This is a genomic window from Clostridium pacaense (assembly GCF_020709765.2).
GTDB lineage: Bacteria > Bacillota > Clostridia > Lachnospirales > Lachnospiraceae > Enterocloster > Enterocloster hominis.
The window spans coordinates 57,672-173,014 of sequence record NZ_JAJFEB020000011.1; the positions used below are offsets into that span (position 1 = coordinate 57,672).

Genomic DNA, 115,343 nt, shown 5'->3' on the forward strand with positions numbered 1-115,343 from the left:
CCTTTCCCGCTTCATGCAGAAGCAGCAAATCAAGCGGCAGTATGCAAAGTCGGCAAGGAAAGGCGGCGCAAAAACGGCGCAGAAAGCCGCAGAGAACACCCGCAAGGCGGCAAAAAAGACCGCCGAGGAAACAAAAAAGGCAATCGCTTTTGTAGGGCGGCACCCGGCGGGCGTATGTATCGCCGTTGCCGCGCTGCTCTTATTCATCATGGTATCGGCGGGGCTTTCCTCTTGCGGCTCCATGTTCTCCGGCTTGATGAACGGCATACTTGGGACTTCCTACACGTCGGAGGACAGCGACCTTGTGGCGACGGAAAATAATTACGCCGCAAAGGAAAACGAGCTTCAGCAGCAGATTGACAATATCGAAAGCACCCACCCCGGCTATGACGAATACCGCTATGACCTTGACAGTATCGGGCATAACCCCCATGAGTTAGCGTCCTACCTCACCGCCCTTTTACAGACCTACACCCCGCAGAGCGCACAGGCAGAACTAAACCGCGTCTTTGCCATGCAGTACACTTTGACGCTGACGGAAGAAACGGAAATCCGCTACCGCACAGAAACAAGCACAGACCCGGAAACAGGGGAAACGACCAGCGAGGAAGTACCCTACGAGTACCATATCCTCAACGTGAAGCTGACGAACAAGCCCATTTCCGAGATTGCGGAGGAACTTCTAACGCCACAGCAGCTTGAAATGTACCGCGTCTATCTGGAAACAAGCGGAAACAAGCCGCTGATTTTCGGCGGCGGCTCCCCCGATATGGGCGCGTCCGAGGATTTAAGCGGCGTACAGCTTGTAAACGGCACACGCCCCGGCAACACCGCCGTTGTAGACCTTGCGAAGCGGCAAGTCGGCAACGTAGGCGGGCGACCCTTTTGGAGCTGGTACGGATTTAACAGCCGCGTGGAATGGTGCGCCTGTTTTGTTTCATGGTGCTACAATCAAGCCGGGAAAAGCGAGCCGCGCTTTGCCGGGTGCCAGTCACAGGGCGTACCCTGGTTCCAGTCACGCGGGCAATGGGGCGCGAGGGGCTATGAGAATATCGCCCCCGGCGACGCTATCTTTTTCGACTGGGACGGGGACGGGAGCGCAGACCATGTAGGGCTTGTTATCGGGACGGACGGGGAGCGCGTCTATACCGTCGAGGGCAATTCCGGCGACGCCTGCAAGATAAAGAGCTACCCCGTCAATTACTCCTGTATCAAGGGCTACGGCTTAATGAATTGGAACTGACAACAAAAAAATGAAAATCTGAAAGGAGAAATTTATTGATGGCTATGAACAAAATTGAACGTATCGACAAGGAGATTGCAAAGACCCGCGAGAAAATCACCGAGTACCAGAATAAATTAAGGGGGCTTGAAGCGCAGAAAACCGAAGCGGAAAACCTGCAAATCGTACAGCTTGTGCGCTCCATGCGCCTTTCCCCGCATGAGCTTTCCGCTATGCTTTCCGGGGGCGGTATTCCGGGCATGGAAGCCGCGCCGGGCTACCCCGCAGAACCCGCAGACCACGACACCGAAGAAATGGAGGACACCGAGAATGAATAAGAAAATCCTTAGAACACTGACCGCACTTTGCGCCGCCCTTATGCTTTCGGGCGGCTTTTCCGTCACCGCTTTTGCACAGACCCCGGAGGGAGAGGACGACACCAACGACAGCGGCGTTGTCTACGAGGAACCCCAAAAGGAAGAACCCCTTACCCCGGACGGGAACGCGACCCTTGTAGACGATTTCGGCGGCAACAAGCAGCTTATCACCGTAACGACCAAAAACGGCAATTACTTTTATATCCTCATTGACCGGGACGACGAGGGCGAGAACACCGTACATTTCCTTAATCAAGTGGACGAAGCCGACCTCTTAGCACTTATGGAGGACGGAAGCACCGAAGCAGCCCCGCCCGCCGTTTGCAGTTGCACCGAAAAATGCGAAGCCGGAAAGGTAAATGTGAGCTGCCCCGTCTGCAAGGACAACATGACCGCTTGCAGCGGCAAGGAAGCAGAGCCGGAAACCGAGGAACCGCCGGAGCTGCCCAAAGAGAAAGGCAATGCGGGCGGGCTTGTGCTTTTCCTTGTCGTGGCACTTCTTGGCGGCGGGGGCGCGTTCTATTATTTTAAGTTTATGAAGCCGAAGCAAAACGTCAAGGGCGGCACCGACCTTGAAGATTTCGATTTTGACGACTACGACGAGGACGAGCCGGACGAGGGGGACGGGCTTTCTGATGAAGAACAGGAGGACGAGGAAGCATGACCCTGTTTACCGACAATCCCTTTGAAAAGATGATGATACAAAGACCGGGCGGGCGGCGTGACAATGCGCCGCCCGTTCCCCATTCCCCGGCTTGCGCTTCCTGTCCGTACAAAGGGCAGCTCCCTTGTGTGGGCTACTGTCTGAAACAGGTACAGGAGAAAAAGGCAAGTGAGCCGGAACGCTGAAAATGGACTTTTAATTTTCGTTTGCAACATCTATGAGATTTTCGTAATGCAAAAGTGTTATGTTATTTTCATTTTGCAGTTGGAGCTTTCTATCACGAATATTCTCAAAATCTTTACGGAGTCCGGCTATCACAGCATAGTAGATTTGATAAGGGCAATATTTGTATAATTGTCTGGGTAACTTTGTATTGGAGAATGAGTGCTTTTCCAATTCTGCTACAATTACATTCCAATTTGCAGCAATATACATTTGCCAATCCCTAACCTGTTCAATCCCTTTATTGATTACTTCCCCGAAACGAGTACCTTTTTCTTTTGTTATCCGCCCGTTGGGAGCTTCTAATTCCACAAAGACAAATTGATAACCGTCTGAACTATTACCTATGAGCAGATAATCAGCCACATAAGCCGACCCGATTTTGAACTCTGGAAAGATATAATTATCGTCATGGTGTCCTGTTCTGTAATAATGCCGTAATAAGCCAAACAAATAATTCCATGCACGATTAGAAGCTATCCAATTTAGTATAGCTCTTTCTGTTGTATCGGAAGAAGTAATCAGTTGATAAAACTCTTTTGTCGTATCATATATAGGTGTGAACCTTGAATAATGGTTGTTGGGAAATAGCGAAGTAGCACACTCAATAAAGTAATCCATTTCTTTGTTTTTACCGCGCCTGTAATGCCCGCCACGTTTTTTATTCATTGCTTCTTCCTGTTCATCAGTAGGAGCAAAAACATCGAAAGTATGTATTGATTTCATATTGTCACCTGTTTCTTATAGTAATGCTTAAAGTATAAACCAATTTCAAACCTAAAACAACCGAAAGGAGAACAGAAAATGAAACTGATTATTGCAGAAAAGCCGAGCGTGGCGCAGACTATCGCCGCCGCGCTTGGCGTTAAGGAAAAGAAAGACGGATATATCGAGGGCGGCGGCTGCCTCATTTCATGGTGCGTCGGGCATTTGGTACAGCTTGCGGAAGCTGCCGCCTACGGGGAGCAATATAAAAAATGGAGTTTTGAGAGCTTACCCATTCTGCCGGAGGAATGGCAGTACGCCGTTGACCCGGACAAGGGGAAGCAATTCAAAACCCTAAAAGAGCTTATGCACCGCGCCGACGTTTCCGAAGTGGTAAATGCGTGTGACGCGGGGCGCGAGGGAGAATTGATTTTCCGCTTTGTCTACGAAGCGGCGGGCTGCAAGAAGCCCATGCGCCGCTTGTGGATTTCCTCAATGGAGGACGGGGCAATCAAGGCGGGCTTTGCTTCCCTCAAAGACGGGCAGGAATACGACGCGCTCTTTGCGTCTGCCCTCTGCCGCGCAAAGGCTGACTGGCTTATCGGCATTAACGCCACCCGGCTTTTCTCCTGCCTGTATGGAAAGACCTTGAACGTGGGGCGCGTCCAGACCCCGACCTTAAAAATGCTCACCGACCGGGACGCGGCTATCTCCCATTTCCAGAAAGAAAAATATTATCATGTGCGCCTTGATTTATCCGGCGCGGAAGCGGCAAGCGGGAGGATTTCCGACAAGGCAGAAGCCGACGCGCTGAAAGGGGCTTGCGAAGCGGAAACGGCGGTATGCGTTTCCCTCACCAGAGAGAAGAAAACCGCAGCCCCGCCGAAGCTCTTTGACCTTACCTCTTTGCAGCGGGAAGCGAACCGCATTTTCGGCTACACCGCGAAGCAGACCCTTGACCTTGCACAATCCCTTTATGAAAAGCGGCTCCTTACTTATCCGAGGACGGACAGCAGCTTTCTTACTGACGACATGGGCGGCACCGCAGCGGGCATTATCGCGCTGCTTTGCGAAAAACTCCCCTTTATGGCGGGCGCGGACTTCACGCCGGAGGTTGTAAAGGTATTAGACAGTAAAAAAGTATCAGACCACCACGCAATCATTCCCACTATGGAGCTTGCAAAGGCTGACCCGGACGCGCTGCCGGAAAGCGAGAAGAATATCCTTACCCTTGCGGGGGCGCGTCTGCTTTTTGCCACCGCCGAGCCGCATATTTATGAAGCGGTTACGGCGGTTTTCTCATGCGCCGGGACAGACTTCACCGCAAGGGGAAAGACCGTACTTGCGGAGGGTTGGAAAGAGCTTCAACGCAGATACCGGGCGACGCTGAAAGATAAGCCCGAAGCGGAGGACGGGGAAAATGCAGACGTGACGCTGCCGAAGCTTTCCGAGGGACAGGGCTTTCCTAACCCCGCCGCAAAAGTAACGGAGCATACCACAACGCCGCCGAAGCCCCACAGCGAAGCAAGCCTTTTGTCGGCTATGGAACGCGCCGGGAACGGGGACACCGACCCGGACGCGGAACGCCGGGGGCTTGGCACTCCCGCCACCCGCGCCGCCGTCATTGAAAAACTGGTAAAGGGCGGCTTTGCGGAGCGCAAGGGGAAGCAGCTTATCCCTACCAAAAACGGGAACAGCCTTATCTGTATTCTGCCGGATATACTCACTTCCCCACAGCTTACCGCAGAATGGGAAAACAATCTGACGCAGATAGCAAAGGGAGCCGCAGACCCCGGCGAATTTCTGTCCGGCATTGAAGCTATGGCGCGGGAGCTTGTGCAGACACACGCCGCAGCACTGGACGGGAAAAAGGATTTGTTCCGGGAGGAAAAGCCCTCTGTCGGCAAATGCCCCCGTTGCGGTTCCCCCGTCCATGAGGGGAAGAAAAACTATTATTGCAGCAACAAAGAATGTGCCTTTGTCATGTGGAAGAATGACCGCTTTTTCGAGGAACGCAAGACCGCTTTTTCCGCGAAGATTGCCGCCGCGCTCCTTAAATCCGGCAAGGCGAATGTGAAGAAGCTCTACTCCCCGAAAACAGGCAAGACCTACGACGGAACTATCGTTCTGGCTGACACTGGCGGGAAATACGTCAACTACCGTATCGAAGTGCAGAAGAACTAAAAACTTGAATAGCAAGCATAGGAAGCGGGTACCCACTTCCGTAAATCCCCGTTGCGACGCTGACGCGCCGGACGGGGATTTTGCTTGTTGGGAAGTTTCCCAAACCCTCTTTTGCGGAGGGCTTCACCCTCTAAAAATTTTCAAAAATATTTGGCAGAAATGCGGGCGTACCCGTAGTAGACCATGCAGCCAAAAAATGCAGCTTATGACGCTGCCGCAGAGAAAGGAGGTTTTTCACTATGGCAAGTTTACGGGACACCGTAAAGGACTATCAAGACGAGCTTAGGGACGGTATCGCATGGGTGGCGTTCTGGAAACAGGGGCGTTCATGGAACGCGGAATATTTTCATCTTGATATGGACGATACGCTCTACCCGGAGGACAGGAGCCGGTTAGAGGAAATAAAAAGCATTGACCCCGCCGCCGTTATCTTAAACGGCTACTATTGCGGGCATTTAGGCGAGGACATGAGCCTTGACGAGCTGACCGCCGGAGTGCGTTACCACTACGAAAACAGCATGAACGACATTGACGGTTTTATCGGAGCGCATGACGACAGGCTTCCCCCGGAGGTTATCGAGGAAGCGAGGGCAGCCGCCCATGAAGCGGGGCTTCCCTTTTCCGAAAAGCCCTACCGGGACGGGGAGGATTTTAACCCCTATGTATTTGACGGGAGCATGAGCATTGAGGATTTTGAGCTTATGCACCGCATGATTGAAAAAGAAAGGAGCGAACAAATGGCAGAACCGATTTTAAGCGGCTATCTTTCCAATCTTGGGAAGTACACCGAGGGCAGACCCGCGGGCGAATGGGTGACATTCCCCACGACTGCCGAACATCTGAAAGAAGTCTTTGACCGTATCGGGATTGACTTCAAGCACTATGAGGAATGGCATTTCACAGAATTTCAATCCACTATCCCCGGCTTGACGGAGCATTTAAGCGAGTATTCCCACCCCGACGAGCTGAACTATTTAGGGAAGCTCTTGGAAATGCAGTTTGACGACGACCGGGAGAAATTCATTGCAGCCATTGAATACGGCGACCATGCCGACAGCTTACAGGACATTATCAACCTTGCACAGAACCTTGACTGCTACTGGATTTATCCGTCCGTCCACAATGAAGAAGAATACGGGCGTTATCTGGTTGATGAACTGGAAGAACCGGAACTTCCCGAAGAAGCGAAAAAGTATTTCATGTATGAGGAATACGGGCGGGACGCTTCCATTAACGACGACGGTATGTTTACCGAAAAGGGCTATATCTACAACAACCGCAACACCTTTACAGAATGGTACGACGGGCGCGACGTGCCGGAGGAATACCGGGTAACGCCGCAGCCCCCGCAGCCGGAAAGACCCGACCCGTCAAAGGTAGAAATGGACGCAGCCGCGCCGGGGCAGAGAACGGCGCAGACCGCAGAGCAGCCACAGGAGCCGCGCCCGGTTATCCCTATCGTGCTGACGAGCGAGAAGCCCGCCGAAAAGCTCAAAGAGATTACCGACCGTCTGGAACAGGGTATTGCGGAACTCTTTGACAGCGAGCGTTACCGGGAATATCTGAAAGTCATGTCAAAATTCCATAATTACAGCTTCCGAAACACCGTCCTTATCGCCATGCAGAAGCCGGACGCTTCCCTTGTGGCGGGCTTTTCCGCTTGGAAGAACAACTTTGAACGAAACGTGATGAAAGGGCAAAAGGGAATTAAAATCATTGCTCCGTCACCCTATAAAATCAAACAGGAAATGCAGAAAATCGACCCGCACACGCAGAAGCCCGTTATCGGCAAGGACGGGAAGCCCGTCACCGAGGAAAAGGAAGTCACCATACCCGCCTACAAGGTGGTATCCGTCTTTGACGTTTCCCAGACCGAGGGAAAGGAGCTGCCGGACATTGCGGTTGACGAGCTGACAGGCGACGTTGACCGCTACAAGGATTTTTTCGCAGCCCTTGAAAAGACTTCCCCCGTTCCTATCGCCTTTGAGAATATCGAGGGCGGCTCTCATGGCTACTACCACTTGGAGGACAAGCGCATTGCTATCAACGAGGGCATGAGCGAATTACAGACCTTAAAGACCGCTATTCACGAAATCGCCCATGCGAAGCTGCACGACATTGACCTCAACGCGCCAAAGGACGAGCAGCAGCCCCACGTTGACCGCCGCACCCGCGAAGTCGAAGCGGAAAGCGTCGCCTATACTGTCTGCCAACATTACGGGCTTGACACGTCGGACTACTCTTTCGGCTATGTCGCCGGGTGGAGCAGCGGGCGGGAGCTGTCCGAGCTGAAAAGCTCCCTTGAAACGATACGCAGCGCAGCCGCCGAGATTATCAATTCCATAGACGAGAACTTAGCGGAGCTGCAAAAGGCACAGGACAAGGAGCAGACCGCCGGACAGGAGCAGCCCACCAGAGAGGGACAGGAAGCCGCGCCGGAGAAGCCGGATCCGGAAGCAGCCGCACCGGGAAAATCCGGCGCACAGGAAAAAGCGGGCGCAGCCCCGAAAGAAGCCTTTACCCCGGAAACGATTTACAGAGTGCGCCGGAACCCTTACAGCGACAGCCGGGAAAACAGCTACCTCTTGCAAGCCTATGTGACACAGGAGAACGGGCGGGCGAAAATGGGCGACGTGCTTTATACGGGAACGCCGGAGAAATGCCGCGAGCTTATGGGGCAGCTCAAAAGCGGCGAGCTGACCGAGGGCGACGTGAAGCAGCTTTACGCAAAGGCACAGGAAACGGCGCAGACCGCCGGACAGGACAAAGACACCTTTTCCATTTACCAGATAAAGGGCGGGGACGAAACAAGGGATTTCCGCTTTGAGCCATACGACCGCCTGCAGGCGGCGGGAAATGTGGTTGACAGGGCGAACTATGAGCTTGTCTATTCCGCGCCCCTTGCGCCGGAAACTTCCCTTGAAGATATTTACACCTGTTTCAATATCGACCACCCCAAAGATTTTAAGGGACACAGCCTTTCCGTTTCCGACGTGGTAGTGCTTCATCAGGACGGACAGGACGCGGCGCATTTCGTTGACAGTGTAGGTTTTCGGGAAGTGCCGGAGTTTTTACAGGAGCAAAAGCAGCTTACCCCGGACGACTTGGAAACGGGCGAAACTGTCAAGACACCGAGGGGGACTTTCCATGTGACCGCCATGAGCCGGGAGCAGATAGAAGCCGCCGGATATGGCTTTCACCACCAGTCGGACGACGGAAAGTATCTGATTATGGGGAATGGGACGCGGGCGTTTGCCGTTGCCGCAGAACAGGCGCAGCGGGACAATCCCTTGAAAACCGCCGAGCAGACCACAGAGCAGAACGGGAACATGATTGACGGTATCATCAACAACACCCCCACCGTTGACGAACTGGAAGCAAAGGTAAAGGCGGGCGAGCAGATTTCCCTTGTTGACCTGGCTAACGCTGTCAAAGCCGACAAGGAGCGCGGCAAGGGAGCGAAGCCGGAAAAGAAACCCTCTATCCGGGCGCAGCTTAGAGCCGACAAGGAAAAGGCACAGAAGAAAAACGCAAAGCAGAAGTCACAGGACTTGGAAAGGAGCTGACCCATGCCGGAACAGAGCAAATTTGAAAACATGGATTTGTTTGCTTCCCTTGAAGCGATTATGAAGCAGAACACAGGCTTTTACCAGAGCGACTTAGACATTGACAAAGAGATTATCGCAAAGGCGGCGGCAAGCCCCCACAGGGAGGACAAAACACTTTTGTGGTTCTGCCGCCCGTCCGGGACGCACTGTTTCCGGGAGCGCGACGTTTTCCTCAAAGACACCGCGCCCCACAACACATGGCGTTTCTACATGGAGCAGACAAGCGACCGCGTTCTTGCCTATGCAATCGAGCTGACGGGAAAGGAGCGCGGGAAAATCAAGGGCAATCTGTACGAACTGGACTACTCTAAACATTATGAGCGCGTCAAGGAAAAGGAGCTGCCCGCCGATACGGTGAAGCTGATTTATGAGCATGGGGAAAGGGTACAGGAAGCCGGGAGATATTTTGACGGAACCCCAGACCCGCAGCTTGGGAAATTTGAACGCTTTGAAGCCGTACCCAACGACCCGGACGCGCTGCAATCGCTCTTACAGGAAGAACGGCGCAGCCGGGAGCAGCTTTCGCCGGGGGATTTCAAGGCGCATATTGCCGCTTTGCGGGACGGGCTGATTGAAACGGAAGCGCGGCGCATTGTGCGGGAAATGAAGCGGCATTACGAGCCGAACAGCCCGAACAAGACCCATTTCATGGCAGAGCTTTCCCCGGCGTTCATGCGGCTTGCAGCCACAAAGGACACTGACCGCCTTTTCTCCATGCTGCCCTACAAGACCCTTTCCTTTTCCAAAATCGAGGGCAGACATGGGACGTATGCGCTGATTGACAAGGGGGAGAACCGGGACAGGGAGATAAGGAAGCCCCGCCCCTCTATCCGGGCGCAGCTTAAAGCAGACAAGGCAAAGACCGCCCCGAAAAAGGCGGCGGCAAAAACAAAAAATCACGATATGGAGGTATGAGCATGATTAGACTGACTGTTGAAGAAACAAACCTTTTGAGCATTTACAACGAGGGCGGCAAGCGGGCTTTGATTGAGAATGTCAACGCCGCGCTGCCCTACATGGACGCGGATATGCGGGAGCTTGCAAAGCGCACCCTTTCCAAAGTGGACGCTTTGACCGAAGCGGAATTTGCAGAGCTTCCCATTTACGCCGCTGATGAAGTATGAACGGGGTTAAGCGGCTGACGCCGCCCCAGAGCCGGAAAGTCAACGCCCTTGTGCGCCGGACGTGCTGCAATTATGATAACGGGAACTGTATCTTACTGGACGACGGGGACGAGTGCGTATGTCCGCAGCTCATTTCCTATTCGCTTCTCTGCAAGTGGTTCCGGGTTGCGGTGCTTCCCGCCGACAGGCTGCTTTATGCGGAGCTTTACCAGACAGGGGATAAGAAGAAATGTACCGAGTGCGGCGCGTTCTTTGCGTCAACCTCTAACAGTGTCAAATACTGCCCCGTCTGCCGGAAACGTATCACCCGCAGACAAGCCGCCGAGCGCATGAGGAAAAGACGCGCCCCTGTTACGCAGTAGGCGCGGAAAATCCCTTGATTTACAGGGCTTTCCGGGCGTGAAAATCGGATAGGCGATACTTTATACCTTTACCCCCAAAAATGGCGTTCTACTGCGTAACATTCACGAAAACAGCACCCATAAAAAGACAGGGCGCGGAAGTCATATACTGGCTTCCGCGCCCTGTTCTTTTTTTGCCTATCTGACATTTCCCTTTTCCATTTCTTCAAGCGGGAACTGCGGGAGGGCTTCTATCAGCTTCTTTGTGATGGACTGGCGCATATCTTCGTTGATTTCCTGTTTCGTGCTTCCGTCCGGCTGTCTGACCGCTACCGTCGATAGCCTGTCGATTTCGTCCTTGTAGCACTCCACGACTTTCTCCACCGCCCATTTTTCCCCGGCAACGGCGGCGCGTATGGTTTCATATTCCGGCATTTTCTGGTTTTCCATGCTCAACGCTCCTCTGCTTTTTGATAGCCCTATCATAGCACAGCGGCGGGGATTTTGCTATCCTTATCCGCGCTCTGTTCCCTTTTCCCGTTCCGGCTGCCTGTCTGCCTGTAAAATGCTGTCAATGTTCTGCTTGATAATATCGTATTCCCGGACTTTCTTTTTCAGCTTCCCATAGTCGGCATAAAGGGCTTCTTTCTGCGCTTGGAGGGCTTCATATTCCGATTGCAGCGCGGCAAGGTTCGGGAGCTTTGCAATGCCCGCCGCTTTCAGCGACCTTGCGGCGGCTTCATGTAGGATAATCGCCTGTTCCTGTCCGGCGCGGTACTTCTCCCTGTTCCTTGCCTTGCGGTATGCGTCATAGACGGGCTTTGTCTTTTGGTAGGTGGAAACATTCTTGATAAGCACCGCCATGTCCGCAAGCCGCTTTTCCGCGTCCTTCAATGCGTCTGCCGCCTGTCCGCTTTCCGCTGCCATTTCTTCAATCCGGCTGACTAAATCCGCGTACTGTTCAATCTTATGTTCCGTCAAGAAATTCATGGTCTTTGCTGCCTGTTTCAGATTGTGGATTTTCGCCCACTGTTCATAGCCCTTACTCTGCGCCGCCTTGATACTGTTCTCAATGTCGATAAGCAGCGAAACGCCGCGCTGCTCTCTGGGGGCTTTCGCCGCCTTTGCCCGTCTGCCCGCTATCCGTTCCCTTATGGCTTCCTCTGTATAATCCGCGCCGAGGGTTTTAAGACGGGTGAAGCGTTCCTGTCCGGGGGCGCGGCATGACACATATTTCCCCGGCTTTATCTCATAGCCCGCCGCCTGTAACCGCTGCAACAATTCCTCAAAACTGGAAACTTGGGGGATAAGCGCGTCAACGGCAATCTTTAGCTTGCCTTTCCAACTTGTACCCGTCTTTTCTGCCTGGTACTCCGCATAGCTCTTTCCCTTGCTGCCCTTGCCGGGAACGACGACGGACAAGCCATTTTCCCGACACAGCTTGTCGCTCATGTTCCGTATGCCGTAATAGCTCCTTTTGTTGGAATTATATTTGCGGTGGTCTACGAAATTTACGGCGCAGAAAATAATGTGATTGTGGACGTGTCCTTTGTCAATGTGCGTCGTGAGTACATATTCATGCTGCCCCTTTGTTACCGCGTCGGCAAGCTGCTTTCCGATTTCATGGGCTTTCTGATAATCGACTTCCCCCGGCTCAAAGGACTGTATCAGATGAAAGGCTAAATTGTTCCCCTTTTGGAGTGCTTGGGACAAGGTATATTCAAATTCAATATCTGCCGTTTCATAGGAGCAGCCGAAAGAGGACACAAGCATTTTTCCGTCCGTCTTGTCCGGGTTTTCGATATAGTCAAGGGCTTTGCTTAGAGTGCTTTTAATAGGCTTAATCTTTGTAACCGCCATATCTCCGCAAGCACCCCCTTTATTTCCTCTATGTCCTCTTGGTATGCGTTCCCCGTCGCGTTTACGCGGCGTGCTATCTGGTTGACGTTGACACCGATTTTCTGTATCTCTGCGGTCATTGCCTTTATATCGGCATGGTCTATCTGAATGATATACCCGTCAATGGCAATCTTCCGCAGATATGCCGCCATGTTCCGGGTGGGTACGAGCTTCATTTTTTCCAGTATTAAATCCCGTTCCGCTTCCGTCACTCTGAATTTGATTTGCACCGTTCTTTTGCGTCCGTTCATGTATTCGCTCCTTTCCTTTCCGTTCCGAGGGTTTGGGACACTTCCCAACAAGCAATTTTCAACCGACGCGCCGCAGCGCGGGAGGGGAAAATACGGAAGTGGGTACCCGCTTCCTATGCTTGCTACGAATGTTTTTATCCCTTATGCCTTACTACGGAGCTATGCCCGGTTTTGCCAAACTTCCGCAAAAGAAAAACGCTGCAATCCTCAAAAAAAGATTACAACGCTCTCTAAACCTTATTCAATTCTGACGGACACTTCTTATCTGCCCTCTGTTTCGACTTCCGCTATCTCCTTTGCCGTTGCGCTCACAATCCGTATGCCTGTATCGCTCATACCGTCAAGAAGCGCGTCAAGCTGCCGCCGCTGCGTGTTCTTCTCTGGCGGCGTTTCCAAAAGAAACTGGTCTACGGATATATTGTAGCGGAGCATAAGCTCAAAGAAAATCTGTAAACTTGGGTGCTGCCCCTTGTTCTCAATGTTCGCAAGGTAGCGCGGCGAGATAAACATTTCGTCGCTCACTTTCTTGCGGCTCTCCTTGCGCCCTGTCCGCGCCGCCTTTATCGCTGCCCCAAAAGCCTTGAAATCGTATTTCGGTACTGGTCTTTTTGCCATAGTTATTCACCCTGTTACATTTTACTGTTCCCCTTTCTTCTTGGATATGTCTACACAATTCAATCAGTTAGCCAAAATAATTCATATGTATATGTTGACAATTAGCCGCTTTTTTTGTATAGTATTATTAAAAGGGGGAAATGTTTATGTTACATAGCATGCGTATTCGATAAGCATTGAAATCAAAAAAGATTTTTCCCATTTTCAATATGGGCTTTTTTGTCATGCTTATTTTGCGTATGCTATACAACAAAACTAACGATGTATAGACATAGTATAAAAACTATGCCTTAATTTTGTTGTAGTGTTATATGTATAAATGCAGGTCAATGCTCATGTTGAGAATTGACCTGTATTTTTTTGCACAAAAGGAGAAATATTATGCTTGAAAAATATTGGATAAAATGTCCAATTTGTAACGGAAAGACGAGGGTTCAAGTATTTTATAATACGGTATTAAGAAATTTTCCTCTTTTCTGCCCTAAATGTAAATTAACACATATCATTGATGTTGAAAAATTAGAAATCATAATCAAAAACTCTGAAAAACAAAAGGAAGGATATTAAATGAAACACTTACCTAAAAGTACACTTACGGAAATATTGAATGACCCATACGGATTTACTTACAAAGAAATGTCGGAAGTAATTGGAGAGGATAAAGCAAGAGCCTTATATGCGGAATTGTATAAACAGCCATTTCACAAAAAAAATCTATCAATATCAACAAAAAAAGTCTATAAAAGTAGCGATACTGAAAAGTATGTTTATGAATTGAAAGACAACAGGTATATCGAAACGGTTTTTATTAAACGGCGAGATGGTGGGACTGTTTGCGTAAGTACGCAAGTTGGTTGTTCTGTTGGCTGTATTTTTTGTGAGTCCGGACGCAATGGTTTCGTTCGTAATCTAACACCATCTGAAATTGTGCAACAGGTCATATTGATACGTCAAAAAGTAAATCGTATCGTTTTTATGGGAATGGGAGAACCTTTATTCAATTACGACAACTTGATTGCAGCAATCCATATTCTTCGAGATAGAAATGGACTTAACTTTCCAACCGACGGCATTACCGTATCAACAGTTGGTCCAGTTAATCAATTAAAAAAATTGCGCGAAGAACATCTAAAAATTCAGTTGACAATATCTTTACATGCAGCAACACAGGCTGCGAGAAACTGCATCATTCCTCATATGCACATGTACGCTATTGAAGATGTTGTTAAGCAAGCATTGTCCTATTCACAAAGGCATAATCGAAAAGTGGTATTTGCGTATTTGCTTTTACCAGGTATAAATGACCGTTCCTCAGATATAAGGCAACTTGCAAAATGGTTTAAGGGCAAAAATGTTATGATTAACGTGCTGCAATACAACCCGACGAGTAATTCAAAAATTAGAGCACCACAAAAACAAGAAATGGTTGCGTTCAAACATCAATTAGAGCAAACAGGACTTGAAGTTACCATGAGAGTTTCTCATGGTAGAGAGATTAAAGCAGCTTGTGGACAGTTAGCTAATACATATAATAAAGCCAAAAAACAACAAAAATAATTTAATTAAAAGAGCCAGACGCACAGACGCAGAGCCGATAATATGCAGTTTGAAATACTGCTGTTATCGGCTCTTTTTTGATTTAATTTGTGCCCCCAATAACCATATTGGAGCAAAATCAGAACTGTTGCTTGTCGTTCTTTGATTTCCGCAGCAGCTTTGAAAAACCAAAGCCGCCGTTTCTTTTTATCTTCTAATGAAATGACGCGGTATCACTGTTAAAAGCGGCGGCTAAAAGGAGGTAGCCGCCATGAAGCACATACCATATCGACAAAATCCGACGGTCATTGACACATCAAAAAAAGCCCGACCACCGCCGGGGAAAACTACGTCTATCAATATGAACTGTCTAATCATCTGAATACCGCTTACAATACCTATACGTCTGTCCGGGCTTTTCGGACAGGCGTATTTTGCTGCTCAAAAAATTTTTTGAAAAAAATCCGAAAATCTTCGGCGTTTTTTTCAAAAGGCAGTATTGCCCCGCGAAAAGGGGGAAGCACCACCAACTTTCCAACGAGAAAGGGGGTGAGAATGTGGAACCTAATCGCAGGGAGTTTATAAAACAGTGCGCTTTCCAGAAGTTTTGTAATACGGTACTGCACAATGAAGCGTGTGACGCTCACAAAGAGCTGCACAGGCATAAGGCAAGGGAGATTACCTTTTCCGACTTGACCTTAGAAGAAGCGCGGCAGCTTCATACCTTTGATGAATATTTCAAAGGGGAAATCGCCTTTGAAAGAGCCGGGAAGAAAATCACGCCGAAGCTGCTTCTTGAAGCAATCCGTACTTTGCCGGAAGAAAAGCGCAAAGCCGTACTCCTGTACTATTTCGAGGGAATGAACGACACCGAGATTGCGGAGCTGTTCGATACGTCGAGAAGCACGATACAGTACAGGCGGACAAGCTCTTTTGAGCTGCTAAAAAAATATCTGGAGGAAAATGCTGATGAATGGGACGAATGGTAACGAACCCGGCTACCCGGAAAAAGCCCTTGTTCCCTATCCTGTCATTTTGGCAGCGACAAAGGGCGACCCGGACGCTATGAAGATTGTCTTGCAGCATTTCAGCGGCTACATAGCCCGCCTCTCCATGCGGAAGCTGTACGACGAGCGCGGGAACGTCTATTTTGGCGTAGACCACGACATTCGGGAACGGCTGCAAGCAAAACTGATGATGGCTGTCCTCACCTTTAAGGCAGAGGAATAAACCGCAGCGGCGGGACGCTTTCTCTCTCCCCCTTTTCCGTTCCGCTGCTGACGCGGCAGCAAAGCCATTCTGAACCTTGACAAAGAAAGCGGCGCAAGATAACGGCGGCGCAGCATAGGGCAAATCGGATACGTTCCTTTTGCGCCGAGCCATACGGTGGGTGCGCCATGACGCTATCCGGGTGAGGTTATCCCCGCCCGGACAGCCGAGCGACCAACACCGCGCCGGAAAGCAAGTGTAGCGGCTTGCGGGCGACGACACGCAAAATATACAATGATACTTCCTTACAGCCACAGTCCGAGCGTTAAGAGCGTCGCAGGCAATGGGTAGGGCTGCATGAGAACCATGCCGGGGTGAAATTCCCATGAGGTTATGCTAATAACCGTCCGATTAAAGCCTTTGTTTTCTTGAATAGTGGACTTGCTGCTATTCATAGACTGTATTATATGTTTGCGAAAGAAAGGGGGATTTTCTTTGACGCAAAACCAGACGCCCGTTACCACAACGGAGCATAAAATCGGAAAAGTTACTTACCTTGTATGTTCGTCCGCAAGTGAACGCGCAACGGACACACTGGATAAAAAGATAAAGAAGCTCATTCGCAAGGACATGGAGCTGAACCCCGCAAACGCCCGGAAATAGGGCGTTTCTTCACATTTTATACATGACACAGGCAGCGGTATGTGGTATAATATAGACAGTACAAATACCATGCTTGTCTGTCGTCGGAAAGGAGGACAAAATGTTACAGACAGACAAGATTACCGCTTTATATTGCAGATTGAGCCAGGAAGATATGCAAGCCGGGGAAAGCGAAAGCATACAGAACCAAAAACTGATTTTACAAAAGTATGCTGACGAACACCACTTTTTCAACACACGCTTTTTTGTAGACGACGGATTTTCCGGCGTGAGCTTTGAGCGTGAGGGGCTTCAAGCCATGCTGCATGAGGTTGAAGCCGGGAACGTGGCGACCGTCATAACAAAAGACCTTTCCCGTCTGGGACGTAATTATCTGAAAACCGGCGAACTGATAGAGATTGTTTTCCCCGAATACGAAGTGCGCTACATTGCCATTAACGACGGTGTAGACACAGCGAGGGAAGATAACGAGTTTACCCCTCTGCGGAACTGGTTCAACGAGTTTTACGCCCGCGACACCTCAAAGAAAATCCGGGCTGTCAAACAGGCAAAGGCACAGAAAGGCGAGCGCGTCAACGGCGAAGCTCCTTACGGCTACCTTATCGACCCGGATAACCGCAATCATCTGATACCCGACCCGGAAACGGCACACGTCGTAAAACAGATTTTTGCAATGTATGTACGGGGCGACCGTATGTGTGAAATCCAGAACTGGCTGCGGGACAATGAGATATTGACCGTCGGGGAACTGCGCTACCGCAGGACAGGGAGCAAACGCCACCCCCGCCCACAGCTCAACGCATGGTACAACTGGCCGGATAAGACACTGTACGACATTCTGACAAGGAAAGAGTATTTAGGGCATACCATAACCGGGAAAACCTACAAGGTATCTTATAAGTCGAAAAAGACGAAAAAGAACCCGGAGGAAAAAAGGTATTTCTTCCCCAACACTCACGAACCTTTGATTGATGAAGAAACCTTTGAACTTGCACAGAAGCGGATTGCCACCCGGCAACGCCCGACAAAGGTTGATGAAATTGACCTGTTTTCCGGGCTGCTCTTTTGTGGGGACTGCGGCTACAAAATGTATGCAGTACGCGGAGCCGGGACGCTTGAACGGAAACACGCCTACACTTGCGGCAACTACCGCAACCGGGCAAGAAATGATATGCTCTGCACTACGCATTATATCCGCAAAAGCGTATTGAAAGAACTTGTCCTTGCAGACTTGCAGCGAGTAACGTCTTATGTGAAAGAGCATGAACAGGAGTTTATCGAAACCGCCAACGAGTGCAGCGCAAAGGCAGTACAAAAGACGCTGACACAGCAGCGGAAAGAACTTGACAAGGCGCAGAACCGTATTAACGAGCTGAACATCTTATTCCGCAAGCTCTACGAGGACAACGCTTTAGGGAAACTTTCAGATGAACAATTTGCTTTTCTGACTTCCGGCTATGATGAAGAAAAAAAGACGCTGACCCGGAGGATTGCGGAGCTGTCACAGGAAATCGACAACGCCACCGAGCGCAGCGCGGACGTAAAAAGGTTTGTCGCACTGGTACGCAGATACACAGCGATTGAAGAACTGACCTACGAAAACGTCCATGAATTTATTGACCGTATTCTTATTCACGAACTGGATAAGGAAACGAACACCCGCAAAATCGAAATCTTTTATAGCTTTGTCGGCAGAGTTGATACAGGCGACAAGCCTACTGAAAGTATCTCCTATTTCAGACAGATAGGAGCCGACGTAAAGAGTTATGCTATCTAACATACATCAAAAAGAGGTAAGATAACACCCTCTGCAAAAAAGGTATCGTTATCTTACCTCAACAAAATTTGTACCAGAATAACCATCGTCCACATACGTTTTTGCTATGTGCCATCCCTGCTTTTTCACATAATCCGTGAGGATGGATTTCTGTGTCGCAATGCTCGCACTCTCGTTATCCGTACCATCGTCTTTAGATAAGCGGCAATAAATGCCGACTAAATAGATTTTCTTTTCTTCTTTGATTCCTGCCATACTGTAAAACCTCCGTATCTGTCCTATCTGTTTTCATGTCCCATTGCGTACATTCTAAGCGGACAGCCCCTCATTGTCGAAGGTGTCGCCCTCGGCAATCTTCTTCCGAATATCCTCGGAGATAATCGGGACAAACGCTTCTGTAACGGTCTGTGTGCCGACATATTCACGGCTGATTATCATCTGCACTGGTGCTTTTGGCACGATACGCTTTCTCTTTTTATCTGCTTTCTTATCCTCGCCCATACTTAAATCTTCCTTTCCAGACAGGGCAGGGAAGAGTTTGGAAATGTCCCCGCCCTGCCAATCAGATACCATTAATCCTCGCTGTTTAATTCTTTCTGTAATGCTTTAAGGAGTGCCGCCGCTTCATCAGCGTTCAGCGTGATTCCCTTGCCGCACTTTTCACGGTTCGGGGAAAAGCTGCGGATGTCATACTTCGGCTCTTTCCCATTCCATGAAATGAGATTGATTTCCTTTGTGTAGCCACTGTCGCCCGTAGACAATACTGCGATTTCCTTTACGATTTCATACTGGATTTCTCTCATTCTCCATACCTCAACTCTCTGTATTTACTTCCCGAAAAAAGAAGATTAGCGGCTGTCACGGTTGCGTTTCCTCTGCAACTCACGCTCCAAAAGTTTGATGATGGTTTCCTCCATCTGCTTCGGCGTTGTGTTCTTCGGAAAGTATTTTTTCAGCTTGCTTGTGTTGATTTTCAAGGTTTCTTTCTGGTTGCCCTTTTCCTCCGTCATAATCGCAAATATCGTATCCATGTCAAGCCGCCCGCTCTGGCTTAACTGTTTCATCCGCTGTGCCTGTGAGAGTGAGGGCGTTGCTTCTTCGCTCTCCATCGTGGCAAAGAGGTTTTCCTGCTCGTCTTTCTTCAAGAAGGACAGTTCCACCGCAGGCGTGAGGGCGATTTTCCCCTCGTCCACCATCTGCAAAATCGGCGGTATCAGTTCCGTCAGGCGGATAAAACGCTGCACGGTCATCCTGCCCACGCCGAAGCCCTGTGCCACCTTGTCGTCCGTCCGCAACTTCGTCACAACTTGTGACGAGGTTAAGTCTGTGCGGAAACCCTGCCGCTTCATGGCTTCGGATTTCATCTTGTAAGCAAACGCCCGCTCCGATGGCAGGATATTCTCACGCTGCAAATTGCTGTCTACAAGGGTGATGATGGCTCGGTCACGGTCTAAGGGCAGGACAAACGCAGGCACGGTATTTATCCCTGCAAGTTCAGAAGCACGGACACGCCGCTGTCCTGCAATCACTTCATAACCGTCCCCGTCCTCTTTCGGGCGTGTGATTATCGGCGTGACAATGCCAAATTCCTTGATGCTTTCCGCTAACTCTGACAGTGTTTCATCTTCTGCCACATGAAACGGATTGTCGGGGAACGGGTACAAGTCTTTGGTCTTTAACACCTTAAAATCCTGTTTCTTCATTCACATATCTACCTTTCTTTCGCTCTGCTTCTATGATTTTTCTGCAATTCTTCCAACACTTCGGGCGGTATTTTTGACAGCAGCCGCCCCATCTGCTCGTTGGTTCTCTGCAATTCAAATATCTTCTGATTCGCTTTCTGCACCTTTAGTTCCTGCTCGTACTTTTCATCACGCATACGCCCCGCATAGTCTGATTCCTGCCCAATTCTCTCTTTCAAACTGTCGATATACGCCTGCTGTTTCCCGATTTCCTTAGAGAATTTCTCCACGTCTGGCAGCCATGCAGAGAGTAAATCTAACGCTTTATCCCTTTTCTTCCCTGCGTTAAAGGCGTTGATGTCGGATAGGGCAGACACGATTTCTTCATACTGTTTATCAAGCCTGCCGCCTAATTTATAGAGCCATGTGGGGACGTGTTTCCGCTTGGTTTCCATTGAGGACTGCCCCCGTTCAAGCTGATTCCACCGTGAGGACATCCGCTCATGGTAGGCGGTCTGCCACTCGGATAATGATTTCTGGTTGCCTAAGATAGCTTTCGCTGACAGCTTATTGTCTGGCGTAATCGGCACAAAGCAGAGGTGCATATGGGGCGTTCTCTCGTCCATATGGACGACAGCGGAGAGGATATTCTGCTTTCCAACACGCTCCGAAATGAAGTCAAGAGCCGTCTGGAAATACGCTTTTTGTTCTTCGGGCGGTAACTGGTTCATAAATTCTGGTGAAGCTGTGATGAGCGTTTCCACCATCATCACGCTGTCTTTCCTTGTCCTGCACCCCGCTTCGGCTACCATGCGGTTAATCTCTTTCTTGTAGGTGTACTTTGGTGGTGCTATGAGATGGTAATTGTTTTTAGAGCGTTCCATATCTATATCTTGGTTGCTTTTGTAGGCTTCTTTCTTCCGCTCGTTGTGGCGTTCACAAGCCGCAACGCCGCCCGCTTTTCGTTTCTGGAAACGCAGGATTGCATAAGGCATAGGCGGATTCCTCCTTTCTTTCGGCGGGTGACCGTCCTTTGGGGTGACAGCGGTGACGGTGGTGACAGCAGTTTTGGGATACCCCCTGCCGACTGCCGCAACTGTCACCCTCACCCCCTGCATGACGGTCATGTCGATGATGACGGTGTTTTTGGGATACCCCCCTCGCAAGAGCCGTCACCGTCATGCCGCCATTCTTTTATCCGAAGCCGTAAGGCGTAGGATAGCAGGGCACAGCCCTGCCTTAAGGGAGTCCAGAGGGAACGTCTGGCACACGACTTTGCAGGGCAAGGTGTAGTGTGTTACACCCTGTAAACGCAGTCGGAAAAATCGGAATGATTTTTCTGACCGCAGGGGTGGTTTTACACGACCGAAAAGGGCGAGTAAATCTCACGCCTGCATTTTGCGTTTACGGGGTGTTCTCCCGTAGGGATGACAGCGGCAGGGTATCCTAAAATCACTGTCACCACCGTCACTGCTGTCACCCGCAGGGCAGAGCCGCCAGCTTTACATGGCTTTAAGCGTCAATGACAGTAACAGGGGGGTATCCTAATATCGCTGTCACCACCATCACCGCTGTCACCCGCCCTCCTTGCAAGGGCAATCCGCCTGCCGTCTTTCCTGCGGCTGTACTGGTAGCAGATACGGTTCTCGCTTAAAAATGTGGTGCGGTATTCATTCAGCCATTTCGTAATCACCGTGGGTATGGTTTCCGTTTCCCCCATAGCGGCTAACAGTTCCGTTGCCGTGCCTATCCATTCTTCCTTATCCCTCATAAAATCCACCAACCGAAAAAGGACATCTGGTATCGTTTCTTTCGCAAGCTGCTCCTGCGTTTTCCGCTCCACAAGCTCCCAACGGCAATCACGGAAACGCAGCGTGTATTCCTGATAAGGCGTGTCCCTGCCCGTCACATACAGCTTGGCGGTGTCAGACGCACGTTTCTCCTTTTCCAGAACAAAGGTAGCGTCCGCACTCCCCGTTAATCCTGTCGTCCCAGACACCTTGTTGAACACGTCGCTGTCATTCTGCTTTCGGATGTGGTGTACGACAATGACCGCCAGAGAGTGCCTGTCGGCAAAGTCTTTGATGAGGGAGATGTCCCCATAGTCGCTTGCATAGGCATTGTCTTTTGAAGCTGTACGGACTTTCTGCAAGGTATCAATGACAATGAGCCTGCTGTCTGGGTAATCTTTCAGATAATCTTCAAGCTGCACGATAAGACCGTCTGACAGCTTGCAGCTTGCCACGGCAAAGTGGAGCCGCCCGCTTGCTTCGTCCGTCAAACGAAATAACCTGTCCTGTATGCGGCAGAACGTGTCCTCAAGGCAGAGGTAAAGCACATCGCCCTCCATTGTCGGCATATCCCATAAAGGGATTCCCTGCGACACGCATAAGCATAGCTTCAGCATGAGCCAGCTTTTGCCTATCTTCTGTGAGCCGCAGAACAGCGATAAGCCTGTCGGGATAAGGCTGTCCACCACAAAGGATGGTTTCTCAAGCGGTTCATAAAGGAGCGTTTCGGCGTTGACTGTCTGTAACTTCTGCATGGCTTTCCTCCTTTCGGGCGGTGTCTTTGTTTTCGTTGCACATAGGCGTTGACCTCCTTAAAAATAGATTTACTCCCACGGAAAAAAGTGAGAGTATGTAATGCCGCCAATCCCACACAAATAAAAAACAGATTTCTTTTTCGGGCGGTGTCGGTCACGGTTGGAGATATTTCTTCAATTTCCGCCTTTACTTTCTCCTTTGCAATCGCAACAGATTTCTGTATTGCCGAAGCGGTGCAATGCTCCATAGCGGCGATTTGGTAAAAATTGAACTCATACTCGTAGTAGAGCAGGAAACGCCGCCTTTGTATCTCTGGAAGGCTCCCAACCGCCTTATAGAGCGTTTCATTCCGTTCTTCCTCAACCATGCGTTCATCAAGGCTCTTAGGCACACGCAACGCCCGTCTGTAAAGGGTTTCGTCCCATACCTCGTTAAACTCCCTGTGCCGCTCGTCCCATTAGAAAAGATTCCTGTTCCTGCGCTCCATCTGCCGAAACTCCATAAAGAACTGTTCCGACACTTCCAACTCGTGGGATTTGCCCTGCCCGTCCTTAAAGCTGATAAAATACCTTGTGCCGCTTTCCGTGGATTCCTCCCGAAGCGTGTATGCCTTAACCCTGTATGCCATCCTGTTGTCCTCCTGCAAAAAATGAGTGAGGGGATTTCCATCCCTCACCCAGTAGCCCGCAGGATGGCAGGCTGTTTTAGAAGCTATAAAATTTTCCGCAGCTTCTTCCGCAGATGGTCTAACCTCGCATAGATGGCACCAGTCGTCAAATGCACAAGCGGGGCAATCTCCTTTGTGGAATACCCCTGCATTTTCAGCAGGACGATTTTCAAGGTACGCCCGTCCACCGTGACTAATACTTGATAGAGATTTTCGCTCTCAATCTCTTCCAGTAACTCCGCAACCGTACCCACTTCCGCCTGCCGCTCCCTGCCTGCCATGTCCTCAAGATATTCCGCAACGTCATTCGTCCATCGGTAAAACCGCCTGTTGGAATTGAAGTCTGCCCTGTCCGCCATGCGTATCTGCTCAATGGTCGCTTCATCAACGCCGCACTCACGCAGCAGCTTTTCCTCCGCTTCTTTCCAGATACGCCATTTCCTGTCCTCCCGTCCGTGGTTGTATGCCATTCTTACTTCCTCCAATCAGAATTGATTGAGAGGGCAGAGAAAAGCCCCCTCATCTTCCCAAAGGAAAAAACAAGGGGGCTGAACGCCTTAAATTTTAATTTTCTATTATCTTTCTTAGTTTTATTAGGATTCTGGCTTTGCGTTTGTTTACAACGCTCTGGGTTATGCCCAACCTCGCCCCGACTTCACGCTCGGAAAGTCCGTCAAAAAAGATTGCCTGTATCAGCTCCTGTTCACTATCCGACAGCAAAGGCAGGGCGGCTTTCAGCCTGTCCACCATGACCGCATTGACAACGGTTTCTGCAATGTCCACCGCTTCATCAGTGATAAAGTCCAGAGGATTCCCCTCGCTGTCCGTAAATCCGTCGAGAGATAGCAGTCTATTCTTTGTATCTAATTTTTGCAGATAACGCCACCGTTCCTTGTCACGGTAGAAGTCTGTGTATTGCTCCCTCACGACTTCAAGCAGACAGCCTTGAATGGGGATAAACAGCTTGTCCATATAGGTCTGGTCGGATTCCCTGCAACGGCAGAACTCCGTGTAGGATAATTCCACATAGCCGCCACTTTCTCTGATATATACCTTTCTTGGTGCATATTTCACCATAAATACCTCCCATCTGAATTTTTGAAATGTAAAAAATCCAGATGGAGAGGCGGAGAACGACACCGCATATCAGAAACAGCCCTACGGCACTTTCCAACAAAAATCGACAAAAGAAAAACCGCAAAGGCTCTGTGACCTTTACGGTTATAGGAAATAGTAATTCTATTGTATGGAGATTGTACTTCTACTTTCAAGGTGAGAAGTACCGTTGCACTGGCAGAAATTTTTTTAACTGGTTTCCTGCCGTTCTCTGATATGCTATGTATTGATAAATTTTGCTTCGTATGAGCAGATAGATAACTGCCCGAAAAAAGGACATAAAAAAATCCCTCCAAATTTAAAAACAAATTCAGAGGGTAATTTAGGGTATAACAAAATAACCCACCCGAATATCGTTTTTTTTATTTGGTGAGTTTGTTCTTTCAAATACGAAACAAAAAGAGCCGATGATTCGTGAATTGTTCCACAATTTCATCGGCTCTGCGTCTTAAGCGTCTGGCTCTTTGATGACAGTTATCTTCAAGTTGTCAACTTTAATCAATCTTTCTTGTCTGCATTTTGGACAATAAAGGGGATAATTCTCCAAAACAGTGTCCTTCCTAATTTTATTACGGGTTTTGCTCCCACAAACAGGACACAATATCCATTCGCATTTCATCATAATTAGTCTCTAATCCTTTCAAATCTCATTTTATATGACTTTTGCAAGCTGTTAAGCTAACTTGTGGAACATATGCCGAACCTTATCTATACGGCTATTCGGGCGGCGGGGTTGGCAAATAAATTTACCAATAGCTGGCTGGTATCCTTTTAACTCTGTCAAGCAGACTCCCTGCCCATTTGTGAAATAAGTTAAATCGTTCCTGTATTCTTGAATACATCTAGCAGGGATTTCTCCTTTCAGAATGACCTCGTCATTCTTTATCTGAGTACTTACAATATCTGCACAATACCTTGGAGCATCATGATACGCCCGTGAGAGATATTCCTGCGGTGCATAAATTTCAAAGTGGAGATATGGCTCTAATAGTTCTGTCCCTGCTTTTTTTAAAGCCTGCTCCAATACGATAGGGGAAAGCAGCCGAAAGTCTGCGGGGGTACTTACAGGACTATAATACAATCCATATTCAAAACAGATTTTACAGTCTGTCACTTTCCATCCATACAGCCCCTGCTCGCAGCCATAAAGAACCCCCTCCATAACCGCATTTTGGAACGATTGATTTAAATATCCAAGTGAAACTCTGCTTTCATACTGCACTCCGCTTCCAATAGGGAGCGGCTCTATGGACAACCCGACAGAAGCCCAGAAAGGATTTGGCGGGACTTCTATGTGGATGGTATATTCTGCTTTTCTAAGCGGTCTTTCCATATATATAACAGTAGGCTCTTTTATTTCTGCCTCCACATGATATTTTTCCTCAAGGATGGCACAAATGACTTCCATCTGCACATTCCCCAAAAAAGAAAGTATAATCTCATGCGTTGTAGTATCCACATAATATTTTAAAAGAGGGTCGCCATCTGAAATTTCTGTAAGTGCCCCAAGCAATATTTCCCGCTGTTCAGATTTCTTTACTGCAATCGTTGTTTGGAGCATAGGGAGAGGATTTTCAATAAATTTTCTCTGCGGCAACAGTATTTCGTTCCCCAAAATACTGTTTAGCTGCAAAACATCATTTGGTAAAATTACAATATCACCAGAGCAGGCTGTATCGGATGAATATAATTCACCGTTTGTCGGAACACACATCTCTGTGATTTTTATTTTCTCTTTTTCAGATATTCTAATAACATCCCTCAAATGCAATGTTCCGCTATATATACGCACATAAACAAAACGCCGCCTTTTCTCTGAATATTCAATCTTAAAAACCTGCCCGCATAGTTCAGATTGACCTTCAGGCGTTGATGAATAAAATTTACTGGCAATTACTTCTATAAGCTGCCGAATCCCCAGATTGTTTTTAGCGCTTCCGTGATAAACGGGAAATAACGTTCCGTTTTGGAATCTCCTGTTTTCTTCCTGTTCCAGTTCTGACATTTTAAACGGTTTCCCTGACATATATTTCTCTAATAGTTCATCGTTTCCCATAATTACCGCATCCCACTGTTCCATATCGTCATTGTCCGTTACATTTATATGGGGATGCTGCCCAACCTTTTGCTTCACTATAATTTCCGAAGAAAGCTTTGCTTTCATTTCCCGATATACCATTGGCAAATCAATCCCCTCTTGGTCAATTTTATTGATGAAAAAAATTGTCGGAATCTTCATTATCTGTAGTGCATGAAACAGTATACGGGTCTGTGCCTGTATGCCATCCTTTGCAGAAACTAATAATACTGCTCCGTCTAATACGGATAAAGAACGGTATACTTCCGCCAAAAAATCCATATGGCCTGGCGTATCTATAATGTTGACTTTTACATCCTCCCACTGAAAAGATGTCACTGCTGTCTGGATAGTGATTCCCCTTTGACGCTCCAAATTCATTGTATCTGTCCTTGTTGTGCCTTCATCTACGCTCCCTAGTTCTGCAATTGCACCACTGGTATACAATAAACTTTCCGTTAATGTTGTCTTTCCTGCGTCAACGTGAGCCAGAATGCCTAAGTTAATTATTTTCATGTGATTTTCCTCCTATCAACACCCAAAAAAGGGCATAAAAATACCCAGTGATAAATACTCCTATCACTGGGTAAATAACTCCAATAGCCCCAAAACACTTATATGTTTTCGGGCATATAAAATTACATGATAAAAGTATTCTTAAACTGGGTACAAAAAACTAAGCCCCATATTAAAAGTGAAACGGGACTGCTACTTTTTGTTCCCACTATCAAATTGACAGTTTATTTAAGAATACCTTGCCGCATATTTATTAACTCCTTGTATAATACTGAATCTAATTATATTCCTTAACCCTTTATTTGTCAAGCTGACAAACTAAAGCAGAAAAAGCGGCAGGATTTCCCCCTGCCACTAATCATCTGTTTATGCAAAAATAATTTCCTTTTCCACAATCTCCCTCGCACAAGCCCTTATGTTATTGAGGCATCCTGTCCATTCTAAGGCGTTTTCTGCCTTTAGCTGTTCCGTTATGCCCTGTGCCTGTTTCATACCCTCTATGAGCCTTTCAAAGCGTTCCTGTGCCTGTCTGTTGATGTCGGCAAGGTAGGCGTTTAGCCTGCCGCTTGTAAGAAGATTGGTGTATGTAACTTTACGGTACTGTTTTAGATAATCTAAATGCCGTTGCCCCCAGATGCCTATTGCCTGTTCTTCTTCGGCGGGTACAGTTAAGCACGGTATCAAATAATCCCCTTGCCTTTCGTATTTGCCGCCCAGTTCCTCAAATAATGATTTTGCCATTGTCTGTTACCTCCACATTCTTTTTTATTTTGAATGTCCGCAAAATCCGTCCTACATCATAGGGACTCATATAGAAATCGCTGACCGTAACCGTATGCTGCTGTTCATCATCCCCTCTCCACGCTTCACTCTCCGGACTTCCCATCAAAAACGTTCCACCAGAAACCAAGACAAAACCATCGTTTATTTCTGTCTGACTTTCCTTTTCCTCCTGTTTCTGATTGACTGATTGTGAGAGATTTTCTTCTGCTTCCACAGGAGGCATGGCTTCCCATGAACCGGCTGGGGACATACGGTTTCCTCTCATTAGCCAGAAAATAACCCCTATACAAATCAGGATTGGAATTAAGAAAGTGAGATATTTTGCCGTCTTATGTTTCATGCCGTTCCCTTTTAATCCTTTCATTTGTTTCTGTCCATAGTAACCGGCTGTTATAAACAATCCCATAATGGAAAGTGTTTCTAAAAAAAACATAGCAGCCGGCTTCGTTTCATCCCAAAAGACAAAGGCCGTTTTTAAGAACAGATAGTCTGGCATGTCCTGCTGTATAAAAGCATAGATACCGAATATGGAAATTGCGGCTGCCAGGCCCCTGGCAAGCCAGGTCAGTCCGTCTTCTGATTCTGATTTCTTCCGAAACTTTGTTCCCAGTCTTACCACCATCCCCCAATGCATCCCGGTATGCAGGGACATCAGAATCAGCCCCCAATGGGAAGCAAACAGGTGAAGTCTGCGGGACAGAATCATGCCTCCTGAAACAGGCAGCCACTCGAATACAAATCCACTCATCATGATGCCGCTGATTATTAAAACAGACATATCTGCAAAAAGGAGCAAATTCATAACCGTGCCAAGGCTGCGAAGCGGTGTGTAGTTCCCTTTCCCGATATTTTTTAACCAATTTATGTTTAACAGATGATGGAGGAGCAGCACAACGGCCATCGCCGTCCCAATCCATTCATGAAATTCCTGACCGGTCAATATTTCTGCCATCAAAACAGGAAGCATGACAAGCAGGCATATATCCACCATCCTCTTTAACTCTGCCGTCTTCACCGGGCCATCACATCCAGTGAAAGACCATCAATCCAGCTCACCATTTCCTCATGTAAGATATCACTGCTAAGCCGTTCCCCATCCAGCCAGGTTACATCCGAGGCTGCAAGGTCATGCAGATTTCGTGCGCTGGCGCCAATCCCGCTGCCTCCGGAAGTGCAGAATGGAACAATCGTCTTTCCGCTGAAATCATAAGATTCCATGAAGGTATCGATGATACGCGGCGCTTCTCCCCACCAGATGGGATAGCCCAGAAAGATTATTTCGTACTGGTCCATATCCTCCACACTGCCGGAGATTGCAGGGCGGGCGCCTTCATCATTCTGTTCTCTGGTGCTTCGGCTGTTGTTGTCACTATAATTCAAGTCTTCTGATGAATACGGGATTTCCGGTACGATTTCATATAAATCTCCCCCGGTAACTTCAGAGATATATCCTGCCAGGGTCTTCGTAGTTCCCGTCGCGGAAAAATATGCGACCAGAATATCAGGACCAGCTTCCCTGCCGGTTTCCTCCATAACGGAGGCGTTCTCCCCGCTGCCGCTCTGCAGAGGTTCCGTTTGCTGTACCTCTTTTCCGGTTTCCTGTGAAGAAGCTGGTGCCGTTGTGCCAGGAGCAGGCACACTGCCCTGACTGCCGCAGGCAGTCACAGCAAACACCATGGAACAGGCACAGATGAACGATAGTATTCTTTTCATTGTAGAGTCCTCCTTCTCTTTGAACCTTACTTATGCGCTTTTTGAATTTTGTACCGCAAATAGTCCACGCGGTCTAACTGTTTCTGTTTAAAATGGAGTTCGTCAAGAGTCGCTCCCCGTTTTTTGTTTAACATATCCAGCCGTTCTTTTTCGGTTGAATCCCCTTCCAGAAGAAGGCGCATATAAGACTCAACCTCGCTGTTGTCAAATCCAACGTCATGGAGCGTCATAATCATACTAAGCCTTTGTATATCCTGGTCATCGTACTGCCATACCCCCATCACTTTCTTTACTTCATCACACAGCCCCCAGCTTTCATATTCCTTTAAAACTTCAACCGGAATATGATACCGTTCACTTGCTTCATTGATTGTCATAGTTCCACCTCGCTTTTTACTCATGAAAATAAGGGTGCTCCATTCAGGAACACCCTCATCTTAATCCTTTTATGTTGTAATGTCTAATGCCTATATTTTATCATCAGATATTACTTTTTCGTATTGCTTTAAAAACTTTATAAAACTGCCGGCGGCAGGGGAAAAGACCTGCTCTTTTTTCCAGGCAAGGGCTGTACTGCTTTCAAGGGAAGGATACAGAGGAATAAAGCGCAGATGTTCAAACGTACAGTTCAGCTTAATTCCAAGCACGATACCCAGGCGATTCTCCGCAAGCATCGCTTCATTGTATAGCAGATTACCGGTCGCAATAATTTTCACCTGGGTGTTTAAATCACCAAGCCATTTTCCAATACTGCTTTTCAAAAATTCACCTTTGGCAATGATTAACTGTCTGCCCATCAGATCCTCCGGCTGAATCCATTCCTTTTGTGCCAGGTCAGAATCCGCACCTACCCAGGCTCCCCAGCGTTCCTTTACCGGCATGGAAACAAAATCATATTTACGGATGTCAATGGGTTCTGCCATCAATCCTATGTCCAAAAGCCCTCTTTCAATATGGTCATGGACGTTTTCCGCATTTCCACTGTAAATTTCATACTGGACCAGGGGATGCTTCTCCGAAAAAGAAGAAATAATCTGAGCCAGTAATCTGGTGGACTGAAACTCTCCGCTGCCAATACAAATTTTTCCGGTAAGTTCCTCGTCTCCCTGCAGCAGCTCCTGACGTGTTTTCTCTGCCATGGACAGCATTTCCTGCGCCCGGTGCTTCAGTATCATGCCAGATTCAGTTAAAATGATATTATGATTACTTCTGGTAAAAAGCTCTACCCCCAGTTCTTCCTCCAGCTGTGCAATCTGACGGGATAAGGTGGGCTGAGTAACATGGAGCATCTGCGCCGCCCTTGTAAAATTCTCCTCTCTGGCTACCGCCAGAAAATAATTCAACACCCGAAGTTCCATATTCCCGCCCCCTTTTCGTGTCATTATATCAGAATACAAAGTCTTTATCAATATTAACTCAAGTCGCTCCCATTGGTGGCAATCACTTTCTGATACCAGTAAAAACTGTCTTTGCGTTCCCTGCTCAAGTCACCGGTTCCGTCATCAAATTTATTGACATAGATAAAACCATATCGTTTCGCCATCTCGCCAGTGGACAGGGAGACAAGGTCAATGCAGCCCCATGGGGTATACCCGATTAAGTCAACGCCATCGGCAATCGCTTCGCCCATCTGCCCGATGTGCTGACGCAGATAGTCAATGCGGTACTCGTCATGTATCCTTCCGTCCTCAGCCTTCACGTCATGTGCTCCCAAACCGTTTTCGACCACCATTAGCGGAATCTGGTAACGGTCATAAATCTCGTTCAGCGTCCAGCGCAAACCTTTGGGGTCAATCTGCCATCCCCAGTCAGAAGCTTTCAAATAGGGATTTTTCGCCCCTCCCAACAGATTTCCGGCGGCGCACTCTACAGAAGGGTCAGTGGAAACACAGAAAGTCATGTAATAGCTGAATGTGTAAAAATCAACCGTCCCCTTTTTCAGTTCTTCCAAATCCCCCGGCTCCATCTTAATCTCCACATTATTTTCTGCGAAGAAACGTCTGGAATAGCTGGGATAACTGCCTCGCACCTGAACATCAGAGCAGAACCAGTTCACCATCCTCATATGGCTTTGGACTGCCAACACGTCATCCGGATTACAGGTATAAGGATAGTCCGGTAAAAATGCAATCATGTTTCCCATTTTAAATTGTGGATAGTTTTCATGGGCATGGTTCACAGCACGGGCCGACGCCACAAACTGATGGTGCAGCGCCTGATAACGCGTCTGCATTGTGACGGGAGCTTCCAGGGAAGGACCTGTATATCCCTGAACGGTGCTGATTGCAATCGTTGTTCCAGTGAACAGCGTACCGCAGTTAATCTCATTGAACGTCAGCCAATACTTCACCTTATCCTTATAACGCTCGAAGATGACCTTACAATAATTCATATATAAATCAATCAGACGGCGGTCAGCCCAGCCGTTGTATTTCTCTACCAACGCATACGGGAGTTCATAATGGGAAATTGTCACCAAAGGCTCAATATGATGCTTCCTGCAGCAGTCAAACACCTTATCATAATAAGCCAGCCCTTTCTCATTCGCTTTTTCTTCTTCACCGGTAGGAAAAATCCGGGTCCAGTTGATGGACAGGCGAAATACCTTAAATCCCATTTCAGCAAATAGAGCGATGTCCTCTTCGTAATGGTGATAAAAATCTATGGCTTCATGGGTAGGATAAAACAGTTCCGGATCCAGGCTGGAATCAACTCTCCGCGGGACCGTATGACTCCCATTGGTGATAATATCAGGAACACCGATTCCCTTTCCATCTTCATTCCAGCCACCTTCACACTGATGGGCAGCAACTGCGCCGCCCCATAAAAAATTTTCAGGAAATTTCATATTCTTAGCCTCCAATCACAATTTTATCATTTTCTATCGCAACCTTGCCAACTTCGCTTTCATTGGCAACTAATACTGGTGTAATAACCGGGCAGCCGGCAGCCTTAATCCCATCTATATCAAACTCCAGCAGCAGCTGTCCCTTTTTAATTTTATCTCCATTACTGACATGGGCCTTAAATGGTTTCCCGTTCAGTCCAACCGTTTCAAGTCCCACATGGATCAGCAGGCTGACCCCATTGCCTGATTCCAGGCCCATGGCATGTAAGGTTTCAAATATGGTTACGCAGGTACCGTCAAACGGCGCATACACTTTTCCTTCTGAAGGTTCAACCGCAAATCCCTTGCCAAGTATACCGCTGGAGAATGTTTCATCAGGTACCTGGCTGATTGAAACAACCTTTCCCGGTACAGGAGACTCGATGATAAGTTTCTCATGGACTGCTGTTTCGCTGCCTGGCGTTATCTGTGCAGAGTCAGAAGCAGGGACTGCCTCATCTTTATGTAAAACGTAAGCAAGCATAAATGATACCACAAACGGAACTACAACGGCCAGAATCGGAGGGATAAAATTCGGAGCTTCCGGATTCACCATTCCAAGGACAGCAAATACCCCAAGACCGAAACTATACATTTTCGTACCTGTCAGCATAATGATGGCCCCGGTAATACCCGCTCCGGCACAGGACAATACAAACATTTTAATGCGTGGAAGAGTCACTCCATAAATGGCTGGTTCTGTAATCCCGAACAGACCGGAAATAAACGCCGGGAGCGCAATGGATTTCAGCTTCCTATCCCTGGTTTTGCAGTAAATCCCCAATACAACACCAGTCTGTGCAAAGCAGACCAGGCAGGACATTGCCATGACTGCGTCCGGATTTCCTTCCAGAAGACTCATGAAAGAAAATGATGTCAGCGCAGTATGGATACCAAATAAAACCATAACCTGGTACAATGCGGAAAATATAATACCGGCAAGCAGCGGAACTGTATCCAGCAAGGCGGTAATCCCCGTGTTCACAAGACTGCCCGCCAGATTGACGGCCGGTCCAATCAGGGTAAATCCAAACGGTATAACAACCGCCAGGGTAATTACCGGTGTCACGAAATTGGCAACCACTTTGGGTATGTATTTGTTTAACCATCTTGCCAGCGGAATCGCAACGGCCGTAACTGCGATAACCGGCAAAAAGGAACTGGTATATGTGGCGTTAATTGTATGTCCAAACAATTCCAGGTTCACACCGTTAATCGTGGGATAGCAGAGGATTGCGCCAATGAGGGCACCCAAAAATCCATCCCCCTTTAACGTCTTTGCCAGATTCATTCCCAGGAAAACCGGAAGGAAGAAAAATATTGCATCTCCCATTGCGCTAATGATTAAATCCAGTCCGCTTCCGGACTGAATCATGCCAGTCATTTGAAGTACTGTCTGCAATCCTTTTATGATACCGCCTGCACAGATCATATTCAGGCAGGGAAGAACAGCGCCGACAATCATATTCAGTACACGCATGGCTGGATTCACTTTCTTTTCTTCCTCTGCTTCCGTTTCGCTTCCTGATCCATCCTGCATTCCCAGCTGCACACAGACCGCATCATACACATCTTCCACCGCATCGCCGATGACCGTCATATATTCACCGCCTCCATGAACAACGGAAAGCACCCCTTCCAGATTCTTCACAATCCCATCGTCGGCCTTGCTTTCATCCTTAAGCCGGAAACGAACACGGGTAATGCAATGACGGACGCTGTTGATATTCTCTTTACCGCCTATATTAGCGATAATATTTTTTGCCACTTCATCATAATTCAGATTTTTCTTCTTTACCATATGACCATCTCCCATCAATATAAATATGAACCTCTCCTATGATTTCTCTTTGTCTGCTGCTTCAGACTGCTGCTTTAACTGATAAATCAGATAATCCAGGCAATCCAAGTTCCCTTGTCGCTCATGAATCTTATTTAGAAGAGATCTCCGGTGTGCAGACAAAACTGTAATTAATTCCTTCATTTGTCCGTTATCATATGCCTCCAGAAATTGCTGTATCTTTTCAGGCGGATAACAGGAATCGGTTAGTGTCTGCGCCAGGTCCCTTCTATTAAGCGGTAAATAAGACATATCCATCACCTCTGAAATCATTGTAATAGAAAATCATTGATATATCAAATACTTGTATTTTATATACAGATATACTTGATAAGTATATCTTTTTTTGATACTATAATCACTATAACACGATAGCTTCAGGATATTTCGCGGAAGGAGCATACAAAATTATGGAATTACGCACATTAAGCTACTTTTTGGCTGTAGCACGGGAAGGAAGTATTCTGGGAGCAGCCAATACTCTGCATTTGACACAGCCAAACTTATCCAGGCAGATGAAAGAGCTGGAGCTTGAAGTCGGCAAGCAGCTGTTTATCCGCAGCAATCGAAATATTACCCTTACGGAAGACGGTATTTTACTGCGAAAACGCGCAGATGAGATTTTAACATTAGTCAAGAAGACGGAATCTGAATTAGCAAAAAGAGAGGAAGCCGTCAGCGGAGAGGTATATATTGGTTCCGGAGAATTCGACTCATTCCATTATTTCTCTACAGCCGCCAGACATCTGACAGAAAAACATCCCGACATCTGTTTTCATATCTATAGCGGCAACAGCATGGAAATATTGGAACGGCTGGAAGCAGGGCTTCTTGATTTTGGCCTTCTGATTGAGCCGGTGGATGTGAATCAATACGATTTTCTCTATCAGCCTGCTGCGGAATCTTGTGGGGTCATTATGAGGAAAGACGATCCTCTTGCACAAAAAGATGCAATCTGCCCGGAGGATTTACGGGGTCTTCCACTCATTATGCCAAGACAGTTTATGGAATATGGATTCTTAACCAGATGGATTGGCGAAATGCCAGAGAAACTGAACATTATAGCCACAACAGATTTGCCCTATAATGCTACTATTATGGTTGCAGACGGAATGGGGTATTCTATCTGTATTGATTTTGATTTGTTTACTGGTACTTCTGACAGTAAATTGTGCTTTCGTCCTTTTAAGCCAGGACTAAACGCCGGGGTCTATATTGTCTGGAAAAAATACCAACCATTTTCAAAAGCTGCCCAGGCGTTTTTGGAACAGTTGAAAGAAGATATTGCCTTATTAACTGATTCAGCAGGCACTTAAAAATAGAACAGGAAATGCCGCATCTCCATATAACGTGAGAGAGCGGCATTTCCCATAACTTAACTTCTGAATTAGAATATTTACCATTTATCACTATTAGATTTCCATACCATTAAAGACTATCTTTTCTGCACTATTTTAATAGGGCAATTTGATTCCGGTGTGATTCCAGTATCATACTCTTCCGACTCTTTGAGAGCATAAGCTGCCTTGGCTTTACTTACACCTTTTCTATGCAGAACCTGATACATTTGGCCGTTTTCCTGTACCCATTCCACCTCATCTACATAGAATACAGCAAAAATTTCATACTCCCGATGCTCCCACAATGTATCCAGTGAAATCACCGGATGCTCTATTTAATCTTTCCTGTCACTTATGACATAGCCGATTCCGATACGGGTCTTTATATACTCCTCTCCGATTTTCCTGCGAAGCCTGCGGATATGGGTATCCACGGTCCGGCTGTCGCCCTCAAAGTCCATTCCCCATACATGGTTTAACAGCTGCTCCCTGGTCAGGATAATCCGCTGGTTGTTCAGGAAATAACGGAGCAGTTCATATTCCGTCCTGGTCAGGACTACCGGATTGCCGCCTTTCCTTACCTCAAAGGTCTCCTGGTTCAGGGAAATGTCCCCGCAGCACAGGATACCTTCCAGACGGCAAAGCTTCTTTATGCGCAGGAGAAGCACCTTGATGTCGAATGGCTTGCGCACATAGTCATCTGCCCCGCTGGTTAACCCCAGGATTTCATGCTCTGTTTCCCCCTTTGCGGTCAGCATCAGGATTTTGATTGGAAGGTTCAGGGCGCGGATTTCACGGCAGGTCTGGATGCCATCCTGGACCGGCATCATCCAGTCCAGGATTAGGAGGTCGGGGATGGTGGCGGGTGGAACAGAGTTAGGTAAAGTAGTGTCCGATGGAGTGGTGCTTGGAAATTGGGTTTCCTTGGTCCGATAGAACGGTCTTTCATGGGCTGATTTTTGATACTCCAGCTTTTTTAAGGATTTCTGCTTCCTGGGACTGCTGTGCTTCAGAAGGTAGTTTATGGCCTCCCGTCCGTTGGATACAACAGATACCTGATAACCCTCTTTCTGTAGGTAGAGGGTTAGGATTTTCTGGAGGTCAGGGTGGTCTTCGGCAATTAGTATGTGCATGGAGAGCTCCTTTGTTATTAAGTCTCCTTATTTCCCAGAAACTCAAGTCTAAGTCATCAATATAGATTCAACCATAATTATAGAGAAATACCAATAATGTATATTTACCAAAAAATATCCACCTATAATTAGGTTACCTTACATAAGTAGTTCATTCCATTGAGCAATACTACATAATAATAGTTACCCAAAAATCTAATTTTCTTTGATTCTTCATATTTTACATCTAAAAAAATATAACAGCCACATGGTAAATCAATCTTGAAATTCGAGGAAAAAACTACACGTCCATTCGGAAACTGAAAAAAGTATACACCATTCTCCAATGCATCTGCTTTAATTCCAAAAGTCTTGACAAAATCATCTGTTGATTTTACAATATCATTTACAACAATAAGCGCTAAATAAACCTCTTTTCTTTTATTATATATTTCAATAATCTGATTTCGTTCAAAAGCGCTAACTTGTTGTAGTGTTCCATACGGATGTGTCTCCCGCCCTACATATACTATATGTTTCTTATTATTAATCTTAGTCCATTCAATATACGGTAAATTTGCCAAGATTGTCTCTGGCTGGTTTCTACTACTACCTGAACCATTTAATACACCATCAACATGAACAGCAGGTTCTGTAAGTAATCTATTCCATATTTTTCTAATCTCACCTAATGACCTGTAATTAATTTTTCCTGCTGCATTTTTTATAGCAATTCTTTCTGATTTTAAATCAATATTCAAAATTGTAATTTCCGCACCTGGACGTATGCTACTCAACTTCATATTTTCAAGTTTACACAAATTTTGAACTACCTCTTCAAACTTCATAAAACACTCCCTAAATCAGGGGGAAACCGTAAAATACTAGCATCCTCACCTGCATTCTCTATTTCAACAACGTCATTCAGCCACTGTCTTAAAAAAGTCTCAGTTTTTTGATCCTCACCTCCAACTTTCATGAATTTAACAGAATGTGGCAAGTCGATGCGAACACTGCCATATTCATTCCTGTTTAATGAATCTTTTAAAGATATACCTGCCGCAAACCGCCTAATATCAGATACAAAGTCCAAAACGATAACTTTATTCTTTCCTTCAGATAGACGTAGCCCTCTCCCCAATTGCTGAATAAAAATACGTCTTGAATGAGTAACTCTCTGAAAAACTAAAATGTTAACATCTGGCACATCAATTCCTTCATTAAAGATATCCACAGCACATACAACATTTATTTTGCCGTCTGCAAAATCACTTAATATCTTATTACGCTTGTATTGGGAAATACGTTCAGATTCATCACTTGACGTGCCTGAAAATATTGCTTCTGCATTACAAAAACCTAATAAATTTATCTTATTACGCATTATCTTAGCATGTTCAATAGTTCCACAAAAAACTATTGCCCTTGGATTAAGCTGCTCCTTCCAAGCGTCCCTTAATGTATACACTACTGCGTCATCCCATTGATTAATAAATAAGGTTCGGTTTATTTGTTTAGGCGAAAAACTATATCCATTTATATTTTTCAACGCAGTCCAATTAATATTATCTGTATACATCCGATAATCAACATTAGTTAAAAAACCATTTTTCAGTCCCATAACCGTATCAATACTAATCCTTGGATAACCAAAATATTGTGTTAATTCTACATCATCCGGCCTCCATGGCGTAGCTGTCATTCCCAACGCAAAACTTCCAGTTAGCTCGCCTGCTTTGAAATATTCAAATAGCTTATCATAAATAGATGATCCCACATGATGACATTCATCGACACAAAAAACACCAATATCCGGTAAATCATTATGCATTTCAATCCAATTTGCTACTGAATTAACACATGCAAAAATATAGTCAGCATTTCTTAACTGTTCATATGTTGGACGCTCATACGAATTCCAAACAAGTGTTGATTCTGTAGGCTTTAAAAAAGGCCAAAACGCCCGTTCCAATTGATATACTAAATCATTTGTGTGTGCACATACCAAAACCCGTACTGAGTCTGAACACCTTATTCTACGAATACTCTCCGCCGCAATAAATGTTTTACCAAGGCCTGTAGCCATTACAATAAGAGCCCGGTTAATACCTTTTTCAAAATATGCACTAACTACTTCTTTTATGGCAGTCTCCTGATATGGTCTTGGACACTTTTGGTTGAGTATCGTATCTTCTAACTTTGCGGTCTTTTTAATCAACAAATCTGCATCCCAAAGTTGTAACGGAATCCCTCTTGATAACATAACCTGCTGATACTCTTTAACTGCTGACTCAAATCCGTTAACAGAGACAATCACAGGTATATCCGCCTCATATTCTCTAATTGCTTTCATAGTTTCGTCCACTACTGATATTCCTATTGGTTTTTTCCAATGCTTTGCCTGAAACAACCATCGTTTATTAACCTTAAAGGCAGTAACGTCTGCACCATGATCTCCTGTTTGGCCAACAAGCCGCACATTACTAAAACCCTCATATATTAGAAGCCTACTTAAATTACGTTCAAATGATTGCCATGATCCATTGATAATATCTGTCTTACATGCAAGCACTACTGCACCATCCTTTTATAAAGAAACTTAATAGAAAGTCTTACCCTCTCCAAAGCAGTTACATCTGAATATTTATTATTTTCAAAACTCACTACATCTTCTAAACAGTTCGCGTATTGTTTCTTTAATTTTTGTTTAGCATTATCTATAATTTCCTTTCCCAAAATCTCTTCTCCTTTTGAAGAGTAGTCAATATCCCAAACACCTTTGTTAAAAAAGATTTCCGGAATAGATGTAAATAGTGTTAAAAGGAAATCAAATGATACAAAATTCAAGTATTCACCACTGCTTTTTAAATCTGCAATATCTGATAAATCTATCCCATTTTCTATCATTGTATCGGTAATAAACTTTTTCTGTTCTTTTGACAAGTCATCAAAATAATATTCTGCATCCTTACCTAAAGCAATTCTTATCTTATCTCTCACTTCTGATAATAACACCTTTGCTTCAGTAGCTACTGCATCAGTAGATAATTCCAATACATCACCCCATCGCTTTTGCAAAACTTTCCATGCTAAATTAGTAAGATTGTATTCTAAATAATTGGTATGATTGCGTCTTTCGTCGTATAAATACATAGCAATCTCATTAGCAATGACTTGTTCTGCTCTAATGCCACAATTATGAAAAACGCGATGTGCTTTATCTATAAATATAGAGATTTTACCAACATCTTTAAAGATTAATAATGGAAGGCAATCTCCTCTATAAGTATTCATTGGCCTTTGAACAGCATATGTTTGTACTTTAAGAGGATTAGAATCTACACCATCAGCTAACTTTATAATTAAGGAATCACTGGAAAGATTATCGATTCGATCAGATACCTTTAATAATTCCTCTTTCTCCAATGGATTTACTGTACCTTTAGTATTATTACAATTTATACATGAAGAATTGGTAGCTATATTTTTGGTTCCACACACCAGGCAGACCCAAGGTTCATATATCATCGGTACCTGACTACTGCCGCAATATGGACAAGACTGTGCCGACATAGGAATATTTTTTCTACACTCAGGATTAAGACAGTCTTTTCCTTTAAAGATTTCCCCGCAAACATTACAGCAATCCACTTCTTTTAAATTCTGCGCACCACACTTAGGACATTCTATTAATTCTGCTACTGGTGGATGATCCGCAGATTCAACTAATTTCCACCATTCAGTATCATCGTAAAAGCCAGGTTCTTTATTTTTAAATTTTTTATAGTAGTCCGCTTCAGTCTCTCTACTTATACGTTTGGCCGATTTACTGTCAGCATCCCAATATCCCATATACATATCACTTTTGCCGAAGTTTCTTACTCTCCGATAACCTTGATATAATTTAAAGATTGGAGAATCATTCTTGTCCGCTCCTGGCTTATTAGGTTGTAAAGAGCTATTTCCCCGTAAATAAAGCATCGCCTCGTTCCACTCATCACTGCTTCTTTGAAAATCCTGTTTCATAAAATCGACTGGAACAAAATCCAAATGAATTTCTCCAACTATTCGTCCATATTGTGAATCAATTGGATAATCTTTTGTCAATTCTTGAAACTCATTAACATATTCAAAAAAAGCACGCTGCTCCGCTATTCTTATAGCTCTTCCATTTCTGATTAAGTCAATTCCATAATTAGTATCTGAATCAAATCTTTGTATACCAACCCATCCCCATATCCGCTCATCAATTGTTCTAATTTCAGATGCTCCACATGATGGGCATATTGACTCAGAACTCTGGATTATTGCAGTACACCTTCCACACCGTTTACTACTTCTTATAATTTTATCTACACTAATGACTGCTGGTATAATTCCGTTCCTCCTTGTTATATAACGGTTTGCATCCCAAATACAGTGTTCAAAAGGTTCACATTTATTATCATTAATAACAATCTTAATAGCTGATTCCCGTAAAATCGTAGCATACCGCCGTCCTATTGCTTCCCTTATTTTGGAGTCACCATACTTTACCAGTTCATTTATAAATCCTTTGTTTGCATTTCCATCAAGCCACCACCCTGATATCTCTATAATCGTTCCATTAGCACCTATATTAAATGGTTCGTTATCCCCTTTCGGGATTTCTTGTGCTGGAATTTGATAATTTTTTGTTGAATTTATATGTGTAAGATTAATAATGGTTTTTATATATGTATTACTTTCTTTACGCGCAGTTATGAAGGTTGTAGTATTACCGAATTTACCTGTTGAAATATTAAATCCCATTCCGAATAATCCCAATGTATCATATGGGTTATTTCCTGAAAAACCTGCTTTTATTGCTTTTTCAGCATTTTCCGGTGTTAATCCTGGCCCGTTATCCTGTATACGCACTATACCAGTACCAGTTGCCAGTTGCTTACGTGTTGGTAATGTAACCAAAACCATCGGGTTGCTAATCTTAATCCCCTGAACCTTTGCAACTGAAAAAGAGTCAATAGCATTATCAATCAATTCACAAAGCGCATCAATAGGTTTCATAGGTGTTCGCGTTAAAGCAAGTAAAACCTTAGGGTCTGGTGTAAAATCAAATACCATATTATGCCTCCTAGATTATAATTAATCATATAAAACGCTTGTTTTTTCCAAAAAACAATCAATAAAAGAGTCGTTAACCGAATTACCAATATTTCTATTATTACAAATCCAAAACAACTCCTCGACTGATGAGTATGCCAAATATTTAATATCCATTCTCCGATACATTGGAGTACATGCTATATCAAAGACTTTACTTCTATCCTCATCAGGAGCAACAATCACATATCTCGTATCTATTGATGGTATTGTGTCTTTTAAAACCATCATTCTGTCAATTCCTGTTTTTATACCGGTTGTATGTTCAACCTCCATTACAGATGGCAACCACTTCCTATCTTTAAACCATATGCAATCAATATAAGTTGCAGCATCAGTTGCTTCAGGAAATGCAGAGAGCATTGTTTCATCATCCAATGAAGATATCATCTCCGGAAACTCACATAACCGCTTTCCCTGATATGTTATTCCCTTATCATTTTTTGCAATCCAGGTCTTGTAACCTAGCTTCAATCCAATATAATATAATGCAATCTGTATTTGAACATGCCGTCTCTGTATTTCAATATCCATTCCACCTGGAAATACCGTGGCTGGTATATGCAAAGCATCATACACATTTTCTTTTTGAGGAATTTCCGAAATAACCAGATTAGTCTCGTAAAGAGCAATCTTTCCCGTCTCGTGAGGCATATCAGGTAGCCATATTAAATGCTTATGACCTTTCTCAACCTTTTTTTCTTTACCTCCATCAATATAAATTCTTCCTGGATAACAATAATAAAATTCAGGCGTATATGCCAATAAGGACTCTAGCACAGAACGTGTATTATAACTTGCCCCTAACACTCTATCTATATTAACAGGCTTTCCCTCTTCTATTGCATTAACATAACGTTGAATCATTTTTGCCGATATAGATACTTCCTGCGCTTCTTCTAATGTTCTTGCAGTTCTCTGCTTCGATGCCACTTCAAGTGTCAATGACGGGTTATATCTTTTTATATATATCGGTCCTCCTGTTTTAATTCTCGTAATATGGATTTTACCAGTAGTTGTAGAATTAATATAATCATAATCAACATTTTTATTTAAATGATTAATCGCTGCTATAATATTCCCTACAGTTAATCTTCTCATTATATCATCTCCATATAGTCTGATATCGTCTGTGCCACACCTTTTGCAAGTAAATATGGAACACCATTACCGATGGTTTTAAATTTATTAGTTAAGCTCATCTGTGGTGGTAATTCAAATTCCCGAGGCAACGATTGTAACGCCATAGCTTCAGATACACTTATTCTTCGAGGTTTATATGGATGAAGATGGACTTCATTATTTCCATAAGCACATGTCGGCGAATATCTCCATCTATGAAGTCGTTTATATGATTTCTTTTCAGTATCCCCTTCGTCAATAACAAGCATTCTAGCTAAACCTGCCCTTGGTCTAAAATAATCTTGTGAATTAGGATGATTATAAACATCATTTCTGCCAAACCAATTTTCTACAGTTAGCTCTCTGATTATATTTTCTGGACATAGTGTATTCAAATCCACTTGAAACGGTGTATGCGTAGGCCATTGCATTGCTTTTACTTCATCCGCATCGAACCGTATATTATTATTCCAGTCAAAATTATTTAATGTATTATTTTCATTTATCCAATTCTCACACAATAATTCTCGTTTGAAGCCAATCAGTATAATTCTCTCTCTATCTTGAGGCACTCCGTATTCTAACGAATTTACTAAACGTTCAGTTGTAATATATCCACTATTCTGGAGCATGGTTTTTAACTCTTCGTAATAAGCTCTATGCCTTTGAGTACTCCACAATCCCCGGACATTTTCAAAAAGGAAAAAATCCGGCAACATTTCTAGAATTAGATTTACGTAGGATAGCGAAAGCTTTCCATTTTGGCCATCCCTCCCCCTTTGCAAACCTGCAATGGAAAAATCCGGGCATGGAGGACCTCCGATAAATCCGATAACCTTTTGCCTATTATGTAACAACTCCAAAAACTCTCTTAATTCTCTTCTTCTATCATATTGATTTAAAAAATCATTTATATCACATAAAACATTTCCAAATTCAGGATTATCTATTTGCATCTGTTGCCTAGCATATATATATGCCTCCATAAATGGTTCGAAAAACTCATTGACCATTGAAATAGTAAATCCACAGTCTTCAAACCCTGCATCTAATAAACCACTACCTGAAAAAAAAGAAAAAATCCGTACATTTCTAATATCCATTTTATTGTATTCCTCCGTTTTCATATCTAAAAAGTATCATTTTCGATAATTGATGAAAAAATCGCCTCCTGAATCACCTTTACACAATCATCAGTATTCATTCTAATATCCTTACCCTGGTGTTAATACATCCATCCTTTGTGTCACCTCGCACATAATTATACCGAACATTTGTTTAGGTTTCAAGAATTACATGAATTTTTAACATATAAATTTAATATCAATATTAACTTATAACTTCAAAAGTTAAAAGACTCTTTTACATTGTTTTACAAGCTCTTTAGTCAATGCTATATTCCAAGCTCCCATTCTGCTATGCCAACGTTTATTTTTCAAAAAGGTATTCCAATCCATTTCTAAAATCGTTATTAAATTATAATTATCATCAAATTTACATATTATAACATATTCAAACTTTTGTGTATCTTGTATATCAGAACCCTTTGGTTCTAATCCATAAAAAACTCCTGTTACATTTTTACTTGTTGATTTAATACTATATCGTTCTCCCCTTCTACTTATAGCATCAATATTTTCGGTTCCAATTGGCGCAGACACCAGATTAGGAAGATTGGGCGTTTCATTATAATATTTTATTGCAAGATATTCTCCCAATTCCCCAATAACATTGTTTGTCCTTATTATTTCCCTATCCTTTAACTCTTTTATGACACTACTATATATTTTAATCAACTCGTCTGTTGAGAATAGCTTCAAATCCAATTTTTTGACATGTCCTTCCACAAACTCTCCTCCTTAAAAACACAAAATATATAATGACCCTTTTCAGCTTTAACTTTTCGCCCCTTCATACCACTTCCGATAATAATCCATCGACCGGTATTCAATCACATCCTTCATCTGCTCCGCAAACCCATCCAGCCGTACCGCCTCATGAAGCTGCGGATTCAACGCCAGCACCGCCCCTTTTTCCTGCACAAAAAATCCATTGCCGGACTGCATCAAAAACCTTACCGGATTCTTTAATGCCTCGCTGACGCATCGTTTCTTATCCCATGACTTAAAATCACTGGTCCCTTTGTCTTTTTCCAAATCCTTCCAATTATTCGTTGTATGATAAAACTCCATATAACTGCGGTAAATATCATCTTCATCAATCGCCGTCTTAATATCCCCATCATTATAAAAAGCCATCAATACCGGCATCTTATAAGACTTTGACATCTGGGTGGTTTCCAGTAACTCCAGGAACTCATTCCCAATCCCCTGGAAAATAATACGTTCCCTGTCCCCCAATTCATTCAGCCCGTCCAGGTATCTCAGATAATGTTTAAACGGGCTATTCTTCAAGCTCCCGCACAGTTGCAGGATTTCATCCTCCATATATGTGAACAGCTCCATCCGGGTGGGCACCCTGCCATCCAGCTGCTCTTTAATGCGGAAATACTCTCCCCGGACCCGCTCTTCCTTCTTAGCCCTTTTCTTAGCCATCTCTTGGAACAGATTAATCAGGCGCATATCAAAGTCCACCACACAGTCATCCGGATACTCAAAATCCTGTTGCTGCATCCGTTCCGCTTCGGCGCTGGAATAAGGCCTTTCACTTAATAAGAAGGGGGCAGAGCCTGCCTTTTCATAATTTCCTATGAAATCCAGTACATTCAGATACTCTTTATTCCTGCTTTTACGCAGCCCGCGGCCAAGTTGCTGCAAGAATACCACTGGCGATTCCGTTGGTCTTAGGAACATGACCATATCAATCTCACTGATATCAAGTCCTTCATTGAACATGTCCACTGAAAAAATGACCTTTATCTCACCAGCCCGGAGTTTTCTTATGGCTTCACCTCTCTCCTCCGCATATTCACCGTCTGAATCGCTGTACACTGCTGCAGCCGGAATATGCCTAAGACAGAACTCCTTTGCCATCTGCTCCGCATGCTTACGGGAACAACAGAACCCTAATGCCTTTTTTGAGCGGTATTTCATATAATGCTTGTAAATCAATTCGTACCTTCTGTTGACCAGCAGTTCCTTAGTCAGCTCTTCCTCAGCGTATTTTCCTTTAACCCTATGTATCCCGGAATAATCCACTGTCTCATCAAAAATACCATAATAATGAAATGGTACCAGCAGGCCTTTATTAACCGCATCCTTTAAACTGATTTGATATGGCACATTGTAATCGCACAATTCATATATATTCCTTCCATCCATCCTGTCTGGTGTGGCTGTCAGCCCCAGCATGAACTTAGGCCTGAAATATTCCATAATCCGTTTATACTGGTCCGTCACCGCATGATGGAATTCGTCAATCACAATATAGTCAAAATAATCCCTGGAAAAATACCCCTCATTCAGATAAGCCGGCTTTCCCAGGCTTGATACCGATGCAAAGATTACCGCCTTTCCAATGCATTTGTCCTGACCGGTAAAAAATCCATAATCATCCGAATGCCGCACATTCCGAAAACTCTCAGCCGCCTGTTTCAATATTTCCTCCCTGTGTGCCACAAAGAGAACTTTTTCGTAGTCAAGTGAATCAAAAGCTGCCAAATACGTCTTTCCTATGCCGGTTGCCGCATAGACCAATCCCTTCTCTGCACCTTCCCTGCGGCTGCATTTTAATGCATACAAAGCTTCAATCTGCGCTCCCCTTGGTTCAAATCCTCCTTCACCTTCCGTTTCATTGCCAAGACTGTCATACCGTTCCAAATCCCGCTGGACTGCCGGTTTTTTCCACTCCTTTGAATATTGCTTCAGGACCTGGTCATTTATTATGATGGAATGGTTATAAAACAGATCCTCAAATGTATGATAAAACTGCCTGAAATTATAGCCATCACGTCTATTGTCAAAATGATAATTCCACTCAATTCCTGATGTAAGCGCACTCTTGGATATATTGGACGAACCTATATAGATTTCTCCCCAATCCCCATTGCGGAAAATATAGGCTTTGGGGTGGAATGAACGGCCCTTATCATTATAAAAGCGAAGTTCAACCCGGTCCCCTAATTTATCCTTTATCAGATACAATGCCCCCGGCTGTGTGATGCCAAGGTAATTGCCCGTTAATATCCTGATTTTTGCGCCACGTTCCAGAGCCTGATCCAGATCATCCAGAATCATCTTCACACCTGACTCCATGAGAAATGACACAATGATATCTATATGCCCTGCCTTCATCATACTGAGCCTTAACTGGTACAAAAGGAATCGGTTTTTATCCATTCCCCCTGTCATCACCTCACATGGTCCGATATCAAACCGCATATCACCTCTGCCCCTTACTTCTTCCTCAAAATCATGTTCAGCCATTTCTCTTCATCTCTCCCCGGTCTTACATCAGATGTCACCCACATTTCCTCAACTGAAAATACATCGGCAGCATCTAATAGCCGTTTCATCTTATCCTCAGTCATATCCGTAAAATAGCGCCCGTTCCGTTCCCCTTCATCCGTTCCATATTTAAACGATGTATACAGAATCCCATGAGGAACCAGCGCACGGGCCATTTTCACAAACACTTCAGTCAAATCACTGTATGTCAGGTGTAAAATGGAGGAGCAGGCCCAGATACCATCGTATATTTCATATTCATCTAAATCCTGGAAGTACATCTGTCTGACCCTGGCGCCGATATACTCCGATGCTATCTTAACCAGCTCCTCCGAACCGTCCACTGCATCTGCCTTAAAGCCTTTGCCCAGGAAATACTTTGTATCCCTGCCAGATCCGCATCCAAAGTCCAGTATCCTGGCTCCGGAATCCAGATATTTTAAAAACCGGTTCTGCATCTCTGTAAACTCAACGTCCCTTGTGTTATCAAAAAACTCTTTTGCGTGCAGGTTATAATATTCTAATGAATCTTTCATCTGTTTATTATTACTCCTCTCATCCCAACTGAATAATCAATAAATCCATTGCTGCATAATCTACTAAATGCTCTTCAAGTTCCATCCTCTAAATCCAGCATTCTGAGCGGATTTATATACCGGGAGCATGATATTCTCCAGATTATTACGGAACTCGTCCTCATTCAATCCCGGTTTATATAGCTTCATATAAACCTCATCGCTGTTAATATGTACGTTCCTGCATTTTTCGAATGCTTCGTGAACCATCTCATATTCCCACATCATATTATAAGAAAAATATTCTTTCCTACATAACGCCGGGAAATATATGTCCCAGTCCGGCAGGTTATTTCCCTTTTGGCTGTTAATATTCTTTGTCGTGGGATGAAGGTTCCAGAATTCATTATGAGCCACATAAGACCATGGAACAAAATGGTCAATAGATATATTTTTGCTTGTCAGTGACTGGTTTAGATATATTTCGCTGACCGGTTTTATTTCAATAATCTTCTTCCAGTATTGAATGACCAGATTCAGCCGTCTTCTTTTCGGTATATCCAGTTTCTCTGCAATTCCCGGTACATTGGGATTCCGTCTTTGCAGATACATAATCAGATTGTACCTCACCCAGCCTCTTAATATCTCCTTATTCTTACTGATGTAGTCACACCACTCCGGCTGTATTTCGATAGCAGTCTTCATTCCGGCAAGCTCAGTAAAATAATATATTAACCGCTTTTCCTGATTTAACTTTTTTGCCAGATTCTTTCTGGAACCCTTCCACATATCATTGGTTATCTGTTTTGTAAAGGGGGCCTGAAGCCTGTATGGAACATTCTGTGTAATGGTCCGCTTCATTTCAGCCACCTTCTTATCATTAAGCAGGTTCAAAAAAGAGAGTATTACATCTGGTTCTTCATTTGACTTAAGTCCGCTTATCTGGTAAATATATTTTACAAGAGCTTCCAGGGTATCGGATGGCCCCAGATTCAGCCTGAATTCCGTAACCATATACCATGAATCTGCAATCATCCGGTTAATCAGCTCATCGTATGTCAAATAGGATTTTCCACTACTGACTTTATCTACAATAGCCAAAAACCAGAATAATTTGTATGATTCACTTTTCTTGTCAAACAATCTGCCCAAATATTCAATATCGATTGTTTCTGAAGATGGAAGCTGCATCATTTCCTCCTTATCATCCTTCGAAATATACCTGTCAGGGATGTCTTCGCCTGAATCTCCGTTACTAAATACATATATTTACAACATTATACCACAAGATTTAGTTTTTTACCTGTATATCCCCTTTCTTATCCTGACATTTTCACATTTTCCCTCACCCCCGCCCGTCCCCCTTAATAAACTATACTAAACCCCAACAAATACAAGGAGTATCTATGAAAAAATTTATAAGCATCCTACTGGCAGGAGCCTTGGCCGCCGCTGCCCTTACCGGCTGTTCAAAAACCCCGGGCGGGGCAGTCTCCGGCAACACGCCCCTGGTCCTCAACGAAGTAGCCCACTCCATCTTCTACGCCCCACAGTATGCAGCCATTGAGCTTGGGTACTTTGAGGACGAAGGCATCGACCTGACTCTGGTCAACGGCGCCGGGGCAGACAAGGTCATGACCGCCCTTATCTCCGGCGATGCGCAGATTGGCTTCATGGGTTCCGAGGCCAGCATCTATGTGTACCAGGAAGGTTCCCAGGACTACGCCGTGAACTTTGCCCAGCTGACCCAGCGCGCAGGCAACTTCCTGGTGGGCCGCCAGCCGGAAGATAATTTCAAATGGGAAAACCTGAAAGGCAAGAAAGTCCTTGGTGGACGTGCGGGAGGCATGCCCCAGATGGTATTTGAGTATATCCTCAAAAAACACGGCCTTGACCCCAAGACAGACCTGACAATTGACCAGAGCATCAATTTCGGGCTGACCGCTGCTGCATTTACCAGCGACGACGCTGACTACACCGTGGAATTTGAACCGTTTGCAACCACCCTGGAGAGCGAAGGCAGCGGAAGCGTAGTGGCATCCCTTGGAACGGAATCCGGCTACGTGCCCTATACCGCATATTGTGCAAGGAAGAGTTATATGGAGAAAAATCCGGAGTTAATCCAGAAGTTCACAAATGCCATCCAAAAAGGCATGGACTACGTGAACTCCCACTCAGCCGAAGAAATCGCCAAGACCATCGCCCCCCAGTTCAAGGAGACCCCGGTAGACAAAATCGCCACTATCGTAGGCCGCTACAAGGACCAGGATACCTGGAAAGATGACACTGTATTTGAAAAGGAAAGCTTTGAACTTCTGGAAAATATCTTAGAAGAGGCAGGCGAGCTGTCACAGCGCGTTCCCTATGAAGATCTTGTTACTACACAGTTCTCACAGGAAGCAGCAAAATAACGGATGGATCCCTGAGTAAATTTAAGGACATTATCAACCCATACGATTCATTCTTTACGAATGCTATTGGGATAAAATGATGTAAAAATGAGCATGATGTAAGATTAGCATGATATAAAATAATATAAAGTAAGCATAGTGCATGATAAGCATGTTGTTAATACAAAATAAGCGTGTTGTTAAGTAAGCATAATAAGATAAACGCAATATAATATAATCGCAGATTAAGATAAACAGAATCAGATAAACATAAAAGGAAGGGAATCTTCTTGGCTTTCACAAGAAAATCCCCTTCCTTTTTACACGCACACATATAAAGGCCGAAAACCGGCATTTAAAATAATACCCGCCCTGACAGAGTATACACCAATATAGGAAATGCCTATATCCGGCTTTCCACACACACCCCTATCCTTTCATTCCCCGGCATCCTGGCTTCCGCCTTCTGTATCCCCATCCCCCATCATCATAAGTCTTCCTTTGAAACCGGAAGACATCTTAAGGGCAGGATACCTGGCCTGATAGAGGGCTATGGCCTCATCTGCCTTTTTCTTATTCATGGTGAACCCATATTCATTTCCATCCGCCGTGGTGCACACCAATTCTTCACTGGTCCCGCGCCCAACCCTCTGCACCCGGAAACAAACCTTTTTAAGTTCCTGGTTCACCAGGATTACAGGCTTACCCGTTATTCCATATGAGAAGTCTTCGCCCAGCCAGAATGTGCCGCTTATCTTCCGGACCTTTTGGAAATCTTCATCCACCATTTGTCTGGTTATGTTTTTGTGGCTGTCCAGAAATACCTGTACTGCTTTTATATGGTCCTTACCCAGAATCGGAGCCAGGATAAAAAGCCCCAAACACAGGATGACAGCCCCAAGACCAGTGGTTCCCATGGCACTGGAGGGCGACTGGTTATCCAATATACCGGCCCAAAGGTAATAGCTCTCATTTTCAGATGGCAGATTGAAACTGCTGACAGTCCTGTCAAAATATGTTTTTCCATCATCCTTCAGTTTTTTCAAGGTTCCTTCCACATGCATCCCAATAGGCGGCACAGGACGGACACCGCTTAAGTAATCCCAGGTCTCGTCCATGATCCGGTCCATTTCCGCCTCCATTTTCGCGGAAACGCGGACAGGGACAGGTCCAGCCTCCTCGTCCAGCACCAGATAATATACGCTGCTCTTGGACCGTACTCCATAGCGGGTGCGGTAGCTTTCCATGAAAACGTCCAGCACATAATCTATATCAAAGCTTACATATTCCTCTCCCGCCTGTTCTGTCCGGTACACCTCCCGAAGCGGAATTGCCCCACGGAAATATTTCATCAGATAGCTGCCTATCAATACTACCATACCTATTCCAAGGGCAGTTATAATCAGCCCTATGGGCACCCTGGAACGCAGCATGCCTTTCCTGAATTCAGTTTCCACTGTTCTCCTGTCCGTTGTTTCATGTTCCATACCATTCCCCCCTCATCCTATCCCGGCAGCACCGCGCCTCCGGCAGTGTCAATCCCGGGACAACGGCTCTCCAATTCCTCCTGGAGCGCCCTGGCTGCTTCCAGTGATGTCTCTGCCCATGCGTTTTTTCCATCCATGTTCTTCAGATTGATGGTCAGATAATGCGCCTGTTTACTGGTGTTCCCAACTTTAACATAGTATGTATTATCCTGCAGGTAAGCTTCTTTAAGATGGCTGAGTTTCAGTATATTGGGCGCATTGCTGCCGTAAAGGCAGATATAATCCCTGGTTAATATCCCTTTCTTCTGCCCGGTTGTAAATGACTTCAGCTTCCCAAGATGATTCAGGATCAAGGTGTCCGGCTCCATGGCCTGTTTATCAAATTCCCGTATCTCCTGTTCGCTTAAGCCGCCTGCCTTGGCAAAAAAGCGGATCCAGTCATCCACGGTTTTCCTCATGTCTTTTGTTATGAAAAAGATAACCGCTCCAAATAGCAGGACCAGCAAAAGAAAAAAGACGCAAATCCCAATTCCAACCCCCAGCATATTTTCCTCTGCATCCCGGATTATCTCCAATGTCCTGTTTATGGACCAGGCCAGGCCAGCAATACTCCCTGCCAGAAATGCAATCATGAAAAACATGCCCAGCCCCGCATTGACTCCTTTTAGGGATTTCTTGTAAGCCTTGAACACAGAGCCTTCCGGATAATTTTTCTTCATGAAGTCTTCATTCATAAACTCCATGTATGGTTCTTTGTTTTGAGCCGTCATATAGTATTTCCTCCTTTTCCATACCTTTCCAGGGTATCCTTTGATGGCAGAATCACTTCGGAATCCACACAGATATAAAAGGATACTGCCTTAGTACTACCTTAATTAGCGGTGAATAAAGCGCCCGTTAATTACGCACAGCCGACGGAAAGCAATTTTCAAACACGCTCTGGTTTTATTATACGGATTTAGCATCAAAAAACAATTGGCACAGCATAAACCGTACTATTTCGACACAAAAAGCAGGGCGGTTCATTCAGAAACCTCCCGCAGATTGATTTCCTGAATAAACCGTCCTGTCTCTTCACGGTAACTATAGCATCCCTGATATTTATCAACAATACCACGGATAGTCTCCATGCCAAATCCATGATACCGATTCTCCGGTTTTCTGCTTTCCAGATTAGGATTGTCCCTCATCACGGACCCGGAAATGGTATTTTCCATGAAAATTTCTGTTGTTCCTTCCTCCTCCCTCACCACCAGTTCCAATTCCCGTCCTGTCCCCGCCTCCATACAGGCCTCGATTCCATTGGAAATCAGGTTATACAAAAGAGTTCCCATGTCCATGCTGTCAATCCTGTCCTGTCTGCCCATGACCACGTACCGGAACCGGATTCCCTTTTCCCGGCATTCCTGAACAGCCTTAATCAAGGCTGCATTTAGCCCCTCATTCCCTGTATCCTGTGGCAGTTCCGGATAATTGCCCAAATCTGCCCCCATGCGTTCAATGTAATCGGCCGCCTCGCCGTACCGCTCCTTTGTCACAAGGCGGTACAGCACATTCAGACGTCCCTTCATATCATGACGAAGATGGTTTACCTCCCGGCCCATTCTGTATAAATCCTTTATCTGTTCCTCCTGCTGGAATCTGGTTTCCCTTCTGAATTCCGTCTCACACTGCTCCCTCCGGTATTGCTCCAGACGGTGATAAAAGCTTCCAATGAGAACTATCACCCCTAAGATTCCCGCCAGCATACAAAGGGATAAAAAATATCTCCCCCTCTGGTCCAGTCTGCCTTCCTCCAGAAGAAACATTCCCAGAATCAGAATAAACATGCAGAAAAATGTACCTGCCAGCATTCCATCCTCTGCCTGTCCCATCCCCTTTTTCTGTCCGTACAAAGCCAGGGCTGCCCGTCCCATGGAGAATTTAAGGGCGCATCCCGCCAGCATCGGAAACACAACAGCCTTCCGGTCCATGACCAGCAGCGTATTAAGACTACTGCCCGTGATAATCCCCATTGCCCCATACATCATGTAGGAACTGCTGATGGCTACCAATACCCATAGAAAGCTGTGGACAAGGATCCTTTGCATTTTCCCATTCAGTGCAATGAAGCCATAGGCTGCCAGCACCACCCCATAACTGATTCCCAGGCACCCTTCAAAAGCCGCATGACGGTTGAGCAGGGCCATGATTCCATAATAGGCAGTACATCCGCCTGCAAACAGCATGATTCGGGCAGCGCCGGAATATTTCTTTTCAAAACCATGATCCATATATTCCACAGCCATGATGGTGGACAATACATCAATCACATAACTGGCTACCGCGCTTCCTTCCATATTCCATCATCATCTCCTTTACCCCTTTTCTTCTGTCCCTTCCCACAGGAACAACCATACCATTTTTAAGGACAGCGTCCATTTTCCCTATCTGGGAAACATGGGACTGATTCACCAGGTAATTCCGGTGGATACGGATAAAACCATACGCCTTCAGTTCCTCCTCCACAGGCTTCAGGCTCCCATAGACAGAGTACTCTGCGCCGCCGGACATCCTGTATGTCAATGTGTGGCCATTGCATTCTATGTACAAGATATCCCGCAAAAGCACCTCCCCCGCCCCAAAGCCGCCCTGGATTTTATAACTGATTTTCCTGCGGGCCGTCACCTGAAAATATTTCTGCAGCGCCCGGTTCATATCCCGTTTTAAAAGTCCCTTCCTTACAAACCACAGAGGCATATACTCATGGGAGTCAAAAACCCAGCTCTCATGGCTGGATACAAATATAAGCCTGGTTTCCGGGCAGCTGGCCCCCAACTGCCCTGCCAGCCAGAAACCATCCTTCCCCGGCATCTCAATATCAAGAAACGCCAAATCAAAAGGCTGTTTAATCCCCGCCTCATATAATCTGCAGCTATCGGTAAACAGGCTTATCTGCAAATCCATGGCTCCTGGCAGCCCCTCAATATATGCTTTTATTTCCTCTTCAATCTGCTCCAGATATTCCCTGTCATCATCGCAGACAGCCACACGAAGTATCTCCACGGGATTACCCCCTCTTTTATTCTTATATCCATGGGCCAAGGTGGTACTTATGGCTGGGTTGACCTGGCTGGATTGGACCTGGCTGGGTTGGATAATGCTGGACTGGATAATGCTCTGGATTGGATAATGCTGGATTGGCTATATTGAACTGGATTGGTTTAGTTTAGACCGGATTGTTTTACCAGCACGCCCTTATCTTTTCAATCAACAGCCAACATGACCCTCCAGTCCGCCCACGGCCTGTTTCACACTGATACCTGTTACCTTCCCCTTAATAGTTCCCTATCCTCATGCCCTTCCCTTTAAGCCAGCAGCTGGTATTTGATGTTCCGCTCCTTTAAACAGCATCCGGCTTTCTTAATTTCCAGCTTTTCATTATTCACCATACATCAACATCTCAGTGGTTCATGTCAATGCATATTTTCATAAATAATCCTACCCGTCCTGCCTATAGGCGGTTAAGACATACTACTTCATTATAAAATAGGGTGCGGAGACATGCAATACCTGGTTTTTAGAGAAAATACAGGTTAGCTTATACTACCCCTGAAACAGGAGCCCTTCTGTCACTCACATTTTTTTGCCAGGGAAATGGCGGCGTATCCTGCTGGTCAAATACATACATAAAAAGCAGGGCATCAGAACACCTGCCACCTGCTTTTAATTATACTTCGTTTTAAATTTTGGATGGACCGCAGGACAGAAGGGATAATAGAGCCAGAAGGAACTTAAATCCTTCCGGCTCCGTGGTTTTTATCTTTAATTGTTACGTATTTAGGACCGCTAAATAAATCCACTTCACACATAGCTGGCTGTCAATGACTGTACAGCGCGGGGTTTTTCCTTTCATTGCGCTCACTTAAAAATTAGAGAAAAACGGTCCCGGCCACTCATAGTATCCATATTCATAGCTGCTCATATCCGGCTGATTGTATCCGGCTGATTGCATTTCATCAATCAACAGAACTGCTTTCCTCCATAATATCAAAAAATCCCCGGAGCATTGTCATGTTCAACGTTTTGCCAAATCTCCGGGGATGGATAATCAGTTCCACCTTCACAGGCCGCCACAGGGACCAATCCGCTGCAGGGGCCTGTCCACTGCAGAAACCCGTCCGCTACAGAAACCCGTCCACTACAGAAACCCGTCCACTGCAGAAACCCGTCCGCTACAGAAACCCGTCCACTGCAGAAACCCGTCCACTGCAGGAACCCGTCCACTGCAGAAACCCGTCCGCTGCAGAAACCCGTCCGCTGCAGGAACCCGTCCGCTGCAGAAACCCGTCCACTGCAGGGGCCTGTCCACCCAACATACCTCTTCCCCCTGTTTTTCTTACTTTCCCTTGTTTTCTTACTCCCCCCGCTTCCCCCTTACCAGCCACAAAGCCACTCCCACCGCCAGCACACCTCCGGCCAGTTTTCCGCACACCATGGCCCCAATCCGTTCCGGCGCAACCGCGGAACAAAATCCCAGATGGTCGCCCAATGTAAATGCAGCGCAGGTGGCAAATGCGAAGTTAAGCACCTTACCCCGTTCATCCATGTCCTTTACCATTGCCATCATTGGAACATTATTAGCCAGGGTGGAGAGGAATCCGGCCATGGCAGTTTCATTGACACCCAGGTATCTTCCCGCCCTGCCAAGAGGACCCTTCAGATATCTGCGGATCACCGCCATCATGGGATATGCGCCGGACAGCATGACGGCAATGCTCCCAAGGATGACAAAGGAGTCTTTTAAAGGCGCCATCCCTTTTACAACCGTTATCCCTGTCATTTCCTGTGCGGCGGCTGTTATCAATGCCAGGGTAATGACCACTACCACACTTCTTCCAAACAGTACAAAGAAGCGGATTGTCTGATCTGGGAACCAGAACAATCCGGCGGCCAGAACCAGGGCAGCCAGGATTACGGGCAGCAGGTTAAGCAACAGTATGCCCACAGGCAGTCCCAGCAGCAGGCCTCCGGCCAGACAGCCGGCAGGCAGTGCAATAAGGCCCGCCATGGTGCCCATTGCCATGGATCCGTAGTCTTCTTTTCTAATAATGGTCAATGCCACCGGAACGCTGAAGGTCACGCTGGCTGCCAGCATGGACGCCACTATCAGGGCCGCGAAGTCGGCTGCCAGCCCATCCGTTGTCATGGCATGGGCCAGCGGATAACATCCAGTATCAACCGGTATCAGGAGGGCCGGGGCCATGGCCGGGTTAATCCCTGCTTTTGCAGCCAAAGGTCCCACCACGCCGGACAGCCATCCAGAAAGCAGCGGGGACAGACTGGTGATGCCCGCCATGGTTAAGGCAAGCGGCCCCAGGGCGTGGAAACCATTTTCAAATTCCTGTCCCAATCCAAGACGGTTGCCGGCGATTTTATCCAAACCGCCGGCAACCAGGAACAGGGCCATTATAAACACGATGCCCTTTGATAGTATCATACAGTTAAACTCCTACGCTGACGCTTTCCGGCAGTGTGCTTCCTCCGTCGATGACGGACTGGGTACCTGTCAGATAGCTGGATTCATCCGATGCCAGGAAGGCTGCCAGTTCCCCCACCTCTGTGGGTGCGGCCAGCCGTCTCATGGGGATTGCCTTTGCCATTTCAGTCAGAACGGATTCCGGATTCTCAGGATCTGACTGACGGGCAATGCTCTCAGCCATGGGAGTACGCACATAACCCGGACAGATGGCGTTGACACGGATGCCGGAACCGGCGAATTCCACAGCAAGGGACTTGGTAAATCCCACCAGTGCTGCTTTGGAAAGGGCGTAGGCTGTCTCCCCCGGGTCCGCTACCATGTCCCCGGTCACGGAAGACATGATGACAATCCTTCCGTCTCCCCGTTTCACCATTCCGGGAAGTACGGCTTTTGTCACATTCCATACCCCTTTTATATTGATGTCAATATGGAAATCCCTGTCCGCGTCACTCATTTCCAGGAAGTTACCAAGCCTGCACACGCCTGCATTGTTGACCAGTATATCGATTTCCCCCATCTGCTGCGTTCCCTCCGCAACAGCCGCCGCCACCTGGGCAGCATCACGCACATCAGCCTGGACCGCCGCGCAGGGATATCCCTGGGATTTTAGTTCTTCCGCCAGTGTTTTGGCTTCCGGGGACACATCTAAAAGAATCAGCCTGGCCCCATGTTTTGCAAAAATTTTTACAATCCCTTCCCCAATTCCCCGTGAAGCGCCTGTAATCAGCGCAGTCTTACCTGTAAGTTTTCCCATATTCCTATTCTCCTTACCTGAAAATGCCGCACAGGCGGCATTTTCATTCATCTTCATCCATCTCTATCTGTCCGCATCTGTCACCATCAGTTTTTACCGATCATCGGCCTGTCGTGGATATATCATTCCACCGCAGACCCATCATTCCACCGCAGGACCCATCATTCCACCGCAGACCCATCACTCCGCCACAGCCCCATCACTCCGCCACAGCCCCATCACTCTACCGTAGACATATCAATATCATGCCCCAGCGCAATGGCCTCCTCAATAATCTTCACAGCAGAGCTAAGTCCGATGCCGAATCTGCACGCGCCTCTTTTATACATCTTTAAGAGAGTGTTCAGATCCCGGACGCCCCCTGCAACCTTCACCTTTGCACGGTCCCCTACCGTTGCCTTAATCAGTTCCACGTGATGGAGGCTGGTAGGCTCTTTGGAAAATCCGGTTCCGGTCTTAACATAGTCCGCGCCGCCTTCAATACACAGCTCGCATGCCTTTACAATCTCCTCATCCGTCAGAACCATTGCTTCGATGATTACTTTCAGGGAGGTCCCCCTGGTTGCTTCCCTGACCGCCTTGATGTCCTCCAGGACCTTGTCATACAGTCCGGCCTTCAGCCAGCCCACATTCATGACCATATCATTTTCCACCGGGTTCAGCTTCATGAAATCATGGGCCAGATACACCTTGGTCTCTGTGGATTCCTGGCCGGATGGGAATGCAAGGGAGGTTCCAAACGCCGTGTTGGTGCCCTTTAACATCTCCACCAGCTGCGGATAATAGCATGGCCAGCAGAAACAGGAACCGAAGTCATATTTCCTGCATGCCTCGACCATGGCCTCAACATCCCGGATTGTGGTGTCCAGCTTTAAAACGCTGGGGTCCATCATGTAAGCGATATCCTTTACTGTCAATACGTCTTTTCTGTACTCTTTCATTTTCTTTGCCTTTCTTTCTATGTGAATTTTTATAACGTTCCTCAGGTATGCAGCTCCGTAAGCTTGCCCATCTTCTTGCGTATCTCCACAAACCTCTGTGTATATGGCTTGTTGAATGCCACGCATCCCACCGGCTGCTGGCGTATCATCAGTTCCTCGCAGTTCATGCACTGGGTACAGTATTTGATTTCATTTTCCCGGCCCTCCATCAGCTTTAACGGGGTCAGGGGATCAGCAAAGGACTGGCGTCCCAGGCCCACCATATCCATCATGCCGTCCTCAATGCATCTGGCGCCCATTGCAAAGAGGGAGGATTTCTCCGGTTCAATGGACAGCAGCTTATTCTTCCCTCCGCGGAAGGAGGAGAAATGGGAACCGATGACAACAGTCTCAGGCTTCAGGGCCTTCTTCATCAGGTCCGCAAAGTAAATGTGCAGATAGGAAAAGTATGGATCATTGGTAGCTGCCTCCATGAAACTCATGCTGCAGTGGACATTGCCCAATGATTCCACAAAATAGGATGCCCCCATCTTCTCCAGGCCCTGAATCAGGTCTATTGGCTCCGTCATGTCCATCAGGGGGGAATCCGGGCCGGCTGAACCGAATCCTCCGGGGAACCCCTCCCACATGGACATCTTGGAACCGATAAGGAAGTTCCTGTCATAGTTAACCGCTTTCTGGATCCGCTCCATCAGGTCATAGGCGAATGCGGAACGCCTCTCCCAGGAGCCCCCGTATTTCCAGTTCCTGTCATTATAGGGGCGGATGATCTGGGAACCCAGGTATCCGTGGCACAGCTTCATGTCCACACCGTCCGCGCCCACGTTCTGGCAGATTTTTGCTGCCAGGGCAAACTGGTCCATGATGTGGTCCACTTCCTCTTCTGTCAGGATGTCCCCTTCCAGCCCATGGACCGGCTTCACACAAACCCTTCTGGAAAATTCAGGCTCGCTGATTTCCCCGGAATGGGTCAGCTGGAACACAATCATGGTGTCCGGGTTTATTTCCTTCAGCCTGCGTATGAATTTCTCCAGGGCCTTTTCATTGCGGGGCATGATTTCCAGCTGCGTCTTCCTGGCCCTGCTTTCATTGGTTACTGTTATAGCCTCCAGGTCCACCAGGCCGAACCCTCCCTTGTACAGGTTCTCATACCGCTCATAGGTCAGGTCCGTGGGATTGCCCTCTGCATCCGAGTCCACACACTCCATGGGCTGGGCAAAAAAACGGTTCCTGCACTCCCTGCCTCCAATCTTAATGGGCTGCAATAATGTCTCTTTATATCCCATACATCAAATTCTCCTTTTTATGATTTCATCCAAACATCTTTACTCCCGCCCGGCCTGCTTCTCACCGCTGGCCAGCTTCATGATATTCTCCTCCGTATACTCCTCAAAGGAAAGCTCCCCGGTCACCGTCCCTTCATGCATGACCATGATGCGGTCCGAGACAGCCATGATTTCAGGCATTTCCGAGGAAATCATGATGATGCTAACCCCGGCGTTTGCCAGTTTATCCATTAACAGGTAAATCTCATACTTTGCCCCCACATCGATTCCCCTGGTCGGCTCGTCCAGGATCAGTATCCTGCATTGGGATGCCAGCCATTTGGATAAGACCACCTTCTGCTGGTTGCCTCCTGAGAGGAATTTGCAGACCTTGAATATATCCGGCGCCGCGATTTTTAGTTCCTGCATGTACTGGTTTGCCAGCCTTGTCTCCTCTTTCCCCTTCATGAACCCGTTGGAGGACACACGTTTTGGGGAGGCGATGGCAATGTTATCCTTGATTGTCTGGTTCAGGAACAGCCCCTGGGCCTTCCTGTCCTCTGTGGCGAATCCCATGCCGAGTTCCACGGCCTGGCATGGGTGGGTGATGTGCACGGTCTTCCCAAAGAGCTTAAGCTCCCCGGAATGTACCTTGTCCGCCCCGAATATGGCCCGCATGACCTCGGTCCTTCCAGCGCCCACCAGCCCCGAAAAGCCCAGGATTTCCCCTTTGTGAAGGGAAAAGGATACATTGTGGAAATGCTCCCCGCCCAAGTCCCTTGCCTCTAATACCACTTCCTGCGGCAGGACCCTGTGGCGCGGCGGGAACGTGTCTTTCAGATCCCGCCCAATCATCTTTCCGATGAGCCAGTCCTTATCCACATCCGCAATGTTGGCGCAGTCCACAAATGCCCCGTCCCTCAGTACCGTAATCCTGTCGCAGATTTCAAACAGTTCCTCCAGCCTGTGGGATATGTAAATCACCGTAATATTGTCCTGCTTCAGCTTCCGGACAATTTCAAACAGCACGTCAATCTCTTTCTGGGTCAGGCTGTCCGTGGGTTCGTCCATGACAATAATCTTTGCATGATAGGAAACCGCTTTTGCAATATCTATCATCTGCTGCTGGGCAACGCTTAGGTTCCTCACCGGAACATGGTAATCCGGGATGGTGCCCGCGCTTACATAGTCCAGCCATTTTTTTGCAAACGCTTCCTCCTCTTTCTTTTTAATAAACTGGTTTTTGTGAATCTCATGTCCAAGCATCAGATTCTCAACCGCATTTAAATCCGGGATCAGGCTCAGCTCCTGGTAGATGATGGCAATCCCCTTATCGATGGCATCCTGAGGCTTGTGGAAATGCATTTCCTTCCCAAAAATGCGTACAGTCCCACTATCTGCCTGGTAAACACCAGCCAGAACCTTCATAAGGGTTGATTTTCCTGCGCCATTCTCTCCGATGAGAGCGTGTATCTCTCCTTCCTTTACCTTCAGGTCCACATGATTTAAGGCGGTCACTTTGGAAAATGTCTTGGTAACGTCAAGCATTTCCAATGCGTATTCGCTCATATGCTCACCTCGGATTATTTGTTTTTCTTCTGAATCAATACTGCCACCAGAATAATGAGACCCTTAATGACAATCTGAAGATAAGGATTCACTCCCAGCAGGTTCAGGATATTATTCATCACCGCCATGATCAGCACGCCTGCCAGGGTACAGATCAGGGAACCGCGCCCTCCTGCCATGGAGGTGCCGCCGATGACAACCGCGGCAATGGCGTCCATGTCATACCCGGTGCTGCCGTTGGGCTCGCCTACCCGGACCCTGGCTGCCAGCATCACGCCTGCAATGGCCGCGGTCAGGCCGCAAAGCCCGTATGCCATGATTTTGTGGAACTTCACCTTTACGCCGGAGAGCCTGGCTGCCTCGGAATTGCTGCCGATGGCGTAGATATGCCGTCCAAATACGGTCTTGTGGAGCAGTATCATGAATATGACCATGATGACCGCATAAAGCACCACCGCGTAGGGGATGACTCCCCCCAAGGACTTGGAACCAAAGGTGGACCAGAACTTGGAAACCGAGCCTCCCGGCGCCCCGTTGGTATAGATATAGTTCAGGCCCTTTAACACCTGGCCCGTGCCAAGGGTGATGATGAAAGCCTCCACGCCCCTGCATACAATGATACTGCCGTTAACCAGTCCGATGACAAATCCAAAGAACATCACCAGCAGGACAGGTCCTATGTAAACGCCGGTTCCGCCTGCTGCCACATACGGTTCCATCATCCTTGCCATCACGCAGGCCGCAATTGCCATGGTACTTGTAACGGAAAGGTCAATCCCTCCCACCAGCAGCACCATGGTCATACCGATGCTGACCACACCGACAATGGATGCCTGCCGCAGTATATTGGTAATATTTTTAAATGTCGGAAAGATAGGTGATATGATGCTTGCAATTACCAACAGGATGATCAGCGCTATGTACGGACCGCTGACCGGATTATTCAGTATCCTCTTCACCATTCCGGATCCACTTTTTTCTTTCATGTTCGTAATGTCCCCCTTATAGGCTTATTTATAAAGTATGACCCGTTCTTTCGCCTCAGGGCTTACCAGAACTTTGACCAGTTTCGGGTTCTTGCGGATTTCATTGACCGCATCCTCCAGTTCCTCCAGGGGAACAATCATGGAAATCAGGGGCATGGGATTGATACGGCCATATTTAAGCAGTGTCAGCGCATCGCCCCAGTCATATCCGATTCCGGCGCAGCTTCCGCTGACCTTCTTTTCCTCCAGCACGAATTGCACCGGCGGCAGGCTGGCGTAGTCGTCATCCGCACAGATTCCGAATGCCTCCACCTTTCCGCCTCTTCTGACCATCTGGAAAGCCTGCTCATATGTTTTGGAGTTCCCCACTGCTTCCAGAACAAAGTCGGCCCCCACGCCGTTGGTCAGCTTCATGACCTCCCCCACCACGTCCGGGGTTTCCTTGAAGTTAATGACATGGTCCGCCACCATTTCCCTGGCCATCATAAGGCGGTCCTGATTGCCGTCAATGACAATCACAGGCGCCGCGCCCCGCAGCTTCGCAAGACAGGCATGGATGATGCCGAGGCCCGCGCCGATGACCACCACGCTCCTTCCCATGACGCAGTCCATTTTCCTGGATGCGTTAAGACAGGCCGTAAGCGGTTCTACAAATGCAGCCTTTTCATCCGACACCCCGTCCGGGACCACATACACATTCTTCCACGGCACCTTTACATATTCTGCGAACCCGCCGTCCACATGGATCCCAATCTGCTTAAAATCCGTACACAGAAGGGGTTCCCCAATCCGGCAGTGATAACAGGTGCCGCAGGGCTTACAGATATCGCAGGTCACCCTGTCCCCTGGCTTTAACCCCTGGGCGCCAGCCCCCACTTCCTCAATGGTGCCATAGAATTCGTGGCCCGTAATCAGGGGCAGGCACGCCACCTCGTCCGCATATTTCCCTGTATAGGAACCCCAGTCGGAACCGCAGATCCCGCAGTATTTAATCTTAATCAGTACTTCGTCATCCGATATCTCCGGTACCGGTACTTCTGAAAATTCATAGTGATATGGTCTTGTAAGAACCTGTGCCCTCATTTTCCTCATGATAATCTTCTCCTTTATTTTGTGAACAGTGCGTCGCTGCGGCCCTCGTAGGGCGCGTCAATCATCAGCGGACGCAGGAACTCAATGGTTTTCTTCACGCCGTCCCCGCGGCTCATGATCACATCCTCATGCTCATAGTTAAACACACCGTCATATCCTGTGATGAACAGTTCGCTGATCAGGCGCTTCCAGTCCACGTCGCCCCATCCCGGTATGCGGAAACGGAAGGAGCGGTCCAGACGGCCCCACCCGTCCTGCATGTACATGTTAAGCCCGCCCTTCGCCAGGTTGTGGTACACAATTTCACAGTCCTTTGCATGGACCAGGGCTATCCGTCCTCTCAGTTCATCCACAAATGTCTGGATGTTCACTCCTGAGAACAGGATATTGGCCGGGTCCAGGTTGATTGCAAATGCCGGATGGTAATCCACCACCTCCAGCAGGCGCAGGGCTGACTGGGTATCGTAAACCACGTTGTTGGGATGTGGTTCAAATGCAACCTTGATACCGTATTCCCGGTACTTATCCATGACCCTGCCCCATTTTACCGCAAACTGCTCCTCTTCGTACTTCCATCCATCAGGCTCCGGCCAGTCATTGATATGCCCGTAGTTCTCCATGCCGGAAAATGCAACCACCGCCGGAACCCCCAGCTCCGCAGCCAGCTGTGCGGAGCGTATCATGCTTTCTGTGCCGAAACGGATTTTCTCCTCCCTTGTCCCCTTGCAGGAAGAGACAGTCCCGTCACTGTAAGGCCCCATGATCAGCGGGGAGTCCGCATGATTACTCAGGGAAGCAATGCTCAGGCCGTAACCCTCCACCATTTTCTTCAGTTCCCCTGCCCTGTGGTTCTTTAAAATGTCCTCTGCATCCACCTGGCCGTTTCCCACATAGGCCGGCAGCTCCACGCAGTCATAGCCATTATCCGCCGCAATCTTAAGGACTTCCTCCAGCGGCTTTTCCGAATAATTCACAACACAAAATCCAATCTTCATCTATGTACCCCCTATGCGGTAATTCATATGTTCTGATTCATATGCTCTTAGCATCCAGTTCCATTTAATAAGTCCAGTCATAATCGTCCCCGTCGGGAATCAGATAATCGTCCACATTGTCCTTTGTGACCACGATGGAATCCATCATCACATCCTTTTCCTCAGGACCTTTTCCCTCGATACAGTCAATGGCCACGTGAAGGGCGTCCACGCTGGCCGCACATGGGAACTGGGTCAGGCCCACGCAGCTTCCGTCCTTGATCATCTTCACAACGCCGTTAATACCATCTGCATTTGTGAAAATGATGCCTTCCTGGTCGCGTCCCGCCTCCTTGATGGCATCCACGGCTCCCAATGTCACGCCGCCATCCTGTGAGATGAATCCGTCGATTTCCCCGGGGCCGAATTTGGCCAGGCAGTCTTCCATGAAGCTCTTGCCCTTGCTGACCTCAAAATCCGTATACTGCCTTGCAATGATCTTGATACCGGGATACTGTGAAAATACGGAGTCCTGTCCTTCCTTCTGGAAGTTGTCCGTACTGGAACCAGCCATGGTGTCCAGCGCAATGAGATTCCCCTTTGGCTCACCATAGCGCTCCGTCAGGGCTTCCACCAGCATCCTTGCGCACTCCGCGCCGTTCTGCTTATCCGAATATCCCACAAAATGTGTGTAATCCTCCGTGGTACATGTACGGTCAAAGATGATGACCGGGATTCCGGTTTCAAATGCAGCCTCAATACCTGGATTGGCCGCATCCTCAACACAGGGTGTGATTAGGATTGCATCCAGGTCCTGCTGGAGCATGGCTTCTATATTACTGTTCTGGGTGTTGGCATCATCATGGGCATCGGTTTCTATCAGCTCCACCCCCAGGCGGTCGCATTCATCCACCAGCATGTCACGCATCTTTACGCGCCAGCTGTTGGATATGGAGGCGTTGGCAAAACCGATCCTGTACTTTCTTCCGGCTTCTGTTCCGGTTTCTCTTCCGGCTCCTGCCCCGTCCTGTCCTTCTGTCCCTGAACCTCCTTTATCCTCTGTCCCGGATTTCTCCTGGACGGATGAAGCCGCCTCAGTCTTTGCCCCTGCATCCCCGGCCGCGGGCTGGCTTCCCGCGTTGCAGCCAGCCATGGAAGCTGCCATTGTCAATGCCATAAGAACTGCTAATGTTTTTTTCATGATAACCCTCTCTTTCTTTTTATCCCCGGACATCTGCGGAAATCCCCCTCGCGCCCAGTCAGTTAAATTTTTAACAAAAACGATGCTGATTTGGCCAAATCGTTAAAGAAAGTCTTTTTTCTTTCTTCGTTTTCGTCATTATAGCATATGTGTTTTCGTTTTTCAAGGCCTTTCCTTTCTTTTTCTTTTTTTATTTTTCGTTTTCTTTTGTTTTTATTTTTCTTTTTTTGTTGAAATTTTTCGTTTCTTATGTTATCTTTATAGTGAAAAATGTTTTGAAAGGGAGGGGCATGAATGTTTAAGGCAGAACGTCTACACCGTATTAAAGAAATCATCTTCGAGCGCAAACAGATAGATGTCGCCACTCTCAGCACTCTTTTAAATGTAACCGAAGTAACCATCCGGAATGATTTAGAACAATTAGAAAAAAGCGGCTTCCTCACCCGTTACCACGGAGGAGCCACCTTAAATACAGAGGTATTTCCAGAACAGCAGTTCCAGTCCGTGCACACGGACAGCCCTGCCATCCCTTACGATAAGGAAAAGGAAGAGGTGGGCCTGGCAGCCTCCCAGCTGGTTAAGGAAAAGGAATGGATTTTCCTCGGCCCCGGCACCACCAGCAGTTACATCGCAAAGGCGCTTTCCAGGCGCCAGAACCTGAATATCATGACCAATAACTTTCATGTTGCCAATATCTTCGGAGGCAATACCTCGGTCCAGCTGCTGTTCCTTGGCGGGCGGATGCAGAATTCCGGCATGTATACGGTGCCTGAGGACCTGAACAAGGAACTGGAACACATCTATCTGAGCAAATTCTTCTTTTCCGTGGATGCGGCCAGCATAGAAGGAGGATACACCCTGACGGACATGAATGTCTTAGACATCATCAAGGCCATATCGAGCCGCTGCAATGAAACCATCATGTGCATTGACAGCAAGAAGTTTGACCAGCGTTCCTTTATCCGTCTGGGGGATTTGACCTATACGTCCACCGTGGTGACCAACAACCACATTCCGCCGGAATATCACCAGTATTACATTGAACATGGAATACGGACATTTACCTCCTATGATTTAAAGCCGTTAAACTTATAAACTTCATGAGGACTGTTTATGGATAAATTCGTAGTTCGTATGACAAATGTTTGTGCAGGCCCGTTTCCGGAAAGCCATATGGACTTTGAGGCTGCGTCCGGGGAGATTACTGCCATTATCGGAAGCAACGGCGAGGGCAAGACCACCCTGGCCAAGGTCCTGGCGGGCATGATTCCCCGTATATCCGGGGACATATGGCTGGATGACAGGAAGCTGGACATCCACAGCATATCTTCCGCCCACAGGAACGGCATCTATCTCATGACCGAATCCCTCCAGCTCTTTCCCGGTAAAAGCATCATGGACAACCTCCTGCTGGGCATCGAGCAGCTTATTTTCCACAACCGGCTGTTTAACCCGCCCAAGGAAAAGAAGGAAGCCGTATGCCGCCAGGTCCTTAAGGAACTTGGGCTGGACCTGAATCTGGGACAGTCCGTGGACCATCTGTCCCAGGGTGAGAAATGCCTGCTTCAGATTGGACGGATCCTGTTATGCAGGCCCAGTATCCTCATTATGGATGAGTTCTCCGCCTCCCTCACTGTCTTAGAGACAAAGCGGATCATGAGCCTTTTGACCGGGCTGAAGCAGAAGAACATCTGCATCATCCTTATTTCCCATGAGTATTCCACGGTAATCCGTTATTGCGACCGCATTTCCCTGGTGGAACAGGGAAGGATTGCCGAGTCCTACTCCCGGGCTGAACTGGGGGATGAGGCCTTTGTCAGACGGGTCCTGACCTTTAAGAAGAACTTTTCATATCCGAAGCTGCCAAGGACGCCGGGACAGCCGCTCCTGACAGCCAGCCACATATCCAGCGGCATCATCAAGGATGTCTCATTCACCCTCCAGGAAGGGGAAATCCTTGGCATTGCCGGGGTAGTCGGCTCCGGCCGCACCACCCTCATCAATGCCATCATGAAGGAACGTCCCATTACCTCCGGCCGCCTGGTATATGCCCCTGCCCTGGACCGGGCCGGTGCGGTCAGCATCCTGCCCGGAGACTGCGGGGACCGCTCGCTGTTCTCCGGCAAGGACCTTACCTTTAACATCACCTCCTCCAACGTGCAGAAGGCCGCCCGGTTTTACATGGTTTCCGGCCATACCCTGGATCTGTATGCCCGGGATTACATGGACAGGCTGAGCATACGCAAGCCCTCCTGCCGTGTTCCCGTGGACCAGTTAAGCCAGGGTGAGATGCAGAAGGTGCTGATTGCCCGCTCCCTGTATCAGGACGCCAAGCTTTACATATTTGACGAGCCGTCCAGCAACCTGGACCTGACGTCCAAAAGCGAGCTTTACAATATATACAACGCGCTGCTGGCCCGGGGCGCCTCCATCATTCTGATTTCCTCGGATTTCTCAGAGCTGATCGGCATGTGCGACCGCATCCTGCTTTTAAAGGCAGGGGAACAGGTAGGGCTGTATCCGGCAGATGAAATCACTAATGATTTTTTATATTCTGTTCTGTAAGATAGGGGGATTTACATATGAAAAAGCTGATTGCTTATGACCTGGGGACCGGAGGCATCAAGGCCTCCCTGTTTTCAGAGGACGGGGACTCACTGGCCGACGTGTTCATCCAGTACAAAACGTATTTTCCGCAGGAACATTTTGTGGAGCAGCGTCCCATGGACTGGTGGGACCATGTCTGCGTCGCCACAAAAAAGCTGCTTGTGACGTCCGGCTCACCTGCGTCGGACATTGCCTGTGTCGCCCTTTCCGGCCACAGCCTGGTGGCCGTGCCCCTGGACAGCCGCGGCAGCCTTCTGGCTGACCAGGTGCCCATCTGGTGTGACATGCGGGCAAAGGAAGAGGCAGAGGAACTGTTTTCAAGGCTGGATTATGACAGCTGGTACATGACCACAGGCAACGGGGACCCGGCTGAATGTTACACCGTCGCCAAGCTGATGTGGATGAAGAAGCACCAGCCCGTCCTGTACCGTCAGATTCACAAAATCCTGGGGTCCAAGGACTTCATCAATTACATGCTCACCGGCACCATGTGTACGGACCCCTCCTACGCATCGGGATTCGGGGTGTTTAACCTTTTAAAATGGGATTATGAGCAGGAATACATGGAAGCAGCAGGAATCCGGCCGGAGCTGTTCCCTGAAATCCGCCCCAGCGATGCCATCATCGGAACCGTCACCCCGGAGGCGGCCCGGATGACCGGACTGGCAGAAGGCACCCCGGTTGCCTGCGGCGCGGTTGACAACACCTGCATGGCCCTGGGCGCACGCGGATTAAAGGAAGGGGTTGCCTATACTTCCCTGGGTTCCTCCAGCTGGATTGCCGTGACCTCCTCCAGGCCCATTGTGGACAGGGATACAAAGCCCTTTGTATTTGCCCATGCCAGGAAGGGGTACTATACATGTGCCGTCTCCATCTTCTCCGCAGGCAATTCCTTCCGTTGGATCCGGGATAACCTGTGCAGGGATTTAGGGGATGACACCGACACTTATGAGGCCATGAACCGCATGGCTGAAAGCGTTCCCCCGGGCAGCAACGGGGTCATGTTCAACCCCACCCTGGCCGGCGGCAGCGCCCAGGAGCCATCTCCCGACCTGAAAGGCGGGTTCATGGGATTATCCCTCAGCACCACCAGGGAGGACCTGGTGCGGGCGTCCATGGAAGGCATCGCCATGTCCCTGCGCTGCACCCTGGACATCCTTATGACCCAGACCGATATCACCGGGGAAATGCTCATCTGCGGCGGCGGCAGCAAAAGCGCCGTATGGCGCCAGATATTTGCGGACATCTATCATCTTCCTGTCCTGAAAACCAACATTGACCAGAACGCCGCATCCTTAGGCGCCGCGGCCCTGGCAGCCAACGGATGCGGCCTGTGGGATGGTTATGACCGCATCCCGCACATCCACCGGACCGAGGACCTCTCCCTGCCTGATCCGGACGCCAGCGCCTTATACGAAAAGATTCTGGCGGTCTATCGCAGATGGACAGGATACCTGGCCGAATTAAGCGGGATGATGCCAAAAGCATGACCCATCCCTGTCCTCAATCCTCCGTCCTCCCATCCCCCTGTCCCTCCTGATACAGGTACAGCCACGGAGTATTCACCGGCAGGGCTGCAAATTCATCCCTGCAGTACTCCTGCACGGTCCCGCCCCGTCCCACCCGCAGCAGCCGGTCGGCCAGGGCCAGGGAATCAGCCAGGTTCACAGCCATGATGACCACCGGGATTCCCCGGTTCAGGAAGCGTTCCAACAGTTCCATGATATGGATGCGCAGGGATACCTCCGCACTTTTAAAAGGCTGGACACAGAACACGATTTCCGGGTTCTGTAGAAAGATCCTGGTGTAAATCAGGTCGTATTTCTGCCGTTCGGTCAGCCGCTCGATAGGCGTGTCAAATACATCTTCCCCTAAAAAGCCCGCGTATTCCCTGCGCAGGCTTTTCTTAATTTTCCTCTTCCTCCACACGCCGTCCATCCGGTGGTCCAGCGTAAAGCACAGGTTATCCAGATAGCTCATATTGGGAAACAGCATGGTGTGGACAGGCAGCTCCTGGATGATGGCCACGCGGCGGTCATGCAGGCCCCCTGACAGGGTCCCGTTAATCCATATACTGCCGCTCTTTTGCCTGCTCCCGCCTGACAGCACCGGTATCAGCTCCCGGATCATGCAGTTGTCCAGATCCTGCACCACCAGGCATTCCCCCTCATACGCTGAAAAGCTCAGGTTCTCCACCTGCCCGCAGCACAGTTTTTCCATCCTGAAGACAATATGGTCCGTGCCCGGCTCCGGCCGGTTCCGGCGGGCCATCCGCTCCCGTACATGGCGGTCAAAGTCCTCCGTGCACCGCAGGAAGAATGGATCCGGGGGCTTTTCTGCCCCGCCAAAGCATTTTATGATCTGTCCGTTGAGCATGAGGGCCGCGCGGTCGCAGATCTGCTGCGCCTCCTCAAAATGGGCTGCCACGTACAGGAACGACATCCCCCGCTTTGCATAGTGGCGCAGGATGCTGCTGAGTTTTTCAAGCTCCGCCGCGCTGATGAAGGTGCTGATATCCTCCAGCACCACCAGATGGTTCCCGGCGACCACTGCCTTTAAAAGCTCCACCACAAAGCGTTCAAAGGTACTGAGGTCTTCTATGTAGGCATCCGCAGGTATCTCCATCCCGATATCTTCCATAAACGGCTTTATCTGCTCCCGCAGGATCCCGGGCTGCATCAGCCTTTTGCGGAACCCCGGCCTGAGCACGAAAATGTTGTCAGCCACCGTCAGGTCTTTTGCCAGACAGCTCTGATTCTGTATGATACTGACCCGGTTGGTGCTGACCCGGTTCATGCCGGTACAGGGAAAACGCCAGTCATTGACCAGCTTTTCCTTATAGTAAACAAATCCATAGTGCAGGGGCAGGTTCTGGCGCAGCAGCCGCATCAGGGCCGATAGCCCAAAATGGTTGGCCGGAACAAGCCCCAGTATCTCCCCGGTCCAGATGGTCATGCTGAAATTCTCCAGCAGGGCCACTCCCTGTTCGCAGTATGTCACACGCTCCATGCGGAATACTTCTTCCCTCATTTTAAAGCCTCTTTATTCTTAAGCTCCCTGTCATTGGCAATGGCCGGCAGGTTAATCTCCACATCCGTGCCCACCCCCGGCATGGAGAACACGTGAAGCCCGTATTCCTCCCCAAACAGCAGATGGATACGGTTATTTACATTCACAAGCGCGATTCCTCCCCTGGTTTCCGAGCCTTGGGAGGCAAATGCCTGTCCGCTCCTGCCCAGCCGTTCATTCATCCTGGACAGGACCTCCTCATCCATCCCCACACCGTCGTCGGATATGCGGATCAGGAGCCGTTTCCCGCTGCGCTCCAGATGGATGGTCAGATGGCCTGTACCTATCTTGCACTCCGTGCCATGGATGATGCTGTTTTCCAGGATGGGCTGCATGGTCAGCTTCGGAAGGCGGCAGCCATAGATTTCTTCCCGCTCCTCCGGGTCACATTCAATGGTCAGGCTCAGCCGGGAGCCGAACCTGTACTGCTGGATCCGGAAGTAGGTCTGGCAGTTCTCCAGTTCTTCCTCCACGGACACCAGGTTCTCCACCTTACTGATGGTGTAGCGGAAAAATGCCGCAAGGGCCTCCGTCATGTCCGCCACACCTGTAAGCCCTGCTATAAGCGCCTCGCTGCGGATGCTCTCCAGCGTATTATACAGGAAATGGGGGTTAATCTGGTTCTGCAGGGCCAGATACTGGGCCTGCCGTTTGTTCAGCTTAAGCAGCTCCGAGGAGTCCATGATTTTCATCATATGGGCCAGCATCTGGTAAACCATGGGCGTTGGGGCGGTCTGGCACAGATGGGTCAGGTCCGCCGTGGTATATCCGTCCAGGAACAGGCGCATGGTCCGTTCCATGTGAAGATAGGGCTTCAGGATCATGGCGTAAAACCACCATAGCAGCACAACCAGCAGAACCAGGGACAGGATGGCGGGCCAGAAGGGCGCATTGCCCAGGAATGCCAGGAACAGAAGCCCGGCAATCAGAAACAGATGGATACACAGCGCCGCCGCCAGCAGTACCATGACCCGGACTGACAGATATTCAAAACGTTTCATATCCCCTGCCTCCTTCCAACATAATTCCTTCGCCAGCGCCTATTCTGTCACCGCCCATTCCTTCGCCGCCCATCCCTACCCATACAGCTTCCTGTATTCCGCCGGGTTCAGCCCCGTGTCCTTGTGGAAGGTATGGGTAAAATGCTTCCTGTCGCTGTATCCCACCTTCTCACATATCTCAGCCACAGGAAGGCTGGTTTCCCGTAAAAGTGTCTTGGCTTCTTCCATCCTGACCCTGGTAAGGTATTTGGCAAATCCCTCCCCTGTTTCCCGTTTGAACAGGGTGCTGAAATAGTTGACGCTGAAACCGATGTCCTCGCACACGGTTTCCAGGGTGATAGGCTCCTGGTAATGCTGCATCACATACTGCTTGGCAATGCGGATGGGGCGGGCTGCCTCATTGCTGCGAAGGTCCCTGGCCTCTGACAGAAGCCTGGCCTGTATCTGTTTCAGCTGTCCGAACAGACCGCCAACCGTGCTGCACTGGCTGCAGCAGGCCGCAAAATCCTGCTGGATTTCCTCCACATGGCTGAGGGCGGTCCTGGCAATGAACAGACGTCCGGCAGACAGAACAAGTTCCAGTATTTCCCTGCCGCAGATCCGCTCCAGCCCCAGTACCTCGCGTTCCAGCATGCCGCAGGCCTCCCCTGCCTCCTCCAGGTTCAGGGTATCCACGGAATGCTCCATCAGCTTCATGTACCGGTCCAACAGGTTCTGCTTCTCCAAACCGGAACCAGCAGGCACGGTTTCCAAAAGCCTCCCGGTCCCCTCCATCAGCCGTTCCCACATGGCGCCCTTTGCCCCCTCCAGGGAAACACCAAGCTGGCCCGGCGCAGCGGTGGGCGCGCCCAGGGACAGGGTGAAATCAAGGGGGCCCATCAGGTCCTTTTTCACTTCCAGGTGGTTAAGGCATTCCCGCAGCCCCCTGCGCACCTCGTCCCTGCGGCCGGAATCGTAATTGAGAAGCCCATACCCGGTATAGGACTGGAAATACAGCACCATGTCACAGCAGATGGAGGTCATTGTATGATTAAAAATATCCCTGATTTTTTCCTGTATGACCCCGGCGGCCGTGCGGTTCACCTGCTCCATGCTGCAGTCCATCTTCACCATGAACACCTGGTACATGTCCCCGGACGTATCCACATGGTAACTGTTCCTCAAGGTTTCCGCCGTCAGGTCATTCAGGCTGCCGGACAGCAGGTCCTTCATCAGGCTTTCCCGGATACGGCTCAGGTCCTCCTGGCTGTTCTGGTGCTGGCGGTGGATGGCCGTCCTGGTCTCCTGTCTGGCCTCACATTTTTCCCGTATCTTTTCCAGGGTTTCCATTAGCTCTGTCTGCTTAATGGGTTTTAACAGATAATATCCCGCCCCGTATTTCATTGCTTTCTGGGCATATTCAAAATGCGCGTATCCGCTGATGATGACCACCTCCAGGTCCGGCATCAGCTCCTTTGCGCTGCGTATCAGCTCCAGTCCGTCGCATCCAGGCATACGGATATCCGTAATCAGTATGTCCGGCTCCCTGGACTTAATGAGTTCCAGCGCTTCCAGGCCGTTCTCAGCCAGGGCCGTCACCTCCATGCCCAGGGAATCCCAGTCAGCCAGGGCCTGGACCAGCCTGCATATCAGGCGCTCGTCATCCGCGATAATTACTTTTAACATAAGTTCCCCCCTCAGGCCTTTTACATTCCCTTCCCTGTATCATATCATGCCGGGTTTTGCATTTCAACAAAAACGCCGTTCCTCAGAGCGGCGTTCTTGCTGTATGTTCAGGATTTATTATTTTTTCAGGACAGACACGCCTGTATCGGATACAACCCCGCCAAGGGAATCTCCCTCAAGGGCCTTAACACAGGCTTCCACGCCCTTTGAACCCATTACGTCCGGGTTCTGTGCCATGGTGCAGAGCAGGTATCCGTCGTCAATCAGTCCAAGGATGGCGTCTGATTTATCAAAGCCCACGCCGATGATCCCGTCCTTGCCTGATGCCTTGATGGCATTGCCTGCCCCGGTGGTGGATCCTTCGTTACAGCCAAAGATTCCCACCACGCCCTGGGTGATGTAGTTCTCAGCAATGCTCTGGGACTTGGCTGCATCGCCTTCGCCGTACTGTGTCTCCAGCAATGTGAAGCCCTTGCCCTCAAATGCAGAGCGGAAGCCTTCTTCACGCATGACGCAGGAATCCGTTGCAGCGTTCACGTTGATGATGCCAATAGAACCGGACGTAACGCCTGCTGCCTCTAATGCCTTTAACATTTCCTCCCCGGCTGTCCTGCCGGCTGCCTTGTTGTCCGTAGAGAAGGTTGCCTCTGCGTCCACGTTGGCCGGTGAATCCACATATACGATCTTGACGCCTGAGGACTGGGCCTCCTTCAGTGCGGATGAGATGGCATCCGGGCCGTTTGCAGCTACCATGATTGCCTCGTAGCCGCCTGCAACCGCATTGTTCACACACTCAATCTGCTGTGCGTCATCCTTGGTATTGGGGGACATGAAGGTCACGGAAACGCCAAGGGCCTCTGCTTCCTTCTGTGCGCCCTCGTTCAGCGTTACCCAGTGCTGGTCAATGGAGTCCATGGTAATAAGGGCAATCCTATATTCCTTGCTGGCCTTTGCGGTAGTTTCCCCGGCTGCCGCGCTGGCTGTCCCGCCCTGTGCCGTGAGGACAGATACGCCTGTGTCGGTTACCTTGCCGCCCAGGGATTCCCCGCCTACAGCAGCAACAGCCGCCTTGACGCCTTCATAGCCCATGACGTCCGGGTTCTGCGCCATGGTGCAGAGCAGGTATCCGTCACCAATCAACCCCATGATGGCGTCCGACTTATCAAAGCCCACGCCGATGATCCCGTCCTTGCCTGATGCCTTGATGGCATTGCCTGCCCCGGTGGTGGAGCCTTCATTACAGCCAAAGATTCCCACCACGCCCTGGGTGATGTAGTTCTCAGCAATGCTCTGGGACTTGGCTGCATCGCCTTCGCCGTACTGTGTCTCCAGCATTGTGAAGCCCTTGCCCTCAAATGCGGAGCGGAAGCCTTCTTCACGCATGACGCAGGAATCCGTTGCCGCGTTCACGTTGATGATGCCGATGGAGCCGGACGTAACGCCTGCCGCGCTTAACGCCTTTAACATTTCCTCCCCGGCTGTCTTGCCGGCCGCCTTGTTGTCCGTGGAGAAGGTCGCCTCTGCATCCACGTTGGCCGGTGAATCCACATACACAATCTTGACGCCTGAGGACTGGGCCTCCTTCAGTGCGGATGAGATGGCATCCGGGCCGTTTGCAGCCACGATAATGGCCTTTGCGCCTGCTGACACCGCGTTGTTCACACACTCAATCTGCTGCGCATCGTCTTTTGTATTGGGAGCCATGAACTGTACGGTCACGCCCAGCTCCCCCGCCGCCTTCTGCGCGCCCTCGTTCAGCGTTACCCAATGCTGGTCAATGGAGTCCATGGTTATCAGGGCAATCATGGTCCCGGAGCCGGCTGCCGGTGTCTCCGTCTTTGCCGCCTCAGTGGCTGCGGATGCTGCCGTGGTAGCCGCCACATCCTCTGTCTTGCTGCCGCATCCCGTGATAAGGGAAGCTGCCAGGCCCAGGGAACAGGCCAATGCTAACATTTTTTTCATTGCATTTTCCTCCTTTTTGCTTTCACATACGTTTCTCATACATATATATTAGCGCTGCCGGGATTGCTGCGGTCACAGGGTGTAAACCTGTGCCGCAGGCATTCCCCCAGGCGTCTAATCCTTATTCATTTCCCTACGCCTTCTTCTCTGCCATGGGGCGTTTCCGAATCAGCATGCCCTTGCGCAGCACCACATCCAGAAGCACTGCAAATACCACGATGATACCGATTACAAGGCGCTGGATCCCTACCTGGACCCCAATCATATTCAGTCCGTTCTCCAGTGTCTGCCACACAGCCGCTCCGGCAAATGTCCCCAGCAGGATCCCGGTCCCGCCAAGAGGTGAGATACCGCCGATAACGCCGGCCGCAACCGCGTACATCTCATACATGTTGCCTGCCTCCATGTTGCCCATGTTGGCCTGGCCGCAAAGGATGAGTCCCACCACGAAAGAACAGAATGCGCTGACAAGATATGTCTTTGTCACGGTTGCCACCACGCTTACGCCTGACAGCTTGGCTGCCTCCACATTGGAACCGATGGCATAGATATGGCGCCCGGTCCTGGTCTTGGAGAGCAGGAAGAAAAAGGCGATGAACAGCACCAGCGCAATCCAGAAGGTATTAAACACACCCGCGGTCTTGCCATAGTAGAAAAATGCCTGGAACTTATCAGCTGCCTCCTTGCCGATGCCGGAGCTGATGGCGTCCGTATTCCGGTTGCCGTTTACCATATAGGCAACGCCCCTGGCCACGAACATGGTTCCCAGCGTTGCAATGAAGGGCGGCAGCTGGAACTTTCCAACCAGGATACCGTTGATGACCCCGATGGCCAGGCAGCAGATCAATGTGATGAGGATTGCCGCCATGGGATTAACCCCGTGTGTCATCAGGGTTGCGCTTATCATGGCGCTCATGCCCACCACGGAACCGATGGAAAGGTCGATATTGCCCGTTATGAGCACATAGCTCTGCCCGATACCGATAATCAGGTACTTGGACATGGAACGGAACAGATTGGTCACGTTCTGCCCGGAAAACACAGTGGGATTGATGGCGCCAAATGCGATGTAAATGATGATAAGCCCTGCAAATGCAGTCAAAGCGCCCCTCATGCCCCGGATATTCAAAAACTGTTTCACAGCCCCTTGATTCTTGTGATTCATTGCTTCTTCCTCCTCGTTATACGCACCCGGCGCCTGTGTTCCCGGCGCCTGTGTGCAGTGCATGGCCTGCTGTACTCAGGTCATACTACCTTTTTCTCAAACCTGGTTGCCAGTGTCAGGATACTGTTCTGGGTGGCTTCATCCGCCATCAGTTCCCCGGTGATGCGCCCGTCGCACATGACCACGATCCTGTCCGCAATGCCCATGACCTCCGGCATCTCGGAGGAGACGAACATGACCGCAATCCCCTGTTGTTTTAACTGGTTCATAAGGTTATATATCTCAACCTTTGCCGCCACGTCGATTCCCCTGGTGGGTTCATCAAATATCACCACCCGTGAGTTCCTGGCCAGCCATTTGCCCACCACCACCTTCTGCTGGTTGCCGCCTGAAAGGTTGCCTGCATTCACATCCACATTGGGCGTCTTGACCTTTAAGTCAGCCACCACCTTATCACACATCTCATCTTCCTTGGACCGGCTGACCACCCCTAACCGGTTGCACAGCAGATCCAGGTTGGGGAGGGCGATGTTATGGCGGATGCTCAGCTTGGTGCACAGGCCGTCCTTTTTCCTGTCCTCAGGAGCCAGGACGATTCCGGCCTGGATGGCGTCCTCCGGCCTTCGGATTGTGATTTCCTTTCCATCCAGGAAAAACTGCCCGCTTTCCTTGGGGTCGATACCGAATATGGCCCTGGTGGTCTCGGTCCTGCCCGCTCCCATAAGCCCTGCAAAGCCGACGATTTCCCCTTCGTAAAGGGAAAAATTAACATCCCTGACCATCCTGCCCGCATTCAGGTTCCTGACCTCCAGCACCAGCCTGCCCTTGTCGCATGTGACGCGGGGGAACTTTTCCTTAATCTCCCTGCCCACCATGTTGGAAATGATTTCATCCAGGGTGGTGTCCTCAAAATTCATGGTTGTTATGTACTGCCCGTCGCGCATGATGGTAACCCGGTCCACAATGGACTGCAGTTCTTCCAGGCGGTGGGATATGTATACAATCCCGCATCCCTTTTCCTTCAGGTTGTGTATGATGCGGAACAGGTCCTCAATCTCACGGGCCGTCAGCGCCGAGGTAGGCTCATCCATGATAAGGATTCTGGCATGGGTGGAAAGGGCTTTTGCAATCTCCACCATCTGCTGTTTGGACACCGGAAGGTCGCCCACCACCTGATGGGGATCCAGGTCGATTTTAAGCTCGTTCAGGATGGTCCTGGCTTCCTCCTCCATCTCCTTGTTGGACAGGACCATGCCCTTTACCTTCTCCCGCCCCAGGAACATGTTCTCTGATACGGAGAGATGCCTGCACATATTAAGTTCCTGGTGTATGATTGCAACTCCTGCCTCCTGGGCCTGCTTTGGGTTCATGTCCCCATACTCTTTCCCGAATATCCGTACCGTGCCCTCATCCCTTGTATAAACGCCGCTGAGCACCTTCATCAGGGTACTTTTTCCAGCGCCGTTCTCTCCCAGAAGCGCCATGACCTCACCGGAACGCAGTTCAAAATGCACATGGTCCAATGCCTTCACTCCCGGAAAACTCTTGCAGATATTCTCCATGGAAACAATCGTTTCGCTCATTTTCAGCCACCTGTCCTTCTCTGTAATCAGTATTCAGACCTCTATTCTCTGGTTTTATTATAGCAGGACTCATCTGCACGGATAAGGGGGGCATGATCCTAATTAGGGGGGTATTATTATGCACTTTTACAATATAGCGCGTGTACTCCCCTTATCCATCCATCATTTTTCATATATTATGGCATGGAAATGTCCCGTTACCAGCACTTTATGACAAACAAAAAAAGTCCCCTGCCAACCAGACATTGGCAGAGGGCCTATGGTACTGTAATGAACTGTAATGAATATCATTCTTTTGTATCTTCCGCTTCCTTCTCATCATGGATTACGTATGATTTAAGCCTTTCCTGCATCCTCCTCTTACTCCGGCGCAGTATCAGAAGTATGAGAATGACAATCACCGCCAGGGGAAGCCATATCGGGCTGGCCGCCAGGAACCAGATCAGGAAGCCGGTTGCCCCCCTGGACACGGCATTGAGGTTCTTTGTAAATCCTTTCTCAATCCGCTGTCCGATTCCTTCTGGTTCGGTGGGCGTAAAGGATGCGGCCTCCCTGATCTCGTGGATGTCCAGATAGACCGTGCTGTAATCCACCTGGTTGTCGTACAGCCTGAGCTGTGATTCCATGGATTCCAGCTGGTAGCGGATTTCGGAAAGCCGTTCTTCCAGGGCAATGACCGCCTCCAGCGTATCCGCCTTCTCAAGTAAGGCCCAGATGCGCTCCTGTTCCACGGACAGGGATTTCTTCCTGCTTTCCAGGTCGCTGTACTGCAAGGTAACGTCCTGGGTGTTTTCTGATTTGTTGGTGATATTGCCGTTCGCCTCCACCGTGGATACAAACCCGTCCAGCCTGTCAATGGGGACGCGGACCGTAAGGGACGCATACCGTGGAACCAGCTCATTCTGGTAGTTCAGGCTGTTACCCGATATGTCCGACTGCTCCACATATCCGCCCAGTTCCCCAACCTTGTCTGTCAGCGTCTTCATCAGCTGGTCAAATGCATCTGTCTCCACGGACAGGGTCACGTTGCGTATCAGCTTGCGGTTGGGGGGAATGGCCTGCCCAAGGGATGCGGTATCCGTCACCCCAGCCTTATCCGCAGCCCCCTCCCATTGCGCAGGGTCATCCCAATCCGTTCCGGCCGCCGATTCCGCCGCAGCCATGTTCTCATATGCGGCCTCTGTCATGGCAACGGCTGTCTGGCTGCTCCTGGAACTTCCTCCGCAGGCCGACACCCCCAGCAGGGCTGACAGGAACACGGCAAAGCCATAAAACAGTACTCTTTTCCTCATAATACTTACCTCCTCGAAAAATCAGATTTTTCACACTCTTATCAGATAATATTACGATAACATGTGAAAATCCCCTTTTCAATAGAAGTAACAAAGGATTAAGAAAATCTACCGCACAATGTAATCTTATGCCCAATCCTGATGACAGCGCCATAGGTTATCACAGTTCCCTAACCGTATGGATATCACAGTTCCCCGAACCGTATGGATGTCTCACTCCCCAAACAGTGCGGATGTCTCACTCCCCGAACCGTACGGATGTCTCACTCCCCGAACCGTATGGATGTCTCACTCCCCAAACCGTATCCCCGTCAGTTCCCTCACCTTATCCATGACCTCCATCTCCATGACCGAACCTTCCAGATGGGCTGCGGCCAGCTCCCTTCCGCCATCCATCTGCGCGAGTTCCACCATCCGCTGCACTTCGTAATACATATTGTTGTCTTCCTTCTGGATTTCCCATGTCTCCGGCCTGCCGTCCCGGTATGTAACCTGAATCTTCCTGGTATCCTGTATCTGCCAGATGAGCATGTTGGCATCCTCGCCCTGGATTTCACTGGGCTGGGCAGAATCCGTTATCTTGGAATATCTTGCCTCCCCCAGCATAGAACCATAATCCATGAGCACGGTCCCTGCCCCTTCCATATGATTGTGCAGGAAAATGCCTGAGGCCATGATTCTTTGCGGCCTTCCGAACAGCAGCACCATGGGGTGGATGCAGTAGACGCCGATATCCATAAGGGCCGCATTGGAAAGGGCGGGGTTAAAGGCATTTTCAATGACTCCGTTTTTAAATGCATCATATCTGGAGGAATACTGGCAGTACTGGAACACGGCGCGCCGGATCTGCCCCAGACGCGGAATCGCTTCCTTTATCTTCGCAAACCCGGGGTCGAATACAGGGCGCATGGCCTCCAGAAGGATTCTCCCATTCCCGTCCGCCGCCTTCCTCATGCGCTCCAGTTCCCGTGCATTGGATGCAATGGGCTTTTCACACAGCACATGCTTACCGTGTTCCAGCATGAATACGGTCTGGGCGCAGTGGCTGCTGTTGGGGCTTGCTATGTATACCGCGTCCACCTCCTTATCATCCGCCAGGGACTCCAGCGTGGTGTACACCTTGTCCACTCCATAAACAGACCCGAAGGCTCGTCCATTGTCCTGTGACCTGGAGCAGACCGCCTCCAGCTTAAAGCCAGGCACCTTTAAGGCGGCCTTCATGAATGTGTGACTGATTTTTCCTGTTCCTATGATTGCAAAACGAAGCATGGATCCTGTCCTCCTTCTTCCGGATTAAACTTAATCTACCCGGGATTCCTGCTTCTATTATAGCAAAAATCCCGGGCAGATCCCATACCATATTTCTGGCATCTATCCTTTAGCGGTTCAGCTTCCAGGCCCCCACTAACCGTTTCAAGTAATCCATGTACCCGGCCTCACGGACGCTTCCATTGGTGAGTACATTTACCTCGCCCAGCTTCTTGCCTCCCAGGGTGTATTCAAGGACACCTGCCTTCTGCCCCGGTTCCACGGGCGCGGGCATGGATTCGGCCAACACCAGGTTTTTCTCAATTGCCCCCAGGTCCTCCCCCTTCAGGCTGAGATAGGAGAATACCCCTTCGTATGCAAGGCCCACCTCATCTTCCACACCGCCGGTCACGGGCATCTGGGGAAGGGGCACATGTTCCTTGTCTTCGTAGAGCTTGCAGTTGGCATAGCCATAGTTTAACAGGGTCTGGGCATCCCCGAACCTGGCCTTGAAATCAGGGGCGGCCATGATGGTGGCTATGAGCCGCACGCCGTCCTTTTCCGCTGTGGCGGACAGGCAGTACTTCGCAATGGAGGTGGAGCCGGTCTTCAATCCGGTCACCTTAAAATTCGTTGCCATCTTAAGCAGTTTGTTGGTGTTGGATAGGCCGAATTCCTTGGTTCCCTGTTTTGTGACATGGGTTATGTTCTCCATCCAGATGGTGGAATAATTATGTATCTGGGGGTATTTGTTAATCAGTTCCCTGCTCATGATGGCGATATCCCTGGCAGTGGTCAGATGCTCCGGTGATTCCGTAAGGCCGCAGCAGTCCACAAAATGGGTATTGGTCATACCCAGCCCCGCCGCCCGCTCATTCATCATCCGCACGAATTCCTCTTCCGTCCCCCCTATGTACTCTGCCATGGCCACTGACGCATCATTGCCGGAGGCAATGACAATGCATTTAATCAGGGTTTCCACGGTCTGCTTCTCCCCTTCTTCCAGGAATACCTGGGAACCGCCCATGGATTTTGCATGGGCGCTGGTGACCACCTCGTCCGTCAGATTGATTTTCCCCGACTGCAGGGCATCGAATATAAGGATAAGGGTCATGACCTTGGTAACGCTGGCCGGGCTGCGCTTCTCGTCCGCCCCCTTTTCGTAGATTACCTGTCCCGTGGACGCCTCCATAAGCACGGCAGAAGGCGCCGCTATCTGAACCGCTGCCTGGGTATCCGCAGAGGGCGCTTCTGTTGGCTGGGAATCCGTGGATGGCGCTTCTGTGGACCGGGTGTCTGCCGAAGGCACTTCCACTGCCTGGGTATCCCCAATCCGCTCCCCGGCAGCCTGGCTGTCCACGGCCTGACCATCTGCGGCATGGCCGTCCACGGCCTGACTGTCCGCCGGCTGTCCGGCTGCCGGCTGCGCCGCCCCCGCGTTCCCGCCCACAGCCGTTCTCAGTTCACTGTCAGCAACAACCGCTCCCACAGGTATGGCAATATCGGGCTCCTGCCCCAGCGCCGTGGCCGCGGGATGGACCAGCAGGACTGTAAATGATAACAATATGGCTGCAATCCGTTTCATATCTTCCTCCGATAAACTCATCTGCTACTAATTGTATGGGGACGGACAAACAGCTTATTCCCAATTTTCAGTCATTTTTCCCGCAAAACCATAATATATCCGATGCAGCGGCAGGACGATGCCACCATACCGTACGCTTCATCCCAGCACAGTCCGTTCCCAGCACAATCCGTCCCAGCACAGTCCGTCCCAGCACAGTCCGTCCCAGTGCAGTCCGTCCCAGCACAGTCCGTCCCAGCACAGTCCGTCCCAGTGCAGTCCGTCCCAGCACAGTCCGTCCCCACACCATTCATCCGTGCCTTCCCATTCACTCCCCCTGTCCCAGTTCATCCAGCCTGCGCAGTTCCTTCCTAAGCAGTAAAACAGCAATCACCGCCATGGCAAGGTCCGCCCCAGGCCCCGCCCAAAGCACACCGTCAAGTCCATAAAACCTCGGCAGGATGGTCAGGAGCGGCGGAAGGAAAATAACCTGGCGGGTCAGGGATATCAATATGCTGCGCCCCGGCCTTCCCTGGGCGGAAAAGAATCCTCCCACCGAGCTTTGCAGTCCATTCAGGAAAATGAACAGCAGGAAAATACGGAAAAACCTGGCCGCAAATTCAAAGTATTCTTTTGTCCCCTTCCCGAACAGCGCGGTAATCCGCACCGGTACCAGCTGGTAACACAGAAAAATGCAGAATCCCGCAGCCAGTACCATGGCCACCACGGTCCGGGCCGCCTCTGCCACCCGCTTATAGTTCCTGCGTCCGAAATTATAACTGACAATGGGCTGCATGCCATTGGTGAGTCCGGTTACGACTGCTGACGCCATTGTATTTACCTTATTTGCCACACCGGCCACTGCCAGGGGGATTTCACTCCCATATACCGATGACGCGCCGTATTTCCTGAGCGCATGATTAAGGAATATCTGCACCAGGGCCTGCGTCATGAAGTTAAATGCCGGTCCGGCCCCCAGTGCCGCTATCTTCCCATAAAGCAGCGGCACTGGCCAGAAATCCTTTTTTTGCAGGGCCATGGTCCGGCAGCGGGGAAGGTAGAGCAGGACCATGGCCGCCCCCACCGCCTGGCTCACTGCCGTGGCCCACGCAGCCCCCCGGATACCCCAGCCGAATCCCAGGATGAAAACAGCATCCAGCACTATGTTAAGCAGGGCGCCGGCAGCAATGCACCAAAGGGCATAGTTGGGACTGCCATCGGCCCGGATTAAGAAGGGACCCGCCGCGCCGATGATTGAAAACACATAGGCCAGGGCCGTAATCCTTGCATATGGCAGGGCATAGGGCATCACGCCCCCGGTACATCCAAACAGATAGAGGAATGGTTCCGTCCATACCGCCATGACCGCGGAAAGGATTAGCCCGCACAATACCATAAGTCCAAAACCGCTGCCCACGATCCTGCGCGCCTTCTCCTCTTCTCCCCCGCCCAATGCCAGGTTCATGGCAGCCGATGCCCCCACGCCGCACATCAGCGACAGGGCCGTAATCAGCGTAATGGCCGGAAACACCACGTTGGTGGCAGCATTGCCCACAATCCCCAGGACATTGCCAATAAACAGCTGGTCCACGATATTATAGACGGAAGTCACCAGGCTGCTGGCCAGGGATGGGATACAGAAACCGCACAGCAGCCTTCCCATGCTGCCGTGTTCCAATGCGTCAATGCCTGTCCTCTTTTCCATAGACTCATTCTCCCCCTATATCTTTTATCATAAATTATAGGGGAATACCGGGACGCAGTTAAGTAGCGGCGGCTACATATGATACATGAAAATACGGCAGCGCCATGATATATACCGGCGCTGCCGCAGCAGTCAAATCGTATGTTCCCCAGCCACATCCACTTCCCGTATGCACCGTTCCATCACATGCAGCCAGTGCCCCCGCATCAGCTCCCCTGCGCGGTCCGCATCCTTCCCGGACAGGGCGTCCAGGATATCCCTGTGGTGTTGGACGGATTCCTTCCTCATCGTATTCTTATGGAAATAGTGGTATTTAATCCTCTGGATATGCAGGAGCAGCATATGGGAAAATTCCATGATATATTCATTGCCCACTGCCTTGACAATCAGTTCGTGGAACGCATTGTCACAGAGGATGGCCCGTTCCGCCTGATTGGCATCGCATGCCTCTGAAAATTCCTTCTGGATCTGTTCAAGCTCAGCCAGCTGTGTCCCGGTCAGTATGAGGGCCGCCTGTCTGGCTGCCAGGCCCTGGATTTCCGCCAGGGGACGGTAACATTTCTCAATATCGTTCTTGTCCACATCCGCGACCGTGGTTGCACGGCCAGGCGTTACCTTAATTAATTTCTGGGCCTCCAGCATCTGGAGCGCTTCACGTACCGGGGTCCGGCTTACATTAAAATAAGCGGCCAGCTCCGTATCCAAAAGCTTCTCCCCCGGCATCATCTCCCCCCGCATGATCCAATCACATAATGTCTCATATACTAAATCCTTGGCTGATTTGCGCTGCAGCGCGCTGTCTTTTTTCGGTATCGGCACGGTATGCCCTCCTGTGGTCCGGTTGTTGTCTCGCTTCCAATCGGCTTTCTGCCTAAAGCAATGTATGTTATATATAATATATCACATACACCTTTTCCTTTCAAGAGTGTTAAGAATATATCAGGATTCCATTCCATTTTTTCCCAATCCAGTCATTTTCATCGTATATATTGCACATATTTTTATCAATAATTCTATCAGTTATGACGATATTTACAATCCAATTCATAACAATCCTTTACATTCCAATCCACATATGTTATATTCAATATGCAATATATCGCACACAGAATATTGTTCAAGAATAAAAACATTCACAGAAAGTGAGGATCATGCACCATGAACAAAGAAGAACTGTTAGTATCCCTGTGCCAGGAGGCAATCCGCATTCCCAGCATGTCCGGCCATGAGAAGGACGTAGCTGAACTTTTGAAGAAAACCATGATTGACTATGGTTTTGACGAGGTGGACATTGACAAATACGGAAGTGTTCTGGGCATCATCCACGGCAGCCGTCCCGGAAAGACAATCCTGATGGACGGGCACATTGACACTGTGGAAGTGATAGACCGCGACCAGTGGAGCCATGACCCATTTGCCGCAGAGATTGAAGATGGAAGGATTTACGGCCGCGGCACCTCTGATATGAAAGGAAGCGTCTGTGCCATGATTACAGCCGCTGCCCAGTATGCAGAGGACACGGGAAAGGATTTTGCAGGCAATATCTGTGTATCCTGCACCGTGCATGAGGAATGCTTTGAAGGCGTATCCTCCCGTGAAATCAGCAGACATGCAAAGCCTGATTTCGTCATCATCGGCGAGGCCACCACGACCACGGTCAAGATTGGCCAGAGGGGCCGGGCTGAGGTAGTTGTGGAGACAGAGGGAAAGAGCTGCCACTCCTCCAATCCGGAAAAGGGAGTGAACGCAGTCTATCATATGATGGCTGTCATTGAAGCCATCCGGAACATCAAAGTAAACGAGCACCCAATCCTGGGCAAGGGAATCCTGGAGCTTACGGACATCATTTCCTCCCCCTATCCCGGCGCATCCGTGGTCCCCTCCATATGCAGGGCCACCTTTGACCGCCGCACCCTGGTTGGCGAGGACGAGGCATTCATCCTAGGACAGGTTGAGGAAGCAATTGAGGAGGCGAAAAAGAAAGTGCCGAATCTGAAAGCCAGGGTATATCTGGCAGAAGGAAGCGAGAAGTGCTGGACCGGCGAGACCATTGAGGCCAAGAGGTATTTCCCCGCATGGCTTATCGACGAGAAGGATGAGTTGGTGCAGAAGGCCCTGGCAGGGCTTAAGGAAGCCGGCATTGACGCCCCCATCTCCCACTTCTCATTCTGTACCAACGGCAGCCATTTCTGCGGGGAGGCAGGAATCCCATGCATCGGTTTCGGCCCGTCCCTTGAGAGCCTGGCCCATGTCAGGGATGAGTACATAGAGATTGATCAGCTGAAAAAGGCCTGCAAAGGATTCTACGGCATCCTTTCCCAGCTTACAAAATAAACCATTGTATTAACATAAGAAAAGAGGTATAGGTATGGAAAACTTTTTAGTAAAGCTTAACTCCTTTCTCTGGGGTGCTCCTGTATTAATCCTGCTCTTCGCAGTAGGCCTTCTGTACGCGGTTAAGACACGTTTTTTCCAGTTCCGCCACTTTAAGCACATCATGAAAAACACGGCCGGTGAGATGTTCAAAAAGGGTTCCGCAAAAGGGGACGGCACCCTCACGCCCCTCCAGGCTGTTTCATCCGCACTGGCTGGATGTGTGGGCACCGGCAACATTTCCGGCGTGGCCACCGCTATCTTTGTGGGAGGCCCCGGCGCCGTGTTCTGGATGTGGATCATCTCCCTGTTCGGCATGCTGACCAAGTGCGTGGAGGTCACACTGGCCCAATATTACCGCATCAAAGGAGAGGACGGCGTATTCTACGGCGGCCCCATGTATTACATTGAGCGCGGCATGGGCCGCAAATGGAAACCATTAGCCATCTTCTTTGCCATAACCATCATTGTGGGCGGCCTGGGAACCGCTGCATTCGTACAGCCCTTTGCCATGTCCAATGCCATGAACAACGCCTTCCATATCCCCACCTGGATCATCGTCGTGGTGGCTGCCCTGATCTGCGGCACCGTACTGATCGGCGGCGTAACCGGAATCGGCAAGTTCTGTGAAAAGGTAACCCCTGTCATGTGCGTGATTTATATCATCACGGTCCTGGGCATCATCCTTACCCACATCACCCAGGTCCCACAGGCAATCGCAACCATTTTCACCCATGCGTTCACTCCCCTTTCCGCTACAGGCGGACTGGCAGGAAGCACGGTTGCCATGACCATCAAGCAGGGCGCTGCCCGCGGTACCTTCTCCAACGAAGCCGGATGCGGTACCTCCCCCATCACCCACGCAACAGCCATCACGGCCCACCCCTTCAAGGAAGGCATGTACGGTTCCTTTGAGGTATTCGTGGACACGCTGGTTGTCTGTACCATGACAGCGCTGGCCATCATCTGCAGCGGCCCGGAAATCTGGCAGAGCGGCCTTAAGGACGTGGCGCTGACCCAGTCCGCATTTGCCTCCACCTACGGAAACATGGGACCTATCATCGTATCGGTCTGCCTCTGCCTGTTCGCCTTCTCCACCATGGTCGGATGGGAAATCAACTACGAGTCCGCCTTTTTCTACATCTTCCCAAAGGCATCCGGCTCCAATGCGGCCAAGCTGCTCATAAGGCTGGTCTGGCTGGTTCCCGGATTCATTTCCCTTGGCAAGACCCCGGAACTTGTATGGACCGTGGTCGATATCGTATCCGGCTTCTGGTGCATCCCCAACGCGGTCGCACTGCTGTTCTTATCCGGTACATTCATGAAAGTATTTAATGATTATCAGGAAAAGTACATGAAAAATCAGCCATGCGGCAAGTAACTGCCTCTCAAGTCCTGGCATCATAAAAGACGGGATGGGTTCCTGCATCAAAGCAGGATTCATCCCGTCTTTCATGATATCAGCATGCCTACAGCGCCTTCCTCAGCGCCTCTGCCATCTCCTCATATTCCTCATCGCTGAGCATGGTCTTCCCGCTGTTCATCTCGAAGGTACCGCCCCATTCCTCGCCGCCCTCATACTTAGGGACAATATGGAAATGCAGGTGGTGGCCCGTGTCGCCGTATGCGCCGTAATTCACCTTATCCGGGTGGAATACCTTGTGCACGGCCCTGGATACCTGGGCAATCTCCGCAAAGTAATCATTCCTCTCCCCGTCGGTCAGGTCTATAAGCTCGCTCACATGCTTTTTGTGGGCCAGGATCACCCTTCCCCTCTTGCTCTGCTCCTTGAATATATAAAGGAAGCCTGTCTTCATTTCACATACAGGATACCCGAATTTGGCAACCAGCCCGCCCTGCATGCAATATGCGCAATTCGTATCTTTTACCATCTCTTCCATGACCATTATCTCCTTTATGTTTGATTTCATTCCGGTTTTAACATACCACTAATGGATGATAAATGCAATTCCAATATTTGTTTTTCTTTCTATGTACCAACTTTTCCATTTCTATGCTATAATGATACACAAGTATCACATATAGGAGCAGATTTATGAGTAAAGCAGATTTCAGACGCAGGCAGGCACGCAGGCGCAGACATAAATTAACCATGATGTCGCGGCATCTTCCGACATTCATCGTATTACTGGCAATCACACTACTGGTAGGGGGCGGTGTCTTCACCCTCTACCGGTTTGTTTTGGGGAAACAGCCCACCGGGCCGGAGGGTTCTGTCCAGGCGGCTGTATCCTCTGCCCAGGCAGGCCCTTCTTCAGGCGGAGGGGACAGCCCCGTACCGTCCACGGAGGAGACACAGGTAATCCAGGATGATGTTTCAAGGCTCATTGCCCAGGCAGACAGGCTGGCGCTGGGCTACGATTATGACAAGGCCATTGACCTCATCAACAACAGCGGCATGGACGTTACCGAAGCCAGGATGCAGGAAGCACTGGGACGGTATGAGTCAGAAAAGGCGGCGCTGGTACCCGCCGATATGAACCAGATTACCCATGTATTCTTCCACACGCTGATTATGGATACTTCCAAGGCATTTGACGGGGACAAGGACAGCGGGGGCTATAATTCAGTCATGACCACTAAGGATGAATTCATGAAAATGCTCCAATCCATGTATGAACGTGGCTATGTGCTGGTACGGATCCACGACATTGCCTATGAAGAGGCGGATGGAAACGGCAATAAACGGTTCGTGAAGGGCAACATCATGCTGCCGGAGGGTAAGAAGCCATTCGTCATGTCACAGGACGATGTCTGTTACTACCCGTACATGGACGGGGATGGCTTTGCCAGCCGTATTGTGATTGGCGCGGACGGTAAGCCCACCTGTGAGATGACCATGGACGATGGAAGTGTGTCCACCGGCTCCTACGACCTGGTTCCCCTGCTGGAGGATTTCATTCAGGAACATCCTGATTTCTCATACAAGGGCGCAAGGGCCATCATTGCATTTACCGGATATGAAGGCATCCTGGGTTACCGGACAGCCGCCTCCAAGTATTCCGATAGCCCCACCTATGAGGCGGACCGGGAACAGGCCGCCAAGGTGGCCCAGTGCTTAAGGGACAATGGCTGGGAGCTGGCCTCCCACAGCTGGGGCCATCTGCAGCTGGGCGTGGCCAAGAATCCGGAGGACGGCTTTGCCATCTCCGAGGAGCGTTTCCGCGCGGACACGGACAAGTGGGAAGCCGAGGTGGAATCCCTGATCGGTCCCACGGATATCCTGCTCTATCCTTACGGCAATGACATTGCTGACTGGCATGCATATAAGGAGGACAACCCGCGGTTTAAGTATCTGGAGTCCAAGGGCTTCCGGTATTTCTGCAACGTGGATGCCAGCACCCCATACTGGATGCAGATGGGTAATAACTATCTGCGCATGGCAAGGAGGAACCTGGACGGCTACCGGCTTTATGAGGACATGACCCAGACAGACCCTTCCAAAAAACGTTTAAGTGATTTATTCGATGCGGCGCAGATATTTGATTCCGCAAGACCTACTCCGGTGGAATGGAGTTACCAGTAAGATATAAACCCAGGCAGTGTGCCGGCCGCTTCATGACGAAGCAGACCGCACACTGCCTGTTTTATTTTTCTTTTTCCAGATACGGCTTCCCCATTCTTATTTTTCCCCGTCGCACATGTACAGGCAAGAACGCACGAACTGTTTCCAGTTGTCAACATATAATAAATCAAGGAATTGATTTCTAATTGAAAGGAGCTTTTTCATGATTCCCAAACTGGAAGTAAATGGGGTCAGCTACTCCTACCACTCATTGGATGGTGAGACGCTGGCCCTTTCCAATATATCATTTGATGTGTCTGCCGGGGAATTTGTTGCTATCGTGGGACCTTCAGGCTGTGGAAAATCCACTCTCCTGACCATGCTCAGCGGGCTGACCCAGCCTGAAAAGGGGACCATCAGCATTGACGGCGCCCCCCTGTCCAAGACACACTCTGCTATCGGTTATATGCTGCAGAAGGACCATTTATTTGAATGGCGCAACATCTTCTCCAATATTTCCCTTGGACTTGAAATACAAAAACGGTTGGACGAACCTGCCAGGCTTGAACTTCTGGATATGATGTCCGCCTATGGCCTGGCCGGATTTGAATATGCAAAGCCCTCCGAGCTTTCCGGCGGCATGCGCCAGAGGGCCGCGTTAATCAGGACCCTGGCCTTAAAGCCGGATATACTGCTGCTGGATGAGCCATTTTCCGCCCTGGACTATCAGACACGGTTGTCCGTGTGCGACGATATCAGCTCCATCATACGAAGGACCCATAAAACGGCCATCCTGGTGACCCACGACCTGTCTGAGGCCATCAGTGTGGCCGACCGTATTGTCGTGCTGTCCGCGCGGCCCGGACGGGTGAAGTCCGTTTTATCCATTGATTTCCCGGAAGGCTGCACCCGCTCCCTTGACAGGCGTAACTGCCCGGAATTTTCCAATTATTTTAATACCGTATGGAAGGAGCTGAAGACATATGAATCATAACGGCCCTTGTTATACCATGCAGGAACAGGGTAGGAAAAACTGCGGCACATGTGAAATGTCCGTGGCCCAGCAGGCCTTTGTGGAAGGGGAACTGCGCCGCCACCGCCAGGTCACCATCTGCCGCATCATGCTTTTAGTGCTTCTTCTGGCCCTTTGGGAGCTGGCGGCTGACATGCACTGGATTGACAGCTTCATCTTCAGCTCCCCCACCATGATTGCCAAATGCCTGGTAAGCATGACACGGGACGGCAGCCTGTTCCTCCACACAGGCGTGACCCTGCTGGAGACCCTTGTAAGCTTTGCCCTATGCACTGTTTTTGGCCTGGCCTGCGCCCTGCTTTTATGGTCCAGCAAAAGCGTGGCCCAGGTGCTGGAGCCATTCCTTGTGCTTTTAAACAGCCTTCCGAAATCAGCCCTGGCCCCTCTTCTCATCGTGTGGCTGGGCAATAACATGAAGACAATCATCGTTGCAGCCGTATCCGTGGCCGTGTTCGGCTCCATCCTCACACTCTACACCGGCTTTACCCAGATGGATACGGAGAAAATCAAGCTGATATACTCCCTGGGCGGCAACCGGAAGGATGTGCTGGTAAAGGTCCTGCTTCCAGGTTCCCTGCCCATGCTCATCAGCAATATGAAGGTGAACATCGGGCTGTGCCTGGTGGGCGTCATCATCGGCGAGTTCCTGTCCGCCAAGGCCGGACTTGGTTATCTGATTACCTATGGGTCCCAGACCTTTGCCATGACCATGGTGGTGACCTCCATTGTGATACTTTGTATTGTGTCCGGGGTGCTGTACCAGATTATCGCGTATGCGGAAAAGAGGATAAGTAAGCTTAGTTAGGCGCCGGTATGGAGGCAGTATCCTTACGGTCCAGTGAGGATGCTGCCTTTTGCAGACAGGCAGATCACAAATTTCCTGTTGACAAATCCCCTTCCATATCTTATACTGATTTCCATAAATAGGGGAGCTTATTGATAGGCTGAGAGGAAGTTGTGAACTTCGACCCATGAACCTGATTTGGATAATGCCAACGTAGGGACCCATGAAGCAGCTTATATGCGGGAATACCTTGGTATTCCCGTTTTTTATTGCGTTAAAGCCAGATATCTTACATCCGGCTGCCTTAAAATCCATATTGGTAAACAGAGTGAGCAGATGTTCACGAAGGGGTGCACCACCGCGGGTGTATTGCTTCGTGAACTTTTTTTATGCTGATATCGCACAACAATCCCGCAGGGAAAGGAGGTGGAACAATGGCAGTCATCAATGGCATTACCGTCGTACTGACGCAGCCCGTGTCCGTCCGGACATATCTTCTGGAACACAATTACCGTCTGGACCGCATTGCCGTGGAGCTGAACGGCAGCATACTGCCTAAAAACAGCTATGACGCAACCGCTTTGACGGACAGTGATGTAATGGAAATCGTAAATTTTGTAGGAGGAGGATGATTATGGCTGATACAGTGACCAGGGAACAGCTGCAGGAAGCCCTGCGGGAACGGCATACCCCAGAGGTCCAGGAAAGGCTGGACCATGCGCGGATTGCCGTGGCAGGGCTTGGAGGGCTTGGCTCCCATGTGGCATCAGCGCTGGCAAGGATCGGCGTGGGGCACCTGCATCTCATCGACTATGACGTGGTGGACATTACCAACCTGAACCGGCAGCAGTATACGGCCAGGCATCTGGGAAGATACAAGACAGATGCGCTGGCAGACGCACTAAGGGAAATTAACCCATATCTGGATATTTACACGGACTGCGTGAAGGTGACAGAGGATAACCTGGTTTCCCTGTTTGACCGGGAAACCATTATCTGCGAGGCATTTGACCGTCCCCAGGCCAAGGCCATGCTGGCCAACGGCATACTGGCCCATTTCCCCGGCAAATATCTGGTGGCCGCATCCGGCATGGCCGGCTATGGCAGCAGCAATGCCGTGATTACCAGGAAAGCAGGGAAACACTTCTACCTCTGCGGGGACGGCATCTCGGATCCTGAATCCGGATACGGCCTCATGGCGCCCAGGGTAATGCTCTGCGCCGCCCATCAGGCCAACATGATTGTACGGCTGATCCTCGGTGAGGAGGAGGCGTAGGGCGTGTTGAAACATCCACAGCAGACACATCAAACATATTAAAAAGGAGATTTCATACCATGACAGACAACATCATTGAGAAAGACCGCGACCCGCTCATCCTGGGAGGGCATACCTTCACCTCCCGTTTCATCCTGGGTTCAGGCAAATATTCCCTGGATTTAATCCACGCTGCCGTGGAACAGGCAGATGCCCAGATCATCACCCTGGCCCTGCGCAGGGCAAATGAAGGAGGGCTTGCTAACATACTGGACTATATACCGGAGCATGTCACCCTTCTGCCCAATACCTCCGGGGCCAGGAATGCGGATGAAGCCGTGCGCATAGCACGCCTTGCCAGGGCTGCAGGCTGCGGGGACTTTGTAAAGATAGAGGTCATCCACGACACGAAATACCTGCTGCCCGACAATACCGAGACCGTGAAGGCAACCGAAATCCTTGCAAAGGAGGGCTTTGTGGTCATGCCCTATATGTACCCGGACCTGAACGCAGCCAGGGACCTGGCCGATGCGGGCGCCGCGTGCATCATGCCCCTGGCCGCTCCCATCGGAACCAACAAGGGGCTGTGCACAAAGGACTTCATCCAGATCCTCATTGACGAGATTGACCTTCCAGTCATCGTGGATGCGGGAATCGGACGTCCATCCCAGGCATGCGAGGCAATGGAAATGGGGGCGGCTGCCATCATGGCCAACACAGCCATTGCAACCGCAGGGGACGTGCCCGCCATGGCCCATGCATTCAAGCTGGCAATTGAATCCGGGCGGCAGGCATACCTGGCCGGACTCGGGAGAACCCTGGATAAGCAGGCCAGCGCCTCCTCCCCCCTGACCGGATTCCTTCATGACTGAACCACAGAAAGGCAGATGCTATGTCCAATAACAAGAATGAAACCAATGTACTGAATAAAAGTATACTGAACACCCAGGTACAGCAGGACCTGGAAATGGAGCGGACCGACCACATGGCCTATCTCCCGGACATGGAGGTCCTTGATTCCGGCATTGACCGCCAGGTCCTTTCCTTGATGGAGGCCTATGACCCGGCGTCTTATACGGCGGGCGATGTAAAGGCCGCCCTGAACCATGACATGAGAAACCTTGAGGATTTTGCAGCCCTCCTCTCCCCCGCCGCGCAGCCCCTCATTGAGGAGATTGCCAGGGCGGCACAGTCAGAGACAAGAAAACATTTCGGCAACTCCATCCAGATGTTCACTCCCATCTATATTGCCAATTACTGCGAAAACTACTGCATTTACTGCGGGTTTAACTGCAAGAACAAGATCCGGCGGGCAATGCTTGACCCGGAACAGATTGAGGAGGAAATGAAAGCCATTGCCGCCACCGGCCTGCAGGAAATCCTGATACTTACAGGCGAAAGCCGCAGCCAATCCACGGTCCCCTATATCGGGGAGGCCTGCCGGATTGCAAGGAACTACTTTAAGGTCATCGGGCTGGAAATCTATCCCCTTAATTCGGATGAATATGCCTATCTCCACGGATGCGGGGCTGATTATATAACGGTATTCCAGGAAACCTATGATTCCGGTAAATACGAAACCCTGCATCTGTCCGGTCATAAACGATGTTTCCCTTACCGTCTCAACACACAGGAACGGGCCATTAAAGGCGGTATGCGGGGCGTTGGCTTCGGCGCCCTCCTGGGGCTGGCGGATTTCCGCAAAGACGCATTCGCAACCGGCTGCCACGCCTGGCTCATTCAGAGGAAATACCCCCATGCTGAGATTGCATTTTCCTGTCCAAGGCTCCGGCCGATCATCAACAATGACAGAATCAATCCCATGGATGTACACGAGACACAGCTGCTTCAGGTGGTATGCGCTTACCGCCTCCTGATGCCGTGGGCCAGCATCACCATCTCCACCAGGGAGTGCGCCCGGGTAAGGGACAACCTGGTTTCCATTGCCGCCACCAAGATATCGGCAGGTGTGAGCACGGGCATCGGCAGCCATTCAGATGAAATCAAGGAGAAAGGGGACGACCAGTTTGAGATATCGGACGGGCGGAGCGTGGATGAGGTGTTCCATGACCTGCTTGCGCGGAATCTGCAGCCGGTCATGAGTGATTATATCTATGTATGAGAATCTGATAACGGACCCCGGACTGAAAGGACACATCCTGGCGGTCACCAACAGGAACCTCTGTTCCAGACCTTTTGCGGAACAGATCCGCCGGGTCTGCCGGTTCCATCCGGCCGCCCTGATCCTGAGGGAAAAGGACTTGCCGGATGCTGAATATGGTGAACTGGCCAAAGAGGTGATGAAGATATGCAGGGAATATCAGGTTCCCTTCATTGCCCACAGCTTCATGGAAACAGCCCGCCAACTGGGCGCGGATACAATCCATCTCCCCCTGTGGCGGCTGAGGGAGGCATCCGGCACAGGCCTTCCGGATGGCTTTAAGACCATAGGCGTCTCTGTCCACAGTGTGGAGGAAGCCCTGGAGGCAGCGGCCCTTGGTGCCTCCTACCTCACTGCCGGACATATCTATGCCACGGACTGCAAAAAAGGGCTGCCTCCGCGCGGAACCGGCTTCCTGCGCGCGGTCTGTGAAGCGGTTGACATCCCTGTCTATGGAATCGGCGGCATCCGCCTGGATGAGGCACAGATAAAGGAAGTGCTGGGATGCGGGGCAGCCGGAGGATGCATCATGTCGGGAATGATGGGAATCTAGGATAGGAACGGATTTCCAAACACGCCCTAAGACAAAAAACAGTTGACGCCGCCCCCCTGGCAGCAGTAGAATTAACCCACAGCAGACCTTTTTGCAGGGTAATGAAATCATATAGAAAAAGAGGCTTACATCCATGGGATTCCTTATAAAACCAGCCGCCTTCGGCGCACTGATACTGGCAGGCTGCCTGCTCAGGCACAAGAACATCTTAAGCAGCAATGACCAGAAGACATTCAGCAGGCTTGTGCTCAACATCACGCTGCCTGCCGCTGTCATCCACTCCTTTTACGGGTTTGAAAAGGAACCATCCATTTACCTCATGATTGTCCTGGGTTTCCTGTGCAGCCTCCTCCCCTTTCTGGCAGCCTACTGCCTGACAGGAAAGCTGGACCGCCGGGACCGGATGTTCACCATGCTTAATATGGCAGGATACAACATCGGCTGTTTTACCCTGCCCTTAATCCAGAACTTTTTCGGCCCGGCCGGCTCCGTGGCCGCCTGCATGTTTGATACCGGCAATGCCGTGATGATGACCGGAGGTTCCTATGCCCTGGTAACCACCCTGCTTCACCTGGATACCGGGGACAATGGCTCCGCGCAGACGCCTGTGTGGAAAAGGTTCCTGGGATCCATTCCCTTTGACACCTATATGCTGATGCTGGTTTTCTCCTCCATTGGGATCCGTATTCCCGGCTGGCTCGACGCCCTGCTGGAACCGGTCTACCAGGCAAACAGCTTTCTGGCCATGCTGATGATCGGGATGATGCTGCGGCCTGTCCATGGCAGCGCCGCCCTCAGGAACACCATGCGGGTCATCCTGGGACGGCTGTTATCTGCCTGCATTTTCTCCCTGTCCATTTACCACTTTGCGCCCCTTTCCCTGGAAATGCGGCAGGTGCTGGCCGTGACCGTATTTGCCCCGGTCAGTACCCTGGCTCCTATCTATACGGAAAAATGCAAGGGAGACACGGCCGTATCCAGCTTTACCGCCTCTGTGTCCATCATCATCGGACTATTCGTCATGTCCGGCCTGGCTATGTGGTTCCGGCTGTAGCGGCTGTAGCTATTTAACGGTCCATGCTTTATCTGTGAAATAAACGCTTCTGGCCAGCTTCAGTACATCCGTATCTTCGTATAAATCCGCATTCAGTGAAATGGAATACACCTCACTGCTGTCCGGCTTTGCAAAGAATACATACCACATACGGGAGGTCTGGTCCTCCTCCGGCACAGGTCCGTACTCAGCTTCCACATCCTCCAGTGAGGCAGCCGTGTATAAATCATGCTGTACCAGGACCAGCAGGGCAGGGGCCTCACAATCAATGACCCTGACCGGTTCCGTGATGAACATGGAATGGTTCCAGGGAAGACCGATGTCTGCCAGTTCACCCTGGCTGAACCTGCGGTTTGGCCATCCGCCCGAATAGCGTTCCACCGCTCCTGCTGCCCACCATGAATGGGGAACAAAATCATAATCAATATGGGAAGCCAGCTGGTCCAGACGTTTTATGTCTTCCGGGTCTGAGGCCGCGAATACATTTCCCCCTGTACTGCTCAGCGCCTCCGTATACCCCTGGTTGGACAGCCCCCGGGGCAGCCGGTACGTCAGGTAATCCGTCATGGCTGTGTGGGTATCCAAAAAGCGGCGGATGCCCTCTTCATCCGGAAGCGTCATCCTATAATGCTTTACATCTTCCGGCGTACGGTAAATATTCAGCATCTCTGAGGTTGGCTGGCGTACCAGGATGATGTCCTCCAGGCTGTCGTCCTCCCTGCGGTATGAGATAGTAAGCGAGTACAGTTCCCCCTTATAATAAAACATGTAGGATTCAAACCAGTCAAGGTAATCCCCCTGTTCCTTGTCGTCCCTATCATTCGGTTCAGGAAAATCCGCGGTCCGCGCAGCCAGATCTTCCGTATCACGGATTCCGGCCAGGCGTATCACGTCTTCAGCCGTGATGGATTTGGCTTCTGTTCCTGTTCCATCAATCGCTTCCGTTCCACCTGCCCCGCCATCTTCCGGCTTCAATCCTTCATCCATTACCTCAGGCGCCTCCCTTATCTCCTCCGGTATCCAGATTCCCTCTGCCCCAAAGGGCTGGATCATGGAAACAGCTGCCTGGCTTTTATCCGGGAACGTATAGACAGCCACTGTCATTTCCCCGTCCTTCACAACAGCTGCCTCCCCTCCCTGGAGGTTCAGGAGCATTTCCATGGACAGTCCTGGGGACAGCAGGTCCTGGTATACCATGTCTGTCCGGGCATTCCGGTTCAGGGTTTCCGCCATTCCTTCCCGCCTGTAGTCCATGGCGGTTCCTGCAATCCCTCCGCTGTATGCCTCATAAAATTCAGTGGCGGAATGAATCGTTTCATATTGGGTCAGATGGCTCTGGTCCACATACCAGACACCGTCTGTCTTCTTCCAGGTAATCCTCTCCTTCCATACCCACCGGTGGGGATCGGAGGTCATGGCATAGTAGGTAATCACAGACTGGTTATCCTGATTATGGATCTGGAAGACATGGTCCATGGGCCATGGACTGGACCACCCAAAACTGATATACGGATCCTCCGGCAGTGACATCACCGGTTCCATCCCATAAAAACCTTCCGGACGTTCCGGATCATACATACCATACAATGCCTTCCCATCCCTGTCACAAAATGCCCTGGCCCACTGCTCTGCCCTGATTCTTATATCATCCTCCTGCTGCCTCCCCGTATAGGTGCACACCGCCAGCCAGGAAAGCGCGGATACAATCAGGACAGCCATGATTCCAGTGGTTTTCGGATGTTTTGCCAGAATGGAAATCCGCTCCTTCACGGCCTTTTTCCCGTTCCACATGTCTGAGGAAATATTCAGAAAACCGGACACTGCCCTGGGTCTGACCGTCAGGTCAATCAAGGTCCTTCCATAGGAAAACCGTTCCTCCTCCCCCAGGCGGCGGACCGCATCCGCATCACAGGACAGCTCGCAGTCACGTTTGGATAAGAACGCAGCCGCCCATACCAGCGGGTTGATCCAGTAGCAGCAAAGAAGGACGCAGCGAAGCCCTCCCCAGATATGGTCACGGCGCCGGGCATGGCAGTCCTCATGGACCAGCACATGCCGCAAGCGCTTCTCATCCCCCACCATCCCCTTTGGAAGGTAAATGGCCCGGTCACCCAGATATGACATGAAGCAGGGGGTAGCCAGGCCCTCAACCCAATATACGGGAAGCGCTGTGGCTCCATATGTATCCCCGTCATAACGTTCCCTGTTTCTGTAAATGCGCCAGGAAAAACGTAAATTAATCCAGAGCATCCATATAAATAAAAGGATGCCGCCCGCTCCCCACAAAATCAGGATAATCATCTGCCAGTCAATCCCCGCAGCCCGCTGGGCCATGGTGGCAGGGGCTGTATAATGCGTCACCTGACCGGAAGACAGGTTATGGACCAGCGGTCCCAGGTCCGGCCTTGAAACAGCCTGTTCCCGGATGGTTTCCGCTGCATTCATCACACTGAACGGGCTTGTCATATTCCCCATCCAGCCCAGCACCGGATAAAACCAGGGCATCACCAGCCTAAGCGCCGCAAGCCCCCATATGCCGTACTGAAGCTGGGGACTGATCCTTCCCCTTAAAAGGAAACGGAGAAGGATGATTCCCAGGATCAGGACCGATGATGTAATCAATGTCTCAACCATGGCGCCCCTCCTCTGCCTTATCGAGGATTGCCTTTAAATCCTCAATCTCCTCATCGGATAACTCACTGGAACTGACCATGGCATTGACCATCAGGCTTAAGCTGCCCTGGTACACGCGGTTTAAGAATCCCCTGGTCTCCTCAAGGACCGCCCCATCCCTCTCAACAGAAGGATAGAACAGCTTGGCCCGTTCCCCCTCCTCATGGCGGACAGCCCCCTTGGCTTCCAACCGCTTCAGCATGGTGATGATTACATTCCTCCCCCATCCGGTTGCCTGCTCCAGTTCCTTTGTGAGCTGGGTGATTGTTTTGGGCGGATTCTGCCATAAAAGGTTCATTAATTTCCATTCGCCGTCTGATAGGTTGATTTTTTCCATGTTCGGTCCTCCGGATTCCTGTGATTTGATATTTCCATGTTTTTAATAGCCCTGCATCTTCAATACTGCCATTTTTCAAAATTCCTGTAAAAACCATATTTAGTATACATTCGTATACTAACATTGTAAACTCATAACCTATTCCTGTCAATACGGAATCCTGTTTACCATCGCTTGCCATCGCTTTTATATATGCCCTTGCCTTTCCCCAAAAAATATCCTATGATTAAATCAAATACGGATGAAAATCCTATATGGGGAAAGGCGGTAAGCAATGGCAGATTATCCTGATATATTAAAAAAAGAGCATTTGACAAACGAGGAACGGAAATGCATCTGCAATCAGATGATGACCACGGAAAGCCATATGGAACAGCTGATACTGAAACATTTTACTGATGAAGATTTCCGAAAGGTCTGGGAGCGCAAGATAGGCGGCGGGGTTATAGGAGGCAAGGCGTGCGGCCTGCTTGTGGCGAGGAAACTGATAGAGCAGGACATGCCGGAATACTCCGGTCATATTGAACCGCATAATTCCTTTTTCGTCGGCACGGATGTATTCTACCGCTACCTGGTGCTGAACCGCTGTGCCGAGCTTAAAGCCAGGCATACACTGGAAAAGGAACATTTTAAGGAAACAGAAGAACTGACCAGCCGGTTAAGGAACGGCATGATTCCCGATGATATACGGGAAGAGCTGGCAGACATGCTGGACCATTATGGAACCACCCCTATCATTGTACGCTCCAGCAGCATTATGGAGGACGGATACGGCAATGCCTTTTCCGGCAAATACGAATCCATCTTCTGCATGAACCAGGGAACAAAGGAAGAACGGCTGGAGGAACTGGAGGACGCCATCCGCCGTGTCTATGCCAGCGTGATGAATGAACAGGCCATCGAGTACCGCAGGAAACGCCATCTATTGGATGTGGACGAGCAGATGGCGCTGTTAATCCAGCAGGTGGCAGGACAGGCTTACGGCAGCTTTTATTTTCCGGCCGCAGCAGGAATGGGCTGTTCTTACAATCCATATAAGTGGATGGAATACCTGAATCCCGAGGCCGGCATGCTGCGCATGGTAGCAGGACTTGGCACCCGCGCAGTGGAACGGACCCCCGGGGATTACCCCCGCCTCATATGTCTGGACCGGGCACAGGCCAACCTGCGCACCACCATGGCGGAGCGGCACAAGTTCTCCCAGCGGAAGGTGGACGTCCTGGACTTTGCCGCCAAACAGCTCTGCACCAAACCCTTGGAGCAGATTATAGAGTTACTGCCAAAGTGGCAGAAAAAAATGGTCCTAAGCAGGGACACGGAGGCAGAAGACATGCTGGCGGAACGCCATATCTACAGGAAGATATACTTTGCGGACTGCCAGGGACTGGTGGATGACATGGATTTCATACATATGATGCGCGCCCTCATGAAAATGCTGGAAACAGCATACGGACGCCCCGTGGATGTGGAATTTGCCGTTACCTGCCCGGAGGAGGACAAATGGAAACTGAACCTGCTGCAATGCAGGCCCCTTCAGGCCGCCCGTTCCGAACAGGTGCGGATTCCGGAAGGCGTGGACCATGAGCTTCTGTTTGACGTGCGCAGGACATCCATGCGGCGTTCCAAGGAAGAGCGGATAGATTACATTGTCTGGGTGGACCCCCAGCAATACTACGAATACACCTATGCGAAAAAACCGGACGTGGCGCGGTTCATCGGCAGGATAAACCAGCGCTTTGAAGATACGGATTACAAGCTAATGCTTCTGGTGCCCGGAAGGATCGGCACCTCATCCCCTGAACTGGGTGTCCCGGTAGCTTATTCCGAAATCAGCCAGTTTAACGCCATCTGCGAAGTTGCCTACGATAAGGCGGGATACCACCCGGAACTGTCCTATGGCAGCCACATGTTCCAGGACATGGTGGAAGCAGACGTCTACTACGGCGCCATCAATGACAACAGCAAGACACGCCTTTACCAGCCGGAGCTGCTGGCTGGCTGTCCGGAGATACTGGCCGGACTCTGCCCGGAGGAGCCGGAGATGCTGCGGATCGTAAAGTTATATGACGTCAGGAAATGCAGGGCCAGCCTGACCCTGGACGCCCACGAAGGGCGGGCGGTGTGCAGGATTCAAGGCATGCAGGATTAAAGATATGCGGGAGGAATGAACAGGACCTCCCGCTACTGCACTTCCTTTTTCTGCGCCGCCTCCTCAGGCAGCCAGTCCGCCTTCAGATAATACGCCAGCATTCCAATGGCACATATCACCCATGTAACCGGCCAGCCGGTCATGACCACAAACAGGTTGTTGGTCATGGGAACTGCTACCATAAGATAAATCTGTCTCAGGACAACAAAGCATCCCAGCATGAAGTACATGGGAATCTTGGAAAGACCTGCGCCGCGCAGTGCCCCATTCAGGACCTGTACCACCGGCAGTACAATATATGCATAGGAGAAGATACGCAGCATACCGCTACCATTGGCAATCACCTGTGCATCGTCCGTGAAAACGCCAATCAGGTACGGCGCAAAGAAATACATGCTCACGGACCCAACCAGGATGACCAGGGAGCTCATCACCCATGCGGCCCAGATTCCCTTCTTCACGCGCCTGTACTGCTTAGCCCCGATGTTCTGTCCCACAAACGTGGTAATGGCCATATTGAAGCTCTGCAGCGGCAGCTGGAGGAACCCGTCTATCCGGATGGTCGCGGAATATCCAGCCATGGCAGTGGCGCCGAACCGGTTGATATACGACTGCACGATTACATTGGAAAAAGATGTAATGCTCTGCTGCAGGGCCGCCGGGAACCCGAAGGCTATGATTTTCTTAACCATCTTTTTATGAAAATGTATCTTGCGCAGCTCCAGCTTATAATCCTCCTGGGTATGCATGAGCTTGTACATGACCATGGCGGAACTTACTGCCTGGGCGATGATGGTGGCAATGGCCACACCTGCTATCCCCATATGGAATCCGCACACAAACAGGAAGTCCAGCGCAATATTCACAAGGCTGGCAACTGCCAGATAGATAAGCGGGTGCCTGGAATCCCCCACCGCGCGCAGGATACCGGACCCCATATTATAAAACAGGGAAAATGTCATGCCTCCAAAATAGATGGTCAGATACAGGGAGGAATGCGGCAGCACCTCCTCCGGCACCCCGATGGCCCTTAAAAGGGGCTTTGTAAGAAGCATCCCCGCCACGGTAAACACCACGCTGAGAAGGGCGGTCAGCGCAATGGAGCTATGGACCGCCTTACTCATATCTTCCTTCCTGCGTCCGCCGAAATACTGGGAGATGACCACGCCCGCGCCCGCCGATAAGCCCATGAAAAAGCCCACCAGCATGTTAATCACCGGCGTGGACGCCCCCACGGCCGCCAGGGCATTGGTATTCACGAAATTTCCCACCACATAGGAATCCACGGTATTATAAAGCTGCTGAAAGAAATTACCAATCAACAGCGGAATGGAAAACCATAGTATGGATTTGAATATACTTCCCTTAATCATGTCTGTATTTGCCTGCTGCAAGATAACACCCCATTTCCCAATTAAAAATCCTCTTAAAAAGAGAAAGCAGACCATCATGAATCCGCTTCCTCTATCATACAACATTTACCAGTTATTTTCTATCACTATATTGGCTATGTAAAAATATTGTAAACACGCATCACTCAATATTCACCGCATATTTGATGACATGATCCTTTTTGTTCTCAAATATATCATATGCCTCCATGATATGTTCCAGCGTGGTGCGGTGTGTAATCAGACAGCTGGTATCAAGCCTGCCTGCGCGGATCAGTTCCATGATTTCCCCGCAGCAGGAGGCGTCCACTCCACCGGTCTTAAAAACAAGGTTTTTCCCATACATATCTGGAAGAGGGATGACCTGGGCCTCCTCATACATGGCCACCACGCAGACCACTGCATTGGGCCTTGCAATCTTCCAGGCAGTCTGGAAGGTGTCCTTGCCTCCTGCTGCCTCCAGGACCGCGTCCGCTCCCCGTCCCTCCGTAAGCCGAAGTACCTCCTGAACCACATCCTGTTTAAGCGGGTTAAGGATGATATCCGCCAGTCCCTGTTTTTTAGCAAGCTCCAGGCGTTCATCTGAGACATCAATTGCAATCACCCGGGCCGGGCCATACAGCCCTGCACACATAAGGGTACACAGCCCGGTGGGGCCTGCTCCAATCACGGCAACCGTATCGGCCGGTTTGATTTCAGCCAGGGATGCGCCCCAGTACCCGGTGGACAGGATATCTCCGGTAAACAGGGCATCTTCATCTGTCACATCATCAGGAATATGGGTAAGGCCGTTATCCGCAAACGGTACCCTGACGTATTCAGCCTGCCCTCCGTCAATGCGGCATCCCAGTGCCCAGCCTCCATGCTCATCCGTACAGTTATTCACATAGCCCCTTTTGCAGAAAAAGCATTCCCCGCAGAATGTCTCCACATTAACCGCAACCCGGTCCCCTGGCTTAAAACGTTTCACATCATTCCCCACCTGGTCCACAATACCCACGAATTCATGTCCAAGGATGGTTCCCGGAATGGCCCTTGGTACTGCCCCGTGTTTAATGTGGATATCGCTGGAACAGATAGTGGTCAATGTCACCTTTATCACTGCGTCCCGGGAATCCATTAGTCCGGGCAGAGGCCGCTCCTCAAGCGCAACGGTTCCTGTATGTTTGTAGACCACGGCTTTCATTGTTTTCTTTGACATATATTATATCTCCTTTGTCGGACTTAACCGTCCTGCCTTTACTTTGTTACTATATCATATTCCTCAAAAAGCTGCCTGCGCAACGCCTCATCCTTTACAGCCCTCTGCAGATCCCCAAGTCCGGATTCTTTTAACAGATTTTCTACCAACAATGCAAAGCCTTCCATTCCTTCGCTAAACCCCTTACTGAACCCTCTCTCCTCAATCGCCTCACTCAAATTACACATCTGCCTCAACCCCTCTCCCAGTTCCTGTTCCATCTCCATGCCATAATCCCGTTCCAGAACCTCCCTCTTTTCATCCGCTGACATATCCGGTGACAGAAGTGTGCCCAAAAAACCGTGGAGACTTCTCTTTGAATCCATGGCATCCCTTCCATCCAGGCAAATGATGACTACCGACAGCTTGATAAAAAGCTACTTCCATCCTGGATTCCTGCCGTTTTATAGAAATGTGATTGTTCGGCAGAAACTGCCAGAATGTGCGAATGCACATATTGCTTAAATAAATTAAGCTATGCAACTATGTAAGAATATAATTATAATACTTGATTGAACTGGAAATGTCAACATCCCCAACGGACCGGATAGCAGGCCGGAATACAAATCCAGATTATAGATTCCATCTCTGGCCGTATTATAATATTATGGACAGGGTTACAGGACAGAACAAAATCCCAGAAAGAATCCAATGAAAAATATATCACCAGATTCTTTCCGGGGCCTTGCATATTCCCTACTCTTTCAATCACACCTTTATCCGCTCTGCAATCTCGTTCCCAATGGCAAGGCGCACACTGTCTTTTCCAATAATCATACTGTCCCTGCCCTGCAGGAACACATGAATCGTGCTTCCCTCCCTGATGTCATGCTGATTCATGATATCCAGCGCCTGGGGACTGCCAAACATCCACTTAATGGTACATTCATTTCCTGCCTTTACTTCTGTCAATGACTGCATAATCCCGCCTCCATCCGTGCTGTCCGCTATCTGATTATAGTTTAAATGCCGCAAGGGCTGTTAGTCAATGGCAATATGGGTTAGGGTATTTTAATCTTCTATCCTTCCAAATGATACCGGTCCATTAAAAAGCAGGAATACCAAAGAAGCTCATAGAATACGGGAAAGCCCGGGCTTTAAACCCAGGCTTTCCTTCATGGATCATTCTAATTCAAATTTCAGGATGGATACTATGCCTCATCCCTGCGTTTCCTGCTTACGGCAGTCATTACAAGGAAGATACCGGATAATACCAGTGTTAATTCTGTCCTTGCAGTTTCCTGCCCGGTCTTTGGAAGCCCGGCTAACGGGATTTCCCCGTCATCGATTAATGCAGCTAATTCAGGGGCTTCTGCCAACGGCACTTCCTGTTCCGGGATTGCGGTCATTCCCGGCCCGCCGGTTGTTGTTCCATATCTCCCCGATCCGCCGCCGGAGCTGGAGCCGCCTCCACCGCCGCTTCCTCCTCCGCCCGGAGTATTGTCAGCCGTATACATCAGCTTTATAACCGCCCCGTCTTCCATTATATCCCCTGCCTTAATCCCTGCAGGTTCATAGCCCTTAAAGGTATATCCCGCATATGTATTCGGCTTTAAGGAGTCTGCTGTCACAGGAATCACACCCGGATCGTCGAGCCATACTTTAACCGTCACGGTCTGGGCATCCCTTGGAGATGTCTCATTACCCAGATAGTGCTCCACCCGGTAGGAAACCTCTTTCGTCTTCTCAGGATCCTTATCAAAGATGACATTAATCACATTCTCTTCTACATTGGTCGTGATTGTAATGGTTTCAGGCTCTACCCTTCCCTCATCCGTATATCCGTATGGGGCATATTTTGTCCTGTCTATATCCTGACCGGTTATGACCTTCAGGTATTCCTGGTCAGCAAATACATCACTTCCAAGGAAATTGCCATCTCCTGCAATCAGGCTGCCATCAACAGCATCTTTATAGTAGTTGACGGTATAGCTTAAATCGGTTCTCCTCGGCAGATAAACCCGGATGATATTCTTATCGCTGTCATCCCCGATTTTATCAATACTGTTGCTTAAATCAATGATGCCCTCTGCCTTATATCCGTCCGGCACCTTATCAGTATCCAAAGTTGTGTCCACTGCCAGTTCATCAATAGCCATACCCAGTGTTGCATCCTCGATTACCCGGTCCGCTCCTGCAATATGGTTTCCATCTGATGTACTGTCTGTGTAGAATTTAACCGTGTAGCTTAATTCACCCACCACTACCACTTCCGGCACGGACGGAATATCATCCACATAGCCGATATTACTTAATTGACTTCCTGCCTCAGCGGTAACCTTGGTTACTATTATGATATCCTTGTCTTTTTCCGCTTCCAGTTCATCAATTGTCCACTGAAGTTTTCCATTGTCCAGAACCGTGCAGCCTGGCGTTGACCCTTCCGTTACAAACTCCAGCCCCATAGGCAGTCTATCTTCAACCTTCACATCCTGTGCTGAAGCATTTCCATTATTCGTAACTTTGAGAGTGTAGGTTACAAAGCCGCCTTTAACCGGTGTCTGGTCATCAGCTGTCTTTACGATACCCAGTGACGGGCCTGTTACTGTGATTTCAACCGGATTGGACTCTTTTCCATTAACCGTGCCAATGTTCTCAATCACGGTGCCTGCAGGTGTATCTTCCTTTACCTTGGCTGTAATTGTGATTGTTATTTCTCCGTCTGGATCCAGATGAGGAAGCCCCCATCTGTATGTGTTATCCCATCCAGGACTACTTGTCCATGAGCTTTCCTGTCTTACAAACTCCAGATAGTCAGATAACCGATCCTCTACTATGGATGGGCCTGACATTTTATTACCAGTGTTTGTTATGGTTAAAGTATAGACAACCTTATCTCCAGGTCTGGGATCTGTCTTGTCAACGCTCTTGGTGATTACCAGATTGCTGTCCATTACGGTTACTTTTTCTTCATTCGATGGAATATCTCCTGCTTTAGCAGTATTGAATATCTCCGTTCCCGGTGCAACCGATTCTTTCACCTTCACATATACCCGTATGGATACATCACATCCTTCCTTTATAGACTTGATTGACCATTCATACTGGCCCTGGTTTTCAGTCTCCTTGTAAGGGAAGGAACTTATGAATTCAAGTTCTTCGGGCAGTACATCCGTAACCTTGATGTCTTTCGCCGTTGCATTGCCTGTATTCTTTACAGTTAATGTATAATGGAATCCATCACCTGGCTTTACAGCCTTTTGACTGGCTTTCTTGGTTATTTCCAGTATACTGCCAGTAACCGTTACCAATGATTCATTTGACGTTTTTCCGTCTGCTAATGCCGTATTACTGATTATGGTTCCGGGTGCTGCTGCATCCTTGACTTTAACAGTAATCGTTATCTCTGCTTTACCGCATGCCTTGATATTATCTATCTTCCACTGGTACTGGTTAATGTTGTCATCCGATTTGTAAGGAGCCGGTGAAGACTTCACAAATTCCAGTTCAGGCACAAGTTTATCTGTTACGATTACATCCTTTGCAGGCTTACTGCCCAGATTCTGGATTGTCAAGGTATAGGTGAACTCCTGGCCAGCTACTACCTTATTGTCTTTTACATTGGCCTTCTTTGTTATCTTAACCTTATTGCCAATGACCTCCACTACCTCTTTATTGGAATTCTGGCATCCATTCAAAGTAGCAGTATTATAAATCTTAGTCTCTGGCTCTACATTATCCTTTACTTTTACAGTAATTACAATTTCCTTTACTTCCTTGGCATCTACCTGGTCAATCTTCCACTTTATATTATTTCCTCTGATTGATCCTGCTTGTGGTTCGGCCTTAATGAATTCCAGATGGTCGGATAACCTATCCTCAACCATCACATCCTTCGCCGGGGCATTACCTGTGTTTTCAATCTTCACTACATAATTAAATGTCTGTCCCGGTTTCACCGTTTTCTCGGACGCTGTTTTTGTGATTCCCAGACGGCTTCCTGTGACAGTTATGGTTTCTGTGGAGGAATGCGCTTCGTCAATATAGGCTGTATTGGAAATCTGTGTTCCCGGCTCTGCCTTAGTATCAACCGTTGCATAGACCTTAAATACCCTTGAACCGTTCGGTTCCAGGTTTTTAATATTCCAGGTATAGGTCCTGCCTGTTATCTTATCTGCCTTCGGGGATGTCGATATATTCCCAAGCCCCTCCGGAACCGTATCTGTTACCTTGATATCCTTGGCAGCCCCATCGCCCCGGTTCGTTACCGTAATTGTATAGGTAATCCTCTCACCTGGCTTAGGAGTTGTATTGCTTACCTTCTTTTCAATGCCCAGGACTGGTTTCACCACAATCTTTATCAGGTCAATATCTTCACTGTCACTGTCCTTTACCGGATTGCCATGCTTATCCTGTTCAGACGCCACTGCCTCGACCCTGTTTTCCAGTTCAAATTCATGGTCGTATACTTTTACATCTTCGGCCTGAATGGTGTAATCATAGGTAAATGCAACCGGCTTGCCCGGTTCAATCTTATCGATATTGGCATATTCCCCTAAATCAATGGGGTTTCCACTGTTCATGATTTTGTCAGTAACACAAATACCGGTAAGCGGACGGTTGCCTTCGTTCTTTATGACTATCCTGTATGTTATGGTATCTCCGGCAGTCACACCGCCCCTATCCTTTTCAACCAGATCCTCTGCATCACGTCCTTCGTACACAGTTCCATCAGCAGTAACCACCTTTACGATGTCTTTATCAACATCAATCTTATATTGGCCTGTATCTGGTTTTGGGGTGGTTTTTGCCACAAATACAACAGCTTTGGCGCCTCCTGGATAGACCTCTGAATGCTCCTCGGCATATTTATTGGTGATTTGAGGTAATGGGTCTAATATCTTTTTGCTTAAATCACTGCGCAGATACCATCCTTCCAAATCCTCAATACCACTTGGAGGAACAGGCCTGTCGTTTTCCTTAACACTCATCTCTTTGAGCATTTCCCCGGCCTCATCTTCAAAAATCACCCGGAAATATTTATAATCCTCTGATTCCCCGCCATACTTATCACATCTCACATAAGAGATTACCCAGGCATTGGCATCATATCTGGTGGGAATATAATGCATGTGCCGTTCCTTTGGGAAGAATCCGGGTATCTGGCCGCAGGTGCCTGCATACTCAGCCGGATGGGCATTGGTCTTACTTTTTAAATCAGCATACTGCTGGGCATTTATATAGATGGGATACGTCTCATCAGCCACCGCCTGTACCCGTTCTCCTTCAATCCAATTCATATTAACGGTCTTGCCCGTCCCATCTGAACCGCGGTATACATAGTATCCATCCTGAAGCAGGTAATTTATTTCAACCTCTGCATTCCTGTTCCTGCCAAATACATCTTTCTGGATGACAAGGCTGTCTGCCGTGGTCTGCTTTACACCGGGATTCTTAAGCGCGTCCAGCGTGTAATCAGCGTAGCTGAATTGATTATTCACAAAATTGCTGCTCTTTAACAGGACTTCATCCCACTGTACATACCTGTTATTTGTAGCCGGATCCGTCAGGATCTGTTTAACAGACAGGGTATACATCCAGTCCCAGTCGCTGACGCCTGTGGCAAAATACGTTGTAAAATGCTCTGCGTCAAAGTTAACCTGATTGACACCCTCTGTGTGGTCCGGGGTGATTTCATTGACAAGTTCCAGATTATTAACATCCGCTGGCGCCAGTACCTCCGATGTGGTATCCACATCCGTATTGATACACATAACGGCAATGGTTTCAGAACCCTGCGTTACTTCTTTAACCGGTGAACCGGAAAATGTAACCTGCACGTATCCAATCCAGCTGTCGTTGTCCAGAACATTGCCATCGGCATCCTTCAGGGTTATGTCACATGCAACGATATCGGATATATTTCCCTCGGAAGACTCTGTCACCGCGTCCTTTACGTTATCTGTAACATCTACAATCTCTGCAGTGGTTCCGCTTGGCAGTACGCCTGCGTTGGCCCTCAATGTAACTTTTACCCCATTATCAATGGTTTCCGTGTATCTGAACTTGGGATATGATTTCTTAAGCACATCTTTTAATGACATGCTGTAAATCTTTGCAGTACTGCAATTGCCCATTCCCACAAGATCATGTTCGCCTGCTGTTTCCGCCTTAACCGTTTCTTCCGGCTGGACAGCCTCACTTCCAGTGGCAACATCGGGGGTGCCTGGAACCGGCTGTGTCTCCTCCGGAATCTGGGGAACTGTTTCTTCCGGTGTTTCGGGGGCGGAGGGTTCTGTTCCCTCAGGTGATTCAGGTACTGATGGTTCTGTCTCCTTTGGGACTTCCGGTGTTGATGGTTCTGTCTCCTTCGGGACTTCCGGTGCCGATGGTTCTGTCTCCTTCGGGATTTCCGGTGCCGATGGTTCTGCCTCCTTCGGGATTTCCGGTGCTGATGGTTCTGTCTCCTTTGGAGTTTCCGGTACGGCCGGATTGGTTGGCGTCCCTGCCCCGTTTTCTCCTGTATCACCGTTATCTACTGGCGGCAATGCCTCCTGGGGTGGTAATGTCTCCTTCGGACTGCTGTCCGCCGCTGCCCCTTCTGTTTCCTTTGGTTCCTCTATAGATGGCTCATCCGTCTTTGTCCCTGTATCATCAGCAGATGCATGAGGCAGGTCTGCCGGCTCTGGCTTTTCCTCTGCTCCCCCTGCTTCTTCTGATGGTTCTGCAACCCGTGGTGCATAGTTAACTGAAATCGATGCAACCGGTTCTGCCTGGATTTCCGGCTCTTCTTCCTTCTCCTGGGATTCCGGTGCTTCAGTTTCTTTGGACTGGGTTTCCTTGGGCTGGGATCCTGCTGGCTGGGTTTCCTCTGTCTTAGTTTCCTCTGTCTTAGTTTCCTCTGTCTTAGTTTCCTCTGTCTTAGTTTCCTCTGTCTTAACTTCCCCAGCATTGTCTTCCGGAAGCGTTGCCGATTCTTCCGTAGAACCTTCGGATTTATCCTCTGACGTTTCTTTGTCTCCTGTGGCATCTGTTCCTGCCGTCGTGGTATCTTCTATTTCCACTACACTGTCATGCCCATCGCCAACCTGGGTTCCATCATTCCCATCCTGGTTCCCATCTGCTGCCGTGGAGTTCTGGGTATCACCATCATCTGACAGATTGCCGCCATTTTCCGATGTATCAATCACAATCTCCTCTGATGGTTTGGAAATAATCTCAATTTCATCATCCCCAAATACATTCTCAAAACTCTTAACCGTTACCTGTTTTAAACTTTTATCATCAACCCTGGTCTGACAGTTCAGTGTCACATCACTGTTGTTGATATACATCATGATGATTTCCTCATCACCGGTAACAGTATATGCATCATCTGCCTCCTCCGGCAGACGGGCGAAGACACGAAGCTCTGCGTCCATGCCGCTTCCTGTTATCTCTGGAAACAGTTCATAAACCACACCGCTTCCAAAAAATAATTCATGGAATTTATCAACCGGACCGTTTGTAAAATCCAGATTTCCCTCACTGACCACATTGCCGCCAGCAACTGCCTCCTTTAGGGAAAGCAGCAGATTACTTCCCGTTATTTCAAATTCCACCTCTTCTGCTGCACCTGCATAAGCAACATTCCAGTTGGCGCTAATATTGGTAAATGTCATTACCATCGCCATCATGAACGCAATAAGCCGCTTCTGCCGGTAAAAAAAACTTCGTTTTCTGGCCCTAGACCTCTTTCCCCTCATACAACTACTCCTTCCATACATACTTTAAAATCACATAATGGCTATTCATTTTAATTCTAACAAATCGTGGTTACAACCCAGTCACAATTTGGAAATTTTCGTATGTTTTTTTTATATTCAGGGAAACAGGATGGCTGGATATGCCAGGAACTCTTATATACCATGATTTATGACGTAATAAAAGGGATATTTTGACCAAAAGAAGGGCGGCCCCCTCCGGCTGATCCTTCAGCCATAAGGTGCCGCCCTTTTTTATTGGTTTAAATACTTTTACTTGTAACTTACCCTCGCCCGATGATCATCAGGAGTCCTCTTCTTTCCGCTTCTTGCTGATGGCTGTCAGCATCAGGAAGATACCGGACATCATCATTGTTAATGTTGATTTGGCTAATCCCTGGCCTGTCTTTGGCAACGGGGCCAGCGGTATTTCATCATCATTAATCAGGGTCATATCAAGTGGTGTTTCCGGAAGCGGTGCCAACGGTACGTCCTCCGGGTTAATGGTCACTGCACCTGGGCCGCCGTTTGTCTGTGACAGACGTCCTGGGCCTCCGGAATTGCTTCCACCACCACCGCCGCTACTGCTTCCACCGGTGGACCTGAAGTTCGCTATAAATGTGGTATCCTGTACAAATGCATCTGCTTTGATTGCTTCCGCACCACTGTACGTTTTACCTGCATTTCCGTCAATACTCCAGTTGCTGAACACGTATCCGCTGTTGGCAGATACCGTGACATCCGCATTTGGATGGGCCGGAATCACGCTGCCTACCTTAATGATTTCATGGGTTTCCGGATTCCTGGTTATCTCCTGAATTGTATGGACTTCCGTCGTCCTTCCGCCTACACTTCCGTTACTGCCAGTTACATAAGTGAAGGTTATCTGATATTTATCAGGTATTCCATCTGGCTCCTGAGGAATCTCCACACCGGTTTCGTCTAATACATAATACACTTTAACGAGATTGGCGCTGCTGTCAGAACCTACTGTCTTAGGGCCATTTGCGCTTTCAAAGATATAATTCCTGCCTTCAAATACCCTTGGTACGGTAGTAAATGGAATCTCTGTCTCAAATGTAACATTGTCTTTGGAATCAACCTCCCCTAACACTCCATCATAGTAGTATTCAACCTTATAGCTTAAATCGCCTCTTATAGCGAAGTGTGCTGTATAGGTATCTGCTTCAAATACTTTGGAAATGGAATCTTTGCTTGGAATAAAGGTTTCATCCACTCCTACCTTTTCACCGGCCATATTGGTCCAATAGGTGAATACATATCCGTCATTTGCTGCTGCCTTGGCTCCTTCCGGTTTTCCGGTTGCCGGGGCAAGGGTTTCTTCTTCCTTGCTGACGTTTCCGCCTATGTCAGCCACATATTTGACGGTTACTGTTTCATTTTCTTCAAAATGGGCCGTGTAGGTTGCCGCTACATTCACTCCATCTACCTTATCAGGGATAAATTTATAATCCCGGCCGACTTCATTTCCATCTGCGTCAGTCCAATTCACGAAATGGTAACCCGGCAGTTCTCTTGCTTCTGATCCTGCTGCATAATCAGTGACTGGAGCAAGGGTTTCACTTGTTGGATCCACACTTCCGCCTTCTGTTGCCTGATACAGGATTGTTACATCTGGGTTCTCTTCAAAGTGGGCTGTATAAATTTCCGCCACATTCACTCCGTCTACCTTAGCTGGGACATACTTTAGGTCATCGCTGACTACATTTCCAGCCTTATTAGTCCAATTCACGAAATGGTAGCCCGGCAGTGCTTCTGCTGTGGAACCTGATGCCACATCAGTAACAGGAGCAAGGGTCTCACTTGCTGGATTTACGCTTCCGCCTGCTGTTGCCTGATACAGGATTGTTACATCTGCATCCTCTTCAAAGTGGGCTGTATAGGTTGCCGCCACATTCACTCCACCTACCTTGGCCGGAACATACTTCAGGTCATCGCTGACTACATTTCCAACCTTATCAGTCCAATTTACGAAATGATAGCCCGGCAGTGCTTCTGCTGTGGAACCTGATGCATCCTCTGTAGCAGGGGCAAGAGTTTCACTTGTTGGGGTTACTTTTCCGCCCTTTTCTGCCTTATATACTATCGTTACATCTGCGTCCTCTTCAAAGTGGGCTGTATAGATTGCCGCCTTATTCACTCCATCTACCTTTGAAGGAATATATTTTTCAATCTCACTGACTACATCTCCAGCCTCGTTGGTCCATTT

The 115,343-nt window shown here is 49.1% G+C and carries 100 protein-coding genes, 2 pseudogenes and 1 riboswitch (2 of these 103 cut by a window edge); of the genes and pseudogenes, 32 read left to right on the forward strand and 70 right to left on the reverse strand.

Going from position 1 to position 115,343, the window contains the following annotated elements; genetic code table 11:
* The 4 genes in view from LK536_RS47395 to LK536_RS47410 are tightly spaced (at most 38 nt apart) and all read left to right on the forward strand, a layout consistent with a single transcriptional unit that may run on beyond the window.
* Window positions 1–1,243, forward strand: the 3' portion of a protein-coding gene (locus LK536_RS47395) for a C40 family peptidase (RefSeq protein WP_007037045.1). The gene continues 827 nt to the left of window position 1, outside the view; 1,243 of the gene's 2,070 nt are visible here — the last part of the coding sequence; the start codon falls outside the window, past its left edge; its stop codon occupies window positions 1,241–1,243.
* A 38-nt stretch (window positions 1,244–1,281) separates the two neighbouring features.
* Window positions 1,282–1,560, forward strand: a complete 279-nt coding sequence (locus tag LK536_RS47400; RefSeq protein WP_004607957.1) for a DUF4315 family protein — start codon at window positions 1,282–1,284, stop codon at window positions 1,558–1,560.
* Window positions 1,553–2,263 carry a DUF4366 domain-containing protein gene (locus LK536_RS47405; RefSeq protein WP_004607958.1) on the forward strand — a complete coding sequence of 237 codons (711 nt, stop codon included), beginning with the start codon at window positions 1,553–1,555 and terminating at the stop codon, window positions 2,261–2,263. Before LK536_RS47400 ends, LK536_RS47405 begins: the two co-directional genes overlap by 8 nt.
* Window positions 2,260–2,448, forward strand: a complete 189-nt coding sequence (locus LK536_RS47410; protein ID WP_004607959.1) for a hypothetical protein — start codon at window positions 2,260–2,262, stop codon at window positions 2,446–2,448. Before LK536_RS47405 ends, LK536_RS47410 begins: the two co-directional genes overlap by 4 nt.
* 10 nt (window positions 2,449–2,458) lie before the next feature.
* Here LK536_RS47410 and LK536_RS47415 read toward each other — a convergent pair whose 3' ends face one another.
* Window positions 2,459–3,211 carry a Shedu anti-phage system protein SduA domain-containing protein gene (locus LK536_RS47415; protein WP_004607960.1) on the reverse strand — a complete coding sequence of 251 codons (753 nt, stop codon included), beginning with the start codon at window positions 3,209–3,211 and terminating at the stop codon, window positions 2,459–2,461.
* Window positions 3,212–3,289: 78 nt separating this feature from the next.
* Here LK536_RS47415 and LK536_RS47420 point away from each other — a divergent pair, with 78 nt between their 5' ends.
* From LK536_RS47420 to LK536_RS47440, 5 genes are all read left to right on the forward strand, one after another.
* The gene (locus LK536_RS47420; protein ID WP_007037046.1) at window positions 3,290–5,374 is read left to right on the forward strand and encodes a DNA topoisomerase 3; all 2,085 of its coding nucleotides are present in this window, start codon (window positions 3,290–3,292) and stop codon (window positions 5,372–5,374) included.
* Window positions 5,375–5,613: 239 nt separating this feature from the next.
* Complete coding sequence (locus LK536_RS47425; RefSeq protein ID WP_006859298.1) at window positions 5,614–8,940, forward strand: antirestriction protein ArdA; 3,327 nt, start codon at window positions 5,614–5,616, stop codon at window positions 8,938–8,940.
* A gap of 60 nt (window positions 8,941–9,000) precedes the next feature.
* The gene (locus LK536_RS47430) at window positions 9,001–9,897 is read left to right on the forward strand and encodes a hypothetical protein (RefSeq protein ID WP_437443566.1); all 897 of its coding nucleotides are present in this window, start codon (window positions 9,001–9,003) and stop codon (window positions 9,895–9,897) included.
* Window positions 9,898–9,899: 2 nt separating this feature from the next.
* Window positions 9,900–10,106, forward strand: a complete 207-nt coding sequence (locus tag LK536_RS47435) for a transposon-transfer assisting family protein (protein ID WP_002569181.1) — start codon at window positions 9,900–9,902, stop codon at window positions 10,104–10,106.
* Window positions 10,103–10,468, forward strand: a complete 366-nt coding sequence (locus LK536_RS47440) for a cysteine-rich VLP domain-containing protein (protein WP_002585089.1) — start codon at window positions 10,103–10,105, stop codon at window positions 10,466–10,468. Before LK536_RS47435 ends, LK536_RS47440 begins: the two co-directional genes overlap by 4 nt.
* Before the next feature lie 177 nt (window positions 10,469–10,645).
* On the opposite strand, the gene LK536_RS47445 is transcribed toward LK536_RS47440, so the two are convergent.
* From LK536_RS47445 to LK536_RS47460, 4 genes are all read right to left on the reverse strand, one after another.
* Window positions 10,646–10,897, reverse strand: a complete 252-nt coding sequence (locus LK536_RS47445; RefSeq protein ID WP_002585088.1) for a helix-turn-helix domain-containing protein — start codon at window positions 10,895–10,897, stop codon at window positions 10,646–10,648.
* A gap of 63 nt (window positions 10,898–10,960) precedes the next feature.
* Complete coding sequence (locus tag LK536_RS47450) at window positions 10,961–12,307, reverse strand: relaxase/mobilization nuclease domain-containing protein (protein ID WP_002585087.1); 1,347 nt, start codon at window positions 12,305–12,307, stop codon at window positions 10,961–10,963.
* A complete protein-coding gene (locus tag LK536_RS47455; protein ID WP_002585086.1) occupies window positions 12,268–12,597 on the reverse strand; it encodes a plasmid mobilization protein in 330 nt (109 codons plus the stop codon). Before LK536_RS47455 ends, LK536_RS47450 begins: the two co-directional genes overlap by 40 nt.
* A 261-nt stretch (window positions 12,598–12,858) precedes the next feature.
* On the reverse strand, window positions 12,859–13,212 hold the full coding sequence (locus LK536_RS47460; RefSeq protein ID WP_004607969.1) for a helix-turn-helix transcriptional regulator: 354 nt from the start codon (window positions 13,210–13,212) through the stop codon (window positions 12,859–12,861).
* Between the two features lie 381 nt (window positions 13,213–13,593).
* Here LK536_RS47460 and LK536_RS47465 point away from each other — a divergent pair, with 381 nt between their 5' ends.
* The 6 genes from LK536_RS47465 to LK536_RS47490 all read left to right on the forward strand — a co-directional run bounded on the left by LK536_RS47465 (window position 13,594) and on the right by LK536_RS47490 (window position 18,397).
* Window positions 13,594–13,779 carry a cysteine-rich KTR domain-containing protein gene (locus LK536_RS47465; RefSeq protein ID WP_004607970.1) on the forward strand — a complete coding sequence of 62 codons (186 nt, stop codon included), beginning with the start codon at window positions 13,594–13,596 and terminating at the stop codon, window positions 13,777–13,779.
* On the forward strand, window positions 13,780–14,769 hold the full coding sequence (gene rlmN / locus LK536_RS47470) for a 23S rRNA (adenine(2503)-C(2))-methyltransferase RlmN (protein ID WP_004607971.1): 990 nt from the start codon (window positions 13,780–13,782) through the stop codon (window positions 14,767–14,769).
* A gap of 536 nt (window positions 14,770–15,305) precedes the next feature.
* Window positions 15,306–15,737, forward strand: coding sequence for an RNA polymerase sigma factor (locus LK536_RS47475; RefSeq protein WP_009255547.1), 432 nt, complete (start codon window positions 15,306–15,308; stop codon window positions 15,735–15,737).
* Entirely contained in the window at window positions 15,718–15,978 is a 261-nt protein-coding gene (locus LK536_RS47480) for a helix-turn-helix domain-containing protein (RefSeq protein ID WP_002590583.1), read from the forward strand. The genes LK536_RS47475 and LK536_RS47480 overlap by 20 nt, the downstream gene beginning before the upstream one ends.
* A 414-nt stretch (window positions 15,979–16,392) precedes the next feature.
* Complete coding sequence (locus LK536_RS47485; RefSeq protein WP_004607973.1) at window positions 16,393–16,620, forward strand: TnpW family protein; 228 nt, start codon at window positions 16,393–16,395, stop codon at window positions 16,618–16,620.
* A gap of 100 nt (window positions 16,621–16,720) precedes the next feature.
* Window positions 16,721–18,397, forward strand: a complete 1,677-nt coding sequence (locus LK536_RS47490; protein WP_002569190.1) for a recombinase family protein — start codon at window positions 16,721–16,723, stop codon at window positions 18,395–18,397.
* 48 nt (window positions 18,398–18,445) lie between these two features.
* Here LK536_RS47490 and LK536_RS47495 read toward each other — a convergent pair whose 3' ends face one another.
* The 20 genes and pseudogenes from LK536_RS47495 to LK536_RS47590 all read right to left on the reverse strand — a co-directional run bounded on the left by LK536_RS47495 (window position 18,446) and on the right by LK536_RS47590 (window position 34,497).
* Complete coding sequence (locus LK536_RS47495; RefSeq protein WP_004607974.1) at window positions 18,446–18,652, reverse strand: recombinase family protein; 207 nt, start codon at window positions 18,650–18,652, stop codon at window positions 18,446–18,448.
* 54 nt (window positions 18,653–18,706) lie between these two features.
* Window positions 18,707–18,970: a hypothetical protein gene (locus LK536_RS47500; RefSeq protein ID WP_000253176.1), complete on the reverse strand. Its 264-nt coding sequence runs from the start codon at window positions 18,968–18,970 to the stop codon at window positions 18,707–18,709.
* Window positions 18,970–19,200, reverse strand: a complete 231-nt coding sequence (locus LK536_RS47505; protein WP_001206986.1) for a YdbC family protein — start codon at window positions 19,198–19,200, stop codon at window positions 18,970–18,972. Before LK536_RS47505 ends, LK536_RS47500 begins: the two co-directional genes overlap by 1 nt.
* A 45-nt stretch (window positions 19,201–19,245) precedes the next feature.
* Entirely contained in the window at window positions 19,246–20,100 is an 855-nt protein-coding gene (locus tag LK536_RS47510; RefSeq protein WP_000743700.1) for a ParB/RepB/Spo0J family partition protein, read from the reverse strand.
* A gap of 8 nt (window positions 20,101–20,108) precedes the next feature.
* Entirely contained in the window at window positions 20,109–21,074 is a 966-nt protein-coding gene (mobV, locus tag LK536_RS47515; protein WP_227796378.1) for a MobV family relaxase, read from the reverse strand.
* 524 nt (window positions 21,075–21,598) lie between these two features.
* Complete coding sequence (locus LK536_RS47520) at window positions 21,599–22,624, reverse strand: AAA family ATPase (protein ID WP_001170964.1); 1,026 nt, start codon at window positions 22,622–22,624, stop codon at window positions 21,599–21,601.
* Window positions 22,625–23,082: 458 nt separating this feature from the next.
* On the reverse strand, window positions 23,083–23,253 hold the full coding sequence (locus LK536_RS47525) for a hypothetical protein (RefSeq protein WP_000331638.1): 171 nt from the start codon (window positions 23,251–23,253) through the stop codon (window positions 23,083–23,085).
* An 83-nt stretch (window positions 23,254–23,336) separates the two neighbouring features.
* Window positions 23,337–23,762, reverse strand: a complete 426-nt coding sequence (locus LK536_RS47530) for an RNA polymerase sigma factor (protein WP_000323895.1) — start codon at window positions 23,760–23,762, stop codon at window positions 23,337–23,339.
* A 94-nt stretch (window positions 23,763–23,856) separates the two neighbouring features.
* Window positions 23,857–24,369, reverse strand: coding sequence for a sigma-70 family RNA polymerase sigma factor (locus LK536_RS47535; protein ID WP_000241709.1), 513 nt, complete (start codon window positions 24,367–24,369; stop codon window positions 23,857–23,859).
* Between the two features lie 471 nt (window positions 24,370–24,840).
* Window positions 24,841–25,030 (reverse strand): annotated as a pseudogene (locus LK536_RS47540) (cysteine-rich KTR domain-containing protein).
* Window positions 25,031–25,081: 51 nt separating this feature from the next.
* Window positions 25,082–27,001 (reverse strand): tetracycline resistance ribosomal protection protein Tet(O), encoded by a 1,920-nt coding sequence (tet(O), locus tag LK536_RS47545; RefSeq protein ID WP_000691758.1) that lies wholly within the window; start codon window positions 26,999–27,001, stop codon window positions 25,082–25,084.
* Between the two features lie 366 nt (window positions 27,002–27,367).
* Window positions 27,368–27,742, reverse strand: a complete 375-nt coding sequence (locus tag LK536_RS47550; RefSeq protein WP_001129922.1) for a TnpV protein — start codon at window positions 27,740–27,742, stop codon at window positions 27,368–27,370.
* Window positions 27,723–28,799 carry a DUF4405 domain-containing protein gene (locus LK536_RS47555; protein WP_227796340.1) on the reverse strand — a complete coding sequence of 359 codons (1,077 nt, stop codon included), beginning with the start codon at window positions 28,797–28,799 and terminating at the stop codon, window positions 27,723–27,725. The genes LK536_RS47550 and LK536_RS47555 overlap by 20 nt, the downstream gene beginning before the upstream one ends.
* On the reverse strand, window positions 28,796–29,497 hold the full coding sequence (locus tag LK536_RS47560; protein ID WP_227796341.1) for a flavodoxin: 702 nt from the start codon (window positions 29,495–29,497) through the stop codon (window positions 28,796–28,798). The genes LK536_RS47555 and LK536_RS47560 overlap by 4 nt, the downstream gene beginning before the upstream one ends.
* A 26-nt stretch (window positions 29,498–29,523) precedes the next feature.
* A complete protein-coding gene (locus tag LK536_RS47565; RefSeq protein ID WP_025482936.1) occupies window positions 29,524–29,874 on the reverse strand; it encodes a MerR family transcriptional regulator in 351 nt (116 codons plus the stop codon).
* A 90-nt stretch (window positions 29,875–29,964) separates the two neighbouring features.
* Complete coding sequence (locus tag LK536_RS47570) at window positions 29,965–30,636, reverse strand: LysR family transcriptional regulator substrate-binding protein (RefSeq protein ID WP_227796379.1); 672 nt, start codon at window positions 30,634–30,636, stop codon at window positions 29,965–29,967.
* A gap of 48 nt (window positions 30,637–30,684) precedes the next feature.
* Window positions 30,685–30,879, reverse strand: a pseudogene (locus tag LK536_RS47575) (LysR family transcriptional regulator); the annotation flags it as partial.
* A 29-nt stretch (window positions 30,880–30,908) separates the two neighbouring features.
* Window positions 30,909–32,345, reverse strand: coding sequence for a glycoside hydrolase family 1 protein (locus LK536_RS47580; protein ID WP_227796342.1), 1,437 nt, complete (start codon window positions 32,343–32,345; stop codon window positions 30,909–30,911).
* Between the two features lie 4 nt (window positions 32,346–32,349).
* Window positions 32,350–34,185: a glucose PTS transporter subunit IIA gene (locus tag LK536_RS47585; protein WP_227796343.1), complete on the reverse strand. Its 1,836-nt coding sequence runs from the start codon at window positions 34,183–34,185 to the stop codon at window positions 32,350–32,352.
* A gap of 36 nt (window positions 34,186–34,221) precedes the next feature.
* Window positions 34,222–34,497, reverse strand: coding sequence for a hypothetical protein (locus LK536_RS47590; protein ID WP_506092181.1), 276 nt, complete (start codon window positions 34,495–34,497; stop codon window positions 34,222–34,224).
* A gap of 137 nt (window positions 34,498–34,634) precedes the next feature.
* On the opposite strand from LK536_RS47590, the gene LK536_RS47595 reads away from it, so the two are divergent.
* Window positions 34,635–35,540 carry a LysR family transcriptional regulator gene (locus LK536_RS47595; RefSeq protein ID WP_130789522.1) on the forward strand — a complete coding sequence of 302 codons (906 nt, stop codon included), beginning with the start codon at window positions 34,635–34,637 and terminating at the stop codon, window positions 35,538–35,540.
* A 359-nt stretch (window positions 35,541–35,899) separates the two neighbouring features.
* On the opposite strand, the gene LK536_RS47600 is transcribed toward LK536_RS47595, so the two are convergent.
* From LK536_RS47600 to LK536_RS47645, 10 genes are all read right to left on the reverse strand, one after another.
* A complete protein-coding gene (locus LK536_RS47600) occupies window positions 35,900–36,697 on the reverse strand; it encodes a response regulator transcription factor (RefSeq protein WP_227796344.1) in 798 nt (265 codons plus the stop codon).
* Between the two features lie 128 nt (window positions 36,698–36,825).
* On the reverse strand, window positions 36,826–37,524 hold the full coding sequence (locus LK536_RS47605) for a hypothetical protein (RefSeq protein WP_227796345.1): 699 nt from the start codon (window positions 37,522–37,524) through the stop codon (window positions 36,826–36,828).
* Window positions 37,521–39,248: a DEAD/DEAH box helicase family protein gene (locus LK536_RS47610; RefSeq protein ID WP_227796346.1), complete on the reverse strand. Its 1,728-nt coding sequence runs from the start codon at window positions 39,246–39,248 to the stop codon at window positions 37,521–37,523. Before LK536_RS47610 ends, LK536_RS47605 begins: the two co-directional genes overlap by 4 nt.
* Window positions 39,248–41,779 (reverse strand): ATP-binding protein, encoded by a 2,532-nt coding sequence (locus LK536_RS47615; protein ID WP_227796347.1) that lies wholly within the window; start codon window positions 41,777–41,779, stop codon window positions 39,248–39,250. Before LK536_RS47615 ends, LK536_RS47610 begins: the two co-directional genes overlap by 1 nt.
* Before the next feature lie 21 nt (window positions 41,780–41,800).
* Window positions 41,801–42,919, reverse strand: coding sequence for a type II restriction enzyme NmeDI-related protein (locus tag LK536_RS47620; protein WP_227796348.1), 1,119 nt, complete (start codon window positions 42,917–42,919; stop codon window positions 41,801–41,803).
* A complete protein-coding gene (locus LK536_RS47625) occupies window positions 42,919–44,067 on the reverse strand; it encodes a DNA (cytosine-5-)-methyltransferase (protein ID WP_506092182.1) in 1,149 nt (382 codons plus the stop codon). The genes LK536_RS47620 and LK536_RS47625 overlap by 1 nt, the downstream gene beginning before the upstream one ends.
* A 222-nt stretch (window positions 44,068–44,289) precedes the next feature.
* Entirely contained in the window at window positions 44,290–44,787 is a 498-nt protein-coding gene (locus LK536_RS47630) for a hypothetical protein (RefSeq protein WP_227796350.1), read from the reverse strand.
* 48 nt (window positions 44,788–44,835) lie between these two features.
* Complete coding sequence (locus tag LK536_RS47635; RefSeq protein ID WP_227796351.1) at window positions 44,836–47,325, reverse strand: DEAD/DEAH box helicase family protein; 2,490 nt, start codon at window positions 47,323–47,325, stop codon at window positions 44,836–44,838.
* Entirely contained in the window at window positions 47,295–47,882 is a 588-nt protein-coding gene (locus tag LK536_RS47640) for a class I SAM-dependent methyltransferase (protein ID WP_227796352.1), read from the reverse strand. Before LK536_RS47640 ends, LK536_RS47635 begins: the two co-directional genes overlap by 31 nt.
* 63 nt (window positions 47,883–47,945) lie before the next feature.
* The gene (locus LK536_RS47645; RefSeq protein ID WP_227796380.1) at window positions 47,946–49,052 is read right to left on the reverse strand and encodes an HNH endonuclease domain-containing protein; all 1,107 of its coding nucleotides are present in this window, start codon (window positions 49,050–49,052) and stop codon (window positions 47,946–47,948) included.
* Between the two features lie 215 nt (window positions 49,053–49,267).
* Between LK536_RS47645 and LK536_RS47650 the strand changes: the two genes are divergently transcribed.
* Window positions 49,268–50,272: an ABC transporter substrate-binding protein gene (locus LK536_RS47650; protein WP_227796353.1), complete on the forward strand. Its 1,005-nt coding sequence runs from the start codon at window positions 49,268–49,270 to the stop codon at window positions 50,270–50,272.
* Between the two features lie 416 nt (window positions 50,273–50,688).
* Here LK536_RS47650 and LK536_RS47655 read toward each other — a convergent pair whose 3' ends face one another.
* The 14 genes from LK536_RS47655 to LK536_RS47720 form a co-directional block, all read right to left on the reverse strand.
* Entirely contained in the window at window positions 50,689–51,738 is a 1,050-nt protein-coding gene (locus LK536_RS47655) for a DUF6709 family protein (protein ID WP_227796354.1), read from the reverse strand.
* A 17-nt stretch (window positions 51,739–51,755) separates the two neighbouring features.
* The gene (locus LK536_RS47660; protein WP_025482953.1) at window positions 51,756–52,508 is read right to left on the reverse strand and encodes a hypothetical protein; all 753 of its coding nucleotides are present in this window, start codon (window positions 52,506–52,508) and stop codon (window positions 51,756–51,758) included.
* Window positions 52,509–52,760: 252 nt separating this feature from the next.
* Window positions 52,761–54,077, reverse strand: coding sequence for a GHKL domain-containing protein (locus LK536_RS47665; protein WP_227796355.1), 1,317 nt, complete (start codon window positions 54,075–54,077; stop codon window positions 52,761–52,763).
* Window positions 54,043–54,783: a LytR/AlgR family response regulator transcription factor gene (locus LK536_RS47670; protein ID WP_227796356.1), complete on the reverse strand. Its 741-nt coding sequence runs from the start codon at window positions 54,781–54,783 to the stop codon at window positions 54,043–54,045. Before LK536_RS47670 ends, LK536_RS47665 begins: the two co-directional genes overlap by 35 nt.
* A 953-nt stretch (window positions 54,784–55,736) precedes the next feature.
* On the reverse strand, window positions 55,737–55,844 hold the full coding sequence (locus LK536_RS47675) for an AAA family ATPase (RefSeq protein WP_420315232.1): 108 nt from the start codon (window positions 55,842–55,844) through the stop codon (window positions 55,737–55,739).
* 290 nt (window positions 55,845–56,134) lie between these two features.
* A complete protein-coding gene (locus LK536_RS47680) occupies window positions 56,135–57,217 on the reverse strand; it encodes an ethanolamine utilization protein EutH (RefSeq protein WP_227796357.1) in 1,083 nt (360 codons plus the stop codon).
* Between the two features lie 4 nt (window positions 57,218–57,221).
* Entirely contained in the window at window positions 57,222–58,013 is a 792-nt protein-coding gene (gene ucpA, locus LK536_RS47685) for an SDR family oxidoreductase UcpA (RefSeq protein WP_025482961.1), read from the reverse strand.
* Between the two features lie 218 nt (window positions 58,014–58,231).
* Window positions 58,232–58,954: a deoxyribose-phosphate aldolase gene (gene deoC / locus LK536_RS47690; RefSeq protein WP_162158513.1), complete on the reverse strand. Its 723-nt coding sequence runs from the start codon at window positions 58,952–58,954 to the stop codon at window positions 58,232–58,234.
* Between the two features lie 41 nt (window positions 58,955–58,995).
* A complete protein-coding gene (locus LK536_RS47695) occupies window positions 58,996–60,240 on the reverse strand; it encodes an oxidoreductase (RefSeq protein WP_227796358.1) in 1,245 nt (414 codons plus the stop codon).
* Between the two features lie 39 nt (window positions 60,241–60,279).
* Window positions 60,280–61,788 carry a sugar ABC transporter ATP-binding protein gene (locus LK536_RS47700; protein WP_120056840.1) on the reverse strand — a complete coding sequence of 503 codons (1,509 nt, stop codon included), beginning with the start codon at window positions 61,786–61,788 and terminating at the stop codon, window positions 60,280–60,282.
* Window positions 61,789–61,802: 14 nt separating this feature from the next.
* A complete protein-coding gene (locus LK536_RS47705; protein WP_034576220.1) occupies window positions 61,803–62,774 on the reverse strand; it encodes an ABC transporter permease in 972 nt (323 codons plus the stop codon).
* Window positions 62,775–62,798: 24 nt separating this feature from the next.
* Window positions 62,799–63,866 (reverse strand): zinc-dependent alcohol dehydrogenase, encoded by a 1,068-nt coding sequence (locus LK536_RS47710; protein WP_130789514.1) that lies wholly within the window; start codon window positions 63,864–63,866, stop codon window positions 62,799–62,801.
* A 14-nt stretch (window positions 63,867–63,880) separates the two neighbouring features.
* Window positions 63,881–64,861, reverse strand: a complete 981-nt coding sequence (locus LK536_RS47715; protein WP_120056841.1) for a sugar phosphate isomerase/epimerase family protein — start codon at window positions 64,859–64,861, stop codon at window positions 63,881–63,883.
* 64 nt (window positions 64,862–64,925) lie between these two features.
* On the reverse strand, window positions 64,926–66,041 hold the full coding sequence (locus tag LK536_RS47720) for a substrate-binding domain-containing protein (protein WP_227796359.1): 1,116 nt from the start codon (window positions 66,039–66,041) through the stop codon (window positions 64,926–64,928).
* Window positions 66,042–66,335: 294 nt separating this feature from the next.
* Here LK536_RS47720 and LK536_RS47725 point away from each other — a divergent pair, with 294 nt between their 5' ends.
* From LK536_RS47725 to LK536_RS47735, 3 genes are read left to right on the forward strand one after another with little or no spacing between them, the layout of a single operon-like run.
* Window positions 66,336–67,136, forward strand: coding sequence for a DeoR/GlpR family DNA-binding transcription regulator (locus LK536_RS47725; protein WP_120056843.1), 801 nt, complete (start codon window positions 66,336–66,338; stop codon window positions 67,134–67,136).
* Between the two features lie 18 nt (window positions 67,137–67,154).
* The gene (locus LK536_RS47730; RefSeq protein ID WP_227796360.1) at window positions 67,155–68,606 is read left to right on the forward strand and encodes an ATP-binding cassette domain-containing protein; all 1,452 of its coding nucleotides are present in this window, start codon (window positions 67,155–67,157) and stop codon (window positions 68,604–68,606) included.
* Between the two features lie 17 nt (window positions 68,607–68,623).
* Window positions 68,624–70,138, forward strand: coding sequence for a xylulokinase (locus tag LK536_RS47735; protein WP_227796361.1), 1,515 nt, complete (start codon window positions 68,624–68,626; stop codon window positions 70,136–70,138).
* Between the two features lie 13 nt (window positions 70,139–70,151).
* Here the strand turns inward: LK536_RS47735 and LK536_RS47740 are convergent, their stop codons facing one another.
* From LK536_RS47740 to LK536_RS47795, 12 genes are all read right to left on the reverse strand, one after another.
* Window positions 70,152–71,678: an ATP-binding cassette domain-containing protein gene (locus tag LK536_RS47740; protein WP_227796362.1), complete on the reverse strand. Its 1,527-nt coding sequence runs from the start codon at window positions 71,676–71,678 to the stop codon at window positions 70,152–70,154.
* Window positions 71,675–72,718: a sensor histidine kinase gene (locus LK536_RS47745; protein WP_040381368.1), complete on the reverse strand. Its 1,044-nt coding sequence runs from the start codon at window positions 72,716–72,718 to the stop codon at window positions 71,675–71,677. Before LK536_RS47745 ends, LK536_RS47740 begins: the two co-directional genes overlap by 4 nt.
* A gap of 75 nt (window positions 72,719–72,793) precedes the next feature.
* Window positions 72,794–74,383, reverse strand: coding sequence for a response regulator transcription factor (locus LK536_RS47750; protein WP_130789510.1), 1,590 nt, complete (start codon window positions 74,381–74,383; stop codon window positions 72,794–72,796).
* A gap of 117 nt (window positions 74,384–74,500) precedes the next feature.
* Window positions 74,501–76,345, reverse strand: a complete 1,845-nt coding sequence (locus LK536_RS47755) for a substrate-binding domain-containing protein (protein WP_034576221.1) — start codon at window positions 76,343–76,345, stop codon at window positions 74,501–74,503.
* A 133-nt stretch (window positions 76,346–76,478) separates the two neighbouring features.
* Window positions 76,479–77,510, reverse strand: a complete 1,032-nt coding sequence (locus tag LK536_RS47760; RefSeq protein WP_008722012.1) for an ABC transporter permease — start codon at window positions 77,508–77,510, stop codon at window positions 76,479–76,481.
* Between the two features lie 80 nt (window positions 77,511–77,590).
* Window positions 77,591–79,093: a sugar ABC transporter ATP-binding protein gene (locus LK536_RS47765; RefSeq protein ID WP_025482975.1), complete on the reverse strand. Its 1,503-nt coding sequence runs from the start codon at window positions 79,091–79,093 to the stop codon at window positions 77,591–77,593.
* 287 nt (window positions 79,094–79,380) lie between these two features.
* A complete protein-coding gene (locus tag LK536_RS47770; RefSeq protein WP_227796363.1) occupies window positions 79,381–80,385 on the reverse strand; it encodes a DUF4349 domain-containing protein in 1,005 nt (334 codons plus the stop codon).
* Window positions 80,386–80,673: 288 nt separating this feature from the next.
* Window positions 80,674–81,654: a Gfo/Idh/MocA family protein gene (locus tag LK536_RS47775; protein WP_227796364.1), complete on the reverse strand. Its 981-nt coding sequence runs from the start codon at window positions 81,652–81,654 to the stop codon at window positions 80,674–80,676.
* A gap of 109 nt (window positions 81,655–81,763) precedes the next feature.
* On the reverse strand, window positions 81,764–83,218 hold the full coding sequence (locus LK536_RS47780) for a D-alanyl-D-alanine carboxypeptidase family protein (RefSeq protein WP_227796365.1): 1,455 nt from the start codon (window positions 83,216–83,218) through the stop codon (window positions 81,764–81,766).
* Between the two features lie 138 nt (window positions 83,219–83,356).
* Complete coding sequence (locus LK536_RS47785; RefSeq protein WP_227796366.1) at window positions 83,357–83,548, reverse strand: hypothetical protein; 192 nt, start codon at window positions 83,546–83,548, stop codon at window positions 83,357–83,359.
* Window positions 83,526–84,902 carry an MATE family efflux transporter gene (locus LK536_RS47790; RefSeq protein ID WP_227796367.1) on the reverse strand — a complete coding sequence of 459 codons (1,377 nt, stop codon included), beginning with the start codon at window positions 84,900–84,902 and terminating at the stop codon, window positions 83,526–83,528. The genes LK536_RS47785 and LK536_RS47790 overlap by 23 nt, the downstream gene beginning before the upstream one ends.
* Before the next feature lie 132 nt (window positions 84,903–85,034).
* A complete protein-coding gene (locus tag LK536_RS47795) occupies window positions 85,035–85,721 on the reverse strand; it encodes a GntR family transcriptional regulator (protein WP_025482986.1) in 687 nt (228 codons plus the stop codon).
* 339 nt (window positions 85,722–86,060) lie between these two features.
* Between LK536_RS47795 and LK536_RS47800 the strand changes: the two genes are divergently transcribed.
* The gene (locus tag LK536_RS47800) at window positions 86,061–87,236 is read left to right on the forward strand and encodes a YgeY family selenium metabolism-linked hydrolase (RefSeq protein ID WP_227796368.1); all 1,176 of its coding nucleotides are present in this window, start codon (window positions 86,061–86,063) and stop codon (window positions 87,234–87,236) included.
* Between the two features lie 34 nt (window positions 87,237–87,270).
* Window positions 87,271–88,656 carry an alanine/glycine:cation symporter family protein gene (locus tag LK536_RS47805; RefSeq protein ID WP_008721989.1) on the forward strand — a complete coding sequence of 462 codons (1,386 nt, stop codon included), beginning with the start codon at window positions 87,271–87,273 and terminating at the stop codon, window positions 88,654–88,656.
* 88 nt (window positions 88,657–88,744) lie between these two features.
* On the opposite strand, the gene LK536_RS47810 is transcribed toward LK536_RS47805, so the two are convergent.
* Window positions 88,745–89,206, reverse strand: coding sequence for an HIT domain-containing protein (locus LK536_RS47810; protein WP_506092183.1), 462 nt, complete (start codon window positions 89,204–89,206; stop codon window positions 88,745–88,747).
* A gap of 125 nt (window positions 89,207–89,331) precedes the next feature.
* On the opposite strand from LK536_RS47810, the gene LK536_RS47815 reads away from it, so the two are divergent.
* The 9 genes from LK536_RS47815 (at window position 89,332) to LK536_RS47855 (ending at window position 97,641) form a co-directional block, all read left to right on the forward strand.
* Window positions 89,332–90,822, forward strand: coding sequence for a polysaccharide deacetylase family protein (locus LK536_RS47815; protein WP_025482989.1), 1,491 nt, complete (start codon window positions 89,332–89,334; stop codon window positions 90,820–90,822).
* A 202-nt stretch (window positions 90,823–91,024) separates the two neighbouring features.
* Window positions 91,025–91,795, forward strand: a complete 771-nt coding sequence (locus tag LK536_RS47820) for an ABC transporter ATP-binding protein (RefSeq protein WP_008721982.1) — start codon at window positions 91,025–91,027, stop codon at window positions 91,793–91,795.
* Window positions 91,796–91,811: 16 nt separating this feature from the next.
* Complete coding sequence (locus LK536_RS47825) at window positions 91,812–92,639, forward strand: ABC transporter permease (protein WP_008721980.1); 828 nt, start codon at window positions 91,812–91,814, stop codon at window positions 92,637–92,639.
* A 113-nt stretch (window positions 92,640–92,752) separates the two neighbouring features.
* Window positions 92,753–92,855, forward strand: a riboswitch (TPP riboswitch).
* Between the two features lie 197 nt (window positions 92,856–93,052).
* A complete protein-coding gene (gene thiS / locus LK536_RS47830; protein WP_227796369.1) occupies window positions 93,053–93,250 on the forward strand; it encodes a sulfur carrier protein ThiS in 198 nt (65 codons plus the stop codon).
* A gap of 2 nt (window positions 93,251–93,252) precedes the next feature.
* A complete protein-coding gene (gene thiF / locus LK536_RS47835; protein WP_331472199.1) occupies window positions 93,253–93,894 on the forward strand; it encodes a sulfur carrier protein ThiS adenylyltransferase ThiF in 642 nt (213 codons plus the stop codon).
* Between the two features lie 59 nt (window positions 93,895–93,953).
* Entirely contained in the window at window positions 93,954–94,745 is a 792-nt protein-coding gene (locus LK536_RS47840) for a thiazole synthase (protein WP_008721966.1), read from the forward strand.
* A 95-nt stretch (window positions 94,746–94,840) separates the two neighbouring features.
* Window positions 94,841–95,995 (forward strand): 2-iminoacetate synthase ThiH, encoded by a 1,155-nt coding sequence (gene thiH, locus LK536_RS47845; protein WP_474913013.1) that lies wholly within the window; start codon window positions 94,841–94,843, stop codon window positions 95,993–95,995.
* Window positions 95,988–96,587, forward strand: a complete 600-nt coding sequence (locus tag LK536_RS47850; protein WP_227796371.1) for a thiamine phosphate synthase — start codon at window positions 95,988–95,990, stop codon at window positions 96,585–96,587. Before thiH ends, LK536_RS47850 begins: the two co-directional genes overlap by 8 nt.
* Before the next feature lie 133 nt (window positions 96,588–96,720).
* Window positions 96,721–97,641, forward strand: coding sequence for an AEC family transporter (locus LK536_RS47855; RefSeq protein WP_120057238.1), 921 nt, complete (start codon window positions 96,721–96,723; stop codon window positions 97,639–97,641).
* Window positions 97,642–97,650: 9 nt separating this feature from the next.
* On the opposite strand, the gene LK536_RS47860 is transcribed toward LK536_RS47855, so the two are convergent.
* Both LK536_RS47860 and LK536_RS47865 read right to left on the reverse strand, forming a co-directional pair.
* The gene (locus LK536_RS47860) at window positions 97,651–100,275 is read right to left on the reverse strand and encodes a M56 family metallopeptidase (protein ID WP_227796372.1); all 2,625 of its coding nucleotides are present in this window, start codon (window positions 100,273–100,275) and stop codon (window positions 97,651–97,653) included.
* A complete protein-coding gene (locus LK536_RS47865; protein WP_008721956.1) occupies window positions 100,268–100,651 on the reverse strand; it encodes a BlaI/MecI/CopY family transcriptional regulator in 384 nt (127 codons plus the stop codon). The genes LK536_RS47860 and LK536_RS47865 overlap by 8 nt, the downstream gene beginning before the upstream one ends.
* 274 nt (window positions 100,652–100,925) lie before the next feature.
* Here LK536_RS47865 and LK536_RS47870 point away from each other — a divergent pair, with 274 nt between their 5' ends.
* Window positions 100,926–102,800 carry a PEP/pyruvate-binding domain-containing protein gene (locus LK536_RS47870; protein ID WP_025482998.1) on the forward strand — a complete coding sequence of 625 codons (1,875 nt, stop codon included), beginning with the start codon at window positions 100,926–100,928 and terminating at the stop codon, window positions 102,798–102,800.
* A 32-nt stretch (window positions 102,801–102,832) separates the two neighbouring features.
* Here LK536_RS47870 and LK536_RS47875 read toward each other — a convergent pair whose 3' ends face one another.
* The 6 genes from LK536_RS47875 to LK536_RS47900 form a co-directional block, all read right to left on the reverse strand.
* Window positions 102,833–104,173 (reverse strand): MATE family efflux transporter, encoded by a 1,341-nt coding sequence (locus LK536_RS47875; protein ID WP_008721949.1) that lies wholly within the window; start codon window positions 104,171–104,173, stop codon window positions 102,833–102,835.
* 160 nt (window positions 104,174–104,333) lie between these two features.
* Window positions 104,334–105,392, reverse strand: a complete 1,059-nt coding sequence (locus LK536_RS47880; RefSeq protein WP_227796373.1) for an alcohol dehydrogenase — start codon at window positions 105,390–105,392, stop codon at window positions 104,334–104,336.
* Window positions 105,393–105,430: 38 nt separating this feature from the next.
* Window positions 105,431–105,757 (reverse strand): hypothetical protein, encoded by a 327-nt coding sequence (locus LK536_RS47885; RefSeq protein ID WP_227796374.1) that lies wholly within the window; start codon window positions 105,755–105,757, stop codon window positions 105,431–105,433.
* Between the two features lie 382 nt (window positions 105,758–106,139).
* Window positions 106,140–106,352, reverse strand: a complete 213-nt coding sequence (locus LK536_RS47890; RefSeq protein WP_008721944.1) for a FeoA domain-containing protein — start codon at window positions 106,350–106,352, stop codon at window positions 106,140–106,142.
* Between the two features lie 230 nt (window positions 106,353–106,582).
* A complete protein-coding gene (locus tag LK536_RS47895) occupies window positions 106,583–113,047 on the reverse strand; it encodes a doubled motif LPXTG anchor domain-containing protein (RefSeq protein ID WP_506092184.1) in 6,465 nt (2,154 codons plus the stop codon).
* A gap of 370 nt (window positions 113,048–113,417) precedes the next feature.
* Window positions 113,418–115,343: the 3' end of a doubled motif LPXTG anchor domain-containing protein gene (locus LK536_RS47900; RefSeq protein WP_506092185.1), read on the reverse strand. 4,575 nt of this gene lie beyond the right edge of the window; 1,926 of the gene's 6,501 nt are visible here — the last part of the coding sequence; its start codon lies off the right edge, out of view; it ends in the stop codon at window positions 113,418–113,420.

What these genes read in the sequence shown, in the direction of transcription:
- LK536_RS47890 (WP_008721944.1), bottom strand. Translation starts at nt 106,352, where the DNA reads ATGCAGTCATTGACAGAAGTAAAGGCAGGAAATGAATGTACCATTAAG.
- LK536_RS47600 (WP_227796344.1), bottom strand. Translation starts at nt 36,697, where the DNA reads ATGCACATACTAATTGCCGAAGACCACCCTGACCTCCAGAAAATCCTA.
- LK536_RS47815 (WP_025482989.1), top strand. Translation starts at nt 89,332, where the DNA reads ATGAGTAAAGCAGATTTCAGACGCAGGCAGGCACGCAGGCGCAGACAT.
- LK536_RS47660 (WP_025482953.1), bottom strand. Translation starts at nt 52,508, where the DNA reads ATGACGGCTCAAAACAAAGAACCATACATGGAGTTTATGAATGAAGAC.
- LK536_RS47855 (WP_120057238.1), top strand. Translation starts at nt 96,721, where the DNA reads ATGGGATTCCTTATAAAACCAGCCGCCTTCGGCGCACTGATACTGGCA.
- LK536_RS47615 (WP_227796347.1), bottom strand. Translation starts at nt 41,779, where the DNA reads ATGGTATTTGATTTTACACCAGACCCTAAGGTTTTACTTGCTTTAACG.
- LK536_RS47565 (WP_025482936.1), bottom strand. Translation starts at nt 29,874, where the DNA reads ATGACAATCAATGAAGCAAGTGAACGGTATCATATTCCGGTTGAAGTT.
- LK536_RS47680 (WP_227796357.1), bottom strand. Translation starts at nt 57,217, where the DNA reads ATGATACTATCAAAGGGCATCGTGTTTATAATGGCCCTGTTCCTGGTT.
- LK536_RS47740 (WP_227796362.1), bottom strand. Translation starts at nt 71,678, where the DNA reads ATGAGGGAAGAAGTATTCCGCATGGAGCGTGTGACATACTGCGAACAG.
- LK536_RS47885 (WP_227796374.1), bottom strand. Translation starts at nt 105,757, where the DNA reads ATGGATTCAAAGAGAAGTCTCCACGGTTTTTTGGGCACACTTCTGTCA.
- LK536_RS47495 (WP_004607974.1), bottom strand. Translation starts at nt 18,652, where the DNA reads ATGGCAGGAATCAAAGAAGAAAAGAAAATCTATTTAGTCGGCATTTAT.
- LK536_RS47870 (WP_025482998.1), top strand. Translation starts at nt 100,926, where the DNA reads ATGGCAGATTATCCTGATATATTAAAAAAAGAGCATTTGACAAACGAG.
- LK536_RS47650 (WP_227796353.1), top strand. Translation starts at nt 49,268, where the DNA reads ATGAAAAAATTTATAAGCATCCTACTGGCAGGAGCCTTGGCCGCCGCT.
- LK536_RS47535 (WP_000241709.1), bottom strand. Translation starts at nt 24,369, where the DNA reads ATGGTGAAATATGCACCAAGAAAGGTATATATCAGAGAAAGTGGCGGC.
- LK536_RS47840 (WP_008721966.1), top strand. Translation starts at nt 93,954, where the DNA reads ATGACAGACAACATCATTGAGAAAGACCGCGACCCGCTCATCCTGGGA.
- LK536_RS47755 (WP_034576221.1), bottom strand. Translation starts at nt 76,345, where the DNA reads ATGAAAAAAATGTTAGCATTGGCCTGTTCCCTGGGCCTGGCAGCTTCC.
- LK536_RS47710 (WP_130789514.1), bottom strand. Translation starts at nt 63,866, where the DNA reads ATGAGGAAAATGAGGGCACAGGTTCTTACAAGACCATATCACTATGAA.
- LK536_RS47585 (WP_227796343.1), bottom strand. Translation starts at nt 34,185, where the DNA reads ATGGTAAAGAAGAAAAATCTGAATTATGATGAAGTGGCAAAAAATATT.
- LK536_RS47420 (WP_007037046.1), top strand. Translation starts at nt 3,290, where the DNA reads ATGAAACTGATTATTGCAGAAAAGCCGAGCGTGGCGCAGACTATCGCC.
- LK536_RS47520 (WP_001170964.1), bottom strand. Translation starts at nt 22,624, where the DNA reads ATGCAGAAGTTACAGACAGTCAACGCCGAAACGCTCCTTTATGAACCG.
- LK536_RS47865 (WP_008721956.1), bottom strand. Translation starts at nt 100,651, where the DNA reads ATGGAAAAAATCAACCTATCAGACGGCGAATGGAAATTAATGAACCTT.
- LK536_RS47550 (WP_001129922.1), bottom strand. Translation starts at nt 27,742, where the DNA reads ATGGCAAAATCATTATTTGAGGAACTGGGCGGCAAATACGAAAGGCAA.
- LK536_RS47460 (WP_004607969.1), bottom strand. Translation starts at nt 13,212, where the DNA reads ATGGCAAAAAGACCAGTACCGAAATACGATTTCAAGGCTTTTGGGGCA.
- thiS (WP_227796369.1), top strand. Translation starts at nt 93,053, where the DNA reads ATGGCAGTCATCAATGGCATTACCGTCGTACTGACGCAGCCCGTGTCC.
- LK536_RS47725 (WP_120056843.1), top strand. Translation starts at nt 66,336, where the DNA reads ATGTTTAAGGCAGAACGTCTACACCGTATTAAAGAAATCATCTTCGAG.
- LK536_RS47715 (WP_120056841.1), bottom strand. Translation starts at nt 64,861, where the DNA reads ATGAAGATTGGATTTTGTGTTGTGAATTATTCGGAAAAGCCGCTGGAG.
- LK536_RS47560 (WP_227796341.1), bottom strand. Translation starts at nt 29,497, where the DNA reads ATGAAAAGAATACTATCGTTCATCTGTGCCTGTTCCATGGTGTTTGCT.
- LK536_RS47490 (WP_002569190.1), top strand. Translation starts at nt 16,721, where the DNA reads ATGTTACAGACAGACAAGATTACCGCTTTATATTGCAGATTGAGCCAG.
- LK536_RS47695 (WP_227796358.1), bottom strand. Translation starts at nt 60,240, where the DNA reads ATGGGATATAAAGAGACATTATTGCAGCCCATTAAGATTGGAGGCAGG.
- LK536_RS47400 (WP_004607957.1), top strand. Translation starts at nt 1,282, where the DNA reads ATGGCTATGAACAAAATTGAACGTATCGACAAGGAGATTGCAAAGACC.
- LK536_RS47655 (WP_227796354.1), bottom strand. Translation starts at nt 51,738, where the DNA reads ATGGAACATGAAACAACGGACAGGAGAACAGTGGAAACTGAATTCAGG.
- rlmN (WP_004607971.1), top strand. Translation starts at nt 13,780, where the DNA reads ATGAAACACTTACCTAAAAGTACACTTACGGAAATATTGAATGACCCA.
- LK536_RS47430 (WP_437443566.1), top strand. Translation starts at nt 9,001, where the DNA reads ATGAAGCAGAACACAGGCTTTTACCAGAGCGACTTAGACATTGACAAA.
- LK536_RS47405 (WP_004607958.1), top strand. Translation starts at nt 1,553, where the DNA reads ATGAATAAGAAAATCCTTAGAACACTGACCGCACTTTGCGCCGCCCTT.
- LK536_RS47760 (WP_008722012.1), bottom strand. Translation starts at nt 77,510, where the DNA reads ATGAATCACAAGAATCAAGGGGCTGTGAAACAGTTTTTGAATATCCGG.
- LK536_RS47425 (WP_006859298.1), top strand. Translation starts at nt 5,614, where the DNA reads ATGGCAAGTTTACGGGACACCGTAAAGGACTATCAAGACGAGCTTAGG.
- LK536_RS47745 (WP_040381368.1), bottom strand. Translation starts at nt 72,718, where the DNA reads ATGAAACGTTTTGAATATCTGTCAGTCCGGGTCATGGTACTGCTGGCG.
- LK536_RS47750 (WP_130789510.1), bottom strand. Translation starts at nt 74,383, where the DNA reads ATGTTAAAAGTAATTATCGCGGATGACGAGCGCCTGATATGCAGGCTG.
- LK536_RS47440 (WP_002585089.1), top strand. Translation starts at nt 10,103, where the DNA reads ATGAACGGGGTTAAGCGGCTGACGCCGCCCCAGAGCCGGAAAGTCAAC.
- LK536_RS47450 (WP_002585087.1), bottom strand. Translation starts at nt 12,307, where the DNA reads ATGGCGGTTACAAAGATTAAGCCTATTAAAAGCACTCTAAGCAAAGCC.
- LK536_RS47850 (WP_227796371.1), top strand. Translation starts at nt 95,988, where the DNA reads ATGTATGAGAATCTGATAACGGACCCCGGACTGAAAGGACACATCCTG.
- ucpA (WP_025482961.1), bottom strand. Translation starts at nt 58,013, where the DNA reads ATGGGAAAACTTACAGGTAAGACTGCGCTGATTACAGGCGCTTCACGG.
- mobV (WP_227796378.1), bottom strand. Translation starts at nt 21,074, where the DNA reads ATGCCTTATGCAATCCTGCGTTTCCAGAAACGAAAAGCGGGCGGCGTT.
- LK536_RS47775 (WP_227796364.1), bottom strand. Translation starts at nt 81,654, where the DNA reads ATGCTTCGTTTTGCAATCATAGGAACAGGAAAAATCAGTCACACATTC.
- LK536_RS47580 (WP_227796342.1), bottom strand. Translation starts at nt 32,345, where the DNA reads ATGAAATTTCCTGAAAATTTTTTATGGGGCGGCGCAGTTGCTGCCCAT.
- LK536_RS47810 (WP_506092183.1), bottom strand. Translation starts at nt 89,206, where the DNA reads ATGAAATCAAACATAAAGGAGATAATGGTCATGGAAGAGATGGTAAAA.
- LK536_RS47875 (WP_008721949.1), bottom strand. Translation starts at nt 104,173, where the DNA reads ATGATTAAGGGAAGTATATTCAAATCCATACTATGGTTTTCCATTCCG.
- LK536_RS47530 (WP_000323895.1), bottom strand. Translation starts at nt 23,762, where the DNA reads ATGGCATACAACCACGGACGGGAGGACAGGAAATGGCGTATCTGGAAA.
- LK536_RS47805 (WP_008721989.1), top strand. Translation starts at nt 87,271, where the DNA reads ATGGAAAACTTTTTAGTAAAGCTTAACTCCTTTCTCTGGGGTGCTCCT.
- LK536_RS47445 (WP_002585088.1), bottom strand. Translation starts at nt 10,897, where the DNA reads ATGGAAAACCAGAAAATGCCGGAATATGAAACCATACGCGCCGCCGTT.
- LK536_RS47730 (WP_227796360.1), top strand. Translation starts at nt 67,155, where the DNA reads ATGGATAAATTCGTAGTTCGTATGACAAATGTTTGTGCAGGCCCGTTT.
- LK536_RS47410 (WP_004607959.1), top strand. Translation starts at nt 2,260, where the DNA reads ATGACCCTGTTTACCGACAATCCCTTTGAAAAGATGATGATACAAAGA.
- LK536_RS47605 (WP_227796345.1), bottom strand. Translation starts at nt 37,524, where the DNA reads ATGAAGTTTGAAGAGGTAGTTCAAAATTTGTGTAAACTTGAAAATATG.
- thiF (WP_331472199.1), top strand. Translation starts at nt 93,253, where the DNA reads ATGGCTGATACAGTGACCAGGGAACAGCTGCAGGAAGCCCTGCGGGAA.
- LK536_RS47665 (WP_227796355.1), bottom strand. Translation starts at nt 54,077, where the DNA reads ATGGAAGGAAGCGCGGTAGCCAGTTATGTGATTGATGTATTGTCCACC.
- LK536_RS47590 (WP_506092181.1), bottom strand. Translation starts at nt 34,497, where the DNA reads ATGATTTCAGAGGTGATGGATATGTCTTATTTACCGCTTAATAGAAGG.
- LK536_RS47645 (WP_227796380.1), bottom strand. Translation starts at nt 49,052, where the DNA reads ATGCAGCTTCCATCTTCAGAAACAATCGATATTGAATATTTGGGCAGA.
- LK536_RS47705 (WP_034576220.1), bottom strand. Translation starts at nt 62,774, where the DNA reads ATGAAAGAAAAAAGTGGATCCGGAATGGTGAAGAGGATACTGAATAAT.
- LK536_RS47525 (WP_000331638.1), bottom strand. Translation starts at nt 23,253, where the DNA reads ATGGCATACAGGGTTAAGGCATACACGCTTCGGGAGGAATCCACGGAA.
- LK536_RS47880 (WP_227796373.1), bottom strand. Translation starts at nt 105,392, where the DNA reads ATGTCAAAGAAAACAATGAAAGCCGTGGTCTACAAACATACAGGAACC.
- LK536_RS47570 (WP_227796379.1), bottom strand. Translation starts at nt 30,636, where the DNA reads ATGGCAGAGAAAACACGTCAGGAGCTGCTGCAGGGAGACGAGGAACTT.
- LK536_RS47480 (WP_002590583.1), top strand. Translation starts at nt 15,718, where the DNA reads ATGAATGGGACGAATGGTAACGAACCCGGCTACCCGGAAAAAGCCCTT.
- LK536_RS47635 (WP_227796351.1), bottom strand. Translation starts at nt 47,325, where the DNA reads ATGGCTGAACATGATTTTGAGGAAGAAGTAAGGGGCAGAGGTGATATG.
- LK536_RS47790 (WP_227796367.1), bottom strand. Translation starts at nt 84,902, where the DNA reads ATGGAAAAGAGGACAGGCATTGACGCATTGGAACACGGCAGCATGGGA.
- LK536_RS47735 (WP_227796361.1), top strand. Translation starts at nt 68,624, where the DNA reads ATGAAAAAGCTGATTGCTTATGACCTGGGGACCGGAGGCATCAAGGCC.
- LK536_RS47720 (WP_227796359.1), bottom strand. Translation starts at nt 66,041, where the DNA reads ATGAAAAAAACATTAGCAGTTCTTATGGCATTGACAATGGCAGCTTCC.
- LK536_RS47785 (WP_227796366.1), bottom strand. Translation starts at nt 83,548, where the DNA reads ATGAACTGGGACAGGGGGAGTGAATGGGAAGGCACGGATGAATGGTGT.
- LK536_RS47820 (WP_008721982.1), top strand. Translation starts at nt 91,025, where the DNA reads ATGATTCCCAAACTGGAAGTAAATGGGGTCAGCTACTCCTACCACTCA.
- LK536_RS47860 (WP_227796372.1), bottom strand. Translation starts at nt 100,275, where the DNA reads ATGGTTGAGACATTGATTACATCATCGGTCCTGATCCTGGGAATCATC.
- LK536_RS47465 (WP_004607970.1), top strand. Translation starts at nt 13,594, where the DNA reads ATGCTTGAAAAATATTGGATAAAATGTCCAATTTGTAACGGAAAGACG.
- LK536_RS47895 (WP_506092184.1), bottom strand. Translation starts at nt 113,047, where the DNA reads ATGATGGCGATGGTAATGACATTTACCAATATTAGCGCCAACTGGAAT.
- LK536_RS47625 (WP_506092182.1), bottom strand. Translation starts at nt 44,067, where the DNA reads ATGAAAACGGAGGAATACAATAAAATGGATATTAGAAATGTACGGATT.
- LK536_RS47825 (WP_008721980.1), top strand. Translation starts at nt 91,812, where the DNA reads ATGCAGGAACAGGGTAGGAAAAACTGCGGCACATGTGAAATGTCCGTG.
- LK536_RS47700 (WP_120056840.1), bottom strand. Translation starts at nt 61,788, where the DNA reads ATGAGCGAATACGCATTGGAAATGCTTGACGTTACCAAGACATTTTCC.
- LK536_RS47500 (WP_000253176.1), bottom strand. Translation starts at nt 18,970, where the DNA reads ATGGTATCTGATTGGCAGGGCGGGGACATTTCCAAACTCTTCCCTGCC.
- LK536_RS47595 (WP_130789522.1), top strand. Translation starts at nt 34,635, where the DNA reads ATGGAATTACGCACATTAAGCTACTTTTTGGCTGTAGCACGGGAAGGA.
- LK536_RS47620 (WP_227796348.1), bottom strand. Translation starts at nt 42,919, where the DNA reads ATGAGAAGATTAACTGTAGGGAATATTATAGCAGCGATTAATCATTTA.
- LK536_RS47505 (WP_001206986.1), bottom strand. Translation starts at nt 19,200, where the DNA reads ATGAGAGAAATCCAGTATGAAATCGTAAAGGAAATCGCAGTATTGTCT.
- LK536_RS47770 (WP_227796363.1), bottom strand. Translation starts at nt 80,385, where the DNA reads ATGAGGAAAAGAGTACTGTTTTATGGCTTTGCCGTGTTCCTGTCAGCC.
- deoC (WP_162158513.1), bottom strand. Translation starts at nt 58,954, where the DNA reads ATGAAAGAGTACAGAAAAGACGTATTGACAGTAAAGGATATCGCTTAC.
- LK536_RS47455 (WP_002585086.1), bottom strand. Translation starts at nt 12,597, where the DNA reads ATGAACGGACGCAAAAGAACGGTGCAAATCAAATTCAGAGTGACGGAA.
- LK536_RS47640 (WP_227796352.1), bottom strand. Translation starts at nt 47,882, where the DNA reads ATGAAAGATTCATTAGAATATTATAACCTGCACGCAAAAGAGTTTTTT.
- LK536_RS47780 (WP_227796365.1), bottom strand. Translation starts at nt 83,218, where the DNA reads ATGAAACGGATTGCAGCCATATTGTTATCATTTACAGTCCTGCTGGTC.
- thiH (WP_474913013.1), top strand. Translation starts at nt 94,841, where the DNA reads ATGGAGCGGACCGACCACATGGCCTATCTCCCGGACATGGAGGTCCTT.
- LK536_RS47510 (WP_000743700.1), bottom strand. Translation starts at nt 20,100, where the DNA reads ATGAAGAAACAGGATTTTAAGGTGTTAAAGACCAAAGACTTGTACCCG.
- LK536_RS47415 (WP_004607960.1), bottom strand. Translation starts at nt 3,211, where the DNA reads ATGAAATCAATACATACTTTCGATGTTTTTGCTCCTACTGATGAACAG.
- LK536_RS47435 (WP_002569181.1), top strand. Translation starts at nt 9,900, where the DNA reads ATGATTAGACTGACTGTTGAAGAAACAAACCTTTTGAGCATTTACAAC.
- LK536_RS47765 (WP_025482975.1), bottom strand. Translation starts at nt 79,093, where the DNA reads ATGAGCGAAACGATTGTTTCCATGGAGAATATCTGCAAGAGTTTTCCG.
- LK536_RS47800 (WP_227796368.1), top strand. Translation starts at nt 86,061, where the DNA reads ATGAACAAAGAAGAACTGTTAGTATCCCTGTGCCAGGAGGCAATCCGC.